Raw genomic sequence first — 115,343 nt, forward strand, 5'->3', positions numbered from 1 at the left:
GTGGTATTACCAACTTGCACGTTCCAAGTGATGTCATTGTCGATGCTTCAATGCCTGCTATGCTGCGCTCTTCTGGCAAAATGTGGAACAGCGAGGGGCAGCTACAAGATACTAAAGCAATGATCCCAGATCGTTCATATGCAGGTGTTTATCAGGCGGTTATTGATTTCTGTAAAAAGAATGGCGCCTTTGATCCAACGACCATGGGTAGTGTTCCAAACGTAGGTCTGATGGCTCAAAAAGCAGAAGAATACGGTTCACATGATAAAACGTTCGTAGCGAAAAAAGCTGGCGTAGTACGTGTAATTGACGAAAACGATACAGTTTTACTTGAGCAAGATGTTCAGGAAGGCGATTTATTCCGTATGTGTCAGGTTAAAGATGCACCAATTCAAGATTGGGTGAAACTGGCAGTCACTCGTGCGCGTGATGCAGGTGTACCAGCGGTATTTTGGCTTGATGAAAATCGCGCTCATGATGCAGAGTTGATTAAAAAGGTAAATGCCTACTTGCCACAACATGATACTACTGGTCTGGAAATTAAGATTTTAGATCCTGTAGCGGCAACCAACTACTCTCTTGAACGTATCAAAGATGGTCTAGATACTATTTCGGTAACTGGTAACGTATTACGCGACTACCTAACCGATTTATTCCCAATTCTTGAGTTAGGCACGTCAGCGAAAATGTTGTCAATCGTCCCACTGATGAGTGGCGGTGGTTTGTTTGAAACGGGTGCTGGTGGTTCTGCACCTAAGCACGTTCAACAAGTTGAAAAAGAAAACCACTTACGTTGGGATTCTTTAGGTGAATTTCTTGCTTTAGCCGCCTCATTAGAGCATCTAAGTACGGTAGCTAATAACCCTAAAGCGAAAGTATTAGCGGAAACTTTAGACAAAGCGACGGGCCAATTCCTTGATGAAAATAAATCACCATCACGTAAGGTTGGTGAGTTAGATAACCGTGGTAGCCATTTTTACTTAGCTTTATATTGGGCTAAAGCATTAGCGGAACAAACAAAAGATGCTGAACTAGCACAGCAGTTTGGGCCTATCGCCGCTGAGCTTGCCGAAAAAGAAGAGAAAATTGTCTCGGAATTAAATCAAGCACAAGGCATTGTGGGTGACTTAGGTGGTTACTATTTATTTGATGAAGATAAAGTTTCTTCATTAATGCGCCCAAGCGAAACATTGAATCAAGTGTTAAACGCATTACGCTAATTATAGCGTGATAGGTAAAACTAATAGGGCGCTCATTATGTGGGCGCTTTTTTTATACTTAGCGTTTTATCGGTAGATGGGGAAATGCATCAAATAACATTGGGCAAAAAAGAGTACAAGCCATACAAATCAATCGCTGTATTTGTATGGCCATATAGATAACAGAAAGGTTAGTGAGAAGGTGTGTTACCTATTTATTTTCACTATCAATTGGCATGACTAGACTAGCATGGGAGCCTTTTGGGCCTTTTTCAACTTCGTAGGATACTTGTTGTCCTGCTTTTAACGTTCTGTACCCATCCATCTGAATAGTAGAGTAGTGAGCGAAAATATCACCTTCTTCTCCTTCAGGACAAATGAAGCCAAATCCTTTGGCGTTGTTAAACCACTTAACTGTACCTGTAGCCATGCTTTACATCCCTCATGCTTTTTAAAGATATAACGGTTAATTTTTTAACCACTTCAGAACACAATTTAGACAATCACAGCCAACAGTCAATAGTTGTGGGTGATAATTCTTGGTGTAATAACAAAAATAGCGATATGAGTTTAACTTTTACTTAACAATGTGTTTTCTCGTTTACATTCAAAGGCGAAGTTTTCTTATATGAACTGCTGTCTTTTTAAGCGGTTGGCCAGCGAGTGTAACGGAATAGCAATCTTTTATTTGCAGGGATACAATTGGTGCATTAGTCTCTAAATAAGAAGACAGATTGATAGCTTTGTTTTCCATCAATATTGTCCATAAAGTAGAATTAGACATGAATAAGCAATACCAATGGACTTCACCAGATGTCGATCTTCTGGAAAATGAGAAGACCAAATTGAAGCCACCGGCAATGTATCATGTGATACTCAATAATGATGATTACACGCCGATGGATTTTGTGATTGAAATACTGAATCGTTTTTTCTCTATGGATTTGGAGAGTGCGACTCAGGTAATGTTAAAAGTGCATTTTGAAGGCAAAGCAATTTGTGGCACATATACCGCTGAAGTTGCTGAAACGAAAGTCATGCAAGTAACGATGTATGCTCGTGAAAATGAACATCCTTTATTATGTACAATGGAACAGGTGTAACCTGAGATGGCTTAGGCTTTAGCTGGATATGAACAGAGTAATTGTTCTTTGGGGAGGTAGCTATGCTAAATAAAGAACTAGAAATGAGCTTGAATAGCGCATTTATGCGTGCCAGAGAAAATCGTCATGAGTTCATGACGGTTGAGCACCTTTTATTAGCGCTGCTCGATAATGATTCTGCTCATGAAGCTTTATCAGCTTGCCAAGCAGACATCGAAACATTACGTCAAGAACTCGAAGCTTTTATTGAGCAAACGACGCCCTTAATTTCAACTGCCGATGAAGAACGAGAAACTCAACCAACGTTAAGTTTCCAACGAGTCCTTCAACGGGCAGTTTTTCATGTTCAATCTTCAGGCCGCAATGAAGTCGCGGGTGCTAATGTCTTGGTTGCTATTTTTAGTGAGCAAGAATCTCATGCTGCTTACCTTCTGAAAAAGAATGATGTAAGCCGTTTAGATATCGTTAACTTTATTTCTCATGGTATTCGTAAGTCAGGTGACGATGCGGATGGAAGTACCAATGATATTACCAGTGAGCAACCGCAAGAAAATAATTCAGAAGAACGTCTAGACAGTTTTGCCACTAATCTCAATGAAGTAGCGAAGAAAGGCCAGATAGATCCATTGATTGGTCGAGATGTTGAACTGGAACGTACTATCCAAGTGTTATGCCGTCGTCGTAAAAATAACCCTCTTTTAGTCGGGGAGGCCGGTGTGGGTAAGACGGCTATTGCAGAAGGTTTAGCTTGGCGAATTGTTGAAGGCCAAGTCCCTGACGTTATCAAAGATAGTGTGATCTATTCACTGGATATTGGTTCATTGCTAGCCGGGACTAAATATCGTGGAGACTTTGAAAAACGCTTTAAAACAATCCTTAAACAGCTAGAAAAAGAAAAAGATACGATTCTCTTTATCGATGAAATTCACACTATCATTGGTGCTGGAGCCGCTTCTGGCGGGCAGGTTGATGCCGCAAATCTCATTAAACCGCTATTAAGCAATGGTAAATTACGTTGTATTGGCTCGACTACTTATCAAGAATACAGCAGTATTTTTGAAAAAGAGCGTGCGTTGTCTCGCCGTTTCCAAAAAATTGATATTTTGGAACCTTCGATTGATGATACAACGAAAATTCTTATGGGGTTGAAAAGTAAATATGAAGAGCATCACCAAGTTCGTTTTAGTAATAAAGCGTTACGTGCTGCTGTTGAGCTTTCCGCTAAATATATCAATGAGCGTCACCTACCAGATAAAGCGATTGATGTTATCGATGAAGCAGGGGCCCATTGTCGCTTAGCGCCTGTAGGTAAGCGTAAAAAAACCGTTAATGTGGCAGATATTGAAGCGATTGTAGCGAAAATCGCTCGTATACCTGAAAAGTCAGTATCGTCTTCTGATAAAGAAGTGCTATCTCGTTTAGATAGTCGACTCAAATTACTGGTATTTGGACAAGACCCTGCCATTGAAGTGTTATGCGAAGCGATTAAGTTAACTCGTGCGGGTCTAGGGCATGATAATAAGCCCGTTGGTTCTTTCTTGTTTGCTGGCCCGACAGGGGTTGGTAAAACAGAAGTCACGGTACAACTGTCTAAATTACTAGGTGTTGAGTTATTGCGTTTTGATATGTCTGAGTATGGAGAGCGCCATTCCGTTAGCCGTTTGATCGGTGCGCCTCCTGGTTATGTTGGATATGATCAAGGGGGCTTGTTGACGGATGCGGTAATTAAACATCCTCATTCAGTTGTGTTGCTTGATGAAATAGAAAAAGCGCATGGTGATATTTTTAACTTGTTATTGCAAGTGATGGATAACGGTACCTTAACGGATAACAATGGGCGTAAAGCCGATTTCCGAAATGTCATTTTAGTGATGACCACCAATGCCGGCGTTCAAGAAACTGAAAAGCAATCAATAGGCTTAATTCAGCAAGATAATAGTCATGATGCGATGGCAGAAATTAAGAAGGTCTTTACTCCTGAGTTTAGAAACCGCCTAGATAATATCATTTGGTTTAATAGCTTGAGTGAAGAAATGATTCATCAAGTAGTTGATAAGTTCATTGTTGAACTTCAAGCTCAGCTTGATGGTCGAGGAGTGTCCATGGAGGTTTCTGAAGAAGCTCGTCATTGGTTAGCGCAAAAAGGCTACGATAAAACCATGGGGGCAAGGCCGATGGGACGTGTGATTCAAGATAAGTTGAAAAAGACACTTGCTAATGAATTGCTCTTTGGTTCGCTAGTCAATGGTGGAACAGTGAAGGTGACATTGAGCGGAAATAGTGATGAACTTGAATTTAGCTATTTAAATCAAGAAGAAGCCGTGCTCTAATCTGAGACTGTTTGATGTTGACTTTGAAATGAAGGCGGTATCAATTCAAAAGCTCTTACCTTTAAAGCGGTAGGGGCTTTTTTATTGCATATCGTTCGATGTGTTGAGCTAAGACGTTGCGCGATTTGTTAATGATGTTTTCAGTATCTAAGTATTGCAGCTATAAAAAACCGAAGCCTAAGCCTCGGTTTTTTTAATTAGGGGCTAAACGGTATCATTACCATTTATACATTAACGAATTAACGTGCGCGGAAGACGATACGGCCTTTAGATAAATCGTATGGAGTCATTTCTACAGTCACTTTATCACCCGTAAGGATACGGATGTAGTTTTTACGCATTTTGCCAGAAATGTGTGCCGTTACTACGTGACCATTTTCTAATTCTACGCGGAACATAGTGTTTGGTAATGTGTCAAGGACAGTGCCTTGCATCTCGATTACGTCTTCTTTTGCCATTTAATCCTCTTACCGAAATTTGGCTTATTCTTAACCGCTAGATTGAGCAGTCAATTTAGGGGTAATAATGCTCAAGCAATGAATAAATATATACTTGAGTTTAAAGTTGTTGCGTATTCTACCCTTGCCAACGCTGATTTACTAGCTTTTGATGACGTTGAAAGCGAACTTTGTAATTCATAGCAGGGCAGTCATCAATTTGATACCCCAAATAAAGCCATTGTTTCTGCATCGTTTTACATTGCTTTAGTTGCAATAGGACGCAAAGAGTCCCAAGGGATAGTGGGTGTTCGGGTTCATAAAAGGTATAAAACGCGCTTAAGGAATTGGATAGGCAATCGGTCACTGCAATTGCGATGAGTTTATTTTCATCATATAGGTGTAAGTATTGAGGTTTAATCCAATCGGAGAGAATAAAACTTTCAAATACTTCTTTATTAGCCGGATACATACTGCCAGTTTGATGTCTTGCTTCAATATAACGTTCATATAGATTGAACCAATCGTTATCGAGTTGAGGCTTGAGTTCCCAAGAAATGTGCTTGGCTTTATTCAATAATCGTTTTTGACTTTTTGACCATGTGATGTCTGGGATGGAAACTCGAATAGATTGGCAAGCTTGGCAAAACTGGCAGTGAGGTCGATAAATCATCGCCCCGCTTCTACGAAAGCCATTAGCAAGGAAAACTTCATAATGAGCAGGAGTATGTAAAGCCTCATCAAGAATAACCGCTACACGTTCTTCTTGGTTGTCTAAATAACTGCATTGACTGGATGGAGTTAAGCCTATTTTTATTTGAGTAGGTTCCATCATCATTGCCCTTCGTCTATTTTTAACATGCAAGTTGTAAAATCACGATTGGTTGGTTCGTGCTGTAATATGGTCATTTGTGATAAGAAGTCGGTACGTTGAATTTCCGCCACTCCTAGTTTTTCTAAGTGCGGATTCATTATTTGGCAATCTATTAACTGCCCACCGACACCAGCAAAGTGTTGACATAAATGCCAGAATGCAACTTTAGATGCATTACTTTCAATAGAAAACATCGACTCACCACAAAATAATTGACCGAGTTTGATGCCGTATAAGCCACCAACAAGCATGTCTTCTCTCCATACTTCAACAGAATGGCAGAAGCCGAGGTGGGCTAATTCAATATAGGCATCAATCATCTCTTGAGTGATCCACGTTTCTTCAGGAGGGCGAGTACTTGCGCATAATTGTATGACTTGTTCGGTTGCGTGATTTAACGTAACGGTTAATTTAGCACGTCGGACGTGCTTTTTTAGGCTTTTCGAGGGTGTGAATTTGTGAGGCGATATAACGGCTCGTTTGGCTGGACTCCACCATAGAATCGGGTCTTGTTCGGAAAACCAAGGGAATATGCCGTTTTTATAGGCGTTAATGATTCTATGAGGAGATAAGTCTCCACCAAAAGCTAATAACCCATCCGGCTCGGTTAGTGCCGATTCAACATCAGGAAAGGAATCTTCGTATTCATCTAAGCATGGTAAGTAAATAGTCATTTATATCGTTTAACCAATGAATCAAGTCATTTGATGATAGCAATATTTAGACTGGCACTAAATCTCGTTTTTCGTTAATCTCAAACTCATTAAGGGCTTTGTCCCACAATTAAATCGCTTAAAGCAAGGAATGTATTAACGAATGGAAAGTCTCACTCTTCAACCTATCCAAAAAATTTCAGGGGAAATCAATCTTCCTGGTTCAAAAAGTGTTTCTAATCGAGCATTATTACTGGCTGCTTTAGCTAAGGGAACAACGCGTTTAACGAATCTATTAGATAGTGACGATATTCGACACATGTTGAATGCTCTGACTAAGCTCGGTGTATCATTTGAATTATCTGAAGATAAAACGGTATGTGAAATACAAGGCAATGGTGGTGTATTTTCTATCGATGGTTCTTTAGAGTTGTTTTTAGGTAATGCAGGGACGGCAATGCGACCTTTAGCAGCAGCGTTGTGTCTTGGTAAAGGCGAGTTCGTGTTAACTGGTGAACCAAGAATGAAAGAGCGCCCAATTGGTCATCTTGTGGATGCATTAAAAGAAGCTGGGGCGTCGATTGAATATTTAGAAAATGAGAATTACCCACCAATCAAAATAACTGGCACAGGTTTGAAGTCTGGAACGGTGACCATTGATGGTTCGATTTCAAGTCAGTTTCTAACGGCTTTTTTAATGTCAGCGCCACTTGCTGACGGTGATATCACGATTAAAATCGAAGGCGAGTTAGTTTCCAAGCCATACATAGATATTACTTTAGACATTATGGCTAAGTTTGGCGTTAATGTTCTCAATGAAAACTATCAAACCTTTACTATTTTGTCTGGTCAATCTTATCAAAGTCCTGGTCAATACTTGGTCGAAGGTGATGCATCATCCGCTTCTTACTTTCTCGCTGCCGCTGCAATTAAAGGTGGAGAAATTAAAGTGACAGGTATTGGTAAAAACAGCATTCAAGGTGATATCCAATTTGCAGATGCACTCGAAAAAATGGGCGCAGAAATTGAATGGGGCGAGGATTATGTTCTTTGTCGCAAAGGGCAATTAAATGCCATTGATATGGACTTTAACCACATTCCAGATGCGGCGATGACCATCGCGACAGCAGCACTTTTTGCTAATGGCACTACGGTTATTCGTAATGTTTATAACTGGCGAGTGAAGGAAACGGATCGTTTAGCGGCAATGGCAACAGAGTTGAGAAAGGTTGGAGCAGAAGTCGAGGAAGGTCATGACTATATTATCATTACACCTCCCGCTCAGCTACAGCATGCGACGATCGATACTTATGATGATCATCGCATGGCAATGTGCTTTTCGTTGGTCGCGTTAAGTAATACTCCTGTAACGATTAATGATCCTAATTGCACTTCAAAAACTTTTCCAAATTACTTTGAAAAATTTAATGAATTAAGTCAGATGGTCTAAAATCATACATAGTTAGAACGTTTATTCAGCCTCACTTAGCGTGGGGCTTTTTTTGATAGGGATAAAATCTCATCGGTTTCATTATTATTCGATATATTGACTAATAATCCATGCATAGACAGCCTAATTTCGCTATAATTTTGCGCTTTAAATACGTCATATTTCTTGAGCATAGCTTGCTCACATAGACCCCGGAGAAAATGTATGTTATCTCAAAGCCCGGTAATCACTGTTGATGGGCCAAGTGGTGCAGGGAAAGGTACCTTGTGCATGATGCTTGCGGATAAGTTGAATTATCACTTGCTTGATTCAGGCGCTATCTATCGAGTATTGGCTTTAGCCGCGATTCATCATGGTGTTGATACTGAGTCAGAAGATGCACTTGTGCCGCTAGCTAACCACTTAGATGTACAATTTATTGCTGACGGTGACTTAGTTCGAGTTATTTTGGAAGGTGAAGACGTATCAAAAGAATTGCGCAAAGAAGAGACTGGAACGGCAGCATCCAAGGTAGCTTCTTTACCTCGCGTGCGTGAAGCATTATTACGTCGTCAGCGTGCATTTAGCGCCGAACCAGGCTTGGTGGCTGATGGTAGGGATATGGGCACAGTTGTCTTTCCTAACGCAGAAGCGAAAATATTCCTAGATGCGAGTGCTGAAGAAAGGGCACAACGCCGCTTGAACCAGTTGCAACTAAAGGGCTTAAGTGGTAAATTCGACCAACTTTTATGCGATATTCAAGAGCGTGATGATCGTGACCGCAACCGAGCTGTTGCCCCATTACGCCCAGCAGATGACGCATTAGTGATTGATTCCACATCACTTTCTATTGATGAAGTGGTAGAAATTGCGCTAAAATTTATAGAATCTAAACTCATTAAATAATAGTCTGTTTTTAGGAACAACCATATTTAGTGATAAGGACCGTCGGTCGCAAGGATGATGACTGGCTAATTTATCAACCCCATGCGGTAGGATACCCATGGACGTTTAATTAATTGAAGATCATATATAATGACTGAATCTTTTGCTCAACTCTTTGAAGAGTCGCTAAACGAACTAGAATTCCGCCCAGGTACTATTGTTAAAGGTACTGTTGTTGCAATCGAGAACGGTTTCGTTCTTGTTGACGCAGGCCTAAAATCTGAATCTGCTATTCCAGCTGAACAATTCAAGAACGCTGCTGGCGAACTTGAAGTTGAAGTTGGTGCTGAAGTAGATGTAGCACTTGACGCGGTAGAAGATGGCTTCGGTGAAACTCAACTTTCTCGTGAGAAAGCTAAGCGCCACGAAGCTTGGATTGTACTTGAGAAAGCATGTGAAGAAGCTGAAACTGTTGTTGGTATCATCAACGGTAAAGTTAAAGGCGGTTTCACTGTTGAATTAAACGGTATCCGTGCATTCCTACCTGGTTCTCTAGTAGACGTACGTCCAATTCGTGACACTGCTCACCTAGAAAACAAAGAGCTAGAGTTCAAAGTAATCAAGCTTGATCAGAAACGTAACAACGTTGTTGTTTCTCGTCGTGCTGTTATCGAATCTGAAAACAGTGTTGAGCGTGACGAACTTCTTGAAACTCTACAAGAAGGCACAGAAGTTAAAGGTATCGTTAAGAACCTTACTGACTACGGTGCATTCGTTGACCTTGGCGGTGTAGATGGCCTACTTCACATCACAGATATGGCTTGGAAGCGTGTTAAGCACCCATCTGAGATCGTAAACGTTGGTGATGAAATCCTAGTTAAAGTTCTTAAGTTTGACCGTGAGCGCACTCGTGTTTCTCTAGGTCTTAAGCAACTAGGCGAAGATCCATGGGTAGCAATCGCTAAGCGTTACCCTGAAGGTCACAAACTAACTGGTCGTGTGACTAACTTAACTGATTACGGCTGCTTCGTAGAAATCGAAGAAGGCGTTGAAGGTCTAGTTCACGTTTCAGAAATGGATTGGACTAACAAAAACATTCACCCTTCTAAAGTGGTTAATGTTGGCGATGAAGTTGAAGTTATGGTTCTTGATATCGACGAAGAACGTCGTCGTATCTCTCTAGGCCTAAAACAATGTAAAGCTAACCCTTGGCAGACTTTCGCTGAAGCGCAAGCTAAAGGCGACAAAGTAACTGGTAAGATCAAGTCTATCACTGACTTTGGTATCTTCATCGGTCTTGACGGTGGTATCGACGGTCTAGTTCACCTATCTGACATTTCTTGGAATGCTCAAGGTGAAGAAGCGGTTCGTGACTACAAAAAAGGCGACGAAATCTCTGCAGTAGTTTTAGCAGTAGATGCTGATCGTGAGCGTATTTCTCTTGGCGTTAAGCAAATGGAAAACGACCCGTTCAACAGCTACGTTGCTGACAACAAGAAAGGTACTCTTGTAAACGGTACTGTAACTGCAGTTGACACGAAAGGTGCTACAATTGAATTACAAGAAGGTGTTGAAGGTTACATCCGTGCTTCTGAAGCATCACGTGATCGTATCGAAGACGCATCTCTAGTATTCAGTGTTGGTGACAGTGTTGAAGCGAAATTTACTGGTGTAGACCGTAAAAACCGCGTAGTCAACCTATCTATCAAAGCTAAAGATGAAGCTGAAGAGCAAGAAGCAATGGCGACACTAAACAAAGCTGATGAAGCTGCGTTTGGTAATGCTATGGCTGACGCATTCAAGGCTGCTAAAGGCGAATAATTCATTTGCCTATAGAAGGGGGCCTGAAAGGGCTCCCTTTTTTCGATAAGAAAGAGAAAAGTGAGGGAATCACCTATGACTAAGTCAGAATTAATTGAAAGACTCTGTGCTCAGCAAACCCATTTATCAGCAAAAGAAGTTGAAGATGCCGTAAAGGATATTCTTGAACATATGGCTTCTAAGTTGGAAGAGCGGGATCGTATTGAAATTCGTGGTTTCGGCAGTTTTTCTCTACATTATCGTGAACCACGTGTTGGACGTAACCCTAAATCAGGTGAAAAAGTGGAATTGGACGGTAAATACGTTCCTCACTTTAAACCAGGAAAAGAACTACGCGAACGTGTTAATAACAGTATCGCGTAAGGTCAGTAGTGTTATGTGATCCACGGGATTAGAATTTCAGAAAAGCGGCACTCGTCAGATTGCCGTTTTTTTATGCGTAAAATTCAAACTATTGTCAGTTTAATGATGAATATTTCCATCTTTCAATTGATTGGCAATGGAGTGTCAGACAAATTTACTGCATAATCTAAGAATCATTTCGCTGTATGAAAGGTGGTAATTATGAAAATTATAAAAATTATTTTGGTTATCGCACTTTTTCTGATTGCCTTGGCGTTAGGTGCTGAAAATCAAGAAACAGTGACATTTAATTATCTTATTGCTCAAAATGAATTACCGCTCTCCTTGTTACTCGGTATTGTTTTTATTGTTGCCTTTGTAATGGCTTGGTTAATTTTTGGCAGTCTATATCTGAAATCTAAATTAACAGTGCTTCGTTTACGAAAACAGTTGAATAAAGCACAGGCGTCTTCTTCAAAGCCATCAGAGCAGTTACCTGAAATCAAAGGTTAGGTTTATTCGTTAATGCTAGAGCTACTTTTTCTGTTATTACCAATCGCCGCTGCTTATGGCTGGTACATGGGTAATCGCAGTGCTCGACAAGATAAACAAGAACAATCCCATCAGATTTCTCGCCAATACGTGAGAGGTCTAAACCTCCTATTGTCTGAACAATCAGATAAAGCGGTTGATCACTTTATTGAACTCCTTCAAGTTGATGATGAAACCATCGATACTCACTTAGCATTGGGGAATTTGTTTCGGTCACGCGGTGAGGTTGATCGTGCTATCCGTATCCATCAAAATTTAATTACCCGCGAAGGACTGACGGTCGATCAAAAAAATCTCGCGCTACAGCAGTTAGCAAAAGATTATATGGTTTCAGGTTTTTTTGACCGTGCCGAGAAAATTTTTGAGCAGCTGATTGAAGAACCTGAACATCGAGAACAAGCACTACAGCAACTTGTCACCATCTACCAACAAACTCGTGAATGGAATAAAGCCATTCAATATGGTGATGCCTTAGTGGCGATGGGGCGTAAGAAAATGCGTCGAGATATCGCACATTATTGGTGTGAAATTGCTATGCATGAATTAAGTTTGACCAATACATCGAAAGCAATTCTTTATTTCAAAAGAGCTTTAACAGAAGATCCAAATTGTGTGCGTGCAAATATTGCATTGGGTAATATCTATTTAGAGTCTGATGATTATAAGCAAACCATTCAATGCTTAGAGAAAGTACTTGAACAGGATATTGATTACATTTCTGAGATTTTACCAACGTTGGCTGATTGTTATTATCAAATTGGGCAAGAAGCAGGAATGTTAGAATTTTTGAAAAAATGTATTGCTAAGAAAGCAGGGGTATCCGCAGAGTTAATGTTAGCCCAGATGGTTGCTCAACATGAAGGCATTGCAGCAGCCCAAACATTACTGACTCAACAGCTTATCAAAAACCCAACAATGAAAGGGTTCTATCGATTAATTGATTACCATATTGCTGAGGCTGAAGAAGGTCGAGCAAAAGATAGTTTGACCACTTTACAAGAGATGGTTGGGGTGCAAATGAAAGCCAAGCCTCACTATCAATGTCGACAATGTGGTTTTGCTACTCATTCCATTTATTGGCACTGTCCATCCTGCAAAGGGTGGGGAACAATAAAGCCAATTCGTGGATTAGATGGTGAGTAGTGTTCACATCCTAGATTACCCCCCAAGTCCATTTACCATGAATAGAGGAAAGCGAATGTTAGACCCAAAAGTGATTGTTGCCTTAGATTATGAAAATCAAAATGATGCATTAGCTTTCGTGGATAATATTGATCCTACACAATGTCGACTTAAGGTTGGCAAAGAAATGTTTACTCTATTTGGCCCTGGTTTTGTTCGTGAATTACACAAGCGTGGTTTCTCTGTTTTTTTAGATCTTAAATTCCACGATATTCCTAATACTTGTTCAAAAGCCGTAAAAGCAGCGGCGGAACTCGGCGTTTGGATGGTTAATGTTCACGCTAGTGGTGGAGAGCGTATGATGTCGGCATCACGCGAAATCCTTGAACCTTATGGTCAGGATCGTCCATTACTGATTGGGGTAACGGTATTAACCAGTATGGAGCAATCGGATTTGGCTGGTATTGGACTTGATGTCACTCCTCAAGAGCAAGTTAAGCGTTTAGCTAAGCTAACACAACAAAGTGGCCTAGATGGGGTGGTATGTTCGGCACATGAGTCTTCAATATTGAAGGCTGAGCTAGGAAAAGATTTTAAGTTAGTGACACCTGGTATTCGCCCAGTAGGCAGTGCAGCAGGAGATCAGCGCCGTATTATGACGCCGGCAGAAGCAATGGTTGCAGGTTCTGATTACTTAGTTATTGGCCGCCCAATTACTCAAGCTGAGCAGCCAAACCAAGTTTTGTTGGATATCAATGCTTCATTGAATGTTTGAGAACTGAAGATAAATAAGATGTAAATTTTTAGCCAGTGTCTATTTTGACGCTGGCTTTTTATTAACTCATAAATCGTTATTTCGTTCGCTTGGAATATCTGTTGAATATTCAACAAACTCAACCTCAAACCCCGCAGGGTCAACAAAGTAGACGTTTTTCCTAAATGGATTCTCTGCTCCAGGTTTTGCTATTTCGTATCCGTTGTTGACTAACCTTTCTACTATGCTCTCTAGGTTATCTACAGAATAAGCAAAATGCGCTAAGCCTACTTGATAACCATCTAAATTTCGGTTTTGACCTTCACCATGATTACTGATCGCAAGGTACTGATAATCATCGCCTAAATGTAGCCAATGCCTTGGCTTTCCATGCCATTCATCATCACCTTCACTACGTATTTTCCAGTGAGGAAATGCCGTTTGATAGAAATGGAGCATGGCTGGCACATCACTTACGACTAAGTTTACATGTTCTAAATACATACGCTTTCCTTGATATTATTGGGTTGAATCACTTCTTGGTAAAGCATAAAACCTTAAGTTAACTTGAGGTAAAGGCTTTTTTGTAACTTTAGTTTATATAAACGAAGGTGAGTAAGGAGCTCCCCAGTTCAGTATGGTACAATTTGTGCTTTCCATGTTAACCAAAGCATCGTTAACCAGTGCTTCGAGTATCTTCGTTATGACAAAAGAGCTTTTGTTTCATAAAACTTATTTGCATCCAAGTAGCCAAGAATGGGTGGTATTCGTTCATGGCGCTGGTGGCAGCTCATCTCTATGGTTTAAACAAATTAAAGACTACCGTCAACATTACAATTTACTTTTGATTGATTTAAGAGGACATGGGCGTTCAAATCAGTTACTTAAAAACATCATTTCAAAGCACTACTCGTTCCAAGATGTGACCACGGATATTCTTAATGTGTTAGATCATCTTAATATAGAAAAAGCGCACTTCATCGGTATGTCTTTAGGGACTATTTTAGTTCGTAATTTAGCAGAAATGGCGCCAAAAAAAGTACAAAGTATGGTGCTAGGTGGCGCGGTTACTCGGCTGGATGTGCGTTCTCAACTATTGGTAAAGGTTGGCTATTGGAGCAAAAACATCATTCCTTATATGTGGCTATATAAGTTGTTTGCTTACATCATTATGCCTCAGCGTGGACAAAAAGAGTCTCGCCACTTATTTATCCGCGAAGCGAAAAAGTTATGCCAAAAAGAGTTCAAAAGATGGTTCAAGCTGTCGGTTGATGTTAATCCGATGATGCGATATTTCAGAGACCGCGAATTACCGATCCCGACGTTGTACCTTATGGGTGAGATGGATTATATGTTTATTCGACCAGTAAAAGAGATGGTCAAACAGCATAAGTTTAGTCGCTTACTTGAAATTCCGGGTTGCGGCCATGTTTGTAATGTCGAAAAGCCCGTTGAGTTTAATCAACATTCTTTGGCTTTTATTCAACAATACAGCCAAGCTTAGACATTAAGTCAGACATTAAAATTGTGGTTATGCTTCTTTATCTTGTGATGGGTTAGCTTGACCACAGTTCCAACACACCGCAAATTGAGCTTCAATACTTTCATGGCATTGAAGGCAGAACCAATTGGGTCGCCATTCTTCTTTTTCATAATCACTCACGATCTCTCTCGCTTTACTTTCATCATTTTCATCAAGTAACCACACATAAGGATCAGTATCATTGGTTAAGGGGATTTCTCCCTTCAAGCTGAAAATCTCACTAGAATGAACCTTTGCCATAATATGTTGGCTTTTAAGCAGCTCACAAACGATATGAGCTTCAACAGGGTTGCTTGCGCTGAAGATTTTCATAACCCTTCCTCTTTATTTTGCTTATTTTCAAAAGTTTGAATGGTACGGTAACCCGCCCAAATTCTATTCATCGTGGTCACCAAGCATAGAATGGAAAAAATAGCGGCGAGTTGTGGAAACAGAGATGGCCAGAGGCAAAATGCGATAAAGAAAGCGATAGTTTCAGTGCCTTCAGTGATACCTGACATGTAGTATAAAGATTTGTTTTGATAAACAGGGTTAGCAATGTCATGTTTCCCTGCAATTGAAGCGAAAGCTAAGAAGCTACTGCCGGTACCAACGAAGGACACGATTAATAACGCTCCCCACAGTGCATTTTGTGCGGGATTGGCCAATATAAAGCCAAATGGGATCAGAGCATAAAAAATAAAATCTAAGCTGATATCAAGAAAGCCACCAGAATCTGAAGGTTGAGTTTGTCTAGCTATAGCGCCATCTAATCCATCTCCGATTCGATTTAGCACGATGAATATTAAGGCTAATAGATAATATTGCCCCCATAACGCTGGGATCGCTAATAAACCAATAACAAAGCTTATTATCGTAATTTGATCTGCTTTGACATGATGCAGGACACAATAACGAGCCAATGATTCCAGAGGCTTCTTTATGATAGGGATGACATGTCTATCGAGCATAGCTTTGGGCCTCTATTGTGAGTTGGCTCCAATGAAGAATTTTACCTCCTGCAGGCGCATCGTCTTCATCGTGAGTAACCATTAAAGTCGGAATATTGGCTTTAAATAATTGTTCAAATACCCACGTTTTAAAGTTAATACGTAGTTCAGGATCCAATTTGCTAAAAGGTTCATCTAATAGAACGGCTTTAGGTTGTGCGCTTAACATCCTAAGTAGGCTGATACGGGCACGTTGACCTCCTGAAATTTGATGCGGCATTGCATTGGCAAGGTTTGCTAGCCCCACACGATCTAATATCGCTAAAGCTTCCGGTTTTCTTTCTTTTTTTTTGATTTTATTCGGCAGAGCGAAGGCAATGTTTTCCCAAATATTTAAATGAGGAAAAAGTAAGTCATCTTGAAATAGTATTCCGATCGAACGTTCATGAGGATCTTTTGTTTGGATTTCTTCATCATCTAATATCACCTTACCATCATAAGAAAGCTCTTGATTAAAATGACCCGCAATGACATTGAGTAATGTTGATTTTCCACAGCCGCTAGGCCCCATTAATGTCGTTATTTCGCCATTTAAAATTTGAAGATCAAGGTAACGGATTAATGGTTGTTTGTCTGAGCTTAATGAGTCCGCATTTGAATAAGAGATGGAAAGTTGTTGAATCAATAGGCTCATAATGAACGCGACTCCTGCTTATAAGTAGGTTGATTACGTGGTTGTAAAATGCGATTACCGATAAAAGCTAAGCTAAAAAAAACAAAAGGAAGTATGGCTTGCCACAGCGCATATAACGCAACGACTCTTCTATCATGCCCACTCGAGAGGGCAACGGCTTCGGTTGTTAATGTCACGACTCTACCTGAGCCAAGCATTAATGTTGGTAAATATTGGGCCAAGCTCACACTCATTCCCATGGCCCAAGCAAATAATAGTCCACTGGATAATGTACGTAATTTTATCAAAAAGAATGTTTTTAGAGGAGAAACTCCAAGGCTGACCGCCGTTTGAGATAAACGATTAGGGTAACTTTTCCATGGTCCGTCTAAAGCAAGATAAGTATAAGGAAAAACAAAAAAAGTATGCGCCCACACAACCCAAAACCAATAATGTTCCTGATTAATCCAAAGGCTAGTGATTTGTAGACCAAAAAGCAAAGAGAGCTGAGGAACAAGCATCGGTAAAGCAATAATATACATTGGAATGTGAAAGCGAAAATGCCCCCTGTACTCGTGAGCGATAAGAGCAAGAATAAAAGCGACCCCACTGCTTAGTAGGGCTAGAGTAACACTTGTAATCATCGTTGCTTGAATATAAGGCCATTCACTTATCCAAAATCGAGTGCTCCAGAATGTAGGCAGTAAGCTCGGAAAAGACCAACGTTGAGCGAAAGTCCAAAGAATAATGATTGGAATAACCAATAAGCTAACAGTCACGATAAGGTGAAAGAAGTAGGGCTTCAGTGCTAAGCGGTTATGTCTGCCAGAGCTTAACCAAGCACGAAATTCGATTAGAGCTAAACGCTCAATTATCCAGACAAATCCAATTAACAACGAGCATAATACAAATAATAAAAAAGCCCCAGCCGCAGCTCTTGGGAGTTGAGATAGATCGGGCTCGTTAAACCATTGCCACACTAATACTGCAAATGTTGGAGGGTGTGTTGGGCCTAAAATTAGACTGACATCAACCACAGAGCATGAATAAGCCATGATGGCGAACAAAGGAAAGCGCATGTGTTGTAGCCATTGGGGGAAAATAACCTTCCACCATGATTGGGGGGCAGAATACCCTAAGCCTTGTGTGACTTGCAGGGTTTGATGGATTTTTAGGTTATGAAGTACAGCGACACTCATAAGTAATAAAAAAGGTGTTTCTTTTATTGCTAAAGCCAACGTTAAGCTAACTCCAATATTATCTTGTAGTGAATACAGCGAGCTGAACCAAGAATGGGTGAAACTCAAGGTGTCATTAAAGATAAATTGTAGAAAGCGGGCTAACCAACCAGTATCAGAAAACAAGAATAGGAAACCAACCGCGAAAGCAACATGAGGTAAAGCCAAGATTGGTGATAAGAGCTTTTCTATTCGATACCATGAACGACGTCCCCAATACGCTTGTACAATGGCAAATGTCATGATCACAGCAATAAAAGTACTGACGATAGCGGTCATTATGGTTTGTAATATGGCGCGGTTAACCCCAGGCCAGCTTAAGGCTGAAATAAACCCCGCAGAGGTGAAAACATTCAGATCAAGAGGGGGGATAAAGCCAAACGCAGGCACGACCATACCTAAAATCCCAGGAATTAGAGGAAAAAAGCAGATCAAAATCACCAGTAAATAACCGATGCGTAGCATACGTCTTGGCTTGCTTTGCATGAGTACCCTTAATGCGTTGTTGAGTTATCGACTATAACGCTCAATCCATGCCTGTTCTAATGCCATTTGCCAACTTGGATGAGGCTCTTCAATCGAAGGGAATAATCTGGTTTTTTGTGCACTTCCGCTGAGGTATTTGGCCTGTAGTACTGATGGATCACCCCAAACATTAATATCACCTTTACGTGATTGTGCTTCAGGGTTGAGTAGGAAATTGATCACAACCAGTGCGCCTTCTTTGGCATTGGCATTCCATGGAATAGCGAGAAAGTGGATATTAGAGAGTGCACCATTTTTCCATGCGTAAGTTTTGGTTGTCGAAGCTAATTTGCCACTAACTTGAGCTGAGAAAACTTCATTAGGGTTAAAGGTGATTGCAATATCAATTTGGTCATCATCGAGAAGCTGCAACATTTCCGGTTGAGTCGTTGGGAATTGACGTCCTTGCTGCCATAAATAAGGCTGAATGGTGTCTAAATACTGCCACAAAGGCTCAGTAACCTTTGTAAAAGTTTTCTTATCGACAGGTTTTGATAAGGCCGCCTTGTCGTCGGATAATTCAATTAATAAGGCTTTTAAAAAGCTGGTGCCATGAAACTGGGGTGGTTTCGGATACGTAATGCGATTAGGGTGTGCTTTAGCGTAAGCCAATAACTGTGTTGCCGATTGAGGGGGGACCGATAACTTTTTCTGATCATGAATATAAACTAACTGGCCAACCCCCCAAGGTGCTTCTAAACCTTCCGTTGGTTCGGAAAAATCATTAGTCACCGGTAGGCTTGAATCCACTTTATCCCAATTAGGCAAGCTTGAAACAAAAGGGCCATAGAGTAATTGACTATTTTTCATTGATTTAAAGTTTTCACCATTTATCCAAACCATATCGACACTGCCATGCGAATTTCTACCAGCGGTTTTTTCGGCTAATAGGCGAGTGGTTGTTTCTGATATATCAGAGACTTTGACATGATGAAGTTCAACACCGTACTTTTGTTTTACTTGGCGAGTTACCCAGCGCAAATAATCATTGATTTCTTGGCTGCCTCCCCAAGCATTAAAATAGACACTTTGTCCTTTTGCTTGTTGTTCAACTTGTTCCCAATTGAGATTAGGTTGTGAGGCCTCATCTTTTGCATGAGAGATGAATGAAAAAGTGATTAATGCACAACTCAGTAACAGACGTTTCATGTATATCCTTATACGAGATTGATAGGCTATTCTTATGCTTGACTACCCATTTTATGAGATAGTTTTGAAGTCATTGGGTAGTTTCCGCTTTCCTTTGTGTGAATGATATAGATAGGTGTACGAGTCAAAAAATTTCACTAAAACTGTAAATGGTTTACGTATTGAAAGTAGCAAGTCAGTGAATAAATATCTAATCAGAGAAACGATGGATGTGATTCACCGTTTATTTCGCATAAAAAAACCAACGACATGCGTTGGTTTTTATAGGTTAGTGAGGCCTGTGTTATTTCAGCGTTTTGACTGAAGAGCGCTCAAGAATTTCTGGGAACATTTCAAAGGTTTGTTTTGCATGGTTTTTATCTTTGATACGTTCTAATAAAATTTCTACCGCATTTTTACCTAAACGACGCTTAGGTTGGTGTACTGTGGTTAGCGGTGGAGAGAAGTACGGTGAAATATCAATGTTATCGTAACCAATCACCGAGATATCTTCTGGTACTTTCATGCCTTGCTCTTGTAGGCGGCTCATTAAGCCTAGAGCCATGATATCGTTAAAGCAGAACACAGCCGTTGGTTTCTTATCCATAGCAAGAATTTTATCGGCGGCAATCACAGCAGTATCACACTCAAAGTTACCTTCTAATAACCATTCTTCAGGAAGCGTTAAGCCTTCTTCTGCCAAGGCACGTTTACAGCCAGCAATACGCTCTTTACAGGCGACTTTTTCAAAGTGACCACTTAAACAGGCAATATCTGTGTGTCCTTTATCAATCAAGAAACGAGTCGCTAGGTAACCACCTTCTTCTGAGTTATCGATGATCTTATCAGCTTGAGATGTTTCTGGGCCCCAATCCATCACCACTTTTGGAATATCAGGATGACCATCTAGCATTTCTTGTAGATCGGCGTCTAAATCCGAACACATAACCAAAAGACCATCCACACGTTTGCCCGCTAACATACGGATATAATCACGTTGTTTATCGGCACGACCACCAGTATTACAAAGAATAAGCGTATAGCCTTTACGGTAACAATAGCTCTCAACACCATCGACGACTTCAGCAAAAAATGGGTTAGTAGATTGTGTTACCAACATACCAATGGTGCTAGTGGTGTTGCATTTTAAGCTACGAGCAACAGCGCTTGGGGCATAGTTAAGTTCCTTCACTGCGGCCATGACTTTTTCTTGGGTTGCTTCTGCAACAAAACGAGTCTTATTGATGACATGTGACACCGTGGTGGTTGAAACACCAGCAATACGTGCGACATCTTTAATTGTAGCCATAGTGAATTTCCTTTATGCCGACGCCTTCGTCGGATTTATTCTAATTAGGTAGATAGCCAAAAACGATATACCCAAGTGACTTCAAGATGCAGAATTCAGAGCTATCATCCAAATCTTTAGGCAAGAAAGATTAGTGAAGGAATGTAGGCACCTTTCAAACCAATCTGACGCGGCATAAAGATTTGGATGAAGCTCCCGAAGGGTAAGTTAAAACAAGCTTTATGCTGCGTTAAATTGAACAGAGATAGAATGACTATGATCATATTCAATTTGTCTTGCCTAAAGCTTGTTTTATTCTTGCTGAAACTCGCATCTCGAAGTTACTTGGGTATAAGAAGTCGCCTTTAATCAGCGACTTAATTTTATTCTTTAGTTTATAAGTATCGATTTTAGTCTTAAATGCCATGTCTGACAATCAGATATGGCATTTTTATGACGAAACAAACCTAGCACGTTAGCTATTACGTTATCGATTGCTTGCGTATTATCGCATCACTCTAACGTCGTAGCGGTGCCGGTGTTTTGTTGGTTAGTCAGAGTATTGCGCAATGATGACCACCAGCGACCTAATTGTTCATGCCAATAACGTTCACTTTGCTCTAAGTATTTTGCTTGAGGTGTGAATTTGTCCCATGCTTGCTCAATGTTATCTGACGCTAGGTAATTGGTTGGAGCTGGGATCGGTTCTAAGCCTGCACTCTTAAACTCAGCCATCGCACGTTCCATATGGCTAGCCGAAGTGACGAGAACGAGGCGTTTTTCACCGACAAAACCAGTCGCTTGATGAGCTTCATCCCAAGTGTCCTGAGCATTTTCTAATAAGATAATATCGGACTTGGACACCCCTAATGAAACCGCAACATTTGCCATCATACGAGCGTTACTCACCGAGGTTCCGCCAGCATAACCGGATAAGATTAATTTCGCTCCTGGGTAAAGGCGTAATATACGAATGCCCTCCGCAAGACGCATTAAACCATTACGAGAAAGTTCGGAAGTAGGGGGAATATCGTTATCAACAATATGGCCATTTCCCAATACCATGACATAGTCAATGGTACCGTCGACAGGGATAAACGCTTTATATGCGCGTTCGGTAGGCTTCAGTAATGAGGTTGAAATTGGTTGGAAGGAAAAGAGAAAGATTCCCATTAAAGAAATAAATGTGAATATGCAGCCTAAGCCACGTTTACGGGTGAACATAACAAGAAATAAGCCTAGAAAGCCAATAATCAACAAGGCAGGTAAAGGCATGATCAATGCACCAATTAATTTTTTCAGTTCAAACATTTTTAAATAGTCCAAAAATTCATCATTCAGCAGATAAAACAGAGTAATTGCTTTATTCCTGTAATTGCTGTGACAGAATACACGCAAAATTCAGTTATCTTAAATGAAAAACAATGGTCAATGATCGAAATTTCGATGATATCGCGCATAAATTCGCCAAAAATATCTATGGATCCGATAAAGGTGACATTCGCCAAGTAATCCTTTGGCAAGATATTGAACAAGCTTTAACTCGCTTACGTCAAGATGAACGCTGTTTATCTGTGCTTGATGCGGGGGGCGGATTAGCTCAGATGTCGCAAAAAATTGCTAAGCTTGGACATCAAGTGACGCTTTGTGATATTTCCAGCGAAATGCTAGCACTGGCTCAACAAGAAATTGAAAAAAATCACTTATCATCACAATTTCGTTTGATTCATTCTGCGATCCAAAATCTTGACCAACATCTAGACGAACAATCAGATTTAGTTTTATTTCATGCGGTTATGGAATGGTTGGAAGACCCACAGGTTGTCTTAACTCACTTATTAGATAAGGTGAAACCGGGTGGGATCATGTCAGTGATGTTTTATAATCACCACGGTTTGGTTTTGAAAAACGTAACTTGTGGTAATATCCCCCACATTTTGCAAGGAATGCCACATCGTAAGCGTTTCAAATTGCAACCGCAGCGTGGATTACTACCTGAGGATGTCTATCAATGGATAGAGTCGGCGGGTTTTGATATTTGTGGTAAATCTGGTATTCGATGCTTTAACGACTATATCGGAAATCAACAATACATGGGCGAATATGGGCCAGAGGATGTGTTGGCATTAGAACAACAATTATGCCGCACAGAACCTTACCTCTCTCTTGGTCGTTATATCCACGTATGGGCACAAAAGCCTCATACTACTGAGTAGACCAAGCGTCATTAGAAAATACAGGAATGATAATGAGTGAAATAACTCAATCTTCAGTTGAACAACCTTTTGAGCAGCCAATCGATGAACTGGTCAGTTGGGTAAAACAACATGATTTCTCATTGAACCTTTCTTCTGAGCGATTAGCGTTTTTGATTGCGATTGCCGTGTTGAGCAATGAAAAGTTTGATGAAGAGCTCGGCGAAGGTGAATTGCATGATGCATTCAAAATCGTCACCAACATGTTTGATGAAACGGGTGAAGCCTCGGCATTTCGAGCCAACAACGCGATCAATGAACTCGTCTCTCAAAGACTGATGAGCCGCTTTGTTAGTGAACTCAATGAAGGTGCGAGCATTTACCGTATGTCGCCTTTAGGTGTTGCAATCACCGACTACTATGTTCGTCATCGTGAATTCTCTAAGCTTAAGTTATCTATTCAGTTGTCTATGGTGGCGGATGAAATGTCGAAAGCTGTTGAGGCAGCAAATGAAGCGTCCGATATCGCCCAATGGCAAAAACATGTTTACGGCGTACTGAAATATTCAGTCAGCGAAATTTTCGACCGTATCGATTTAAATCAGCGTGTGATGGATGATCAGCAGGTGGAAATTAAAAACCAAATTGCTGAATTATTAAACCAAGATTGGCGTGAAGCGATCAGCAGTTGTGAAAAATTACTGACAGAAACGTCGACCATACTGAATGAACTGCAAGATACACTGCAAGCGGCAGGCGATGAACTGCAAACCCAGCTACTTGATATTCAACAAATCATCTATGGCCAAGAAGGCTTAGATTTTATCGATGCCATCTTGTTCTCGCTACAAACCAAACTCGACCGCATTGTCAGTTGGGGTCAGCAAGCGATCGATTTATGGATCGGTTATGACCGCCATGTTCATAAGTTTATCCGTACCGCTATCGATATGGATCAAAACCGCGCCTTTAGCCAACGTTTACGCCAATCGGTGACCGATTACTTTGATATGCCATGGTATTTGACTTACGCCGATGCAGAGCGTTTACGTGACATGCGTGATGAAGCCATGATGCTACGTGATGATGAAGTCACCGGGGCGATTCCTGATGAAGTAGAATATGAAGAATTTGCCGCCGTTGATGATGAACTCAGCGAGCGTGTAGCTATGATGCTACAACAACATAAAGAAACCGGGAAACCTATTGATTTAGGCGCGGTATTACGAGATTACCTTGCGCAGCATACTCATGCGCAACATTTTGATTTAGCCAGAATGGTGATCGATCAAGCGGTACGAATGGGGTATTCCGAATCGGATTACCAAGCGATTCAACCGGATTGGCAAGCGATTAACGATTTTGGAGCAAAGGTACAAGCGAATGTCATCGATCAATACTAATTACGAGGCGCACAGCGCCGATCTGTCTCACAATACAGACTATTCACAAGAGAGCGACAACTCTCAAGATGCTTACATGCCAGAACAATTGGTAAAAGCGCTCTCTAACCCGTTATTCCCAGCATTGGATAGTCAATTGCGTGCCGGTCGTCATATCTCAAGTGATGATATGGATAACTACGCATTTTTAAGCGACTTTGATGGTGACTTAGCCGCTTTCTATCAGCGCTATAATGCGGAATTAGTTCGCGCGCCAGAAGGCTTTTTCTACCTACGTCCTCGCTCAACTTCATTCATTGGCCGCAGCGTTTTATCTGAGCTTGATATGTTGGTAGGGAAAATTCTATGTTTCTTATATCTAAGCCCTGAGCGTTTGGCGCATGAAGGTATCTTCACCAATCAAGAATTGTATGAAGAATTGCTAAGCCTAGCGGATGAGAAAAAACTGATGCGTTTGGTGACGAATCGCGCTACGGGTTCCGATTTAGATAAAGAAAAACTGTTTGAGAAAGTGCGTACTTCATTACGTCGTCTGCGTCGTATTGGCATGGTATTGCCAGTCGGGGACGATGAGAAGTTTCGGATCAGTGAAGCGGTATTCCGTTTTGGCGCCGATGTCCGCGTTGGTGATGATGTTCGTGAAGCGCAACTACGCTTGATCCGCGATGGTGAAGCCGTGCTTGATCCAGAAGCCGTTGACCCAAATAAAGCAAATGATACTCAAGATAAGCAAGATGCTTCGGATGAACAATCGGAAGAATCCGAAGAACAAGAACAGAAAGCAGGTGACCTATGATCACGCAAAATAACATGATCGAAAGAGGTAAATATCAATCGCTAACCATGATTAACTGGAACGGCTTCTTTGCTCGTACTTTTGATATCGATGGGTTAGTTACCACGCTTTCTGGCGGTAACGGTGCGGGTAAGTCGACTACTATGGCGGCTTTCATTACGGCGCTTATTCCAGACCAAAGCTTACTGCATTTCCGTAACACCACAGAAGCGGGCAGCTCACAAGCCTCTCGCGATAAAGGTCTATTCGGTAAACTGCAACCGGGTACGTGTTACTCTGTGCTTGATGTTGTGAATTCACGTCATCAACGTCTTCTATTCACGGTAAAACTGCAACAAGTGGCAGGTCGTGATAAGAAAGTCGACATCAAACCGATTTTAATTCAAGGCCTACCAAGTCATGTGAAGCCAACCGATGTGTTGATTGAAAGCCTGGCGAATGGCCAAGCGCGTGTTCGCACTTACAATGAGCTAAAAGAGAAAGTAGCTGAATATGAAGGCGTGCAAGTTAAAGCGTTTTCATCGGTTGCCGATTACCATAGCGTAATGTTTGAAATGGGCGTATTGCCGAAGAAACTGCGCAATACGAGCGACCGTTCTAAATTCTATCGTTTGATTGAAGCCTCGTTATACGGTGGTATTTCAAGTGCGATCACTCGTTCATTGCGTGATTACTTATTACCGCAAAACGGTGGCGTAAAGAAAGCGTTCCAAGATATGGAATCGGCGCTGCGTGAAAATCGCATGACGCTAGAAGCCATTAAAACCACTCAAGCGGATCGTGATTTATTCAAACACTTAATTACGGAATCGACCAATTACGTCGCCGCTGACTACATGCGTCATGCCAATGACCGCCGCATGAAGTTAGAACAAGCATTAGCGCTGCGCAGTGAATTGAATCAATCGAGCACCACACTAACGTCTCAAATGCAATTGATGACGCAGGTACAATCGGAACTTGAGCAATTAGTCGAGCAAGAATCCGGTCTCGAGCAAGACCACCAAGCGGCGGCCGATCACTTGCAATTAGTGCAAACGGCGATTCGCCAACAAGAGAAAATTGAACGTTACCAAGAAGATTTGGAAGAGCTAAGTGAACGCTTAGAAGAACAAATTATGGTGGTGGAAGAAGCCGCAGAGCAAGTGGCTATCGCGGAAGAGCAGGCAGAAGTATCTGAGCAAGAAGTCGATAGCTTAAAATCGCAATTAGCCGATTACCAACAAGCGCTCGATGTGCAACAAACTCGCGCGCTGCAATACCAACAAGCGGTTCAAGCGTTAGAAAAAGCACAGCAACTTACTGGCAATGACGGTTTAACCGCTGAAAATGTACAAGCACAATTGTCTGAGCTGAAACAACAAGAGTCAGACAATACCTCTGCGCTATTGTCATTAAAGCACAAGCTAGACATGTCTTCGGCAGCCGCTGAGCAATTTGAGCAAGCGCTGGCGTTAGTGAAAAGCATTGTGGGTGATGTGGCACGTACAGAAGCGCTTTCACATGCCAAACAAGCGGTACAAAAATCGCAACAAGCTCAGCAATGGCTACAAAACGAATCACAATGGCGTGCGCAGCAACGTGACCTTGAGCGCAGCTTAAATGAGCAGCGTCAAGCCTCTGAGCTTGTTGAGCAATATCAATCGCAACATCAAGTGCGTCTTGATGATGAAATGGTATTAGAGCAAGAACGTGAGCGTCACCTTGAGCAACTCGATGTTCTTGCCGGTGAACAAGAAGAACTGCGTGATTTACGTGGTGATTTACGCCGTTCTCAACAAGATGCGGAAGCGCAAATTCAAACACTGCAAAAACAAGCCCCAGCTTGGATTGCCGCTAGTGAAGCGCTTGATAAACTGCAATCGCAAACCGACGCTGAGCTAACCGATAGCCACGCGGTGATGGCGCAAATGCAACAAGTGCTTGAGCAAGATAAGCAACAATCAATGGCGAAAGAGCGTCTGTCGGCGCGTCGTGAGCAACTTGATAGTGATATCGAACGCTTAGCATCGCCATCAGGCTCAAATGACCCACGATTAAAAGGCTTAGCCGATAGTCTAGGCGGCGTACTGTTATCTGAAATTTACGACGACATCACCATTGAAGATGCGCCATATTTCAGTGCGATGTACGGTCCATCTCGTCATGCCATCGTCGTTTCCGATCTTGAAGGCATTAAAGAAAAGCTGGTGGATTTGGACGATTGCCCAGAAGATCTTTATATCATTGAAGGCGATGTGGATGCTTTTGATGACAGCACCTTCAATGCCGATGAATTAGACGGCGCGGTATGCGTTCAGTTAAACGATCGCCAATTGCGTTATTCTCGTCTTCCTTCTATCCCGTTATTTGGCCGTGCGGCTCGTGAGCAACGTTTAGAGTTATTGCGTGCCGAGCGTGACGAAGTGGCTGAAGAGTATGCCAAAGCGGCGTTTGATTCTCAGAAACTTCAACGTTTGTACCAAAGCTATAACGAGTTCGTGTCTAAACACATTCATATTGCGTTTAACGACGATCCAGAGCAACAACTTGCAGACGTGCGTGATGGTTTAAACCAAGTGGTTCGTCAATTGGCGGCATTGGATGAAAAAGACCAACAACAACGCAGCCAAATGCAAACGGCCAAACAAGCGTTAACCCAGTTAGACAAGCTAGCTAATGTGATGCATCTGATTGAAGATGAAAGCTTAGCGGAACGTTTGGACGAAATTAACGATAAAATTGAGCAACTGTCTCAATATAAATCTTTCGCCCAACAACATGGCAAAGCGGCAGAAAAACTGTCGAACATGGTGTCGGCACTTGAAGCTGATCCTGAGCAATTTGATGCATTGCAAGCGGAATACGAGCAAGCAGACCAAAATCTACAAGCATTGAAAACTCAAATGTTTGCCTTGGCTGATTTACATGAACGTCGTCATTATTTTGCCTATTCAGATTCGGTTTCTCTGCTTGATCAAAGTAGTGAACTAAGCGAGCAGCTAAAACGCAAACTTGAGCAAGCCGAGCAAGCAAAAGTACGTAGCCGTGAAGGTTTGAAGCAAGCACAAGGACAGATGAACCAATACAACCAACTGTTGGCTTCATTGAAATCTTCGCATCAAGCCAAATTGGAAACGGTACAAGAATTTAAACAAGAACTGCAAGAGTACGGAGTAACACCGGATATCGGCGCAGTAGAGCGCGCTGAAACGCGTAAAAATGAATTGCATGAACGCCTGCATTTATCTCGTCAACGTAAGAGTGAATTTGAACGCACACTGACCGCGACGGATATGGAAATGAAAGCGCTCACCAAACGCGTGAAGAAAATCGAAAAAGATTACAAAGACTTACGTAAATTTGTGGTTAACGCGAAAGCAGGTTGGTGTTCGGTACTGCGCTTAGCACGTTTAAATGATGTTGAGCGTCGTCTGCATCGCCGTGAGTTAGCGTACCTTTCTGATAACGAACTGCGTTCAATGTCGGATAAGTCATTAGGTGCCTTGCGTTTAGCGGTGGCCAATAATGAAACACTACGTGATGCGCTACGTGGCTCAGAAGACAATGCTCGCCCTGAAGGCAAAGTATTGTTCTACATTGCGGTTTACCAGCATCTACGTGAGCGTATTCGCCAAGATATTATTCATACTAGCGATCCGGTTGAAGCCATCGAAGAGATGGAAGTGGAGCTGGCTCGCTTAACCGAAGAGCTCACACAACGTGAAAATCGTCTGGCGATCAGCTCTGGCTCGGTGGCGAATATCATTAAGAAGACGATTCAACGTGAGCAAAACCGAATTCGTATGCTTAACCAAGGTTTATCAAACATTGCCTTTGGTCAGGTACGTGGCGTGCGCTTAAATGTGGGCATCCGTGAAAGCCATGAAATGCTATTGGCCGGTTTGGCTGAGCAGCAAGGTCAACATCAAGACCTATTTGATAACCCACGTTTAACCTTCTCAGAAGCGATGGCGAAGCTGTTCCAACGTGTGAACCCACATATCGATATGGGCCAACGTTCACCACAAATCTTAGGCGAAGAGTTACTGGATTACCGTAACTACTTAGAGCTAAGCATTGAAGTGAACCGTGGTTCAGAAGGTTGGCTACAAGCAGAATCTGGCGCGTTATCAACTGGTGAAGCGATTGGTACTGGTCAGTCAATTCTATTGATGGTTATCCAAAGCTGGGAAGAAGAATCACGCCGCTTGCGCAGTAAAGATATTGTGCCGTGTCGCTTACTCTTCTTAGATGAAGCCGCACGTTTGGATACCAAATCAATCAATACCTTATTTGAGCTATGCGACCGCCTAGACATGCAATTATTGATTGCGGCACCGGAAAATATCAGCCCAGAAAAAGGCACCACCTACAAACTGGTACGTAAAGTGTTTAAAGATCACGAACACGTACACGTAGTAGGCTTACGTGGTTTTGGTAATGGTCCGAAAGACAAAACCGATCAAGAGCAAGTGCTTGAAACGGTAGAGTAGGGTTTAGACTTACATTGAAATGAAAACGCCTCACTTCCTTTTGGAGTGGGGCGTTTTTTTTAACTCTTATGCCGACCTTATTCAGGCAACGGGTTCTCAACATGCTGTGGGAGATTTCGTATCTTCTTCGCTTAGGCTCATGTACGGAATGATGGCCTAAAGAAGTTAACTATTTTCGTCATTCAGAAAAGCGAGGGACGAGCGCAGTTCAGAATCTCTTACCACATGTTATTCACTAAAATATCACACAAAATGGTTTATAAAATCAGTCATTACCTATGAGTTAACAGACATAACTCGATGGATTATTTCCGTATTTCGTACTAACTAATTATGAGACAAGCTGGATTTTAACAATAAACTTAGAGGTTTAGCTTGTTGGATGAAAAAATGAATGGAAGGATGGATAGAAAGAGTATTCGGATTTTTCCGTCTATTAAGTTGTTGGTTGCATTAATCGGTAATATCGGAGAATTGGAGTGTATATCAAGGAAGCATCTGAATTGTCAGGTGCAACTCAAAGGGCTATTAGGTTATATGAGTCGTTAGGCTTGCTGATCGTTTCACGTTCAGGAAAGTATAGGGTGTACTCTGAGACTAATATCGACTTGATCAAGATTATCAAGGAAGCGCAAACCCTTGGAATTAAGCTTTCTGAAATCGTGAGCTTGAAAGATGGAAATGAAGACTTCGATTGGGCAGTTGTAGGCGATTTCTTAATTGAAAAGCAACAAGACGTAGAGTCTCAAATCCGTCAGCTCGAAATACAGCGAGAAAAAATTCAACAATATCGGCAATCGATTGATATGTGTTTGAAAAGGGTTGACTCTGACCTATAGGTTAGACCTTAAACTAAACTTTTCTTCAATATGGATGATTATCTTATGAAAAGAGTATTAGTTATAAATGCAAACCCAAAGAACCAAAGTTTTTGTAAATCACTAGCGGACAACTACGCTCTTGAAGCTGCTTTGACACATGAAGTCAAACAACTTCATCTTAGTGACATGAAGTTCGATATAAGTTTAGACCAAGGCTATGAGAGCGTAGCTACGTTAGAGCCGGATCTATTACACTTTCAAGAGTTAGTGTCGTGGTCTGAGCATATCGTAATAATAACACCGGTTTGGTGGGGCACCGTACCAGCTAAATTTAAAGGACTAATTGATAGAGTCTTTCTGCCAAACTTTGCTTTTAAATACGTTGAAGGCAAAGTATTTCCTGAGAAGTTACTTCTGGGCCGGAATTCAGAGCTCTATATTACGCTGGATACACCACCATTTTGGTACAAGTATTTCAAAGGAAATGTAATTTACAAACAGCTAAAAACTTCAATCCTGGATTTTTCTGGTATCAAGAATCGCTCTACTACTTATTTGGGGCCAGTAATTGGATCAAGTTTTGAGACGAGGCAGAAATGGCTTAGCAAAGTTGTCAAACAAGCGGGAAAAATCCCATAATCTGTATGATTATGAAAAAGGCTTCGAACAAGAAATTCAAGCCTAACTACCAACGCGTGGCTGAATGGGTACCAAGTGGTTTTGTGTTTACGGTGCATTACTTTCAATGACATTGTGCGTTGGTAGCAGCTTAACAGGGCATTAGTTTTTTAGATAAATCAATAAGTACGCAGTTGGTTGGTGAAATGGAAAATAGAAACGGTTATATAAGCGTCAATGGCTCGGAAATTTATTACGAAGTTTCGGGTAATCCCAATGGTGAGCCACTATTAATGTTACATGGTGGCCTTGGTTCATTGAATGAGCTAAGCAGCCTTTATCAATATGTAGCGACAGACTATCAATTGATCAGTATTGATTTTCGTGGGCATGGAAAATCCTTTTTAGGTAATCGCCCACTGAATTACATGCAATATCAAGAAGATATTCAGAGTGTTCTGAGTTATCTGGACATTGATAAATATTCAATTTTTGGTTTTAGTGATGGCGGCATAGTGGGTTATCGGTTAGCCGCACAAGACCCAGATAGGGTGTCCTGTTTGGTTACATTAGGCTCGCAATGGCGACTGAAGGAAAACGACCCATCAATAGAATTGCTGAGCGGCTTAACGGCTGATTTTTGGACTTCAAAATTTACCGATGATGTTGCTTTTTACGAGACCTCAAACCCAGAGCCGGATTTTCCTAGACTAGTGGATGCGGTAAAAGCAGTTTGGCTTGATTCCACAGAGTCCGGTTATCCGTATGATCTTGTCGAAAAAATCTGTTGTCCAACATTGGTGATGAGGGGGGATAACGATTTTCTATTTTCGTTAGATGAAGCTGTAGCCTTAAGGTCAAAAATTGCCAACTGTAGCTTTGCTAATATTCCCCAGACCGCTCATTCATCCCATCAGGAATCGCCAGAGTTAGTGGGTAAAATGCTTAAACACTTTATGTTGCAGTATAAAAACTGATAAATGAGTCTGGCGTCAATCATTGAGTTTTTGTGATGTTTTCATGCACATGACGCCATCTTGATAACAAGCAATTAAGAGTAATTCCCCGTGTCCGCTTTTTTCATTCCGTCGTTGAATTTTAAGTTTACGGTGGCAAGGTTAGGTTTGGTGGCAGCGTTGCTCAGGCCTTAATTGAGCGTATGTGTAATCGAAAGCCAGGAGGATTCCATGGTGAATAAATATCGAGGTTCGTGTCTTTGTGGTCGAGTGAAGTATGAGCTTTCAGGTGACTTCCAGTCGTTCTTTTTATGTCATTGTACTCGTTGTCAAAAGGGCACAGGTTCAGCTCATGCTGCAAATCTGTTTGCTAAAGCTAGCACTTTGATTTGGCTAAACGGTGAAAATGATGTTCGAACGTATGAGCATCCAAACTCGCTTCATGCAAAAAGTTTTTGTTCAAAATGTGGGTCTGCACTTCCAACGTTTGCTGAAAGTATTAACAGCGTAGTGGTTCCGGCTGGCAGCCTTGATAGTCCAGTTCCTATTACGCCCACGGCTAAAATTTTTACTGGTAGTAGCGCCAAATGGTGTTTGAATTTAGACGATGTGCCTAGCTATGAAAAGCTTCCAGAATAAGCTAAGAGTCAAACACATAATAAATGGTCATAGTGCCAATAATGAATGTCTGGTGATATTTTTATCCCACATGAGGCCATCTCTTCGCATCGAACTTAGCCAAATAAAAAGGCAGAACCCTGTGAAATAAAAGGAGTTCTGCCACATTAAGAAATGGTCTTTGAATAAATGGCTAAGCGTTACGCCTTAACCGACAAGACATTCAACACTTTCAATGCGTGTTCTGCCAATTCAATCCCTTCATCCGTTAAGTAGCCACCATCTGGTAGGGTACATAGATTTTTATCGAACAGGCTTTTTGCTGCTTGTTGTAGTTCTGGTGCCGCGTCGTTGTGTACTTTTATGCCAGTTTGTAGGCTAGTTGGATCGAATTGAAGTAATAGGTTGAGTTCAGCAATATGGTCTACAGTAAATTTCATCGTGATTCCTTACCTTTAAAATAATCTTAGAAACACAATAGGTTGCATTTGCCAAATTTGGCAAGCAATAAACGACCGTTTTGGTGCCTTGTTCACTTTTAGTCGAACTAACTGCTGATAATTACAGCAAAAAAAGGATTCGATTTTTCATGGGAGTTCGAGAGCCAAATATTTGCTCACTTAATTGTCACTTGAGCAATGACAAATTTTGAAAATCAGGTAAAGTAGCGGGCAAAATATTTCCGCTAAACATCACCGGAATATCCTGAGTATAAATAGTCGTAATAGGAAAACACATGATCCAAGTAGTCGGTCACAAAAACCCAGATAGTGATAGCATTTGTAGTGCATTGGTTGCCACTGAGCTTTTAAAAGCCCGTGGTCTTGAAGCGAAACCCGTTCGTCAAGGCGAATTAAACCGTGAAACTCAATACATTCTTGAGCAAGCGGGTGTTGAGCAACCTGAAATGTGTACTGGCGTTGCTGGCCAAAAAATCTGGTTAGTGGATTACACCGATGTTTCTCAAGCACCAGATGATATTGCTGATGCTGAGATCGTTGGTATTGTCGACCACCACCGCCTAGGCGATGTGATGACAGTGAACCCACTAGAAGCTTGGATCTGGCCTGTTGGCTGTACTTGTACGATTTTGTTTAACCTATTCAAAATGGAAGAAACAAAAATCGAGAAGCCTTATGCAATTCTTATGATGTCAGCAATCTTATCTGACACAGTAGGCTTTGCATCTCCAACCTGTACGCCAAAAGATGAAGCGGCAGTAAAAGAGTTAGCGGAAATCGCAGGGATTGAAAACCTAGACGAATTCATCAAAAACTTGCTGATTGCAAAAACAGACATCGAAGGTTTAAGCGCAGCTCAATTGGTTGAGAAAGACTTAAAAGCGTACCCATTCAATGGTCGTGACGTGGTAGTAGGCCAAGTAGAGCTTGCGACAATGGAACAAGTTGACGGCATGATTGATGACTTGAACGCAGACCTTGAGCGTCGTTGTCAAGAAGATGGTCTAGCCTTTGCCGCGCTTATGCTAACGGACATCACGACTAGCACTACTGAGCTACTATTCAAAGGTGAATGGTCTGCTAAGCTTGAGAAACACGTTAAAGATGGCTCTCTAACCATGGAAAACACCTTAAGCCGTAAGAAGCAGGGTTGGCCTTGGCTACAAACTGAACTCGCTAAATAACGTATTTATTAAGCTGTTCGACGAAAATTAATTAAGAGGCGGGTTTAAACTCGCCTTTTTTATATGAGGAGAAGTCTATGTCTCAAGTATTAGATGCTGCAACAATCGAAACGATTAATGCTTACGATAGCGAAAAACGTTTTCAATATTGCGTGAAAGAAGTGGTGGCCAATCGTCAAATCTGGATTTTGATTGATGAAGATGGTTGCGTGATGCTGAATACGGAAGAAGAAGATTGTGTTCCGGTATGGCCAAATGAAGAATTTGCACAAGCGTGGGCCAATGGTGACTGGGAACATTGTAAGCCTGAAGCGATTTCACTGAATAAGTGGCATAGCCGTTGGACACATGGTTTAGCGGATGATGATTTATCGGTGGTGGTTTTTCCAAATGCAGACCAAGAGGGCGTGATTGTATTCCCTGATGAGTTTGATTTTGAATTAAAGAAACAAGCTCAGAAGCGCTAAAACAAGGCGTTATTTACGAATCAAAGGCAGCCGATAAGCTGCCTTTTTTGCATCCAGTCACACATTCAGCATGGCAAAATTAATAACGTACAAATCATTGATCTAGCTCTATATTAATAACGCATCGGCGATCGATGATAGGGTGATATTTACCAATAGAGTAAAGACTATGCGTTTATACCTTCGCTTTTTATTGCCAATAATGATCCCTTTAATCGTGTTATTTTTGCCGCTTGCTGCTTTTCCCTTTGAAGGCATGACGATTATTCAACAACGTGTTGCGGCGATATTTTTATTTGCGGCATTAAGTTGGATATTAGAACCCATTCCTATCTACGCGACCTCAGTGGCGATTATTTGTTTTGAGTTATTACTGATTTCCGATAAAGCAATTGTGTGGTTTACCGGCCAGCAAGCGACGGACCACTATGGTGTGATTCTCAATCATACCGATATCATGGCGACCTTTGCTAATCCGATCATTATGCTGTTTTTGGGGGGATTCTTTCTGGCGATTGCAGCGACCAAATACCGTTTAGACATCAATTTAGCGAGGGTGCTACTAAAACCATTTGGTGACCAACCACGTTTTATGATCCTAGGCTTAATGTTGATCACCGCGTTGTTTTCAATGTTTATGTCTAATACCGCGACAACCGCCATGATGTTATCGATTCTAACGCCAGTAATGGTGTTGTTGAAACCGGAGGATCCGAGTCGAACGGCCTTTGCGTTGTGTATTCCACTTGCGGCAAATATCGGCGGAATAGGGACACCCATCGGCACGCCACCCAATGCGATTGCTTTGAAATACTTGCAATCAAGCGCCTCCATTTCTTTTGGGGAATGGATGGCGTTTGCGGTGCCGTTTGTCATTGTATTGATGGCCATCGCTTGGGTATTAATCTTGCTGTTATTTCCTGCGAAGCAAAGAAGTATTTCACTCGACATCAAAGGTAAATTTCTTAAAACGCCACAAGCTATTATTGTCTATGTCACCTTTATTTTGACCATAGTGTTATGGCTGATGGGCAGTAGCCACGGAATGAATTCATACACGGTTGCGATGATCCCAGTAACGGTCTTTTTGGTGACGGGTATTATTACCAAAGAAGATTTGAAAAAGATTTCTTGGGATGTGCTGTGGCTGGTGTCAGGGGGGATTGCGCTCGGTCTTGCCTTAGATAAAAGTGGCCTAGCCGCATTGGTGGTGTATAGCATCCCATTTGGAGAATTTTCACCTTATGTCGTGTTAATTGGCGCGGCACTGCTTAGCTTGTTGATGGCCAATTTTATGTCTAATACGGCAACAGCCAACTTGTTAATGCCAATTATGGCAGCGCTCGGGGCAACGATGGTGAGTTTAGATGTATTAGGGGGACAACCGATGTTGATTCTGGTTGTGACCTTTGCAGCGTCTCTAGGGATGGCATTGCCAATAAGCACTCCGCCTAATGCTCTTGCCCATGCCACTGGGCATATTAAAACTCAAGATATGGCCAAAGTTGGTGTGATTATTGGTGTGACGGGCGTGGTGCTGAGTTTTGCTCTCGTGGCAATTTTAAATATGGTTTATTAGTGAGGCTCACATGGAAAAATTTCATATTGTTTGTGTCGATGATCAGCCGGAAATATTATTTCAGTTGGCGCATGATCTCTCTGAGCTTGCCAGTTGGGTAAAGATTAAAATTTGTCCGGATGCGCAAAGTGCACAAGAGTATTTGGAAAGATTGGATCAAGAGGGCGGCTATATTTGCGTGATTTTATCGGATCAAAATATGCCGATCCAAAGTGGCGTCGATTGGTTACAAAATCTCGTGACTGATAGGCGTTTTCGTCACACCAAGAAAGTCATGTTGTCTCAAAACCCAAGCCAACAAGCCCTTATTGATGCAATTAATCTCGCGCAAGTGGATCGTTTCTTTATTAAACCTTGGGATAGCGATGAGTTGCTGCATGAAGTGCGAGTGCTGCTCACGGAATATATCTTTGATAAAGGAATTGATTATGAGCCCTTACAACAGCATCTTGATGCGGATACGGTGCTGAAGTTTTTACGTAGCGTGACTTCTTAGCGCGGTTGGATAAGGGTTTCCCTCTTGTCGAGATAATCCAAGGCAAGAGGGAAATTTTGTTACTTCAAATGACTCGGGGTTTTATGAAAGTGGTTTTCGATCAGCTTCTGGCTAATAGTGTGTTGCGGGTTGGCAATCACTTGTTGAGTATCACCAGATTCAACCACTTCACCTTCATGCATCACGATTAACTTGTCGGTGATGTGTTTAACCACACCGATATGTTGGGAAACATACACAAAAGACACCCCCATTTCTTCTTGCAGCTCTAAGAACAGGTTGATGATCTGTGAGCGCATGGCCATATCAAGCCCGTTAAGCGCCTCATCGGCGACAATCACCGAAGGTTGAAGTACCAAGGCTCTTGCCAAGCAAACACGCTGCTTCTGGCCTGTGGCGAGCATTTGAGGGTAGAAGTATGCATGTTCAGGAAGCAAACCAACGCGAATTAAGGTTTCTTTGACACGCTGAATACGTGCTTCCGGTGACATCTGAGTATTACGTTTTAATGGTTCTTCCAAAATACGCCCAATCTGAATACGCGGATTCAGCGAGGTATTGGGATCTTGGAATATCATTCGAATGAGCTTACAGCGGGTGGAGTAGTCTTTATCAAACAGTTGTTCACCATTAACAAAGATTTTGCCATGGCTAGGTTCGGTCACACCGGCAAGCATTTTCGCCAGTGTTGATTTTCCTGAGCCATTTTGCCCGATGATCCCTAGGGTTTGCCCAGGCTCTAGAGTAAACGAAATTGGTTTCACCGCTTGATGGACTCGCTTACGGAAAAAACCAGAACGAGTGACAAAGTTCTTCGATAAATCGATGACTTCTAATAACGCACTCATACGTGTTTCTCCGTTTTCGCTTTTTTCTCAAGTGTTGAGCGTTTTTCCATATTCAATGGGAAATGACAGCTGAATTGATGGGTTTTGATTTTTTTTCTAACGGGTACATGCACACATTTAGTTTGCGCATAAGGGCAGCGTGGACCAAGACGACACCCTATTGGTAGATGCTGTAATGGTGGTATTGAACCCGGTAGAGAAGGTAGGCGGCTTTTGTGTGGGATCCAATCATTAAAGTCTGGCATTGCATGCAACAACGCCACGGTATAAGGATGTTTAGGTTCCGTTAAAATATGCTTGGTATTGGCCGATTCAACCGATTGGCCACAGTACATCACCGTAATACGGGTTGCCCATTGAGTGATCGTGGTGAGGTCATGCCCAATCAACATAATGGTGGTGTTATTGACTTGATTTAAACGACTGAGTAATCGCAAGATTTGAGACTGGGTGATTGGATCGAGATCGTTGGTTGGCTCATCGGCAATCAACAATTTAGGTTTAGACGCAATCGCCATCGCGATCATAATTTTCTGGCATTGGCCATCGGTGAGCTCGTACGGGTAGCAACTCATCACTTGACGGTGATCTTTAATCCCTACTTTGTGCAATAAGGCTTTGGCTAATTTATGACGCCAGTGCCAGCGTTGCCACCATTTACCTTCAAATGAGGAAGAAGGAATGGACTCGCGTAGCTGATGGCCAATTTGCTCTGATGGATCGAGACAACTGCTCGGCTCTTGGAAAATTACCGCTATATCACGCGCGATAACACGGCGACGTTCCTTGGGAGTAAGTTGTAATAAGTCGATGCTGCCCAAGCGCATGCGGTCAGCGGATACTTTCCACGTATCTTTGGTTAGACCAACGATAGCTTTTGCGACTAGGCTTTTACCTGAGCCTGATTCACCCACTAGGCCACGAATTTCCCCTTCATTTAACGTCAGGCTCATGCGTTCAACCGCTTTTACCGTACCGTGTGGGGTTTCGATTTCAATGGTTAAATTGCGAATATCGAGTAATGGCATTATTCGGTCCCCGCACTCAGTGAATGACGTATGCCTTCACCGACTAAATTGATGATAATGACGGAAAACATAATAAATATCCCAGGGAGCGTAACCGTCCAAGGCGCTAAATAAATCAAATCAACCGAGTCACCTAGCATGGTTCCCCATTCAGGTGTTGGAGATTGGGCACCAAGCTCTAAAAAGCCTAATGCACTGATATCTAAAATTGCCATCGAGGCGGCTAGTGTCATTTCTGCTGCAATCACCGTGGATAGGTTTGGCAAGATAGAACTCCAAAGTAATTGAAAGTTGTTCGAGCCATCTAAGCGAGCAGCAATGTTGTAGTCTTTTTCCATTTCCGCATTCACGGCAATGTACACCGAGCGGATAAAGCGCGGAATAAGGGCTAAACAAATCGCCAGTAGGATATTAAATTCACCAGTGCCAAGAAAGGCGACAAAGATAATCGCCAGCAAAATCGAGGGAATTGACATCACGGTGTCGAGTAAGTGGTTCAAGGTACTTGACACTAAACCTTTGGTCATACCCGCAAAAATACCAATGGTGCAACCAATTACGGTGGCAATTAGCATAATGAGTAGACCTGAGCCAAAGGTTAATTGGGTACCGATAATTAAGCGTGAAAGAAGATCGCGTCCAATGTCATCGGTTCCTAAGAAGTACTCGACACTACCGTGAGGGCTCCAAGAGGGTGGCTGTAATCGGTGGCCTGTTTGCATTAAAGGATCATGCGGAGCTAACCACTGAGCGCCAAGCGTAACGAGTAATAAAATCACAAAACACCATAAGCCAAACATCGCGAGACTGTTGGCTCGATAACTGCGCCAGAAGCGTTCAAATTGACCCGGAATACGGTCTTCTTGATAGATATTATTTGACAGCATACCACTGCTTCCTTACCAAAGGGTTAACCATTGCGCCAATTAAGTCGGACAAAATATTGACGAATAACACGAAAGTCGCGACGGTAATCACGCCTGCTTGGATTGAAACATAATCTTTATCCGCAAGGGCATCGAGTAACCATCTTCCGATCCCCGGCCAGTTAAATATCGATTCAGTAATAATGGCGTAAGTCAGCATGGTTGAAAGTTGAACGCCAACTTTTGGAATAATCGGTGGGATAGCATTTCGTAGCACATGTTTAAAAATGATTTCATAGGTTGATAAACCACGAATACGAGCAGCACGAATGTAGTTTTGTTTACGAACATCGGCAACCGATGAGCGCATAAGACGAATCACTTCAGTGGTTGGCGCAAGGGCTAAAACCATGCAAGGTAAAAGTAAGTGCATCATGACGCTATGAATTAACTCTAGGCGATTAATGTCTCTTGATAAGAAGGCATCAATAGTCGCAAACCCTGTAATGTAAGGGACTTCGAGTAATAAATCATGTCGCCCTGAAACCGGGGTATAACCGAGGTTCAAAGAAAAAAACATGATTAACATTAACGCAATCCAAAAAATCGGAATCGAGTAACCGACCATCGAAGAAAATGAGATGAAGGTATCAACCCATTTCCCTTGGCGCATTCCTGCAATTGTCCCAATTGGTATACCAATGATCAAAGAGACGATCATTGCAAAAAAGCACAACTCTAAGGTTGCCGGGAATACCAGTTTAATTTCTTCAATAACGGGGTCACCATGCAAGTTGATGCCAAGGTTAAGTTGGCTCAATTGATTTAAGTAGGTTACCCAACCATGGAAGAAATCTTGAATGGCCCATGGCGAAAGAGGATCTAAGCGTAAAATGCTATAGCCAATGAGCGTCAAAATTAACAAGGTAATGATGAATAAGTTTATGCGGCGCAGGGTGTAAAGCAGCATTATTTTTCCCTTACAACGTGTTCAAAGCTACCCGAATTAAAAGGGTTTAATGCAAAGCCACTTAATGAGCTGTGATGTACTTGATATTGTACGCCATGAGCGATTGGAATGATTGGTAATTCTTGAGTGAGCATAGTTTGTGCTTGATGATATAAGTTTAACCGGTGACGAGTTTGCTCGCTTTCACGGGCTAACGTCAATAAAAAATCAAAATCTGAATCACACCACATTGAAACATTTAAACCCGCTCGCCTAGCCTCACACGATAACTGAGGTCTTAGTAGGCTATCCGGATCACCGGTATTGGCCGCCCAGCCCGTGAGGACTAGGTCAGCATTGGATTGCTGAGTGAGTCTATCTCGTCTACCAAACTTTTCAGTTAAGATCGAAACCGTCACACCAATATCAGCAAAATTTGCCTGAAGCAATTCAGCGGTTTTATGTGGGTTTGGATTATAAGATTGTGCCGCTAGTGGGACCCACATAGTGAGCTTCAATCCATCACCAAAGCCAGCTTGTTTCAATAAGGCTTTTGCGTATTGGCGATCATAACGAATTTGAAGGCTGTTGTCTTGATATGCCCATGAATCAGAGGGTAATAATGAGGTTGCGACGTAACCTTGGCCAAAATAGACCGCATCAATGATGCTTTTTCTGTTAATTGCAAAGTTTAATGCCTGACGAACCCGTACATCACTTAAGGCAAAATGTTGAGTATTCACTGAAATAAACGCCACATTCATTGCTTTGCTGATGTTTGAGCGAATATCGGTGTTTTTATTAATAAGAGTAAGTTGGCTTGAAATGGGGTCCGTCATCACATCACATTCTTGTGTGAGCAACTTTGCTAATGTGCCGGTGCCGCGATGGCTGAAATCAAATACAACTTGCTGCATTTCAGCTGGGTGATGCCAGTAATTAGCGTGTTTAGTTAAGCGAATCAATTCATTATGATGAGATTTTTCTAATTGAAAAGGGCCAGTGCCAATCGGAAACTCATCCAATTGTGACTTCTCATCTTTTGCAGCGAGTTGATGGGCATACTCTTGTGAATGAATAGCAGCAAAAATAGTTGAGATGTTATCGAGAAAAGTATTGTCAGGGTGAGAAAGGGTAAATTGAACGTGACGGTCGTCAATGGCTTTTACATCTTTCACTAAGCGAGAGAACCCGATGCTTTGAAACCACGGATAACGGCCACCATTGACATAATAATAGGGGTTTGAAGAATCGATAATACGTTTAAAGCTAAATACAACATCATGCGAATTCATTGGGCGAGAGGGTTGAAACCATGAGGTATGTTGGAATTCAACGTTGGCTCTTAAGGTGAAGGTATATTGAGTTTTATCTTCATTTACTTTCCAGTGTGTGGCGAGATTTGGCTTGGGTTTAAAGCTAATGGGATCAAGGGTGAGTAATGAGTCGAATAATTGAGGGCCAATAGATTTAATATTATCACCGCCATCAGAAAGCTGCGGATTTAAAAATTGCGGATGGGTGCTGCCGCAATATACAAAGCCATTTTGTTTTGTTAACTGAATGTCTTCGGGATCATTACAGCCGGCCAGTCCTAACGACGCCAATAAAGGTAATAGCAAATAGCGTAATGAATTCGGCATTGAATTTTTCCCTAAATTCCAAACGAATAATGTATAGCCAACGACAGCGGAGGTAGTGAGACCAAGTAGAAAGGCATCACTTAATCTTGTTGATCTTTTCCTATCATCTCGTATTTCCTGAGCATTCCTCTAAATTGATGGTAGCTCAAGCCTAAAAGTTTAGCTGCATTTCTTTGATGATACTTAGCCTGCTTTAAACTTTGTTTTAGTAGCTGAATATCTTGATCTTGTTGCCACTGTTTATAATCAATAGGCAAGGCCGGTGCATCCTGTTCATCATTGTTATCTATTATAGGCGTCTTTTTGGTGACGCCGTCACTTATTGGTTCAGTTGATGGAAAAACTGAAGATAACAAAGACGGCGAAGATACCGCTGGAGACTGAAAAGGATTGAACTCAATGTCATCAATTTCTCCTTGTTGAGTACCATGACGATAAACCGCGCGCTCGACCACATTTTTTAATTCACGCACATTGCCAGGCCAAGGATAATTATGTAACTCAGATTGCGCTCGAGTACTAAAGCCAGTAAACAATGGCAAACCGAGCTCTTGGCACATTTGAATAGCATAATGTTCTGCCAGCAATGGAATGTCTTCTTGACGCTGCCTTAGTGGAGGAAGGTGAATAACATCGAAAGCAAGACGGTCTAAGAGATCGGCTCGGAATACACCTTGCTGAGCCATTTGTGGTAAATCCGCATTAGTGGCACAGACAAGGCGAACATCGGCTTGTAAGGTTTTATGGCCACCAACCCGCTCATATTCACCGTATTCAATCACTCTTAACAGCTTTTCCTGTACTGAAAAAGGTGCAGTAGCCAATTCATCTAAAAATAATGTGCCATTTTCTGCGCGTTCAAATCGCCCTTTGTGTTGGCCTTTTGAGCCGGTAAATGCCCCTGATTCGTGACCAAATAATTCAGAATCGATTAACCCTTCGCTAAGTGCCGAGCAATTTAAGCTGATTAAAGGATGCTGCCAACGCTTAGACAAATAATGCAGTCGTTGAGCAATGAGCTCTTTGCCAGTCCCTCTTTCTCCAACAATAAGAATAGGACGCTCAATGGCGGCCAGTTGTGATGTCTTATCTAGGGCTGCAAGAAATGCGGCAGATTGCCCGATGATATTTTGTGCTTTCATGAACATCCATTTGTATTGATGGTTGAATTTACCAATAATTAGCTAAAATGCTCACTTTATGCAAGGTGTTTTCATTTGGTTTAATTATTTGCTAACTATATCAATGCCTTAAAAGTTGGCATGCTTCCTGTATTAGATACCACTAAGCATAAACAAAGACGGTTTATTAAATTGACATACTAAGAAGGAATCGAACATGGGTATTTTTTCTCGTTTTGCCGACATCGTGAATTCAAATATCAGCTCTTTATTAGATAAAGCGGAAGATCCAGAAAAAATGATCCGCCTTATTATTCAAGAGATGGAAGACACGTTAGTTGAAGTCAGAACACATTCAGCAAAAGCGTTGGCCGATAATAAAGAAATAACTCGCCGTATTGAGTTTCTTGACGACCAAGTCGAAGATTGGAAAAACAAAGCATCTTTAGCCATTCAAAAGCAGCGAGAAGATCTTGCTCGTGGTGCGCTAATCGAAAAGCAGAAAGCAGAAGAACAGCTTAAAAATTTGCGCATGGAAAAGGCGTTACTAGATGAGTCTATCGATAAGTTAGCCGGTGAGATTAGCAAGCTTGAGAGTAAAATCATTGAAACTCGCGCTAAGCAAAAATCTCTGGTGATGCGTCGCCAAGCCGCGGGCCATCGTCGTGATATTAAAAAGCAATTGCACACAGGTAAAACAGAAGAGGCAATGTCTAAGTTTGAGCAATACGAGCGCAAAATTAATGAACTGGAAGCGGAAGCAGATAGTTATGATTTAGGTGAGAAAGGCAAAGATCTGAATCAAGAGTTTGCTGAATTGCAGGCCGATGATGAGATTGAACAAGAGCTAGAAAAGCTAAAGAAAAGTCTGCAAGATAAATAATCTTGGCTGAACTACGTATTTTAATAAGAATAATTAGGAGCTGTTCATGAGTACCTTTTTCGTGGCACCGCTGATTGTATTTTTAATTTTTGTCGCCCCGCTGTGGTTGCTGCTTCATTATCGAAGCAAACGCAAAGTGGCGCATGGCTTATCGAGTGATGAGCTTGATCAATTAAAGTCATTAGCAGAGCGAGCAGAAAGCATTCAGCAACGCGTAAAAACATTAGAAAAAATCTTAGACGCTGAGGCGCCAAATTGGAGGCGTGATCATGGCTAAAGGAATGGATAGAGAAGCATTATATCGTGATCCTAAGAATGGCAAATTAGCTGGGGTATGTGCAGGGCTGGGTCGATATTTCGGTATGGAAGCCTGGTGGGTACGGATTATAGTCGTGTCGGCCTTTCTCCTTGGTGGCGGTATTCTAGTGTTATTTGCCTACTTTGGTTTATGGCTGATGTTAGAAAAGCGTCCTGATAATCTTGCGGCTGCTGATGAGTTTGACTTTGACCATACCATCAAAAGTAAGCCTTGGCAGACAGGGCAGTTACCCGCGGAGTTATTGGCCGATCTCGATAAAGAATATGCGTTATTAGAAGATAAAATACGAGATATGGAAGCTTATGTGACTTCTGATGCTTATAAGGTTAACAAGGAATTCAGCAAGTTATAATTTTTTAGTGATGGCATTTATTGCGATTTAAATTGATTAATATTGAAATTCTCACCTCTGATTCAGCTATGCTGTGTCAGAGGTTTTTTTTGATTTTCTATATGACCATAAGAGTTGAAGTTTCCACTTTGAGGGTGTTGAACTTTGCGATAACGAATAAGAGAGATTGGGAATACGATGACACACAATAACGATACGACCTGCGGTTGGGCAATGAAGCATGATAATGAACGCGAATATCACGATCAAGAGTGGGGCGTGCCGGTTTACGATGACACGATATTGTTCGAATTCATTTGTTTAGAGGGCGCACAAGCAGGATTGAGCTGGCGAACCATTTTAAATAAACGTGACGGCTATAAAGCAGCATTTGAAGGCTTTGATATCGAGACGTTAAGTCAATACGATGAAACCAAAGTGCCATACATTATTGATAACTTTGATGTGGTGAAACATAAAGGAAAAATTGCCTCTGTGTATTCAAATGCGCGTGCCGCTAAAGCCTTACAAAAAGAATATGGATCATTGAGTAAAGCGTTGTGGCAGTTTGTTGATGGCAAACCGATTCAAAATCATTGGACGGAGATGTCACAAATTCCGGCGGTGTCGGAGCGCTCAAAAGCAATGAGTAAATTTTTAAAGAAAAATGGCTTTAAATTTATGGGTGAGACAATCTGCTACGCTTTTATGCAAGCGGTTGGCATGGTGAATGATCATGTGGTGGATTGTCCTTGCTATGAAAAATGTTTAAACCATAAAAAACAAAACAAAAGTTAGGCGTATGTTTTTGTCATAACTATTTGTTTAATAAATGAAATAAATTAATTTTTTGTTTACTATTTAAACGAATTATAAGGTTTTTGTGCGGTTGAGCTAAAAGAAGATTATTCCATCATAAAATGTATGGATATTCACTTTGACTATTTGTATTCTTCAAGAATGTTAGAGCATTGTGTTGATTATGTTGTGGTGAACGTTGAGATGTTCATGATGGTTAGACGGGATGTAACAACTTAAAAGTTTTAATCAAAATAGGAGAAGCACATGGATGTTTCAACGACCAAACGGTCATCGACGGTTTTGATACCCGTCTTTATACCTGCCGTTATCGTTATTGCTTTATTAGTGATAGGAACGATATCAAACCCCGAACGGGCTGGCGCTTTTTTCTCTGAGCTACTTTCTGACGTTACGACCAACTTTGGCTGGTTTTATATGCTAGCGGTTGCCATCTTTTTAGTCTTTATTGTGACGGTAGCAATCAGTAAGTGGGGCGAAATTAAGTTAGGGCCAGATCATTCGGAACCGGAGTATAGCTTTACAGAGTGGTTTGCGATGCTGTTTTCAGCAGGCTACGGTATTGCATTACTTTTCTTTGGAGTAGCAGAGCCTGTCTTACACTATGCTGCGCCGCCAACCGCCGCACCAGAAAGTATTGAAGCCGCTCGTGAAGCGATGCAAATTGCTTTTTTCCACTGGGGTTTTCATATTTGGGCTATCTATGGTTTAGTGGGTTTATCTCTTGCATATTTTGCTTTTCGTCATGGTTTACCGCTTTCGATGCGCTCCACGCTTTACCCATTGATCGGTGATAAAATTCACGGGCCAATCGGTCATACCGTGGATGTCTTTGCGATTTTAGGTACCTTGTTTGGTATTGCGACTACGCTTGGTCTATCGGTAACTCAAATCAATACCGGCCTACATTACCTATGGCCTGAGATTCCAATCAATAGCACAGTACAAATCATTGCCATTACCTTAATTACCTTGTGTGCATTGGCTTCGGTACTTGCTGGTATGGATAAAGGGGTGAAAAACTTATCTCTATTGAATATCGGCCTTGCGGTTCTACTGATGCTATTTGTGTTTGTTGCAGGTCCAACGCTGTTTATCTTAAATACCTTTATGCAGAATACTGGTAATTACTTAAGTAATATTGTTGAGCGTACTTTCAATCTACAAGCTTATGTATCAAGTGACTGGATTGGTAACTGGACGTTGTTCATCTTTGGTTGGACGATTGCATGGGCACCATTTGTTGGTCTGTTCATTGCGAAAATCAGCCGTGGTCGTACGATTCGCCAATTTGTTGTGGGTGTGATGGTGGTTCCAACTATCTTTACCTTCTTATGGTTCTCCGTGTTTGGTGATACCGCACTACACATGATCATGACCGATGGCTATCATCACATCATTCAAGAAGTACAAAATAATAACGCGATTGCTTTGTTCAAATTGTTTGAACGTCTGCCAATGACATCGATCATCTCGTTTATCACGGTAATTTTGATCATTACGTTCTTTGTTACTTCATCAGATTCGGGGTCTTTGGTTATCGACTCATTGGCTTCTGGTGGCGTTCAAGAGACTCCTGCATGGCAACGTACTTTCTGGGTTGCAATGGAAGGGATTGTTGCTTCAGTTCTATTACTCGCTGGTGGCCTTGGTGCATTGCAAACGGCAAGTGTGGTAAGTGCCTTACCATTTGCCATTATCATGTTAATTGCGATGGTGGGTATGATTAAAGCGTTGCGTATTGAAGGGCATCATGAAGAAAGCCAACAGCAATATATGCAAACGCAACAATCGACTTCTAGCCCTGTAGGTAAAGGCTTATGGAAAAAACGTTTAGCGAACCTGGTTGATTTCCCTGTTCGTTCTGACGTTGAAAAATTCATTAGCGTGACTGCACTTAATAGCATGAAGCGTGTTGAGCAAGAGCTTGAAGCACAAGATTGGGAAGCCGAAGTGACCTTTGATGAAGAGCTATGTCGCGCCCACTTTGAAGTATTCAAAGAAGGCCAAGTTGAGTTCATCTATGAAATTCGTCTCCGTGGCTACGACTTACCAGAGTTTGCTTATGAGGAAGGTGAAGAGCCGGAAGATAAGTATTATTACCGCGCTGAAGTGTTCTTACGCCGTGGTGGTCAAGCTTATGATGTGTATAACTACGAACAACAAGACATTATCAACGACATCTTGAACCAGTTCGAACGTTACCTTCACTTCATTCATATTTCACCAGGTATTCTACCTTGGAATATGGAAGAGCATGATGATGATGTGCCACCTGAACAACCAGAGCCTTCTAAAGCATAATCATTAAATAACTAAAATATCAAAGCCTTATCAATTCGTTGGTAAGGCTTTTTTGATCCAGCCTATTTAATGTTGATAGGTTCATTTGGTGTTTTGTTTGACATATGAACCTCGCTGGCTCATTATATTTTAGGTCAACACCAAATGAGCTTTTTGGTGTTTTATTTATTTAACCTAAAGACGGAAAAGATATGACTCAAACACAAATAATTGGTTATCTACGTGTGTCGCCAAAAGTGGAAGACATTGATAACCGTATTGAGGTTATGACGAATGAAACACAAGCTGATTTATACATAGAGCGAGGTATTCGAGGTAATGTTCCTTTAAACGAAAGACCTCAATTTCAGAAAGCCTATGCTCAGTTAAATGCAGGGGACACGTTACTTATCTGGTGGATGACGGATTTTGGTCTTGGTTTCAAATTGGCCTATGAAGTTATTACCGATCTTCTTGATAAAGGCATAATGGTAAAAACCTACCATCAGAATCTGACTTTTAAGCCTAGCGATGAGCAAACTGAAGCAATGTTGCGGCTCATGAAAGGTTATGAAGAAATAGAAACCTACCAGCGTTTGATGGCCGCTGAACTCGGGCGAAGAAAACTGAAAGGCAATCAGGAAGAGTGGCAAGCCAAATTCAAAGGTCGACGCGCTAACCACCAATTGCATCAACGAATTGCTGATCTACTCACCAGCGATAAAACCTTACAAGCGATTGCTGATGAAACTGGAGCGAGCATCTCGACAGTGAAACGTGTTAAAGCCAAGTTCCTCAACAAAACCGCTCATTAATTGCTGATAGAAAAAAGGAATAGATATGAAACCAAACAGAAAACCGAAACTTGCCACTGTTGTTAACTCTTTTGAACTTTCAGCAAATATGCAACGTGTTATCTTACAGGGTGATGAGTTTAAATCATTACAAGCAACGGACCTAGGTGGCTACATCAAGCTCATGTTTCATCCTGAAGGTCATACTGACGTTTCGATTCTTGAAGAAGGTCAACGTCCAGTCCTGCGTACTTACACTATTAGTGAGTTAGATCTTGTTAATGGCCAGATTGCCGTCGATTTTGTAAAGCATGAAGTGGATGAAAAAAACAAAATCATCAGTCAAGAACAAGGTGGTTATGCGATTCATTGGGCGATGAATGCAAAAGTAGGTGATAAGATTTCGATTGGTGGCCCGGGTACGAGTCAAGTGATAGACCTGAATGCAGAACAAGTGTTCATGGTGGCAGATATGACGTCAATTCCAGCCATCACCGCTAAGCTGTCGAAGCTTAATGATAATGCGACCGGACATGTGATCGTGCAGTTGAGCTCACCGCAAGATAACCCCAACTGGGTGCTCCCCAAAGGCATGAAATTGCACACGGTTATTGACCATAATCCCATTCAGTTAAGTGATGCAGTTACTCAGCTATCCATAAATAGCCAGGATGTTGCCATTTGGTGTGCGTGCGAATTTACGGCGATGAAAGCGATTCGCACTCACTTTAACCATCAAGGTGCGATACAGCGAGAAAAGAGTTACTTCAGTAGCTATTGGAAGCAAGGCGTGACCGAAGATGGTCACAAAGTGATCAAGCGTGAAGACGCAGAGAGCTTGTGATAGTCGTTTAATGGGTTAATCGCCATAAGAGTCGTATTTATCTTTCAGCCCCTAGCGCTATCTCCTGCGTTTAAGGGGCTGGATGTCTTGCTTTTACAGTTATCAATTATGCATTAAGTGCCGCATTATAAGCTGTAAAACCACGTTCTAAATCTTCAATCAGATCGTCTACGTTTTCCAAACCAATATGCAAACGAACAAGCGTGCCTTCAAAGTGTGGGTTAGACACTGTGCGCATATTATCGAAACTGCTTGGTTCATTGGCGAGAATGAGACTTTCATAACCGCCCCAAGAATACCCCATGCTAAAGTGCTCCACGGTATCTAAAAGGGCTGTTGTCGCTTTCTTATCACTGGTTTTTAATACAAATGAAAAGAGGCCATTTGAACCGGTAAAATCACGCACAAAGAATTCATGGCCCGGGCATGATGGTAGGGCTGGGTGGCGAACATGGTCGACTTCAGGGCGGGTTTCTAACCATTTGGCAATCGCGATACTATTTTGTTCATGTTGTTTTAAACGTACGCTTAAAGTGCGCAGGCCACGTAAGCCTGTATAAGCATCATCTGGTGACACGCATTGACCAAGTAAGTAGCTTTGCTCACGCAGTTGTGGCCAGTATTTTTCATTGGCCACTGCAGTACCAAGCATCACATCTGAATGACCGACGATGTATTTGGTTGCTGCCTGAATTGAGATATCAATGCCATGCTCAAACGGTGAAAAATTCACACCAGCGCCCCAAGTATTATCGAGCATCACGATAATGTCGTGTTCATGGGCAATGCGAGAAAGCGTTGGGACATCTTGCACTTCCATGGTGTAAGAGCCTGGAGATTCGGTAAATAGAATCTTAGTATTTGGGCGGATTAGATCACGAATGCCTTCACCAATACTTGGTTCATAGTAAGTGGTTTCTATGCCCATTTTTTTGAGAATGATATTGCAGAAATCACGAGTGGGTTCATAGCAACTGTCGACCATTAAGATGTGATCGCCATGTTCAACGAAAGACAAGATTGAATTGGTAATCGCTGCCGCGCCGCAAGGGTAGAGTGCACAACCGGCACCACCTTCGATTTGGGTCATGGCTTCTTGAAAGGCGAAATGCGTTTCGGTACCGCGACGACCATAAAATAAAGTATGACCTTGACGTTTCATGGTCGCTTCGTTTTTCTCGGCAACGGTATTAAATACAACGGTAGAGGCGCGCTGAACTGGTGGGTTAACTACGCCGTGAGTCCATTTTTTATTGCGTCCTGCATTAACCAGTTTTGTTTCGTACTTCTCTGACATTTTATATCCTTATATTCGTTAGAACTTAATCGTTTTCTCTATATTTTATTGGCTGTTATCGCATTCGCTATAGCAAAGGGTTAAATAAGTAGAAAAGCCTTTCTAGCATGCGATGAGCAAAATTACGCTTTTCCCAACGCTCTTTTGAAATTGGTGTGGATTGATTTAAGTAATTTTCTTGAACCCAATATAATTCTTTAGTGAATTCATAATCATCGACGACGAGGGTTAATTCAAAGTTAAGCCACAAACTTCTCATATCTAGGTTAACACTACCCACCAGGCAATATTGTTGATCGATAACCACGGATTTGGTGTGCAATAAGCCTGCATCAAATTGATAAATGTGGACACCCGCTTCTAATAATTCACTAAAGAAGGATTTTGAAGCCCAGTTAACTAATAGAGAGTCATTTTTCTTGGGTAATAATAATTCAACGGTGACGCCTCGCTGAGCGGTCATTTTGATCACCTGCATTAAATTATCACTAGGAACAAAATAAGGAGTGGTGATACGCACAGATCTCTTAGCTTGATGAATCGCCAGCGTTAAGACTTGTTGAATCAAATTTTCAGGCATACCAGGCCCAGAGGGAACCACCTGAATTGGATGTAGGGCACCGTTAGTTTCAATGGTGCAAACTGGGAAAGTAGGGAAGTGGCGTTCTCCGGTTTCGACTTCCCAATCCCAAGCATGAATCGCGGCGAGAACATTAACGGTAGGGCCGGTCACTCGAACCATCACATCAATCCATTCTCCGACCCCCGCATCTTTTTTGAAGAATTCAGGATCAACCATATTCATTGAACCGGTATAAGCAACCTCATCATCAATGGTGATAATTTTGCGATGAAGGCGCAGGTCTAATCGGCGAAAGAACACACGAAACGCATTCACTTCGAGTGCCTGACGAATATCAATACCGGCTTCTCGCATTAGATTATACCAATGGCTTCTGAAGAATTTTGGGCTACCAGCCGAATCGATTAAAATCTGAATATTGACCCCGCGTTTGGCTGCTTGAATCAAGGCTGAGTTAACAGAATCGATCAACCCACCACTTTGCCAGATATAAAATTCCATGCGAATGTTGGTTTGTGCTTGTTCAATATCTTCAATAATAGAGCGAAGAATTTTATCTGGGGTATCTTGCAGCGATAACGTATTACCGCATAACGCAGGAATGGCAGTGCGATTGGTACATAAGTCATGGATTTGCGCGAGCTGCAAATTAAGAAGGTTCGGCTGATGCGCTTGGCATTCATGTAACTGAGTAAACCAGTCGCCATAAGGGCCAAACATACTTTGAGCTCGTTCGGCGCGTTTTCGGCCTAGGTTGAGCTCTCCAAATAGGAAGTAAAGTAGTACGCCAACAAAAGGAATGATGTAGATGATCATCAACCACGCAAGCGATACGCTGACCGCGCGGCGTTTAAATACAACACGTATGGTGACTGAAGCAACAAGAAGCCAGTAACCAATGACACCCGCTAGCGCGACTATTTGATAAAACTTTTCCATTTCTTCCTTTGAAATCACCACGTAATGTACACCGATACTACCATTCTTTGGCTTGAGATTTGAATCATAATCTTATTGAATCAACAGGATGTGAATTCGAGACAATCACTGAATCGATAAGAGATCAGACTCCGATTAAATGCCAACGTTGATAGACTCATTTGCTCAATAATAGGGAATAATGAGAGAAAGTCGTCGAGAATGGTGATTTTTTGTTAATCAATTGTTGGGTTTAGTTTCGCGTATAGACGGGATCTGATGGTTTTATGCTCAATTATTCGGTTGTTTTCATTTTTTATGCTGCTTTAACTTTAAATCCACCACATAAACTGCTTTACTTGCAACCCTCTTAGTAAAATTCATTTTGGTCGGCTGTATATAAAAATTTACGCGACTGTAAATTATAATAATCATCGGGCTTAGTCCGAACATACAACGGAAAGTATTATGGCGTCAGCTTCACGCGCTCAGTTTAGTTCTAAACTGGGTTTTATCATGGCAGCAGCAGGTTCTGCTGTAGGGTTGGGTAATGTTTGGGGATTCCCAACACAAGCGGCAAGTAACGGTGGTGCTGTTTTCTTGATGGTTTATTTGGTAATGGTGGCCGTGCTTGCGTTGCCTATGCTGATTGCTGAATTAACCATTGGCCGGTATGGCCAAGCAAGCCCGCTACGTTCCATCGCGAGTATTTGGCCAAAACGCAGTAAGCTACCGGTTGGTTTTGGTTTATTGGGGCTATTAACCGCTTTAATGATTTTAAGTTTCTATTCAATCATTGCGGGTTGGTTAGTCGGTTACTTAATTAGTCCTATTTTAGAATTCGCTGGTTTTCATTCAGTAGCCAGCTGGTTAGAAACGTTTGGTTTGGAGCGTAACCTCATTCTTGCACTCGTGTTTATTGGTTTAACAATGAAAGTGGTGATGAGTGGCGTAACCGAAGGGATTGAACGTTGGTCTTCACGTTTAATGCCAGTATTGGTTGGACTGTTCGTGATTATGATCCTATATATTCTGACTCAAGATGGTGCGATGGATGGGTTGAAAATGTACCTTATTCCAGATATATCGCACTTCAGTGCTGATCTGGTTGTTGGCGCAATGGGGCAGGCATTTTTCTCGTTATCTCTAGGTGTCACTGTGATGATGGTTTACGGCTCGTACCTACCTAAAGATGTCAATATTCCAAAAACGGCAGCGCAAGTTGCTGCTATTGATACTGGGATAGCTTTTGGCGCAGGTTTGTTGATCTTACCGGCTATGTTTGTTGCACAGAAACACGGCGTACACATTTACGATGAAGCGGGCCAATTATTGAATTCAGACACTTTAGTGTTCACGGTTCTACCTGCAATGTTCGATACGATGGGGAGTGCGGGAATACTTGTGGGGATTCTATTCTTTGCGTTGATGTTGATTGCGGCATTAACCTCATCGATATCGATGCTAGAAGTTCCTGTGTCATGTGCGATTGAAGAACTTGGCCATTCTCGTAAAAAAGCGGTGTGGTGGATTGGCGGTGTTGCTTTAGCGTTGGCAGCGGCCATTGTATTTAACTTTGGCACTTTGTTTGGGCTAGTTATTACTATTTCAACGGTTTACTTACAGCCTTTACTTGGTCTTGTGTGGGCAATCTGTGCTGGTTGGGTATGGAACCGTGCTGGGTTATTAGAAGAAATTCGTCAAGGGAATCCGGAGATTTCTGATAGCTTATTCTGGAAACTATGGCCAAATTACTTACGTTATGTGTGTCCAATTCTGATGGGATTGGTATTCTGGGTAACCATTTAACTTAACTTGTTTCATCCATTTAAATGCCTCGTTTAGACGGGGCATTTTTTTGCCTGTAGAATGCGGTAACTCAGTATTTATCGTGATTGGTATATACTGCCCCTCTATATAGTCGCGATAAGGTTTTTATGTTCGATATTCTGTATCAAAATGCGGATTTTTTAGTCATTAATAAGCATCCTAATGTCAGTGTGCATAAAGATGATGGCGATACTTCTCTGTTACTCGAAGTCGCGAAATCCCCAATGGTGGATTTAGCCGCAGGGCAAAAACTGTATTTGGTCCATCGTCTCGATAAAATGACCTCGGGGATTCTTTTACTTGGTAAGCACCAACAAGCTGCCCGTGAATTGTCACAACTATTTGCCCAGCGTGTCGTCAGTAAATTTTACCTTGCGATTGGCGTAAAAAAGCCAAAGAAAAAACAAGGCCTAGTATCTGGTGATATGGAGCGCTCTAGACGCGCGAGTTGGAAATTGCTAAAAAGTCAGGAGAACCCAGCGAAGACTCAGTTTTTTTCTTTGGCTGGAGACGGTGGACAACGTTTGTTTTTATGTAAGCCACATACTGGTAAGACTCACCAAATTCGCGTGGCCTTAAATTCTATTGGCTCATCTATTGTTGGTGATGATATTTATACGCCAAGTAGCTCTGCTGATCGCGGTTACTTGCATGCCTACTGTTTGTCATTTGAATATCAAGGGCAAATGCACGAGTTTATTTGCGATCCAAGTCAGTTCCCTAATTTAGGGCAAGGTTGGAGAACGGAAGCGGCTAAACAGGCGATTGAGCAATGGCATCAGCCATCTAGCCTTAATTGGCCAACAATTAAATAATTTATAAGTGAATCGATAAATGGAAACCACACAGTTAAACACTTTTTTTGACCATATTAAGCAGCAATTACCGCTTTGCGAAGGTGAAATGCGTCGCTTGTTTCACGGCCGAGGACAAACCTTTCAAGGCTTAGAGCAGATCACTGCAGATTGGATTGGTAAGCAATTGATCGTTACCTTATTTAAACCAGTTGAAGAGGATTTTAGCCAAGCATTGAAGCAAGGTTTAACTGAGCTTTTTTCAAGTTCGGTGTGGGAAGCCGCAGGTGGAACCGGAATAGGGTTACAGCATAGATATCAACATGGTGCACCGTTTGAAACCATCGCCGGTGAGATTCAAGAGAATACGGTTGGTATTGAAAACGGACTGAAATACCAATTGGTTTTAGGCAAAAACCAGAACATGGGTATTTTCCTTGATATGCGATTAGGCCGTAAATGGGTACAAGAGCATGCGCAAGGTAAGCGAGTATTAAACTTATTCTCTTATACTTGTGGTTTTTCGGTTGCTGCGAAAGCGGGTGGTGCAGAGCAAGTGGTGAATGTCGATATGGCCAAAGGCGCGTTATCTCGTGGCCGTGAAAATCACCGTTTAAATGAGCATGATGTTTCTGATGTCACTTTCATGGGGTATGACATTTTCCGTTCATGGGGCAAAATCACCAAATATGGCCCTTATGATCTTGTGGTTATCGACCCGCCATCGTTCCAGAAGGGCAGTTTTGCATTAACGAAAGATTACAAACGTATTTTGAGAAAGCTGCCAACATTACTGACGGAAGGTGGTGAGGTGTTTGCGTGTGTGAATTCACCTGTAGTCAGCGACGATTTTTTGATTGATTCGATGGCAGAAGAAGCACCAGAGCTAACGTTTGTTGAGCGATTAGCAAACCCTGAAGAATTTGCTGATGTCGATGAACAGGCGAGTTTAAAGGTTATGATCTTTACGTCAAAAACAGAGTAATAAGCCGCTGAATTTTATGTTAATTTTAGATCTAGTTACTGGTAATTTTTTTTAAATAGTACATGATTAAATGAATTAGCTGATTAAAAGGAAGGTAACGTATGCCACTCGCTCAATGCCCTGTATGTGATAAATCTATTTCAAAACGTGCGTATACTTGCCCCGGTTGTGGTGAGCCGGATCCATTTAACAGTAAAGTAAAATCAAAAGCCTTAGGGTTTGTTTTGTGGGTCGTGCTGATTGCCGTTGGTGCTTATGCGTTTTGGACTTATATTTTGCCGATGATGATCGAATTTGTGCATGATATTTAGTCGTGATTCACTAAATCTGGTATAAAAAAAGCCCCGAATGAATAAAAACATTCGGGGCTTTTGCTATCTAGAGCATCAATAAAAGATTAGCTCGTAGACTCATCGACATTTTGACAAGTCTGTTCGCTGATATTTTGATCGACTAACATTTTTCCACGTTCACTGCGGATAATAATATGATAGATCACTCCTTTCTTTAATACTGAGCGAACTTCATTACTTTTGCAGTAAGTTTGAATGCTGGCATCGACAAGAGCAGAGGGTGAAATACTCCCCGTGCTGTTATAAATCATCAGTAAATCGACGGTATTACCATTAGACTTAGCACTCATGACATTTAAAGGGCCGATCTTATATGGCAAACCGGATTCAATGACACTGGCTCGGTGATCGGCCATCATTTCTACTTCACTTGGCGTTGATGAACAACCAATCAGTAAAGTCGCACTTAATAGGGCGAGTAAGGGCGTTTTTAAAGACATCTTCATGCAGGTAATACTTTCTTGAATGGTTTAACAATGACATTGTCATAAACGCCAGCTTCAATATAAGGATCGGCATCTGCCCAAGCTTTTGCTTCATCAAGAGAGTTAAATTCTGCGATGACCGTTGAGCCGGTAAAGCCTGCTTCAGCTGGGTTATCGGAATCAATAGCAGGCATTGGACCAGCAACGAGTAAGCGGCCTTCGTCTTGTAACTTAACGAGACGTTCTAAATGACGTTCACGAACGCTCATTCGCTTTTCTAATGAGTTCTCAACATCTTGAGAAAAAATAACATACCACATGGGAAGAGTCCTTTATGTTGAATGGTGAAAAGTACAAGGTCAAAGACCCTAAAAACGCATAAAGATAATATACGCTGCTCTAAAAAAGAAGGCTACCATTTGGCAGGAAAACTGCGTTTGGTAGCCTCATTCTGCGTTACAGTCCACACCAGTGAATAGGGCGGTTATTCAGGTTTTACTGGTCGAGGCTGACCTTGACTGTCGATGGCGACATAGTTGAAGGTTGCTTCACATACTTTATTTTTTTCGCCAACACCGTTAAGACCAACGGATTTCACCCAGACTTCAAGTGCAATAGACATTGAAGTACGGCCAATTTTAATACATTCACCATAGCAGCAAACAACATCACCGACTTTTACCGGCTGTTTGAAGGTAATGCTCGAAACCGAAACGGTGACGACGCGGCTGTTGGATATTTCTTTTGCTAAAATCGCACCCGCCAAATCGAGCTGAGACATGATCCAGCCACCAAAAATATCGCCATTAGCATTGGTATCTGCTGGCATTGCGAGAGTACGAAGTACCATTAAGCCGCGAGGGGTTTGAGAGCTCATAACGTGTCCTAAATGAAAAATCCCATCAATGTCACAAATTATGACAGTAATGGGATGACAATCAACTATTCATCAGGCTATGTGCTGATAGTTTACTCAATTTTCTTCGTTATTTTCTTTCGGCATGTGCTTATAAACATAAATGCCAGTAAGAATAGTAAAAGCGAAGGTGGCGATTAATAAGCCAAAGACTTTAAAGTTGACCCACACATCGAGTGGTAACTCATAAGCGACATAGATATTTAAAGCGGCGCAAACAGCAAAAAAACCAACCCAAGCAAGATTCACTCGTTTCCATACCGAATCCGGAACAGTGATTTCTTTGCTTAACATCCCTTTGATAACAGGCTTTCCTAAGAAATCAGAAACTAATAGACCAATTGCAAATAGGGCGTAGATGATGGTGACTTTCCATTTGATGAAATTGTCGTCATGGAAAAACAGTGTCATGCCACCAAATACGGCAACAATTGCGAAGGTGATCAACTGCATTTTTTCTACTTTCTTATACAGGAAGTAGGTGACAGCGACTTGTATGGCAGTCGCAACAATTAATGCACCGGTTGCGACGTAAATATCGTAGCTTTTATAGAGAAAGAAAAAGATAACCAGAGGAATAAAATCAATAAGTTGCTTCATGCTTAACCATTTTGTTTATTTAATGACGATTAAAATCACTGCTGCGATTGGTTTAAAGTTTAAACGAGTGGCAGTGAATAGAATATGTGGCTCAGTCTACCCAATCACAGCAGAATGGGAACCGTTTAGAGACGTTTTGCTACAAAAAAAGAGCCATTAGGCTCTTTTTATATTGAGAGTGTTAATTTAAGGCTACTTTTGAGTGGCACTTTTCATCGCTTTAACAAACTCACTCAGTTTAGTGAGCATGATATCTGGTTGATCTAGATTGTTTTCGATGATTTTAACCACAGCCGATCCTGAAATCGCACCCGCCGCACCCGCTTTAATGGCTTCCGAAACTTGCGCAGGCTCGGATATTCCAAATCCAAGAATCGCAGGTGGAGCATCAAATTGATTTAAGCGATCTAGGAGTTCATGGACTGGCATTCCTGCTTTGGTTTCAGTACCCGTAACACCTGCGCGAGAGAGTAGATAGGTGTAACCGCCACCAAGACTTGCCACCTGCTCTAGAGTTTCAGGGCTGCCATTCGGCGGAGCAATAAAGATAGGGTGAACGCCATGCGCTTTGGCCGCTTTTACAAATGGTGCACTTTCGCCAGTTGGAACATCGGCGACCAGCACTGAATCAACACCGGCTTGTTGGCAACGAGCATAGAAGTCATCTAAACCACGAACGTAAACGAGGTTGGCATAAACCAGTAAACCAATCGGCGTGTCTGGATGTTGAGCACGAATTTTACTGATGAGTTCGAAGCAGATAGCCGGTGTAGTTTCCGCTTGCAGAGCACGTATGTTCGCTCCTTGAATAGTGGGGCCATCGGCGGATGGATCAGAAAAAGGAAAGCCTAATTCTAATGCATCGGCGCCTGCGTCTACTAAGGTTTGAATAATTGCCAGTGATTGGTCAGGGTTAGGATCACCGATAGTCACGAAAGGAACAAAGGCACCTTGGTTTTTCTCACTGAGCTGATTAAATCGCTGTTGATAACGGTCCATTATTGCGCTCCTTTTTCATCTAAAATCGCTTGTACAGTGAAGATGTCTTTATCACCACGACCAGAAAGGTTCACCACTAATAGTTGTTCTTTTTCTGGCTCGGCTTGTGCTATTTTTAGTGCATAAGCAAGAGCGTGAGCTGATTCTAACGCAGGAATGATACCTTCATTGCGTGCTAAGCTTTGGAAGCACTCGAGCGCTTCATCATCGGTGATCGATTCATATTGCGCTCGGCCAATCGAATTCAAATGAGCGTGTTGTGGGCCCACTGATGGGAAATCCAAGCCTGCAGATACGGAATATGACTCTTCAATTTGGCCATTTTCATCTTGCATTAATGGGGACTTCATACCGAAGAAAATACCGGTGGTACCATGCTTAAGTGGCGCACCGTGTTGGTCAGTATCAATGCCTTTACCTGCTGGTTCTACACCGATGAGACGGACGTCTTTTTCTTCAATAAAATCAGCAAACATACCAATGGCGTTGGAACCACCACCAACACAAGCGATCACAGCATCAGGTAGACGTCCTTCACGCGCAAGGATTTGCATTTTTGTTTCTTCACCAATCATACGTTGAAATTCACGAACAATAGTTGGGAAAGGGTGAGGACCTGCGGCGGTACCTAGTAGGTAGTGCGCTTTGTCATAGCTAGCAGACCAATCACGTAGCGCTTCATTACACGCATCTTTTAAGGTTGCTGAGCCTGAATGGACAGGGATCACTTCAGCGCCCATCATGCGCATGCGAAAGACGTTCGGGCTTTGACGTTCAACATCTTTTGCACCCATATATACTTTGCATTTCAAATCTAATAAAGCACATGCTAAGGCGGTTGCAACGCCGTGTTGACCAGCACCGGTTTCCGCGATGATTTCTTTCTTGCCCATGCGTTTAGCTAATAGTGCTTGGCCTAATACTTGGTTCGTTTTATGTGCGCCGCCGTGCAGTAGATCTTCACGTTTGAGATACAGCTTCGTTTTCGTTCCTTTGGTCATGTTACGACATAAGGTTAACGCGGTTGGGCGACCTGCGTATTCTTGCAATAGTCCCATAAACTCCGCCTGAAACTCAGGGTCTTCTTGAGCATCAATGAACGCTTGTTCAAGTTGGTCTAAAGCAGGAACTAAAATCTGTGGTACATATTGACCACCATACTCACCAAAATAGGCATCTAACTTAGCCATAAATATAATCCTTTTCTATATCAACAATCGCTTTACCAATGTTTGGTCATTAACGAGAGCACGTTGATTTAATAATTTCTTAATGCCTTAAAAGCGGCTTCGAGTTTCTGTGGATCTTTCTTACCGGGTTCACTTTCGACGCCCGAGTTAAGATCTAAACCTATACAGCCAAGTTGTGCGGCTTCTTCGATATTGTCAGGTGATAAGCCGCCAGCAATCATAATGCTTTGACGATGGCTAGTTGACGTATTGCCTTTGTTTAAAAGGTCCCAATCAAAACTCATTCCAGTTCCTCCTGATTGATTACCTACTTGAGAATCTAATAAATGTTTGTCTACGTGTTGTTCTAACAATGTTGGTAGTTGATCCGATACGCCATAAGCTTTCCATATTTTGACGCTTTTTGGCAGTAGACGGCGTAACTCAGCGATTTGTGCTTGTGTTTCTGTGCCGTGAAGTTGAACGGCAGCAAGGCCAAGCTGATTGGCCGTTTGGGCCACTTCATCCATTGGCTGATTTTGGAAAACGCCAACATAATGTAATGGCGCACCACTCATGATTAGGCGGGCGTCTTCTATACTGACACGACGTTTGGATTTAGGGGCAAAAATCAGTCCGCCATAAACACTACCAGAACGGTAAGCTAGGTTAGCATCGTCTGCATGAGTCAATCCACAGACTTTATTTTCGCCTAAAATGACACGACGAACTGCTACTTCTAAGTTGTCCTCGGACATCAAAGAGCTGCCGATTAAGAAACCATTAGCAAAATGTGATAATTCCTTCACTTGCTGATGGTTGTGGATGCCAGATTCAGAAATCACCACGGTATCTTTTGATAAGCGAGGTGCCAGCTCTTTAGTGCGTTCAAGAGTAATGGATAGATCACGTAAGTTGCGATTGTTAATGCCGACAACGGGGGCTTTTAATGCAATCGCGCGCTCTAATTCTTCCTCGTTGCTGACTTCTGTCAAAATACCTAAATTTAATGAACGAGCGACGTTGGCTAGGTGTTGATATTCTTGATCGTTAAGTACTGAAAGCATCAATAGAATCGCATCGGCTTGATAATGACGAGCAAGGTACACTTGATACTCATCGATCATAAAATCTTTGCACAATACCGGTTGAGTGACGTGCTTACGTACTTGAGGTAAGAAGTTGAAGTCACCTTGGAAGTATTTCTCATCGGTTAATACCGAAATGGCACTGGCATGGTTCGCGTAGACCGAAGCGATATAGTCTAAATCGAAGTCTTCACGGATCAGGCCTTTTGATGGTGATGCCTTTTTACACTCTAAAATGAATTCGGTTTTGCCAGTATGCAATGCTTGATAAAAATCGCGATCGCTTGGCTGTAGATCTGGTTTGAATGATTCTAAAGGTTGTTGGGCTTTACGTTCTTCAACCCAAACACGTTTATCCGCGACGATTTTTGCTAATACGGTTTCCAATTCCTTTCTCCTTTATTATCCGTGCGCGGCAAGTTGAGTAACAAGCTGATACGCTTTGCCTGAATTCATCACATCAATGGCTTTTTGCGTATTGGCTTTCAAGTCTTCTTGACCAAATAAACGCAACAATAAAGCAACATTGACAGCAACGGCCGAAACTTGGGCTTCCGTTCCTTCACCGTTTAAGATTTTAGTGATAATGGCACGATTTTCTTCTGGTTCGCCACCTTTAATTGCCTCGAGAGGGTGAGTATTCACGCCAAAATCTTCCGGAGTTAAGGTGTATTCAATAATTTCACCGTTTACGATTTCATTCACTAATGTTGGACCGTGAATCGCCACTTCATCCAGACCACTACCATGGACCACCGCGGCACGCTTCATACCCATATTTGCCATTGTTTTGGCAATAGGGCGAACGAGGCTTTCATCGTAAACCCCCATTAATTCTATATTTGGGCGAGCGGGGTTAATTAAAGGGCCTAATACATTAAAAATTGTGCGAGTCTTCATTGCCTGGCGTACCGGCATCGCGTGACGCACACCACCGTGGTATTGCGGCGCAAATAAGAAGGCCACCCCAATGTTTTCAATGGCAGATTTAGTATCTTCAGGGCTCATGGCTAAGTTAATGCCAAAAGAATCGAGTAGGTCAGAAGAACCTGACTTGCTGGAAACACCACGGTTACCATGTTTGGCGATTTTCACCCCACAAGCGGCAGCAACAAAAGCTGCGGTGGTTGAAATATTGATGGTATTAGAACCATCACCACCCGTTCCTACGATATCGGCAAAATCACCTTCAATAGTTGGAAATGGAGACGCATTAGCCAATAATGCTTGCGCAGCTCCTGCGATTTCTTCTGGTGTTTCGCCTTTAATTTTTAATGCGGTTAATACCGCGCCTAATAGAATCGGGTCCATCTCGCCTTTGATAATGGTATCAAATAGGGCATGGCTTTCTTGTTCAGTTAAATTGCTTTGGGCATATAGTTTGTTGATGATGTCTTGCATAATTAAATCCTTGTAATAATCTTTCTCGGCTCTCGGCTCTCGGCTCTCGGCTCTCGGCTCTCGGCTCTCGGCTCTCGGCTCTCGGCTCTCGGCTCTATTTCTCTAATGCCCAACGAATTGTGTTTTCTAATAAGGTCGCGCCATAGGTTGTCATAATGGATTCTGGGTGAAATTGAAAGCCACACACTTTGTGATTTTCTTCGACGACAGACATGACTAGCCCATCAACTTGCGCAGTCACGGTTAGCGCATCACTCACATGAGTCGCAACCAAAGAATGATAACGAGCAATCGCAAAAGGTGAGGGTAAGTTCTGATAGGTTGGATGATTGTCATGCACCATCATCGATACCTTGCCATGAATGATCTCACCTGCGCCTGCCACCGTGCCACCGTAGGCTTCTACAATCGCTTGATGCCCTAAACAAATACCAATCATCGGTACTTTACCTTTTAAGCGTTGAATCAGTTCTGGCATACAACCCGCTTCCGATGGAGCCCCAGGCCCTGGAGAAAGCACAATGACCGGATTTTCCAGTTGCTTGACGGCTTGTTCAATAGTTTCTGCTGATAAACTATTACGATAAATCGTCACGTCATGACCGAGTGTGCGAAATTGGTCAACGAGGTTGTAGGTAAATGAATCAAAGTTATCAATAAAAAGAATGTTCGCCATGATGATCACCTTAACCTTGTTGATTATCTGTTGAGTTGACCTGATGGGCCAGTTGAATCGCGCTAATGCACGCTTGTGCTTTTCCTCGGGTTTCGTCAGCTTCCGATTGTGGGTCTGAGTCAAATACCACACCGGCACCGGCTTGAATGTGAGCGATACCATTTTCAACATACGCTGAACGAATCACGATACAAGTATCAAGGTCGCCTTCGCCGGTTAAATAACCAACGGCACCGCCATAAGTACCGCGACGTTGTTGTTCGACATCACGAATTAATTGCATCGCACGAATTTTAGGAGCGCCAGTGAGCGTGCCCATGTTCATGCAAGCTTGATAAGCATGTAGGGCATCAAGGTCACAGCGTAACTCACCAACTACTCGTGACACCAAATGCATCACATGGCTATAACGGTCAACTTTTAGTAAGTCGGCGACATGGCGAGAACCTGCTGTAGCGATTCTTGCGACATCATTACGTGCCAAATCTACTAACATCATGTGTTCGGCATTTTCTTTTTTATCATTACGTAGTTCTAATTCAATACGGCTATCGAGGTCAAAGTTAATTGAGCCATCGGCATTTTTACCCCGACGACGAGTGCCTGCTATTGGGTAGATTTCGATTTGCTCGCTATCTGCATCGTATTTCAATGCGCTCTCTGGTGATGCACCAAATAAAGTAAACAACTCATCTTTCATGTAAAACATATATGGACTTGGGTTACTTTGTTTCAGTGCTTTATAAGCTGAAAGTGGTGATGGACAAGGGAGGGAAAAGCGGCGCGATGGAACCACTTGGAAAATATCACCTTTAACGACGAACTCTTTTAAGTTGCGTACAATTTGGCAAAAATCTTCATCAGAAATATTCGTATCCACTGACATGTCCGCGACTTCTGTTGCTTGCGGTAGTGGGGCAACATCGGTGCAATGTTCAGTAATATTGGCTAGGCGTTGTTTTAATTCTGCTTGGATGCTGTTGGTGCTATTAAAAGCGGTTGCTTGTACGCTGCAGTGCTGAGTTTGGTGATCAAAAATCATTAATGTTTCTGCAACGTAGAAAACGTAATCAGGGCAATTATCAATGGTTTTGGCTTCACCTAAGTCTTCAAAGTTTGCAACGAGATCGTAAGCAAAGGAGCCTCCAATGAAAATAGCGAGTTTTTTGTTTGTGCCTAAGGAATCGGGGAGTTGTGATAAATCAAAGCTGTGCTGAACGACACGTAAAGCATCAAAGCTAGAAGATTGACGCAGACGAGAATCTTCATCAATGGCGTCGTTAGGCGCATCGAAAGAAAGAGTTAAAGTTTTGTCCGTTGCTTGCGTGAGTACATCACTGGTTAAATTAGCTTTGACCGCTTGCAGTAAGTTTTGACCATTCAAGCTTTTCGCTGTCATGGTAACTTGGTGTCCATGGCATTCAATACGAACCGCAGCATCAATCAGGAGTAGACTTTTTAAATTTGCTTTTGAGCTGATTTCTGCACTTTCAAGTAACAGACTATTTTGTGTCTCAAGTGCATTGTCATTAACGCATAATGCATGGAAAACTTGTGTTGGATCCTCTAGATATGGTGTGTCCACTTGAAACACTTCAATTGGGTGTTTGTGGCCTATCTTACCCTGATGAATTTTCGCTGCCTTATTCATAAGACTTCCTTTAATCTTTAATTAAAATTCCGTTTGCTTTCACAAGTTTATCGCTACTTTATAGAGATAACCGCACAAGCTTTTGTTTACCACACTTTTTTACTCATCTACGTCTTTTATTTAAATTTTGTGGGGTGAGTAAAGTGAAAATGATGGTGTTGTTTATTAAGTGTTCAACTCAACGTCAGGTAATAAAAAACCCGCTGAATAGGGCGGGTTGATTAGTTTGAGGCTGACGTTAATCATGCTCACTTTTTCACCCATTGCCATAAAGAGATACGCCACATACGCCAATGGTTCAGCATAATCGCTGTCATGAAGGTTACTGTCTCCGCTAAATGAAGAGAATGAGGTACAGTACGATTTAGAATGATGTTATTATCTTGTAACAGATTGCTTGTCATATTCGCCTCCACGTCATTATGTTTAGGTTTATCTTTAAGTTCTTTTGGACTAGTAAACTAGTACGTGAGTTTTAAGTCAAGTATTTTTCAATATTAATGTCAGTTTAAGGCCATTTATTTTCATGAGAATCGATCTACATAGCCACACAACATGCTCAGATGGACGTTTAACACCTGTGCAATTATTGGATCGTGCTATTGAAATGAACTTAGAGGTTTTGGCCATTACTGACCATGATAGTGTGGATGCAATACCGCTAGCGCAAGATTACATTGCGAAGCAGTTTTTGCCATTGCATCTGATCACCGGTATTGAGTTTTCAACGGTATGGCAGAATAAAGATATTCATATTGTTGGTTTGGATATTGATATTCAAAACCCGCAATTGCAGCAATTAATTGAGTCGCAAAAGCAAAGGCGAATTGAGCGTTCAGAGTTAATGGCTGCTCGTTTAGCCAAACACACCAGAGAAGGGGTGTTGGAAGAAGTGAGGGCAATGGCAAATGGTGCTTCTATAACGCGTTCTCACTTTGCTAAATGGCTAGTAGAAAACGGCTACGCGAAAACCATGCAGCAAGTGTTTAAGAAATACTTAACGCGCAATAACCCGGGTTATGTTCCGCCGGTATGGTGCAGTATCGATGAAGCGGTTTCGGCGATACATGCCGCTGGTGGCGTTGCGGTTTTAGCGCACCCTGGACGTTATCAATTGACAGCGAAATGGTTGAAGCGTTTAATTGCTGCATTCGTTGAAGCAGGGGGGGATGCGATGGAAGTTGCTCAGCCTCAGCAAGCTCAACAAGAAAGAAGAACATTAGCCGACTATGCTATAGAAAACGGTTTACTTGCCTCGCAAGGGTCTGATTTTCATTATCCATCTCCGTGGACTGAGCTTGGTCGTAATTTATGGTTACCATCTGGTGTTGAACCAGTATGGAAAGATTGGCAGCAGATTGCACATTTAGAATTTGGGGCTAAACAAGCCTAAGCCTTTAAGCATGAGTGAATCTGGCTTCGCCAATGTGATTGAGCTTACAATTCAATTGTCGGCTTAATCTTTATCTCAATTAGGAGTATCAATGAGCCAATTTTTTTATCTACATCCAGAAAATCCTCAAGCTCGTTTGATTAATCAAGCGGTGGCGATTATTCGTAATGGTGGTGTGATTGTCTATCCAACGGACTCTGGTTATGCACTTGGCTGCCAACTTGAAAACAAAAATGCTTTAGAGCGTATTTGTCGAATTCGTAAGATCGATGATAAGCATAATTTCACTTTGTTGTGTCGTGACCTTTCTGAATTATCACTTTATGCCCGTATCGATAACACCGCTTTTCGTTTATTGAAAAATAATACTCCGGGCGCTTATACTTTCATTTTTAAAGGTACTAAAGAGGTACCACGCCGTTTGATGAATGCGAAACGTAAAACGATTGGTATTCGTATTCCTGATAATAAAATCGCGTTGGATTTACTCGAAGCATTAGGTGAGCCTTTGATGTCGACGACATTAATTCTCCCAGGGAATGATTATGCAGAATCGGATCCAGAAGATATTCGCGATAAGTTAGAGCATTCGGTTGATTTGATCATGAATGGTGGGTTCCTTGGGGAGCAACCAACCACCGTTGTTGATTTTAGCGATGACGAAATGGTGATTGTTCGTCGTGGTGCTGGTGATACCGCGCCATTTGAATAAAATGTAGTCGTACATATTACCTTATGTGTGAATAGAGAGCCCTGCATTCAATTGCGGGGCTTTGTTGTTTTAAACATTCAGCTATCTACCAAACTAGTGTATACTTTGTTGCCTTTTCTTCATCTGTATGACAGGTAAAGAAAAGAAACTAATTTTAATTTATTGTTTTATAAAGTTTATTTTTAAATGAAGCAATGAAGACGGCTGTGAAGTCGACGAATAATAGGTAAATAAATGAGCGAAAAGTTACAGAAGATTTTAGCCCGTGCAGGCAATGGCTCTCGTCGTGAACTAGAAACGATGATTCAAGCTGGCCGTGTGAGCATTAATGGGCAAGTGGCTAAACTAGGCGACCGATTGGAAGATGAAAATGCCATCGTTCGTATTGATGGCCACAAAGTTTCAGTAAAAGATTCTGAAGACGTGATTTGCCGAGTTTTAGCTTACAACAAACCTGAGGGTGAGCTTTGTACTCGTCATGATCCAGAAGGTCGCCGTACCGTATTTGATCGCTTACCTAAGATTAAGGGTTCGCGTTGGGTATCGGTTGGTCGTCTTGATGCCAATACTGGCGGTTTATTGTTGTTCACGACGGATGGTGAACTGGCTAACCGCCTAATGCACCCAAGTCGCCAAGTTGAGCGTGAGTATTTAGTTCGTGTCTTTGGTGAAATAAACGAAGAGATGGTTCGTAACGTAACTCGTGGTGTAGAACTTGAAGACGGCATGGCTCGTTTTGAAGATGTTGTCTACGCTGGTGGTGAAGGCATGAACCATACATTTTACGTCATGATCACAGAAGGCCGTAACCGTGAAGTTCGTCGTTTGTGGGAATCACAAGGCGTAACGGTTAGCCGCCTTAAACGTGTTCGTTATGGTGATATCTTCTTAGAAAAAGCACTACCACGCGGTGGCTGGGTAGAGCTTGAGCTTAAAGAAGTGAACTACTTACGTGAAATGGTTGAGCTAAAACCAGAAAAAGAAACCTTAATTGACCCAGATAAACATTCGCGTAAACGTGATCGTTCTCGTGGTCAGAAAATTCGTCGCGCAGTTAAGCGCCACGAAGAACGTTCAACGACACCTAAAGGTCGTGGGCGTAGTGCTTCTCGCGGTAATGTTGCGACAAAAGGCACAACAACAAACAAAGTGAATAATGGTGAAGCGGTAGGTGGACGTCAAGGTAAGCAGACGAATCGTCGCAAGCCATCTTCTACGGCAGGTAAGCCTAGAACTCGTCAATAATCATTATTGAGTTTTGAGATAAAAAACAAAAAGCCCCATCAAGTTGAACTTGGTGGGGCTTTTATTTGACCAGATTCACTACGTTGTTACGACGTTAATCTCGTTTCCATAAAATATGACAAAACTTGTTATCTGGATCTCGGCTAATCAGCATGCGAGCAAACACATCATCCAAAGCATCATCAGCTTCATTGACTAATCCAACTTTCACTTCAGCATAAGTCTCTTTATCGACATCAAAACCAACGTGCTGCCCCCAGTCATCACCAGTCTCAACGACTTCAGCCGCACCTCGGTCTTCAAATTGCATTGTGAATAAGATGACATCTGCTGCTTCTAGGTTGTCGGGTGCCATTTCCAAAAAAATGTCATAGCCCACTTCGATTACATCATCGTAAGAGATTAAATCCGTCATTGTTACCTTAATTTATTTGGTTGGTGTACTTGATAAAAATTAAAAAAGCGATCAATCAAGTAGGATTAACCGCTTTAATTATTTATGAAATGATTAGTCTGCGCGGCCCATGAACTTACGCTCGGCCGTGTTGATTTTGATTTTTTCGCCGTTTGAGATGTATTCCGGTACTTGCACCACAAGACCTGTTGTTAATGTTGCAGGTTTTGTACGAGCACTCGCTGATGCACCTTTAATCGAAGGTGACGTTTCTGCAATTTCAAGTTCAACACTTGAAGGAAGCTCAACAGCAACTGGTTTTTCATTAACGATAACAACGCTTAGACCTTGAGTCTCTTCGTTGAAGAATAATGCTTCGTCTTCAATGGCCGTTTTATTGAAGTGATACGGTGTGTAATCTTCATTGTCCATGAAGACATACTCATCACCATCGATATACGAGAACATGACGCTATGACGGCTAAAGTCAGCAAGCGTTAGAATCTCATCGGCTTTGAAGCTTTCATCCGATTTTGCACCAGTTGCTACATCGTACATACGCATGCGGTAAAGGCTTGCACCAGCACGACCACTTGGTGTTAACTTGCTGATTTCACGTACTGAGAATACTCGACCGTTAAGTTCAACAACGGCATTTTTTTTAATTTCACTAGCTTTAGGCATGATTTTTCCTGAGTTAAATCTAAGAAGCACAGAGGCTCTTTGTGTTTGAAAGTATATTTGAGCAAGAAAATATCACGATATGAACCTAACACCAAAAATAATTATTCGTTTAGGTTATACCCAAAGTAATTGGAGTTGCAACAAGGCGACAAGTGAATGAAGCCCCATGAGTTTAGCTTGTCTAAATGATTGGATGAATGAGCGTTGTCAACAAAGCAGCAGCTTCAAGTACGAAGGGTATATTAAAATAGACCAATTTGCGGTGCGATAATCGATTCAAAGTCTAGTCCGATAAAAGGCAAAATCGCATCCGCAACGGGCTTTATCTGTTTATCGATATAGTGTTGATAATCGATTGGGCTTTCTAGGTAATCTTTAGGTTCAGGGCCATTGAGTGTGAACAGGTATTCAATTCGGCCTTTATTTTGATATTGAAGAGGGCGACCTAAACGTGCATTTTTGTCATCGGCTAATCGTGCTGCACGTACTTGCGGTGGAATGTTTTTTTGATACTCACTTAACTTACGACGTAAACGCTTTTGATAAACAAGATCGTCGTCATAATGTCCATTTTGAGTATCTTCGACGTACTGGCGAATAAACGTTTGTGGATCTTCATCATGAAAGATCATCGAATACAGTTTGTGTTGAAAATGATGAGAAAGAGGGGTCCAGTCGGTACGCGCACTTTCAAGGCCTTTAAAGACCATTTTTTCTTTTCCATCGGTATTAATCAGGCCGCAATAGCGTTTTTTTGATCCGGTTTCTGAGCCTCGAATAGTCGGCATTAAAAAGCGTTGATAATGGGTTTCGTATTCAAGCTCTAAGGCAGATTTCAGGTTATATTCATCTTTAATATGCTGTTGCCACCATAGGTTAATTTCTTCAATCAGCTTTTGGCCAATTTGATCGGCTTGTTGTTGGCTGTGAGGTTCGATTAAAGAGACAAACAAAGAGTCAGTGTCACCATAAATCACTTGGTAACCTTTACCTTCGATTAATACTCGTGTTTGCTTCATAATTTCATGCCCACGCATGGTAATCGAGGACGCTAACCTTGTGTCAAAGAAGCGACAACCAGAAGAACCCAACACGCCGTAAAATGAATTCATGATGATCTTGATGGCTTGCGAAAAGGCAGCTTCATTATTTTTCTTTGCAATATCACGAGCAGCCCACAATTCTTCAATCATGTTGGGTAAGAAATGTTTGGTACGGTGAAATTGCCCGCCACGAAACCCTGCAACCGCTTGATGTTCATCTTTGCCAATATCAAGCTTCAAGCCTTCGACTAATCCCATGGGATCAATCAAAAAGGTGCGGATAATCGAAGGGTAGAGTGATTTGAAATCGAGTACTAACACCGAGTGGTAGAGCCCTGGGTCGGAATCCATGACATAACCACCTGGGCTGGCAAACCAGTTTTCTGAATGAAGATTAGGGGCGATATATCCAGCTCGATGCAATTGCGGTAAATACAAATTGGTAAAGGCCGCAACTGAACCACCAATACGATCGAGTTCGACGCCGGTTAATCGAGAGCGTTCAATCGCAAATTGCAGCAAATGTGTTTTTTCAAAAATGCGGGTGACTAAACGGCAATCTTGCAAATTGTAGGTTGCGAGCGACCGTTTATCTTCTCTAAATTGGCGATTAATTTCATCCATACGATTAAATGGGTCATGGATAATTTTACCTTCGCCGAGTAAGCTTTGAGCGACGGACTCTAACGCCCAGGAGTTAAAATGGTAGGTTGCTGTTTTGAGAGTGTCGATACCATCAAGTACCACTCGACCGGGAATGGAAACAAAGCCTTGCTGAGTGTTATTCGATTGTCGGAAATACAGTTTTTGTTGTGCTCTTCCTAGCTTCAGCGGCAATTTATGCCACTCGGCTCGTTTAGCTAACAGTCGAAAATCGAAGTCGATGACATTCCATCCAATAATAATATCGGGGTCAAATTGCTCAAACCAAGCGATTAATGCGATTAGCAGGGCGTATTCGTTCTCCACCCATTGAATATGAAGACCAGTTTCACCGTGTTGTGGATCGCCAATCATAATGACTCGACTGTCCATGTGAGAGTCGAGACCTACCGAGTACAAAATACCTTTCTCTGAACATTCAATATCTAAAGAAACAACGCTAAGATTTGGTTGATAATCAGCGGCTTTACAGCGAGCTTGAGTGACTTTCTGGTAATGTTTTTGTTGTGAAAATTGGCCGGTAAATTGAATGCCACCGCGAATAAACCGTTCCATTAAGTAACGATCAGTTAGGCGGATATCGTCTTCAAAATGATCTATATCTGCTTGAGTTAATAGGTTTCTTGCTTGGTTGGCGAGTTGAATGGTCGAGAAATAACAAGCGCACACTAGCTCTTGGTTAAAAGTCTTAAGGGGAAGGGATTGGATCTCAAATGTGATGTTGTGCTTTTTTAACGTGTTGCTGGTTTCTTGTTGCTGCTCTTGTCGAACAAAAAAGACACTGCGTTCAGCAGCAATCAATAACTGAGTCGGGCCGTTATCTGTAGCAACCCAAATTTCTATTTGTGTAAGAGATCCAGACTGATGCAAATCACGAGCTTGGCGTGTTAGCACAAAGCCTTGCTCTATCTGAGATATATTCGGTGCTGTAGAACAATTCAAGCGAGAGCCAATCCTAATCGATGAAGTGGTCGTATGATAACAAATGCTTATTAATGATGTTGAGTTTTCACTTTTATATTCTTTTCGCTATCTGAGTATAAAAATGTTGTTTTTATACTAAATTCGAACTTGCATTATTAACCAAACCATTAATAATGCTTAAGTAATTGTTTGATTTTGTAGAGCTTACTTCAAGTACCCTTATACAATTACCCTTCATGGCAGGTTACATCTATCATGGATTGGTCACAAAATAGTGCTAATTCTGAGATTAACAGTCATTTTGTGATGGTAAATAAGTTAGAATGTAGTGACCAGCGGCTAATAATCTCGTTGGTCTAGCGATAATCCAAGTGTGGAGATACAAGAGTGATAAATGTTTTCCTTGTAGATGATCACGAACTGGTTCGCACAGGGATTCGACGTATAATTGAAGACGTCCGTGGAATGAAAGTAGTAGGGGAAGCTGACAGTGGTGAGAATTCTGTAAAATGGTGCCGTGCTAATCACGCGGACGTTATTTTAATGGATATGAATATGCCAGGCATTGGTGGCCTTGAAGCGACCAAGAAAATTTTACGTTTCAATCCTGACATCAAAATCATTGTTCTAACAATACATACTGAAAACCCATTTCCAACCAAAGTCATGCAAGCGGGTGCTGCTGGTTACCTAACCAAAGGTGCTGCGCCAGATGAAATGGTTAATGCGATTAGAATGGTCAACAGCGGTCAGCGTTATATTTCCCCGGAAATAGCGCAACAGATGGCATTGAGCCAGTTTTCAGCACCTTCTGATAACCCATTTAAAGAACTATCTGAACGTGAACTGCAGATCATGATGATGATCACCAAAGGTCAAAAAGTGACGGATATTTCTGAGCAACTTAACCTTAGCCCTAAAACCGTCAATAGCTATCGCTACCGATTGTTTAGTAAGTTAAATATTAATGGTGATGTTGAGTTAACGCATCTCGCAATCCGTTACGGCATGATAAATACAGAGACGTTGTAGTGCCAGACCCGTTTGATTCTGCTTCTTTTCTATCGACAGTTTCTGATCAGCCCGGTGTTTATCGAATGTATAACGCCGAGGCTGACGTTATTTATGTTGGTAAAGCCAAGAATTTATTCAAACGTCTTTCCAGTTATTTTCGTAAAAATCTAGATAACGAAAAAACTAAGGCTCTTGTTAGCCATATTGCCAAAATTGATGTCACGGTAACGCATACTGAAACCGAGGCACTAATTTTAGAGCACAACTACATTAAGCAATACCTTCCTAAATATAATGTGCTGTTAAGAGATGATAAGTCTTATCCTTATATTCTCATCACAAAGCACAAACATCCTCGTCTTGCCTACCATCGTGGCGCGAAGAAAAGGAAAGGGGAGTACTTTGGTCCTTATCCGGATGCGGGCGCAGTGCGAGAAACGCTACACCTCTTGCAAAAAATTATTCCGGTTCGCCAATGTGAAGATAGTATTTACGCGAATCGAACGAGACCGTGCTTGATGTATCAAATTGAGCGTTGTTCAGGCCCATGTGTTAAAGGTCTAATTAGTGATGAAGAGTATGCAGAAAGTGTCAACTATGTTCGCTTATTCTTACAAGGTAAAGATGATCTGGTTCTCAATGCCTTAATTCAAAAAATGGATGAGGCGAGTCAAGCATTGGCGTTTGAAAAAGCCGCCAAATATCGCGATCAAATTCAGGCTATTCGTCGTGTGCAAGAGCAGCAGTCAGTATCAAATGATAGTGCTGAAGATATGGACGTGATTGGCTTTGCTAAAGAAAATGGCCTTGCTTGTGTACATATCTTAATGATTCGACAAGGTAAGGTGCTGGGAAGTCGTAGCCATTTTCCTAAAATCCCTAATAATACTGATGATCACGAAGTGTTTTCGAGCTTTTTGAATCAGTATTATCTTAGCCATAACGAAGCATCGACCATACCAACTCGTATTACCTATAACGCAGATCTGTTTGATGATGAAAGTCCATTACAAGCGGCATTGACAGAAATCGCCGGTCGTAAAGTAACGTTTCATGTTAGCCCTAGAGGGATCCGAGGCCGTTATCTTAATTTGGCCAACACCAATGCTCGCAGTGCGTTAACGTCGAAGATTAGTCATAAAATGACAGTGAATCAGCGGGTTAAAGAACTAGAAACCGAGTTTGGTATGGAACGCATTGAGCGCATGGAATGTTTCGATATCAGCCATACGATGGGAGAAAGTACGATTGCTTCTTGTGTGGTGTTTAATCGTGAAGGCCCGGTTAAACAAGAGTACCGTCGTTATAATATTGAAGGTATTACTGGGGGCGATGATTATGCTGCAATGGGACAGGTGTTGGAACGTCGCTATTCAAAGCAACAGTATACTGATGAAATCTATGCAGAAAAAATACCGGATGTTATTTTTATTGACGGAGGTAAAGGACAACTTAACCGCGCTTATGAGATAATCCAAAAACATTGGCAGGATTGGCCTAAAAAACCAGAATTAATTGGTATCGCCAAAGGGGTCACCAGAAAACCTGGTTTAGAAACCTTAATTAAAGTCACAGGTGAAGAGTTTAATTTACCAAGTGACGCACCTGCATTACATTTGATCCAACATATTCGCGATGAAAGCCATAATCATGCAATTAGTGGGCACAGAGCGAAAAGAGCAAAGACAAGAAGAACGAGTACTTTAGAAGGTATTGAAGGCGTTGGCCCAAAACGCCGTCAAGCATTATTGAAATATATGGGTGGTATACAAGAATTAAAACGAGCAACTGTAGAAGAAATAGCCAAAGTCCCTGGGATCAGTAAATCTTTGGCAGAAATCATTCATGAAGCATTGAAACCCTGACCGTTTTAACGCAACATTAAGCCGCACTCTCCAAGAGACGTAATTATGCGATTTACAATACCAAACATTTTAACTTTACTTCGGCTTGCGTTAATACCTGTTTTCGTTGCCGTTTTCTATCTGCCTTATTCATGGGCTCCGTTTGCTGCTGCAATGGTGTTTTGGGTCGCAGGGTTTACCGATTGGCTCGATGGGGTGTTGGCGAGGAAATTAGGCCAAACGTCTCGTTTTGGTGCTTTTTTAGATCCGGTCGCTGATAAAGTAATGGTCGCCGCGGCACTGATTTTAATCACTGAACATTATCACACCATTTGGATTACTATTCCGGCTGCGACCATGATTGCTCGCGAAATCATCATTTCAGCATTGCGTGAATGGATGGCTGAAATTGGTAAACGAGCAAGTGTCGCTGTTTCTTGGATTGGTAAGTGGAAAACATTGTCACAAATGTTTGCGCTTTGGGTATTAATTTGGCGTTATGACGATTGGATGGTATGGCTAGGTTACGTTGCTTTATATGTTGCAACCGCTCTAACGTATTGGTCTATGTATCAATATTTAAAAGCTGCGAAAGGTGACTTGCTTGCCGGTGAGAATAATTAATTTTATTTATTGAATAACGAAAGCCTCGCATACTCTGCGGGGCTTTCTTTATCTGGCGGGTTTAAACTTAAACTAGCTATAGAAACGAATGCCTTTTTGTAGGCAAGCCCAGATCTGCTTATTTTGCACTGGGAATTCATCTGTAGAGCTTAAGGCTAAACGTGCGGATTCGTTTGTACTGACTGCCATAATCGCTTTTCGATCAGCATTAAGCATTGCACCATTACCAAGTGCTTTGGCTAAAAAGTCAAAAACCATTTTAGGTTCTGCTCTCGGATCGAAAAGACTGCCGATAAAGTGGCTGCTTGAATGGTTAAACAAACGGCCCGCTAGTCCTTTATATTTATAAGCAATCTGCAAAGCTAAGGCTGGATTACTCGCTTGTTCGGTATGTAAATGTGGTTGTTTATCGGTAATTCCAGTTTCGATGACTTTTTTCTGCTTTGGGCATAAATAGATCGCCTGATTGTTAAAACTACAAATTGCAAACGTAGACTTCAATGCCTCATACTGAAACCAAACAATATTTCCCGGTTGAAATGACATTGTACACCTCATAAAACAATGTTAATAAATGACAGCATGTATCGAATAAGATGGCTCTTCAATAAAACATAGTGGCTAGCATTGTCTTTTGATGGGCTTCTCACGGAATTTGAAGTGGTTATGAAATTATTCAATCCATTTTCATGGATAAATTTTGCTAAAATTATCGGCAAAGTTAGCCTGTAAAATGTGCGATATATCGGTTTTTGACTGCAAAATAGACAAACGATTTAAAAATTGAAAAATAGTGTTGACGTGCTTGGCTGAATCCGTAAAATGCCATCCCGTACTCAAGAGGAACGCAACATAATTCGAAAGAGTTAAGTTCTTCTCAAGGTAAGGCGCCTTGGCAGAGTGGCTATGCAGCGGATTGCAAATCCGTGGACCTCGGTTCGACTCCGGGAGGCGCCTCCATTATCTTGATTGAGACAAAGCGACACTAGCTCAGCTGGTAGAGCGCAACCTTGCCAAGGTTGAGGTCACGAGTTCGAACCTCGTGTGTCGCTCCAAATTTTGCGATATGGACTCTTTTAAAGAATCGATATCAGATGGTGTTCTAACTTTTCAGTTAAGGCATCGCAATAAAGAATTGCGTGCCCTGGTGGTGGAATTGGTAGACACAAGGGATTTAAAATCCCTCGGCGTTCGCGCTGTGCCGGTTCAAGTCCGGCCCGGGGCACCATCTATAAAAGTCTACATTATGTAGCAATGCGACACTAGCTCAGCTGGTAGAGCGCAACCTTGCCAAGGTTGAGGTCACGAGTTCGAACCTCGTGTGTCGCTCCAAATAAGAAAGCCCTAGCAGAAATGCTAGGGCTTTTGCATTTTAAATTAAGTGATTTCGAGATTCGAGTTCTTCAGTGACACAGGCTCAGCTGGTAGAGCGCAACCTTGCCAAGGTTGAAGTCACGGCTAGTTCATAAAAGCAGGGAACCTCGTGTGTCGATCCAAATAAGAAAGCCCTAGCAGAAATGCTGGGGCTTTCTTATATTTCAAATTAAGTGATTTCGAGGTTCGAGTTCTTCAGCGACACTAGCTCAGCTGGTAGAGCGCAATCTTGCCAAGGTTGAGGTCACGCCTAGTTCGTAAAAGCAGGGGACCTCGTGTGTCGCTCCAAATAAGAAAGCCCTAGTAGAAATGCTGGGGCTTTTTTGCGTTTCAATCGATGCTCATAAAGTTAGTCGGATGTTCTTGAGTAGTTAATTGTTTTTTTACTGAGCTTACAAGTGTTTCGCTTTTTGGGTGCTTTGAGGTAAAATCGCGCCAAACAGAAACATCTGTACGCTCAACTGGAAGAAATTATGTCTCTTGATGCTTATCATCTTATCCGTTTGTTTAAACACCAAGCTCAACAACGTGCTGATCAAATTGCGTTGGAAGGCTTTGAAATTCAGGCTCCTTGGAATCTTGTAACTTGGCAGAAACTTGAAGAGCAAACTGATAAATTGGCAAAAGTGTTAATTAAGCTTGGTGTTTCTATCCAAGATAAATGCGCTATCCTTTCACAAAACTGCCCACAATGGACTTATGCCGATTTGGCGAGTTTAAAGGCGAGAGCTGTGGTTGTGCCTATCTACCCAACCAGTACGCTTGAACAAGCACAATTTATTTTAAATGATGCCGAAGTAAAGGTGTTGTTTGTAAATGATGCTCAGCAATACCAAATGGCATGTGAGTTACAAGAGCAACTACCGGGTATTGAATCTATCGTGGTGTTTGATCGTACGGTGACTTTAAAGGCTCGTCCTCAACATTGGCACCTAGATGAATTGCTGGGTGATAACTTCAAAATAGATACCATACAGTCTCAATCGCTAGCAGAGCGAATCGAGCAGGTGAATCTTGATGATCTTGTAACCTTGATTTATACATCGGGTACCACGGGTGATCCTAAAGGTGTAATGTTAGATTACCGCAATTTTGCTTCTACGATTGCTCAGCATGATGAAGTATTAGGCTTTACAGAGGGTGATACTTCGTTAGCATTTCTTCCATTGAGCCATGTGTTTGAACGTAGTTGGTCATTCTATGTATTAGCGCGCGGTGGTAAAAATGTTTATTTGCAAGATACCAATCGTGTTAAACAAGCGATCAGTGCGACTAAGCCCAATACTCTGTGCGTAGTACCAAGATTTTTAGAAAAAGTGTACAGCGCAATCCAAGAACAAGTAACCAAAGGCAGCAAAGTTAAACAACTGATCTTTGCTTGGGCGATGAAGGTAGGTAAGAAGCAATTTGAAGCTAACCAAGGTCGTCATTCATCAAATGTTTTTCTTAAGTGGCAAAATCAACTGGCGACGAAACTTGTCTTCAGTAAATTACAAAATGCACTCGGTGGTCGCTTGAAGTTTATGCCTTGTGGTGGTGCGGCGCTAGATGCCGATGTTGCCGGTTTTTTCCATGCGATCAATGTTCCAGTGTTATGTGGCTATGGTATGACAGAAACTACCGCAACAGTGACCTGCAATACTATAGATAACCGCGTGACAGGCTCAAATGGTCAACCATTAAGTCAAACTGAAGTGAAGTTGGGCAAAGATAACGAAATCTTGATCCGCGGTGATATTGTCATGAAAGGCTATTACAACCGCCCTGAAGATACATCAGAAACATTTGAAGATGGTTGGTTAAAAACGGGCGATGCCGGTCAGTTTGATGAAAATGGTAATTTATACATTACCGATCGTATTAAAGAATTAATGAAAACCTCCAATGGTAAATACATTGCTCCGCAACGTGTAGAAGGCAAAGTTGGCAGCTGTTCTTTCATCGAACAAGTTGCGATTGTTGCTGATGCGAAAAATTATGTGACTGCGTTAATCGTTCCTGCTTTTGAAGCGTTAGATACTTGGGCGAAAGAGAAAGGTATTCATTATGAGTCGCCATTGGAGTTATTGAAGCATAGCCATGTGGTTGAGCATTTTGAGCAAAGGCTGAAGCATTTACAAAAAGAATTAGCCGGCTTTGAAAAAATTAAAAAATTCACCTTATTACCAAAAGAATTTTCAATTGAAGAAGGCTTAATTACCCCTACATTGAAACTGCGTCGTAAAAAGATTTACGAAAAATACAAAAAAGAAATCCAGGCAATGTACGCGGCGAAGAAGTCGTAATGAGATTAAAATCAACAACTTCATGATGTGATGAAAGGGGAGGAATAATTAATTTTATTTCTCCCTTTAAAATTGTTTGCGTTGAAAATAATTTTTGTGTTATTTTCCGCCACAATCTCAAGGTTAAACCTAATAATTGATTAGGGGTAGCGTTACCTTAGGGGGATACGCGTAAGGACATTCAAGCTGATTGTGCCATTACGTATGAGTAGGTACTGTTAACATCGAGTTAATCAGTAGACGGGAACCGGTGCGAAAGACATCCGCATTGTTATAGGAAGCCCAACTTTGAAAACATTAATCCAGATTTTAAAAATCAGCTTTACTCATCTTAATCGTTCAATTGTGGCCTTTTTGCGCACGATGGAACGTTGTCATATTACGAGTTCAACTAGTTATAGTTGTACTCCGTTAAGTCGCCGTACTTCAAACATCACAGAACCGTGATTTATATTCGCTAATTTCTGATTTGCTTTTTGCATTTCTCGCCTATTGTTTGCAATTTTATTTGTGAACAAGGGAGGCGTTTAGTGTCTTCAATTTGAAGTAATGACTTATTTTCATTGAAGTCGGTTTGGCGGTTAATTCTGCCAGTATTTAATATCTATACCGTTTTTAAGGGTTTATAAATGACCACTGCTTTTGACTTTGAGCTTAATTCAGCTCAAACACCATTTACCACAAATATTCCATACGTAGATGGTGTGTATGATCTTGCCCTTGATCAAGTATTACTCGATCAAGAACAGCATGAATCAGCGGTTCGTTCTTATCCACGCCGTTTGCCTATCGCAATTAAGCGTGCCTATGGTGCTTTAGTTGAAGATACGCGTGGCCAGTTGTTTTTAGATTGTCTTGCCGGTGCGGGCACCTTGGTATTGGGTTACAACCATCCAGAAATAAACCAAGCATTAAAAGAACAACTTGATACGGGTCTACCTTATCAAACCTTAGATATTACGACGCCAGCAAAAGATCGTTTTATCAAGCAAGTTAAATCATTCCTGCCTGCGGATTTTGCTGAAAACTCAGTGATTCAATTCTGTGGTCCATCGGGCGCCGATGCGGTTGAAGCGGCAATTAAACTGGCTAAGCAAACAACTGGCCGTAATACCATGATTGCCTTCCGTGGTGCTTATCACGGTATGACCAATGGCACCATGGGCATGATGGGGAACTTAGGCACGAAAGCACGTCGTACTGGCTTGATGTCAGATGTTCACTTTATGCCTTTCCCATATAGCCTACGTTGCCCATTTGGTCTGGGTGGTGAAGAAGGCGCGAAACAAAATATTCGTTATATTGAGCGTATGCTACACGATGATGAGAGCGGGATTCAAAAGCCTGCGGCCATTATTGTTGAGCCAGTACAAGGTGAAGGCGGCGTTATTCCCGCTCCAGCATTTTGGTTACGTGAATTACGCCGAATCACCCAAGAACACGGCATCCTATTGATCTTTGATGAGATCCAATGTGGTGTCGGAAAAACCGGTTACAATTTTGCCTTTGAAGAATCGGGCATTTCACCGGATATTCTTTGTTTATCAAAGGCGATTGGTGGCGGCCTGCCTATGTCGATTTTAGTATTTAACAAAGAAATCGATACTTGGAATCCAGGTGAACACACAGGGACTTTCCGTGGTAACCAATTAGCGATGGTGTCTGGTGCGAAAGCGTTAGAAATCATCCAACGTGATAACTTAGTTGAACATGCCAAAGTGGCGGGTCAATACTTGCGTGCAGGGTTAGAAAAGCTTCAACAGGAAGTGGGTTGCATTGCTGAGGTACGTGGTAAAGGTCTGATGCTTGGTGCGGAAGTCGTACAGCCTAATGGTGAGTTGAATAAATTTGGCGAGCCAGCTTCTGCTTCGGCATTAACTTTAAAAATTCAACGCGCAGCATTAGAGCGTGGCTTGATGATTGAAAAAGGTGGCCGCGACGGTTCGGTATTGCGTTTCTTACCGCCTGTGATTATCAGCTTTGAGCAGATTGATTTTGCTTTGAAAACCCTAAAAGAGGCGATCATTGCCGTGGGCGGGGGGATTGACCCAACCAAAGAAGCCATCTCACATCAAGATTGGCAGCAGCACTTCATTCAAACTGGCGCACACGGCGCAGACAGTTTTGAAAAAGCGATGAACCAAACAACCCAAGCGATGAAAGCGGTATTTGAAGCGGTAGATAAACCTTATTCAGGTATCGATCCACAGTTGCTAAAAGCGCAGATTGAAGCGGTCAATTTGGATTCAAGTAATAGTGATTTACAACAAGTGATCAATAGCACCACCAATTTAGTGGCGAAGAATTCGATCTTTGTGCAGCACCCAAATTGCATTGCACATTTACACACGCCACCATTAGTGCCAGCGATTGCCGCTGAAGCCATGATTGCCTCTTTGAATCAGTCGATGGATTCATGGGATCAAGCATCTGCTGCGACTTATGTTGAGCAACGTGTGGTGGATTGGTTATGTGAGCGTTACAACATGGGTGAGCAAGCCGATGGTGTGTTTACCAGTGGTGGTACGCAAAGCAACCAAATGGGCCTATTGTTAGCTCGTGATTGGATTGCCGATAAATTAAGCCAGCACTCGATCCAAAAGCTCGGTCTACCCGATTACGCCGATAAATTACGTATTGTATGTTCGAAGAAATCTCACTTCACGGTGCAAAAAACAGCGTCATTAATGGGCCTAGGTGAAGCCGCAGTCGTGTGTGTGGATACCCACAACGATGGCACGATCAATACCGATGCAATGACTGAAACATTAAATCAACTGAAAGCCGATGGGTTAATTCCATTTGCGATGGTGGGCACTGCGGGTACAACCGATCACGGTGCGATTGATGATCTCAATACTTTGGCCGATTTAGCTGAGCAGCACGATATTTGGTTCCATGTGGATGGGGCATACGGTGGTGCATTAATTCTAAGTAGCCATAAACATCGCTTAACCGGTATTGAGCGTGCGTCTTCAATTAGTGTGGACTTCCATAAGTTATTTTATCAACCAATCAGTTGTGGTGCGGTGCTGGTGAAAGACAAAGCGAACTTTAAATACTTATTGCACCATGCCGATTACTTAAACCGTGAAACCGATGAACTGCCAAATCTAGTCGATAAATCAATGGCCACTACACGTCGTTTTGACGCGTTAAAAGTCTTTATGACGATGCAGAGCGTAGGTACTCAAGCACTCGGTGAAATGTACGACCACTTGATCGAACAAACCCATGAAGTGGCACAAATGGTAGCCAATAATGCCGCGTTTGAACTATTAGCCCCGCCAGCACTATCAACGGTATTGATGCGTTATAGCAACGCTAATTTGAGTGAACAGGAGTTAAATGACTTAAACCGTCAAATTCGTATTGAAGCTTTAGTTCGTGGTGTAGCGGTACTAGGTGAAACGACTGTCGATGGTAAAGCGGCGCTGAAATTTACTATTTTGAACCCATGCCTAACCTTGAATGATTTTGAAGCATTATTGAATGATGTGACTGAGTTGGCTCAAGTGTTAACGGCGGAAAATGCTTTAACGCATTAATCTCTATGTTAGGCGGCTTTATAGCTAAAGCTGCCTACGTTTATTTCTATTGCTCTATTAAAAGAGAAGTAATCTATTAACCCTCAAGAAGGAAGGTGACTTAAAGATGTCTATTTTACAAATTGGCGCAGGTGGTGTTGGTTGGGTTGTGGCTCACAAAGCAGCTCAAAACAATGATGTACTCGGTGATATTACGCTTGCCTCTCGCACGATTGCGAAATGTGAAAAAATCATCGAGTCGATTAAAGGTAAAAATAACCTTAAAGACCCATCTAAAAAATTAGAAGCACGATTTGTAGACGCTGATGATGTGGCATCTTTAGTAGCGCTTATCAATGAAGTAAAACCTGATCTCGTGATCAATGCTGGGCCTCCATGGGTGAATGTTACAATCATGGAAGCCTGCTACCAAGCTAAAGTATCTTACCTTGATACATCGGTAGCCGTAGATTTATGCAGTGAAGGTCAACAAGTGCCTGAAGCTTACGATCCACAGTGGGCATTTCGTGAAAAATTCGCGGAAGCAGGCATCACTGGTATTTTAGGTGCTGGCTTTGATCCGGGCGTAGTAAGTGTGTTTGCAGCTTATGCTGTGAAGCATCTATTTGATGAAATTGACACCATTGATGTGATGGATGTGAACGCGGGTGATCACGGTAAGAAATTTGCCACTAACTTTGACCCAGAAACAAACATGCTTGAAATCCAAGGTGATTCTTTCTACTGGGAAGAGGGCAGCTGGAAACAAGTTCCTTGTCACACTCGTATGCTTGAGTTTGATTTCCCAAATTGCGGTGAGTTTAAAGTCTACTCAATGGCGCATGATGAAGTTCGTTCAATGCAAGAATTCATTCCAGCAAAACGTATCGAATTCTGGATGGGCTTTGGTGACCGTTACTTAAACTACTTCAATTGCATGAAGGACATTGGTCTATTAAGCCCTGATCCCATTACTTTACAAGACGGTACAGTGGTTGAACCGCTAAAAGTATTAAAAGCATTATTGCCCGATCCGACGTCTCTTGCACCGGGCTACACAGGCAAAACCTGTATTGGTACTTGGGTTCAAGGTACAAAAGATGGCAAAGCACGTAGCGTGTTTATCTACAACAATGCTGACCATGAAGTGGCCTATGAAGATGTTGAGCATCAAGCGATTGCTTACACAACCGGTGTGCCAGCGATTACCGCTGCGCTGCAATACTTCAATGGCTCATGGAATCAAGCCGGTGTGTTTAACATGGAGCAATTAGATCCTGATATGTTCCTAGAAACCATGCCAAAAATTGGTTTAGATTGGCACGTTCAAGAGCTAGAGCCAGGCCAACCGAAGATTAATATTCTAAAGTAAAGTCGTATCGCGTTGCTCGTGTTTCGTTACCCGAGTACCGCTGGCAGACTCAATTAGTAAGAACAGCCATAGCATTCGTTATGGCTGTCTTATATCTTTTTCGAGAAGCATCGCATTCTAGATACGAGAAACGCAGTGCTCGAGAATCGTTTTATGGAATTATCTATGTCTAACAACCTTCCAACTCCTTATTTCATGATTGATGAATCAAAGTTGATTCGTAACCTTGAAATCGCAAAGCAGCTTAAAGAGTTAAGTGGCGTCAAATTGGTCTTAGCACTGAAGTGTTTTTCGACGTGGGGCGTATTTGACATCATTAAGCCTTATCTGGATGGCACAACCAGTAGTGGTCCCTATGAAGTGAAATTAGGCCACGAAACCTTTGGCGGAGAGACTCATGCTTACAGTGTGGGTTACAGCGAACAAGATGTGAAAGAGGTTGCCGATATCTGCGATAAGATGATTTTTAACTCATTAAGTCAGTTAACAGCCTATCGTCATCTTGTGGAAGGTAAAGCGTCTATTGGTGTTCGTTTAAATCCGGGTGTGAGCCGTGCAGGGCAAGACCTAGCGGACCCTGCGCGTCAATTCTCTCGTTTAGGGGTTCAAGCAGCGCAGCTTTCTAGTGAGGTTTTTGATGATCTTGATGGCGTGATGTTCCACATGAACTGTGAGAATAAATCGGCGGATGATTTCATTGCTTTGCTTGATAGCATTTCAGAACGTTTTGGTCACTATTTAGATAAGCTAGATTGGGTTAGCCTTGGTGGTGGGGTTTTCTTCACTTGGCCGGGTTATGAGGTTGAGAAATTAGCTCAAGCGCTCAAGCAATTTAGTGAAAAACACGCGGTTCAGTTATATCTTGAGCCGGGTGAAGCCATCATTACTAAGACAGCCGATTTAGTCGTAACGGTGGTTGATATTGTGGAAAATGGTATGAAGACCGCAATTGTGGATTCAGCCACCGAAGCGCACCGTTTAGATACGCTCATCTACAATGAACCAGCTTCTATTGGTGAGTCTAGTGACGAAGGGCTGCATGAATATGTTATTGGTTCTTGCTCTTGCTTGGCCGGCGATCAATTCTGTGTGGCTAAGTTTGAGCAGCCATTAAAGATAGGTCAGCGCCTGCATATTCTCGATAGTGCAGGGTACACTATGGTGAAATTAAATTGGTTTAATGGCCTGAAAATGCCAAGCGTGTATTGTCAGCGCAGCGATGGTGAGATTCAAAAGTTGAATGAATTTGATTATCAGGATTTCAAACGTTCTCTGTCTCAATGGTCGGTTAAATAACCATGTGATTAACGCGTAAAAAACGGTAATGTTAAGCCGCGCTGCTTGTTTACTTAAGTGAAATACTGAAAGTAAACAGACATCGCGGCTTTTTTGTTTTCTTAACGGTAGGGTGTCGAGGATATCTGTTTTTAAAAGGGAAGTGTTTAATGAAAATGATGTATTCCGGTGCGATTGATTCTCATGGGGAAGCGTTTGCCATTATCTTGAAAAATTTTTTGTTAAAGAACCAAGATAAAATTGAGCATCAATTAATTCCGAATCTTGACTACATAGATCCAAGGGCGCTCAATGATAATGGCATCCAAATCATATCAGTGAGTTACTTAGGTGATACTCGTTATTCGCTCACGTATCAATATGATTGGTTTGTGTTTAGCGGTTGTACGGATACGGATTTAAAAGGCAGTGATAAAAATAAAGTGACGTTTACTGTACTGGGTTCAGGTGAGCTAGAGTTTGACCTTTCAGCCTTAGGACATTAAGAGGAAGGACTTCGCATGGTGTTTACGAAGTCCTTGGTCGTATTGGCTAATAAGATCGCTTCATGGTCAAAAGCTTAGATGTTTTCGATGTGTGTCTGGGCTTTTACTGATGAGTTATCTTTCACCGTTTTTCTCGACCAATAACCGGCTAAGATAGAGCCTGAAATATTATGCCAAAGTGAAAATAACGTTCCCGGCATGGCGGCCGCAGGGGTAAAGAATTTCATTGCAAGTGCGGTTGCAAGTCCAGAGTTTTGTAAACCGACTTCAAATGCAATCGTACGAGAGATCGTTTCGTTAAACCCTAATAATCGACACCCCCAATATCCAGCCAATAAGCCAAATCCATTATGTAAAACCACAGCCAGTGCGATGATTGGGCCAATAGAGGCAAATTGAGATGCATTAAGCGCAATAACGATACCAATAATCATCACAATCGCAGCCATTGAAATTAAAGGCAGTATTGAATCGAGCTTCTGTGTGACATTGTGGAAGAACTGATTAATAAAGATGCCCACGGCGACCGGTAGTAATACAATTTTCACAAGGCTCATGAGCATTGCCGCTGCTGGTACATCTACAGCTTGTCCGGCTAAAAGCTCAGACAGAAATGGCGTAAGTATTACACCCAGTAATGTTGAAATAGCGGTCATAGAAATAGAAAGTGCCACATCACCTTTAGCTAAGTAACACATGACATTGGATGAGGTACCACCGGCGACACTTCCAACAAGCACCATACCTATCGTAAGTTCTGGGCTGAATCCTAGAACATAGCTGATCAACAATGCGACAAACGGCATAACCGTAAATTGTAAAATGATCCCAATAGTAACCGCCAACTTTTGCTTAACAACATTCGCAAAATCACTGGCTTTTAGTGTCAGGCCCATTGACATCATAATTACAACTAATAAAGGCACAATATATGACTTTAATGGCTGAAAAATGGTTGGCTGCAGATAAGCCAAGATAGATATTAAAATTGCCCATACAGGGAATAATTGAGTAATCGTCCGTAACATTTTGTTCTCCTTTTTTAGAAGCCCAGAATGCCATATTTAACATTTTTGTCACGTTTGAATTTTACTCTTTTTTAGACAATATTGATGTTACATCAATTACTCGAGTGCCTTGGGTTATAGCTTCTAGTTCTGCAATCACATCTTTAATGCTGGTGTCTTCCGGAATGGTAATGCTAAATTGCGATGTAAAGAGATTTGCGTTGATGCCATTTTCACCTGCGAGAAATAGACGCTGAGTATCAATACTTAAAATATTCGCGCGTTCTCGCTCTAAGATGTGAGTGAGTTCTTTAATGATTCCTGCTTGTTCTTGGCTATCAAAACGTAATTCATAAACATCATCTTCGGCGTGTTTCATTTCTTGAGATTGCACAAAATGAGCTTGTAAGCCTGGGGCTTCGTCAAACGCTGTTTGAATCATCTCTAGACTTGATTCTGGGCACTCAATTTTAATTAATCCTGCAACTTGGTCATCGAGATAATTAATTTTACTAATAATCCAACTACCACCATGTTTATGAGTAACGTGTGCAAGGTGTTGTAGTGTTTGAGGAGTAGCATGGCCAGAAATATTGGCAATGAAGAGAACCTTGTTTGTCATGGAAACCTCATTATCAGTGAAGTACTTAAGATCATTTTAGTATAGATAAGAATGATTGATTAAGAATAAAGCACTAAAAGTTCACTATACCCAAGCGATTTCAAAGATTCATAATTCAGAGTCATCATCTAAGCCTTTAGGCGATGTTAAATAGAACAGAGATAGAATGACTATGATCATTCAATTGGCTTTGTCTAAAGCCTGTTTTATTGTTGCTGATACTCGCATCTTGAGGTGACTTGGGTATAGTTATGTTTCAATCATTTCATAAAAAGAATAGACAGATAAGGACGAGAAATGGTCAAAGTATCAATGCTCAGCACGGGCGAAGAAGTGTTGCATGGTGATATTGTCGATACCAATGCTTCATGGTTATCGGAATTATTTTTTGAACAAGGGTTTGCGATTCACTACCGAAGTACGGTTGGCGATCAGTTAGATGAATTAGAAAGCGAAATTACAGCATTAAGCTTAAAAAGTGATGTGGTGATTGTGAATGGTGGGTTGGGCCCAACAACCGATGACCTTAGCGCATTAGCCGCGGCTAACGCTCTTGGTGTGGAGTTAGAGCTTCATCAAGAATGGTTAGAGATTATGACTCACTACTTTGCTCGTTTAGGTCGTCCAATGGCGGCAAGTAACGATAAGCAAGCGATGCTGCCAGCTGGCGCGGAAATGATTAATAACCCAGTAGGGACTGCGTGTGGATTTAGCATTGAACTCAATGGCGCGGTAATATTTTTCACTCCCGGCGTTCCTTTTGAATTTAAGCGTATGACAATGGATGAAATTTTGCCGCGTCTAAAACAACGCTTTCCCAACGTAGAAAGGTTGGAATGTAATAAGCTTTATACCTTTGGTCTTGGTGAATCTGGTATTGCTGATCGTTTAAAATCGGTAGTGTTACCAAAGGGGTTCAGCCTTGGTTATCGCTCTTACATGCCGTTTATTGAGGTGAAAATATTCAGCCCTTATCAAGACGTCAATATTGAACAAGTGATTGAGATTATTAGTGGTGAATTAGCGGAGTTTACGCTTTCGATTAATCAGCCTTTAATCGGGGCAGTTGGGCATTTACTTGAACAAAATCAAATTCATATTTCAGCACTTGAGCAAGTGACTGGTGGGGAAGTTGCTCGAGGGTTGTCATTGGATGTCAATGCGCAAAAACAGTTTGTACAATGTGTGGTCGATAATCAGGCTCAACCATTATCAGAACTACAAGATGCATTACTGATTTCAGATGAATACCGCCAAGATACCCAATCGGCCATTGTTGTTGGTAGTTTTAAAATGGAAGATCAAAGTATCGCTTTGGTTTTGATTTCTGCTGAATATCATTTTGCTCAACAGGTTTCATTTGCACGGGAGTATCCACTAAAATCCCAACAAATTTTACTGTCTACCGTGATCCTGGATATGGTGAGAAGGTACTTGCAACAAACGAATATGTTGGCGACATTCAGTCACTTCGACCGCTTAGCTTTTATTGAAGGTTGATCTTCGGTGATAAAATCGCCAAATGAGAGTAATTTTTAATTACATAACAATTACATGACAAATGTGACATCGAACTTAAATACTGTTTACGCATATTTAACAAAAGGTGCTTCGCATGAAATCAACTCTTTATCTCTCTTCTTTTGTGCTGCTATTTTCTGCTATGCCTGCTCTTGCTTCTGATGATGCAACCTCTCTAGAACAAGGGCAGTTTAGTGGTGGGGCCAAGCTTGGTTTTTTGTATTCTAATGCTTCAACAACGTCGACCTCTCTCAATACTGGTGGTTGGTTGAAGTATGAAAAAGAGAAATGGACCCACGATTTCTCGGGTAGTAGTTATTATACGAAAACGTCTGATTCAGAGGATGATGGTACCAATAAATACGAGCTAGGTTATAAAGTGTCTTATCAAATCGCAGAAAAGTATAAAGCGTTTGTTGATAATGGATATGAACATGATCAGTACGAAACTTATCGTGATGTTTATTCCGTTACCGCAGGTATTGAAAGGGCATTAGTAGACACTGAAATCACAAAAGTGAATATTGGTGGAGGGCCGGGTTATCGCCGGAGTGAACGTCAACCCGATGATGTCGATCATCCAGGTCAAGTATCCGAAGATATTACGGCGAATGGCTTCTTAAATGCTAAAACCAAGGTGACGGATACGTTATCGATTGGAGGCGATGCAGAGGTGGATTATGGTGAATCGAATACTAAATATACTCTTGGCGCTAATTTGAAGAATATTTTAGTCGAGGATGTTGCTTTAGTGTTTGATGCTCAATATGTGTATAACACAGACGTTGCTTCAGATAAGAGTAATGATGAAATCTACACCACGGTGAGTATTAGCTACGACTTTTAATTATACTAATGGATGAGATAAAAAACGGGCTTGTGAATAACTCACAAGCCCGTTTTTTTATTGATATGGATAAAGTGAAGAGTATGGTTATGCTCTTTTCTTTACTGATTGATATCGAACATTCTTGAGTACCACATCCGATTTTGCTTTGCAGATACAAGGCAAAATTTCTTTAGGATGAGTGAAAGCTAACGCAAATCCAATGTATTCCACCTCACCTGATTCCAACTCACATTTACAAGCTCCACAATGGCCATCTCGACATTGAAATTCAGGTTCAAGACCTGCCTTTTCCATCGCATTTAGCAGAGTTTGTTGTGGGTCGATATTTAGTTGAGTAATACCATTGATTTGCATTGATTTCATTACAGTTCGAAATCTCCAAAGTCATCAGAGCCAACTTCGTTATCGATTTGGCCAACTAGGTATGAACTGATTTCAGCCTCTTGTGGGGCAACCTGTACGTTATCTGATGATAACCAAGCATTGATCCAAGGGATTGGGTTGCTGGTGGCAGCAGGATAAGCAGCATCAAGGCCAACCGCTTGCATACGGATGTTCGTGATGTATTCAACGTACTGACATAAAATATCTTTATTCAGGCCAATCATAGAGCCATCTTTGAATAGGTATTCTGCCCATTTTTTTTCTTGTTCAGCCGCTTGTTTAAACAGCTCAAAACATTCTTGCTTACACTCTTCTGCAATTTGCATAAAGCTAAAGTCATCTTGACCATTGCGTAAGATGTTTAGCATATGCTGAGTACCGGTTAAATGTAGGGCTTCATCACGAGCAATCAGTTTGATAATTTTCGCGTTACCTTCCATTAATTCACGTTCTGCAAAAGCAAATGAACAGGCAAAGCTCACGTAAAAACGAATCGCTTCTAGTGCGTTAACCGACATCAAGCAAAGGTAAAGCTGCTTTTTCAAATCATGAAGTCTTATTTCAACGGTTTCGCCATTTAAAACATGAGTACCTTCACCATAACGATGGTAGTCATTGGTTAAACGAATCAGTTCATCGTAGTAATGAGCAATATCACGTGCGCGTTTTACAATGAATTCATTTTCAACGATATCATCAAACACCGCGCCAGGATCATTCACGATATTACGAATAATGTGTGTGTATGAACGAGAGTGGATGGTTTCGGAGAATGACCATGTTTCAATCCACGTTTCTAATTCTGGTAGAGAAACTAATGGTAATAGGGCAACGTTTGGGCTACGACCTTGAATGGAATCAAGCAATGTTTGATATTTTAAGTTACTGATGAAAATATGTTTTTCATGATCAGGTAGCTTATTGTAATCAATACGGTCACTAGAAACGTCAACTTCTTCAGGACGCCAAAAGAACGATAATTGTTTTTCGATTAGTTTTTCGAAAATCTCAAATTTTTGTTGGTCGTAACGTGCAACGTTAACCGACTGGCCAAAGAACATCGGCTCTTTGAGCTGGTCATTTTTCTTCTGATTAAAAATTGTATAAGCCATGCTAACCTCTTAAATGAACGGTTGAACAACCATTCATGTGGCAGTGATATGTTGGATAAAGATCACTGCATTATGTACTTGGGTAGTGATTGAATGAAAGCAGCCTGCGACAGGGCAGGCTACGTTATTTCAAATGTTTAATTAGATCTTACAACCGCCGCCGGCGCAATCATCCTCTTCAACAACCGCTGCTGCATCATTTTGATCGTCGCTCGCACCATCACGAGTATTATGATAGTAAAGGGTTTTTAGGCCATATTTATAGGCAGTTAATAAATCTTTCAGCAGTAACTTCATCGGTACTTTGCCGTTAGCTTGTACACTAGGATCGTAGTTTGTGTTGGCTGAAATCGATTGGTCTACGAATTTTTGCATAATCCCAACTAGGTGTAGATAACCATCATTTGATGGGATACGCCATAGTAGTTCATATTGATCTTTCAGTGCTTGGTATTCTGGCACGACTTGCTTCAAGATCCCATCTTTTGATGCTTTCACCGAAACGAATCCGCGAGGTGGTTCAATACCATTGGTTGCATTTGAAATCTGTGAAGAAGTTTCAGATGGCATGAGTGCAGTTAGAGTCGAGTTACGTAGACCGTGAGTGGTAATCTCGTTACGTAAAGTTTCCCAATCAAGATGCAAAGGCTCATCACAAATGGCATCTAAATCTTTCTTATAAGAGTCGATTGGTAAAATGCCTTGTGCATAAGTTGTTTCGTTAAATGCTGGACATGCACCTTTCTCTTTCGCTAATTCAACCGATGCTTTTAGCAAGTGATATTGAATCGCTTCAAAAGTACGGTGAGTCAAACCATTGGCACTACCATCTGAATATTTCACGCCGTTTTTCGCTAGGTAGTAAGCATAGTTGATGACACCAACGCCTAAAGTACGACGGTTCATGGTCGCTTTGCGAGCCGCAGGAAGTGGGTAGTCTTGGTAATCTAATAGGGCATCTAACGCTCGCACAACAAGATCTGATAATTCAGCAAAGTCATCCAGTGATTTGATTTCACCTAAGTTAAATGCAGATAGAGTACATAATGCAATCTCGCCTTCTTCATCATCTACGTTACGCAGAGGTTTGGTCGGCAAAGCAATCTCTAGACATAAGTTAGACTGACGAACTGGAGCAACACTTGGGTCAAAAGGACTGTGAGTATTACAGTGATCGACGTTTTGGATGTAGATACGGCCTGTTGAAGCGCGCTCTTGCATTAACAATGAGAATAGCTCAACCGCTTTGATAGTTTCGCGTTTGATTGATTCATCGGCTTCATATTTAACGTAAAGCTCTTCAAACTTCGCTTGGTCTTCAAAAAAGGCATCGTATAGCCCAGGTACATCCGATGGAGAGAACAAACTGATGTTTGCGCCTTTAATTAATCGAGCGTACATAAGTTTGTTTAGCTGCACGCCATAATCCATATGACGAACGCGGTTTTCTTCAACACCACGGTTGTTTTTCAGTACTAATAGAGACTGAACTTCACGGTGCCAAATAGGGTAGAACACGGTTGCTGCACCACCACGAACGCCGCCTTGAGAGCAACATTTAACCGCAGTTTGGAAGTATTTATAAAATGGGATGCAACCTGTGTGGAAAGCTTCACCGTTGCGAATCTCCGAACCAAGCGCACGAATACGACCCGCATTAATACCAATACCTGCACGTTGTGAAACGTAGCGAACGATAGAGCTTGCTGTCGCATTGATTGAATCTAGGCTATCACCACATTCGATTAATACACATGAGCTAAATTGACGAGTAGGAGTACGAACACCTGCCATAATTGGTGTTGGTAGTGAAATTTTGAACATCGATACCGCATCATAAAAACGCTTAATGTAGTCTAAACGTGTTTCTTGAGGATATTTAGCAAATAAGCAAGCGGCAACGAGAATGTATAAAAACTGAGCGCTTTCGTAAATTTCCTTTGTTACACGGTTTTGAACAAAGTATTTGCCTTCAAGTTGTTTTACCGCAGCATATGAAAAGTTCATGTCACGATTGTGATCAATGAAGCTATTTAATACTGCAAACTCTTCAGCAGTATAATCTTCTAGTAAATGCTTATCGTATTTACCCATATCAACCAATTTTGAAACATGGTCGAACAGTTTTGGCGGCTCAAATTCACCATAAGCTTTTTTACGTAGGTGGAAAACGGCTAAACGAGCAGCTAGATATTGGTAGTCAGGGCTTTGCTCTGAAATGAGGTCGGCTGCAGATTTTATGATGGTTTCGTGAATATCAGAGGTAGTAATGCCATCGTAAAACTGGATGTGGGCTTTAAGCTCTACTTGAGAAACAGAAACATTATGAAGTCCTTCCGCTGCCCATGTGATCACTCTATGGATCTTTTCAAGATCGATCGACTCTTTCTTTCCACTACGTTTTGTGACTGTCAATTGTTCGTTCATTCGAAATGAGTTCCCTAAACTAGATAAATTCTAAGCTGACGCATTGTATTATTATGTTTTTGGCAAGCTTTTATGCTGATCTCGCTCTACCTTACGATGAAGGTGAAACACTATATGTTGGGTTGGCCCAACAGATGAGTTACAAGATAGTGCGAAAAGACGTGAGTTTCAAGATTTGGATTTTATCCAACTTGTGGATAACGTTTGGATAGAAATTTTTCTGTAAGTAGACACTAACCTATGCACTTACGTATTCCTTGATTAGTGAAATTTAGAGGATCCAATATGATGGATTTATGCCCAAGGGAAAAAATATTTCTCTTGATCTTTAACAGAAAATGATCCGGAAATTTATTGCTGAATTTATGAGTGATCAAGCACATTTTTATAAAAAAACATGTAAGAAAACACCGGTTTTTTTCAGTGTTTTCTTATGCTTCGAATATGAAGGTTAAAATAGGATTAACCGATATTTTTTGTATGAATGATATAGTTTACATCCACACTTTTGCCTAATGAATAGTGGTCGGTAAGTGGGTTGTAATGTAACCCTGTGATGGATTGTTCTTGCAGTGGAGTCGAGTCTACCATTTTGAGTAATTCCGATGGGCGAATGAACTTACTATGGTCATGAGTGCCTTTCGGTACGATCTTCATCACTTGCTCTGCACCTACAATCGCAAATAAATAAGATTTTAAATTACGGTTTAAGGTAGAAAAGAAAACGTGTCCACCGGGTTTTACTAAACGAGCACAAGCTTGAATAACAGATAGGGGATCCGGAACGTGTTCTAACATTTCCATGCAAGTGACCACATCGTAACTTTGTGGACATTGGTCGGCATGATCTTCGATAGTGCTTTGTATATAGTGCAGCGTGACTCCAGATTCTAACGCGTGAAGTCTTGCCACTTCTAAAGGCTCTTTACCCATATCAAGTCCGGTCACATCAGCGCCTTCTTTGGCCATGCTCTCTGCGAGAATTCCACCGCCACAGCCGACATCAAGGACTTTCTTACCGAATAGCCCTTGTGCGCTATCAAGTACAAAGTTCAAGCGAAGAGGGTTGATTTGATGTAATGGTTTGAATTCACCATTTAAATCCCACCAACGAGAAGCCATATCTTCGAATTTTTTAATTTCTGCAGGATCAACGTTTTGCTTAGTTGTCATAGTGATCATTCTTCAAGTCATCAAGATGCAATTAATATAGCAGGAAAAGAAAGGTCATAAAATCCTGACTTTTAAATTGAGCCAGTTAAAGTGATTGATAAAAAGCATAAATTTGAATCTAGCTCAATTTTTCTGCAGTTAAAGCGTGAAGTGGCCATCAACTGATTAAAACTGCCATGAAATAGATGCCTGATTGAGGATTTCTGTGTTATATTTTTAGACCTTGTGCGTATCGCTATTTGTAATGAAGTACGCGATCAAAAAGAATAGAGGGATAATGGCTCTATGAGCGATTTAGCTAAACAAATTACGCCAGTAAATATTGAAGATGAACTGAAAGGTTCATATCTTGATTATGCGATGTCTGTCATCGTTGGTCGTGCACTTCCAGATGTTCGTGATGGTTTGAAGCCGGTTCACCGCCGTGTTTTATTTGCAATGAACGTTCTGGGTAACGATTGGAATAAGCCTTATAAAAAATCAGCTCGTGTGGTTGGTGACGTAATCGGTAAATATCACCCACATGGTGATAGCGCGGTTTACGATACCATCGTACGTATGGCTCAACCATTCTCACTTCGTTACATGCTTGTGGATGGCCAAGGTAACTTTGGTTCTATCGATGGTGACTCTGCGGCGGCGATGCGTTATACCGAAGTTCGCATGTCCAAAATGGCCCATGAGCTATTAGCCGATCTTGATAAAGAAACGGTCGATTACGTCGATAACTACGACGGCACAGAAAAAATTCCTGCCGTTTTACCCACTAAAATTCCTAACTTACTTGTCAACGGTTCTTCTGGTATCGCTGTCGGTATGGCAACCAATATCCCGCCGCATAATCTAGGTGAAGTATTAGATGGTTGCTTGGCTTACATTGATAATGAAGATGTGACCATTGATGAATTGATGGAACATATTCCTGGGCCTGATTTCCCTACCGCTGCTCTGATTAGTGGCCGTAAAGGCATTATCGATGCATATAAGACAGGACGCGGTAAAGTTTACATGCGTTCTAAAGCTCACATCGATGTTGAAACCAATGGTCGTGAAACGATTGTTGTGACAGAAATTCCATATCAAGTTAACAAAGCTCGTGTTATTGAAAAAATTGCCGAACTAGTAAAAGACAAGAAAGTGGAAGGCATCAGTGCATTACGCGATGAGTCTGATAAAGACGGTATGCGTATTGTTATTGAATGTAAGCGTGATGCTGTTGGCGAAGTGGTGCTAAATAACCTTTATGCACAAACTCAGCTACAAACAACGTTCGGCATCAACATGGTTGCGCTGGATAATGGCCAGCCTAAGCTATTCAACCTAAAAGAAATGTTGAAATGCTTTGTTGATCACCGTCGTGAAGTGGTGACGCGTCGTACTATTTTTGAATTACGTAAAGCTCGTGACCGTGCACACATCTTAGAAGCGCTTGCTTTAGCATTAGCTAATATTGATGAGATCATCGAACTCATTCGTAATGCCGCAACGCCTGCGGAAGCGAAAACAGGCTTGGTTGCTCGTGGTTGGGATTTAGGTCATGTTGCTGGAATGCTTGAGCGTGCAGGTACCGATGCTGCTCGTCCTGATTGGTTAGAAGCAAATTATGGCATTCGCGATGGTCAATACTTCTTAACTGAGCAACAAGCACAAGCCATTCTTGAGTTACGTCTACACCGTTTAACCGGTTTAGAGCACGAAAAAATTCTAGATGAATATAAAGCACTTCTTGATGAAATCGCTGAGTTAATTCATATCTTATCGAACACTGAGCGCTTGATGGAAGTGATTCGTGAAGAACTTGAAGCTGTACGTGAAGGCTTTGGTGATGCACGTCGCACTGAAATTACCGCAGCAAGTCATGATATTGATATGGAAGAGCTTATTGCTCAAGAAGATGTGGTGGTCACGCTTTCTCATGAAGGCTACGTTAAGTATCAAATCTTAAGCGATTACGAAGCACAGCGTCGTGGTGGTAAAGGCAAGAGTGCAACGAAGATGAAAGATGAAGATTTCATCGAACGTCTACTTGTTGCCAATACTCACGATAATATTCTTTGCTTCTCAACTCGTGGTAAAACTTACCGCTTGAAGACTTACCAATTACCATTTGCCAGCCGTAATGCCCGTGGTAAACCAATTGTGAATATCCTACCACTAGAAGAAGACGAGCGTATTACCGCTATCTTACGTGTAGATGAGTTCGCTGAAGATAAATTTATCTTTATGGCAACTGGTGATGGCACGGTTAAGAAAACGTCTCTAGCAAGTTTTGCTAATGTTCGTTCAAATGGTTTGATCGCTGTTAACCTACGTGATGATGATGCACTGATTGGTGTCGATATTACTTCTGGTGGTGATGAAATCATGCTGTTCTCGAAAGAGGGTAAAGTGGTTCGCTTCAGTGAAGAGCATGTTCGTGCAATGGGCCGTACTGCGGCTGGTGTTCGTGGTATTCGTCTTGCAGATAACGACCAAGTAGTATCATTGATTGTACCGTCAAATGATGGTGGTGATGTTCTGACAGTCACTGAAAATGGTTACGGTAAACGTACTGTTATCACGGAATACCCAACGAAAGGTCGTGGCACCAAAGGTGTTGTATCGATCAAAGTCTCTGAGCGTAACGGGCAAGTGGTTGGTGCAATCCAAGCCCTTGAAGCAGATGAGTTCATGATGATCACTAATGCCGGTACTTTGGTTCGTACACGTGTTTCAGAAGTGAGCCAAGTGGGTCGTAATACGCAGGGTGTTACTCTGATTCGTACTTCAGAAGATGAGAAGGTTGTAGGTCTACAGCGTATCGAAGAAGTCGAAGAAGACATTGAATTAGAAGAGGGTGTAGATGCTGTGGAAACAGAAGCTTCTCAACCCGAATCTGATTCTGATGACGCGACTCAAGCTGATTCTAACGACGAAGAGTAATATTTAAACGATATTATGTTATAAAGCCGGAGGTGAATGCTTCCGGCTTTTTTATATGTAAAATGAATGAAATTATCATTTGCTTGATTGGTGAGATTTAAGTTACATTTTTACTTGATTAGTTAATTTGTTGTTATAGTATAACAATATCAATTAGACGGTGTGATTAATCTCTCATTTTTGTCCGTGTGCATGGTGTTTTTACGGCAAAAGTTAGCGGATAAATATAAGAATAAGTGAGAAAGAATATGGCGGAAGTTCGAGCCAGAGTGGATTTAAAAGTAGGTAAAAAAAGCGATATTGACGCTGAAATCCTTTCCTTTACAGGGCTAAAAACGGATAAAGAGCACGTCGCAATTATTTTTAAATCAGCAGATAAAAATCCGCAATCACCTTTAGTTCGCATGCACTCTGAGTGCTTAACTGGCGATGTTTTCCATTCCTCTCGTTGTGATTGTGGTGAACAGCTTGATGAGACCATTGAAAAAATGGGTCAGCAGGGCGGTATTTTGTTGTATCTGCGTCAAGAAGGCCGTGGTATCGGTTTATATAATAAAATTGATGCTTACCGACTACAAAGCGAAGGAATGAACACATATGAAGCGAATAACCATTTAGGTTTTGGTGACGATCTTCGTGATTTTTCTGAAGCAGCACAAATGCTGAAAGCGCTTGGGGTTTTGAAAATTAAACTGATTACTAACAACCCTAAAAAGATGAAAGAATTACAAGAGTTTGGTATTGAACTTGAAGAAGTGATACCAACTCATGTTCATATGAAGCATGGCAATGAAAGTTACTTAAAAGCTAAAGCTTCTCATGGTAAGCATCGATTAAAGTTTGATGAATAACGAAAATCATTCTATATAGGCCTCTCATTGTAGAGGCCTTTTTTATTTGTGCACTTCGACATATTTCTCAAAATAAAGCACCAAAGAGGAGTTGTAAAAACTTTGTAAATAAGTATGATTCTCAAATTCACATGCAAGTGATAATTGTTTGCATTTAATGTTTGTTTTATTCAAGGATGAATTATGTTTAATTTACGCGTTTCTACAATCATCGTGTCTAGTTTTGTATTCGGTAGTCATGCTGCTTATGCAGCCGCAGCACCAAAGGATGTGGTTATTAATTATGCAGATATTGCTTATGCGGTATTTGATGATGCTTATATCACAGCTCAACAATTACAAACTTCCATCGATTCGTTAATTAAAACCCCATCGACTGAAACATTAGAACAAGCCCGTAAAGCCTGGCTTGCATCACGCATACCTTATCAGCAATCTGAAACATTTCGTTTTGGTAACGCAGTGGTTGATGATTGGGAAGGGCAGTTAAATGCCTGGCCACTGGATGAAGGGCTAATTGACTATGTGGCAAATGGCTATCATCACGAATTAGGTAATGAAGGATCTCAAGCCAATATTATTGCGAATGAAAGCATTCAAGTTGGGGCTAACAAAATTGACGTTTCAAAAATTACGCCTGAATTATTAGCTAACTTGAATGAGTTAGCAGGATCGGAAGCTAATGTAGCAACTGGCTATCATGCGATTGAGTTTTTACTCTGGGGCCAAGATTTACATGGTACACAAGCTGGGGCTGGAGAACGTCCTTATACTGATTATATTCAAGGTGATGGTTGTTCTAATGGCCATTGCGAGCGTCGTGCCCAATATCTTGCCGCCGCGGCTGAACTATTAGTACGAGATCTCAATTGGATGAAGGGCCAATGGGCAGCACAAGGAAAAGATAATTATCGCAGTGAATTGTTGCAACAATCGGCTGAAGACGGTTTGCGCAAAATGCTATTTGGCATGGGGTCTTTATCATTGGGTGAACTGGCTGGTGAGCGCATGAAAGTCGCGCTAGAAGCGAATTCCACAGAGGATGAGCATGATTGCTTCTCTGATAATACCCATAATTCTCATTTTTATAATGAACAAGGGATTTATAACGTTTTTAACGGTACGTATACCCGAGTTGATGGTTCGGTAGTTAAAGGAGCCAGTATCAAAGATTTGGTTGCAGAAAAAGATAAAACAGCGGCCCAACTCATTGCTGCCCAGTTTGATACAACTCGAAATCAAGTCCACACCTTAGTGGAATCGGCAGAGAAAGATAATCAACATTTTGATCAATTAATTGCTACCAATAACCCATCAGGCCATGCGTTAGTGAATGCATCGATTAACTCATTGATTAAACAGACGGAAGCGATTGAAAAAGCAGCCAGTTTAATTGGGATCACAAGCTTAAGCCCTGATAACGCTGATCACGAGTTTTAAATCTTTGATAATGGACAGGGGATCTCAACCCGATCCCTGTACAGGACGTACCATGAAATTTGCTTCTTTATTCCTCTTTACCTGCTTCACTCTTTCTACTCAAGCGGTGGCTTATGGTGTTAAATCCGGTGGAGAGACCAGTACTAATAAACAAGGTAATAATAGTTTTTCTATGCCGGCGAATAACTTATCGATTTCTAAACGATTAGATTTTAGCGTCGGCAATAGTTTTTTCCGTAACCCTTGGGTGCAAGCCCCCGCAACGACAGATGCCCGTGATGGGTTAGGACCGTTATTGAATACAAATGGTTGCCAGAATTGCCATATTAAAGATGGGCGAGGACACCCACCTGAAAAGGGAGAAGATCAAACCGTTTCGATGCTAGTACGCATGAGTATTCCTGCGATGACCTCGGCGCAAAAACAACAGCTTGTGTTTTCGGGAGTGATTCCAGAGCCAACTTATGGGGATCAATTGGAAGATTTTGCTATTCCTAATGCCGCTCCTGAAGGCAAGATTCGAATTGATTACAACACCTTAAAAGTAAGGTTTGCTGATGGTGAAACCATCGAACTAAGAAAGCCTAAAGTCATTCTACATGAGTTGGCTTATGGTGAATTACACCCAGATACCATGTTATCTGCGCGTGTTGCACCACCGATGATTGGGCTTGGGCTATTAGAATCGGTGTCAGAGCAAACCTTGGTGGAAATCGCTAAACAGCAACAAGAAAATGCTGAAGGAATATCTGGAAAAATAAACCGAGTGTGGGATAAACAAAAGCAATCAACTCAGATTGGCAGGTTTGGTTGGAAAGCGGGACAGCCCACATTAATCCAACAAGATGCTGCAGCCTTTAATGGAGATATGGGGCTAACCAGTACCTTATTCCCCGATGAAAATTGCACCGATCGTCAAACGATTTGTGGCGAGTTACCCAATGGCAACAGTCAAGATGAGGGCGTCGAAGTCAGTAATAAGATTTTAAAGTTTGTTGAATTTTATTCTCAACATTTAGCGGTTCCAATCCGCCGTAATCTCGATGACCCTCAAGTTCAAAAGGGGCAAGCGTTATTCGATAAGGTTGGTTGTGCATCTTGCCATCTTCCAATGATGAAAACGGAGAAACGAGATGATTTGCCATCACTTTCCGAACAAACCATCCACCCATACACCGATTTATTGGTACACGATATGGGGCCAGGGCTTGCCGATAATCGCCCTGAGTTTTTAGCGAATGGTCAAGAGTGGCGCACACCACCGTTATGGGGAATTGGTTATACCCAAGAAGTGAGTGGGCATACTTATTTCTTACATGATGGGCGAGCACGAAATTTGATGGAAGCGATTTTGTGGCATGGTGGTGAAGCAGAACAAACTAAGCAAAGAGTGATGCAATTAAATCGACAAGATCGTGATGCGTTGGTTGCTTTTTTGAACTCTCTTTAATGAGGCTTATATGAATAAAATCAAGATCATTTTAGTGGCAGTGATAGCACTTTCAGGCTTGAGCTATTATGGCGTTGCTTCTCATGTTAATGCAACTTCCGATGCGCCCCAGAGCTCTTCATTAATGTCTGTTGTGCAATATGAACGTCAAGCCACCAAAAATTTCACCTCTAAAGTGGTTATCTTACATCAGGATATTACGCGTTATTGTCATACTGGCAATGAAACAAACTCATCAAGTATTAAGATGAGTTGGATTAATGCGATGCATGCTTGGATGCCATTACAAGGTCAAGGTAAAGGACCAAAACAAGCGCTCGACCTCAGTTGGTCGATTCAATTTTGGCCAGATAAAAAGAATATAACTGGCCGTAAAATGGAGCAATTACTGCAAGAACCTAATCTATGGCAAATCAATAGTATTAAGCAGCAAAGTGTGACAGTTCAAGGACTAGGCGCACTAGAGTGGTTATTGTTTGATCCTTTATCAGAGTTTTTCCAACAAGAGAAACCTTATTGTCAGCTTGCACTCTCGATCAGTGACAACTTGAGTAATAACGCATTAGAGATTGAAAAGGCTTGGCAAGTGAATCCATGGAAATCCCTTCCTGCCACTCAATGGCCTGCGGAATATTTGGGATTAATGATGAATCAATTGGATTTCTTAATACAAAAAATCCAACGGCCACTTGCCAAAATAGGTCAACCAAGGCCTTATTTTTCTGAAAGTTGGCGTGCAAAGCAATCATTCGCGTTGATGCTTTCCAATATTAAAGCCTTACATCAACTTTATTTGGTCGATGGTCATGGTTTTGATCAACTGTTGAGGCAACGTGGCTTAGATGATCTGGCCAATCGCATTAATCAACAATTTATACAAACCATTGAGACGTGGCCTCATCAACCAAGTTTATTCGATGAGTTACAGACAAAAGAAGGTTATCGGGTAGCATTAAGTCAAAAAAATAAATTGGAGCGGCTTAAATATTTATTTCATGATGAAGCAGCGGTTGAATTGGGCATTGCCGTTGGTTTTAACTCAACAGATGGGGATTAAATCATGACGCTGAGGTTTAATGACTCTGGAAAAAGCCAACGTATTGATATCAAGCGTCGTAATTTATTGATGTTAGCGGCGTTAGGTGGTGCTGCTGGGGCGACAGGGTTAACTTGGTCATTTTATCAAAATAACCGAACGTCTCAACCGGCATTGATTGGTAATGCTCTTGGTAAAAACAAAGCGTATTACAGTATCGTGGCTGACTGGCAAGGTAATGTGCTTCATCGAATTCCATTACCAGAACGTGCTCACGGCGTTGCTATTAGTCAGAAAAGTATCATGGGGTTGACGCATGCGGTTGCTTTTGCTCGTCGTCCTGGTCACTATTTTCAAGTTTTTGACTATCAAACTGGGGAAGAAAAAGCATTGATTGCAGCTTCTTCCGATCGGCATTTTTATGGTCATGGTGTATATAGTCAAGATGGACGTTTATTACTTGCCACTGAAGGTGTCCGTAAGACAAGCCAAGGGCTTATTGGGGTCTATGATGTTGCGAAAGGCTATAAAAAAATAGCGGAGTGGCATGGGGTTGGTATTGGCCCTCATGAAATGATTCGATTAGACGATGGCAGTTATGCTGTCGGGGTCGGTGGGGTTCACACGGATGGTCGGAAAGCCCTCAACCTAGACGCAATGCAACCGAATTTAACGAGATTAAACACCCGTGGAGAGATTGTTAGCCAACATACACTTAATGATAAAAAGCTGAGTATTCGTCATTTAGGCTATAACCATGACGGACTCATTTTATGCGGCCAACAATATCGTGGAGAACCGGATGATTATCCAGCATTGATAGCGATGCAAAAAGGAAATGAGCCACTGACTCTTTTGCATGCTGAGCCTGAAGAGTGGGCGAGATTTAACCACTACATCGCCAGTATTGCGGTGATTGATGACTTCGTTTTGGCGACATCACCGCCGGGAAATTGTTATGGAATATGGTCAATATCGCAAAATAAGCTGCTTGAATTAAATACGTTACCGGATGCTTCTGGGGTGGTTGCTCATGCTGGGCAGTTTTATTTGAGTTCAGGTTCCGGTGAAATCATTCGTCGTCAACCCGTCGATAATATTCAATTACATCAATCTCATATCCGTTGGGATAACCATTGGAATGCGATTCCTTTATAACGGACGTGCTTGTCAATATCGGCCTTAACTGGCATAGTTTCGATAATTTGAATCGTTAGAGAAATATCGCAATGAGCCTTCAATATCAATCTGTCCCTGTAACGCCTTTTCAGCAAAACTGTTCAATAGTATGGTGCGATCAAACCATGAAAGGAGTGATTGTGGATCCGGGAGGTGAGGTAAACCATCTAATTACAATCATCAATACCCTTGGTGTGACATTAGAAAAAATCGTCTTAACTCACGGCCACTTAGATCATGTTGGAGGTACACCAGAGCTACAATCCGAAATGAATGTACCGGTGATCGGCCCTCATATTGATGATGCATTTTGGCTGCAAGGTCTTATGAATCAAAGCCAAATGTTTGGTTTTCCACCTATCGATCCATTTGAGCCGACACAATGGTTACAAGAAGGCGATGTAATTGAGTTTGGAGAAGAGACATTAGACGTGATTCATACTCCGGGACATACTCCTGGGCATGTTGTTTTGTTTAGCCAGTCTGCGAATATTGCCTTTGTTGGTGATGTTTTATTTAACGGTGCTATTGGTCGTACCGATTTTCCGAAAGGTGATTATGCGACGCTGATTAACAGTATTAAGACCAAGTTGTGGCCTCTAGGTAATGACGTGCGCTTTATTCCCGGCCATGGCCCAGAGTCAACATTCGGCCAAGAACGTAAAAGCAATCCATTTGTTGCAGACGAGATGCCGCTTTACTAAATTTAGAATATACATAAAGTAATTGGAGTTGCAGTGAGGCGACAAGCGAATAAGGTCCTATGAGCTTAGTTTGTCTAAGTGATTGGGGCGAATGAACAGCGTCAACAAAGCTGCGGCTTTAAGTACGAAGAGTATTAAATACTTGCACCACTATGGCTCGCAGCAAGATAGCGGCGAGCCATGCCAACAAATTCTTCTTTTGATGTGAGTACATCACTTTCTGCGATAAATAAATCATAGCCCCATAATTCTTTTTGAATCATCATGCGATTGGCAAGCATGGCTTTTAAACCTTTTACACAACTTCCATCGGAATAGAAAAAAGGCTTGTCATTAATAATGTGATCTTCTAATTCATGCTGCCGCCCATGCTGTTTAAGTCCTAAATAGAGCAAACTACGTTGATGGAGCAGTATTTGTGTAATGACTTTTGGACTGATGGTGGAGATAAAAGCTTGGTAATCTTTTATCTCCAAGCCGATCCAAGGGATTGACGTTGTCCAGCCTTGAATCGTGTAATCAAGCGTGTCTATTTTTCTTATATTGTGCCAACGCAATACCCAACCGCCTTTATAAAGGTGTTGTTGAAAGTGAGTTTCCGTCAGTGTAAATCCAAGCTTTTGCCCATAGACGTAGTGTTTAATGGCTAAACCGGTAATTAAGCAGGTAATAAAAAATAACCCCGCGACTTTACTATTTAAGTGGCTATCAATGGCAAAGGAAGCCATGAGTATACAAGCCCATAATAGATACTGACTCCAAATAGGTAATCGGGGTTGAGGGTGAAATATGTGCTTAGTTGGCATATTACGCTCATTAAGTCGGGAGTGAAAAGGTAAGAGGCCTATTGTTTTTTTTGATGAATGGGATTTGATTTAATATTTATAATTACTATACATTGAGTATAGAACTTAGTGAAAGAGCAAAAAAGTAAGTAAGGAATTCACTTATTAATGGTGATAAATATTGTGATGAAAATAGCTGTAAATAGAAGGATTTCACGTCATATTCATTAATTTCAATTAAATTAGAGTGTTTTTTGAGCAATGGCTGTAAATTTGATTTATATTTTGTTATAACACCGTCCAACATTTTTACCACACTAAAATTAGTGACTTGTGGAGAACTTCAATGAGACTTGCACATAAGCGCAACGTACAACTTAAACTTAAAAAGAAAATCAAAGCAACAAAGGCTGCTGCTGAAAAAACAGTTAAAGCAGTTAAGCCAAAAGCAGAGAAAGCAGTTGCTAAAGCAAAGTCAACTGCAACTAAAGTTGAAAAAGTTGCCAGTGCTGCGGTTGAAGCAGCAGTAGAAGCATCTCAAGATGTAAAATTGACACCTAAACAACAGCAAGTATTAGATATCGTTGCAGCAAATGCTGACGGTATTAGCCCTAAAGCTATTGGCTTAGAGGCGGGTCAAGAAGATGCAAAAGCCGCGGCTTGGGCAACTGGCGGTTTGAAGAAGCTAGTAGAAGAAAACTTAGTGGTTAAAGAGCAAGCCGCAGGTAATAAAGTCATTTATAAGCTAGCGTAAGTTTTCTTTAACAAGCCAATACAAATAGCCTTTCTACTTTTTGGGTAGGAAGGCTTTTTTATTCATTCTATTCAGCTCTAATCGTCTAACGTCATTCTGCGCGTTATCTCAATTCTAGAGATTAATGTTAAATAGGCGGTTAAATACTACCTAGTCAAAACTACTTACTTAATATTGTCTACTTTTATGGGCTGAGCCTTGATGATTAAAGCCTATATAACTAATGCTAAGTATTTTTTCGTATAAAGAGATTTCAGCACCACTCTTATCACAAGCGTTCAATTGTTATTTTCAGTAAATCCTCGCATTGGCATATCTTGGCATTCTCCTAATCTGATTGTTGAACAATAACAAAAGGATGAGCTATGAATATCATGACAAGGATGGCACATAATGCGGTTAAGAAGACGTTAGTTGCTGTAATTGCAACCAGTGCGCTTCTAGCTTCTAGTGCATTTGCAGCCGATAAAGTTTATCGATTAAAACTTGCGGAAACATGGGGGCCTAATTTCCCTGTGTTTGGTGATGCAACGAAAAATATGGCAAAAATGGCAGAAGAAATGTCTAACGGCCGCTTACAAATTAGAATTGATTCCGCGAATAAACATAAAGCCCCATTAGGCGTGTTTGATATGGTGAAATCAGGGCAGTATGACATGGGTCATTCAGGTTCGTATTATTGGAAAGGCAAAGTACCCAACACTTTATATTTCACTTCGATGCCTTTTGGTATGTTGCCGGCAGAACAATACGCATGGTTTTATTATGGCGGCGGTATGGAGTTAATGAATAAGGTATACAACCCTCATAATTTAATGTCATTTCCGGGCGGTAATACTGAATTTCAAATGGGCGGTTGGTTTCAAAAAGAAATTAACTCAGTTGATGATCTTAAAGGCTTAAAAATGCGCATTCCAGGCTTCGCTGGAGAGATTATGGCCGAACTTGGTGCTAAGCCAACGAATATCGCCCCTGGTGAGCTATATACCGCATTAGAGCGTCGTACGATTGATGCATTAGAATGGGTAGGTCCATCTTTAGACTTACGTATGGGATTCCATAAAATCGCGCCGTATTATTACACTGGTTGGCATGAGCCTGGATCGGAATTACAGTTTTTAGTCAATAAAGGGGTATGGGATAAACTCCCCGCTGATCTGCAAGAGATCCTCCGAATTTCGATGAAAACGGCGGCTTACGATATGTATATCCAAGCTGTGCATGAAAGCGGTCAGAATTGGTCATTAATTAAAACCGATTACCCAAATGTAAAAGTGAAAAACTTCCCACCTGAAGTCATGGATGCATTACGAGCAGCGAATGATAAATTGCTGGCAGAGCATGCTGAGCAAGATCCACTGGCGAAAGAAATCCAAAAATCTCAGGCTGATTATAAGAAAAAAGTTCGTGCTTGGACGGATATATCTACAAAAGCCTACTTAGATAACGAAGCGGAGTAACCCGATAATGTTCGGCTTATCGTCGAGATGATGATAAGCCGAATGATTTTCTGACAAGGATAAGTCGTATGAAGTTATTAATTTCTGCAGAAAGGGTCATTAACCGAATAGGAGATGCTTTAGGTTGGTTTACTAGTGTGCTGTTTATATTGCTGATGATGAACGTGATATATGACGTAGCAATGCGCTATGCCTTTAATGATGTGTCAATTGGCATGCAAGAAATGGAATGGCACCTATTTTCTATTATTTTCTTGCTGGGCGTGCCTTATGCTATCCGTACGAACGGCCACGTTCGCGTCGATATTATTTATGAAAAACTCACCGTAAGAACTCAAGCCGTTATTGATGTGCTCGGTGGGATCTTTTTCTTATTGCCTTTCTGTTTACTCGTGGCATGGTTTGGGATTGATTATGCCAAAGAATCTTACGCATTAGGCGAAACTTCGGGTGATCCCGGTGGGTTACCTTATCGTTGGATTATCAAATCTACAATTTCTCTTTCATTCTTCTTCATGGCGATTAATGGCCTCGGTATGATTTTAAATGCCATCAATCGCATAATTAATCCAATGCATCCTCAGTTAGGAAAAGAAACGGAAAATCTGAGTGGCCAAGGAGGCTTATCATGATTGGTATCGTAATGTTCATAGTGGCGTTGTTTGCGTTACTGATTGGTTTTCCGGTGGCATTTACCTTTGGTGGCATTGCTCTGATCTTTGGATTATGGGCGGAAGGACCCGAGATGTTTGCCTTTATGCCATATCGCATTCAATCGATCATGCAAAATACGGTATTAATGGCCGTTCCTTTGTTTGTTTTTATGGGGTTAGTGTTACAGAAAACTAAATTGGCAGAGCAGCTTTTAGAATCAATGGCTAAATTATTTGGCGGTGTTCGTGGTGGTATTGCCATATCGACGGTATTGGTTGGGGTTTTGCTTGCTGCATCAACTGGCGTTGTCGGTGCTTCAGTTGTTGCGATGGGGTTGATTTCATTACCTGTAATGATGAAATACAACTATAACAAAGGGTTAGCTTGCGGCACGATTTGTGCGTCAGGCACACTCGGTCAAATCATTCCACCTTCAATTGTGTTAATTCTATTGGGCGACGTACTCGGGGTTCCGGTAGGAGATTTGTTTCATGCTGCGATCTGGCCGGGATTAGCATTGGTTGTTGCCTATGTGGTTTATATCCTAATTTATGCCAAGTTAAATCCTGAGCAAGCGCAATGTATGGCTCGTGACGAAAAGATATCTCGTAAGCAAGAGGTTAAAAAAGCGTTGATAGCGGTTATCCCACCATTGGCGTTAATCGTTGTCGTTCTTGGGTCTATTTTTGCTGGCATTGCGACACCAACAGAGTCAGCTGCTTTAGGGGGCGCGGGATCATTAGTATTAGCGTTACTGTATCGTCAGTTCAGTTGGAACATGTTGTACGAAAGCGCAAAAGAAACCGTTAAAGTGACCGCAATGGTGTTTGCGATCTTATTAGGGGCAACCGCATTTTCTATGGCGTTTGTGTATACCGGTGGCGATTATCTGGTCGAAGAGTGGATGACCTCTTTGCCTGGCGAGAAGTGGGGCTTCTTAATTGTCACAATGTTGGTGATATTAGTGCTTGGTTTCTTTATCGATTTTATTGAAATCTGTTTCATCATTGTGCCTATTTTAGTCCCCGTTGCGGAACTACTCGGCATTAACATGATGTGGTTTGGGATCTTGATTGCGATGAACTTACAAACCTCATTTTTAACGCCACCTTTTGGTTTCAGTCTGTTTTACTTAAAAGGCGTTGCGCCTAATGGTATTACAACGGGTGATATCTACCGGGGGGTGATGCCGTTTATATTGATTCAAATTGCGGTATTAATTTCATTACTTTTGCTTCCTGAATTTTATGGCATGAGTGCTTTTTATGAATAGTAAACTTGGCTAGTTTTTATCATTAAATACAGTCAATAAATTAGACCCCGCGGATTGTTTTGTGAGCAATCGCGGGGTTTCTTTTCATCAATATTTTAGTTAGTAAGTTTATTGCTAGTATCAAAAGAAGCATCAAATATTAAATAGGCAAAGGAATGCCATTAAAAGCGAAATTATTTTTACTCACCCTCATTCCGCTGTTATGTGTGACGGCGAGTGTCAGCTGGATTTTTGTTCATCAAACAAAAGTATTAGGCCAAAAAGAAATTGATACTTTCCGTGCGGAATTATTGGAATCTCGAGAAAATGCACTAGAAGATAATTTGCAACTCGCCATGGCCGCCATTAGCCATGTTTATAACAAGGCAAGCGCTGACGATCAGCAAGCAAAAGAGCAAGTAAAACAAATATTGACCAATTTGCGTTACGGCGAAGATGGCTACTTTTTCGTATACGATCAACATGGTGTCAATTTAGTTCATCCTACCCAGCCGGAATTAATCGGTAAAAACTTAATTGAATTGCAAGATAATAATGGAAATTATCTGATCCAAGCTCTGCTATTTGAAGCGCAAACGGGAGGTGGCTTTCATCAATATTTATGGCAGCAACCCAGTTCCGGGAAGATGGAAGAAAAGCTAAGTTATGCGGCTTGGCTAGAGAAATGGCAATGGATGGTCGGAACCGGACTCTATATTGATGATATTGAAAAACAAATGGCTCAGCTAACCGAAAGTATTAATCAGAACATAGAAACGACTTTTTTTTCGGTTGTCGCGCTATTATCCGTCACGATTTTAGTCATTATTGTTTTGACGTTAGCCATTAATCTTCATGAGCATAAATTAGCGGATAAAAGCTTACGTGATTTAGTAAACAAAACCGTTCTATTTCAAGAAGATGAAAAGAAGCATCTAGCCAGAGAATTACATGATGGTATCAATCAATTGCTAGTTTCGAGTAAATGCCATTTAGAAATCTTATCCCATAAAGTGCTACAAAACCCCGGGGTTAGCAGTGATGTTCTTAATCTTATTTCTAAATCGGATGCCTCGTTACAAACCGCCATTTTAGAAGTACGTAGAATCTCGCATAATCTAAGACCGAGTGCATTGGATGACATAGGATTGGAAGCGGCGTTGAATACTTTGCTCGATGACTTTTCAGATCATGCCCAATTACCTGTTCGCCGCGATATTCAGTTAAGTAATGGCCAGATAAATAGTGAAATCAGCACGACGATTTACCGTATTGTTCAAGAGTCCTTAACGAATGTTGAAAAGCATGCTTTTGCAAGCGAGGTCGAAGTACGAATACAACAATTTAAAAACTTCATTCAATGTATTGTTCGTGATAATGGTGTGGGGTGCCAGTTATCAGAGGTGATAAGGAAAAAAGGCATAGGTTTAAGAAATATGCGAGAACGTGTTGAGTTTCTAGGTGGCGATTTTGAGTTTAATAGTGAAAGAGGGGGAGGAACCGAAATTACGGCCTTGATTGAGATAAAAAAATGAAGAATGTTGAAAGGATTAGCATCATTTGGGCAGGGAATGTATATGAGTATTATTAAAGTCATGATTGTGGATGATCATCAAGTTGTCTTGGATGGGTTCGTGGCTCGATTAGAGTTGGAGCATGATATTGACGTTGTAGCGACGGCTAGTAATGGTATGGAAGCCATTCAAACACTTAAACAGTTCCAACCTGAAGTGGTTTTGATGGATGTCAGTATGCCAATCATGAATGGATTAGAAGCGGCAGAACAAATTAAGCAATTATATCCAAATATAAAAGTCTTGATGCTTACCATGCATGATAACCGAGAATATATTATGAAAGTGATGCAATCGGGCGCGATGGGATACATGCTAAAAGACATTTCTTCCGATAAATTAATTCAAGCGATCAAAACGGTCTATCAAGGTTCTACTTATTTTTGCGAGTCCGTTACTCATACTTTATTTATGCCCGCAGTGGTTACTGCCGAGAAAACCGTAAATCCACTAAGTCGCCGGGAAGAAACTATTCTTACATTTGTGGCGAAAGGAGAAAGCAGTAAGAAAATTGCTAAGATATTGAATATCAGTGATCGAACGGTGGAAACACATAGACAAAACATTAAGCACAAACTAGATTTATATTCGATAGCTGAGCTAACAAAATATGCGGTAGATCACGGTTTGTTATAAAGAGAGTTAATGCCAATGTTTAGTGTGCTAATGAAAAAAGAATTGTCATTATCACGCTAAAATAATGATATAACTTGTTAGATTTTTGCTGTATATGCGCAATAAATGAGCGGTTGAACAGTGAATTATTGAGTTTTAGTGGATATTTTTTCTACTAAGGTTAGGATCTAACCTTATCAATTTTGTGTGCTTAGGGTTTTATTGTTTAGAGGGCAAACTATTTTGCCGTGCGCTAAGCACAATATTGTCACAGATGGACGAGGTTTTATGACGAAGGGTATAGATAAATACAGTATAGATAGTACCGACTATACGATTGGACAAGATAATGTTCAAAAGTGGGGATTCGATGTCCATAACGCCGTATTCACCACCAGTGCTGGATTAACCATTCTTTTTATTATTGCTATTTTAGTAACGGATCCGGTCACGGCAAAATCGGCATTAGACGGTATTAAAAACTCAATCATTAACAATTTTGACTCGTTATTTATTATGGCGGGTAACTTTTTTGTTCTTTTCTGCTTAGGCATGATTGTTTCACCTTTTGGTAAGATTCGCTTAGGTGGTGATGATGCAAAAGCAGAACACTCATATCTTTCATGGCTAGCAATGCTGTTTGCTGCCGGTATGGGTATTGGTTTGATGTTCTGGAGTGTTGCAGAGCCGGCGGCTTACTTTACAGATTGGTATGGTACTCCGTTAAATGTTGCAGCGAATACACCTGAAGCACAACGTATGGCATTGGGCGCGACCATGTACCACTGGGGTTTGCACCCATGGGCAATTTACGCTGTTGTGGCATTGTCATTAGCATTTTTTACTTACAATAAAGGTTTACCGCTTTCTATCCGTTCGGTTTTTTATCCTATCTTAGGCGATCGAGCATGGGGCTGGGCGGGTCATATTATCGATATCTTAGCAGTACTTGCCACCTTGTTCGGCTTAGCCACTTCCTTGGGCTTTGGTGCTCAGCAGGCGGCGAGTGGTATTAGTCATATTTTTGGTATTGAATCTGGTGTAGGTTTACAGCTGATCGTTATTGCCGTGGTAACGGTGTTAGCGGGGATTTCGGTTTATCGTGGTATTGATGGCGGTGTAAAGCTTGTCAGTAACATCAATATGATTGCAGCCTTTATTCTGCTTGTGTTTGTTGGTGGTGTGAGCTTTTCTATTGTTTCTCATACTATCCCTGAAACATTGATGAGTTATGTTGAAAATATCATCCCACTATCAAACCCATTCAATCGTCCTGATGAAGAATGGATGCATGGTTGGACGGTATTTTACTGGGCTTGGTGGATGTCTTGGTCACCATTCGTTGGAATGTTCATTGCCCGCGTTTCTCGTGGTCGTACTGTGCGTGAATTTTTGATCGCCGTACTATTGATTCCAACCATCATTACGGTTGTTTGGATGGGAACTTTCGGTGGTATTGGTATCGATCAATTGATCAACAAAGTCGGTATGCTAGGTCAACAAGGCTTTAATGATGCCACTATGGCGATGTTTGAAATGTTTGATGCTCTACCATTTAGTCAGATCATTTCAATGATTGCTGTATGTCTAGTGTTGGTTTTCTTTATCAGTTCATCGGATTCAGGTTCGTTGGTAATTGATAGCATTACCGCTGGCGGTAAAGTTGATGCGCCGGTGCCACAACGTATGTTCTGGGCATTTATCGAAGGTGCAGTTGCCATGGCGTTATTGTGGGTCGGTGGCTCAAATGCGATTGGCGCACTTCAGGCTGCGGCAATCTCAACGGCATTACCATTTGTATTTGTTCTCATCGTAATGTGTATTAGCCTAGTGCTAGGCATGCGAACAGAGCCGAAACCAGTGAAGAAATAAAGATCTGGTCAAATGAGATATTAAAAAGGTTGGCAATATGCCAACCTTTTTTATTGGTTCTTTTGTTCTAACAACAAGTAGTCATTATACCCACAAGGCTTTAATTGGTGTCTCAGGGCTGTAGTGATGGTAAATCTGTGCCTGAAGCAGTTCAGCAGTCGCAATCGCGTCAACGAGCGCATGGTGAGGTTGATAGGCTGGCAAGTTATATCGGCTACGACTTGCTCCTAATCGTACTGATGCTGGTTTCTTACCCCGTAATTTATTCCACCAACCACTCACCGCTTTCTTTTGTACTTCTGATTCAATCGCTAAAGTATCCACCATGGGGAAGAGAATCCCTTCATTGATCCTTTCCATTAGGGCACGATGAAAGAATTGGCGTTCAATATACTGATAATGAACCACCACGATCTTTCCTGCTAAAGCTTCCAACACCTCATCTAAAATTCGTCTTAAATCTGGTGCATCAGAGAGATCACTGTGAGTAATACCATGAATGATGACCGAATCTTCATTTAGTGGCTTACGTGGTTTTACTAACCAATGTTTACTTTTATTACAGTAGATCCTTTGCAGTGTGAACGGGATTAGCCCAATACTGATGATGCCATCTTTATCGATATCTAAACCTGTAGTTTCAAAATCTAAGGCGACAAATTCCACTTTAGATAGTGGTGTTTCAGGGTCAATCACACCATTTTGGTAAAAATTTCGTAATCGTGAATCTTTGACTGAATTCACTTGACGTTCAAAATATTGCTGCCAGCTTAATTTGGGATCCAAATAGGCCAGTTTATTGTCGGTTTTCTTTTTCATATCCGCTCCTAATTAGCGTTTTCGGCGGATAGGTTCCGTTTTTTTCGCCGGTGGCGGGGCATTCTTAAATGAATTTCCATGATAGCGATATTTTAAGAAATTCTGAGCATTACTTAATATTTGGAATGCATCTTTCAGATTACGTCTTTCAAAATCAGACATATTGTCCGGTTCAATATTGTTATCAGGCTCAATTTCATTTTCAACATCCAATGCTTGGTGACGGATACGTACCATAGAGATATATTCCATTGCATCTTGGATATCTTCTGCGCGGCCTTTAGGCAGAATACCAGCTTCGATGATGTCATCTAAGCGTTCAAATGAATTCTGAGCCCGTGAACCAACGGCAAGGGCATGGACACGAATAAGATCCGCAAGTGGAGCGGTGCCACGACGCTTTAAGTTAATGGAATTGTTATGACGACCATCTTTCTCCATAACAAAGCCTTTGAAGAAGCCAAGTGGTGGGGTTCGGTTAATCGCATTACGTGCAAGACAGGCTAAGAATTTATTATTCCGACGTGCTCGACGAACAATAAAACCATTCAAGCTTTCGGCCCACTTAACGCGTCCATAAACGCCATCTAAATCAAAGAAAATAGAGCTATTTAATAATGCCTTAGGGTTTGGATTATCAATCCAGTCGGCAAAACATTCTTCCCATTCTGTACGCGTCATACGCCACATTGGG

At 41.6% G+C, this 115,343-nt stretch carries 106 protein-coding genes and 5 tRNA genes (2 of these 111 cut by a window edge); 66 read left to right on the forward strand and 45 right to left on the reverse strand.

What is annotated here, in order from left to right:
• A protein-coding gene (locus tag VRUMOI_RS05580; protein WP_089138761.1) for an NADP-dependent isocitrate dehydrogenase crosses the window boundary here: on the forward strand, positions 1-1,220 show its 3' portion. It extends 1,012 nt beyond the left edge of the window; only the last 1,220 of its 2,232 coding nucleotides appear in the window; its start codon lies beyond the left edge, outside the window; the stop codon is at positions 1,218-1,220.
• 190 nt (positions 1,221-1,410) lie between these two features.
• Here VRUMOI_RS05580 and cspD read toward each other — a convergent pair whose 3' ends face one another.
• Positions 1,411-1,629: a cold shock domain-containing protein CspD gene (gene cspD / locus VRUMOI_RS05585; RefSeq protein WP_089138652.1), complete on the reverse strand. Its 219-nt coding sequence runs from the start codon at positions 1,627-1,629 to the stop codon at positions 1,411-1,413.
• A 352-nt stretch (positions 1,630-1,981) separates the two neighbouring features.
• On the opposite strand from cspD, the gene clpS reads away from it, so the two are divergent.
• Positions 1,982-2,302 (forward strand): ATP-dependent Clp protease adapter ClpS, encoded by a 321-nt coding sequence (gene clpS / locus VRUMOI_RS05590; RefSeq protein ID WP_089138653.1) that lies wholly within the window; start codon positions 1,982-1,984, stop codon positions 2,300-2,302.
• Positions 2,303-2,364: 62 nt separating this feature from the next.
• Entirely contained in the window at positions 2,365-4,632 is a 2,268-nt protein-coding gene (gene clpA / locus VRUMOI_RS05595) for an ATP-dependent Clp protease ATP-binding subunit ClpA (protein ID WP_089138654.1), read from the forward strand.
• Between the two features lie 239 nt (positions 4,633-4,871).
• On the opposite strand, the gene infA is transcribed toward clpA, so the two are convergent.
• The 3 genes from infA to aat form a co-directional block, all read right to left on the reverse strand.
• The gene (gene infA, locus VRUMOI_RS05600) at positions 4,872-5,090 is read right to left on the reverse strand and encodes a translation initiation factor IF-1 (RefSeq protein ID WP_001040192.1); all 219 of its coding nucleotides are present in this window, start codon (positions 5,088-5,090) and stop codon (positions 4,872-4,874) included.
• 118 nt (positions 5,091-5,208) lie between these two features.
• Positions 5,209-5,907 carry an arginyltransferase gene (locus tag VRUMOI_RS05605; RefSeq protein WP_089138655.1) on the reverse strand — a complete coding sequence of 233 codons (699 nt, stop codon included), beginning with the start codon at positions 5,905-5,907 and terminating at the stop codon, positions 5,209-5,211.
• Complete coding sequence (gene aat, locus VRUMOI_RS05610) at positions 5,904-6,617, reverse strand: leucyl/phenylalanyl-tRNA--protein transferase (RefSeq protein ID WP_089138656.1); 714 nt, start codon at positions 6,615-6,617, stop codon at positions 5,904-5,906. Before aat ends, VRUMOI_RS05605 begins: the two co-directional genes overlap by 4 nt.
• A gap of 142 nt (positions 6,618-6,759) precedes the next feature.
• Here aat and aroA point away from each other — a divergent pair, with 142 nt between their 5' ends.
• From aroA to pyrF, 7 genes are all read left to right on the forward strand, one after another.
• The gene (gene aroA / locus VRUMOI_RS05615) at positions 6,760-8,046 is read left to right on the forward strand and encodes a 3-phosphoshikimate 1-carboxyvinyltransferase (protein WP_089138657.1); all 1,287 of its coding nucleotides are present in this window, start codon (positions 6,760-6,762) and stop codon (positions 8,044-8,046) included.
• Positions 8,047-8,250: 204 nt separating this feature from the next.
• Positions 8,251-8,931, forward strand: coding sequence for a (d)CMP kinase (gene cmk, locus VRUMOI_RS05620; protein ID WP_089138658.1), 681 nt, complete (start codon positions 8,251-8,253; stop codon positions 8,929-8,931).
• 129 nt (positions 8,932-9,060) lie between these two features.
• Positions 9,061-10,731 (forward strand): 30S ribosomal protein S1, encoded by a 1,671-nt coding sequence (gene rpsA / locus VRUMOI_RS05625; protein WP_089138659.1) that lies wholly within the window; start codon positions 9,061-9,063, stop codon positions 10,729-10,731.
• Between the two features lie 75 nt (positions 10,732-10,806).
• Positions 10,807-11,094 (forward strand): integration host factor subunit beta, encoded by a 288-nt coding sequence (gene ihfB / locus VRUMOI_RS05630; RefSeq protein WP_089138660.1) that lies wholly within the window; start codon positions 10,807-10,809, stop codon positions 11,092-11,094.
• A 201-nt stretch (positions 11,095-11,295) separates the two neighbouring features.
• Positions 11,296-11,586 (forward strand): LapA family protein, encoded by a 291-nt coding sequence (locus tag VRUMOI_RS05635; RefSeq protein ID WP_089138661.1) that lies wholly within the window; start codon positions 11,296-11,298, stop codon positions 11,584-11,586.
• A 12-nt stretch (positions 11,587-11,598) separates the two neighbouring features.
• Positions 11,599-12,768, forward strand: coding sequence for a lipopolysaccharide assembly protein LapB (gene lapB, locus VRUMOI_RS05640; protein ID WP_089138662.1), 1,170 nt, complete (start codon positions 11,599-11,601; stop codon positions 12,766-12,768).
• A 55-nt stretch (positions 12,769-12,823) separates the two neighbouring features.
• Entirely contained in the window at positions 12,824-13,522 is a 699-nt protein-coding gene (gene pyrF, locus VRUMOI_RS05645) for an orotidine-5'-phosphate decarboxylase (RefSeq protein WP_089138663.1), read from the forward strand.
• Between the two features lie 66 nt (positions 13,523-13,588).
• On the opposite strand, the gene VRUMOI_RS05650 is transcribed toward pyrF, so the two are convergent.
• Positions 13,589-14,005, reverse strand: coding sequence for a VOC family protein (locus VRUMOI_RS05650; protein ID WP_089138664.1), 417 nt, complete (start codon positions 14,003-14,005; stop codon positions 13,589-13,591).
• A gap of 199 nt (positions 14,006-14,204) precedes the next feature.
• Here VRUMOI_RS05650 and VRUMOI_RS05655 point away from each other — a divergent pair, with 199 nt between their 5' ends.
• Entirely contained in the window at positions 14,205-15,005 is an 801-nt protein-coding gene (locus VRUMOI_RS05655) for an alpha/beta fold hydrolase (protein ID WP_089138762.1), read from the forward strand.
• Between the two features lie 27 nt (positions 15,006-15,032).
• On the opposite strand, the gene VRUMOI_RS05660 is transcribed toward VRUMOI_RS05655, so the two are convergent.
• The 7 genes from VRUMOI_RS05660 to elyC form a co-directional block, all read right to left on the reverse strand.
• On the reverse strand, positions 15,033-15,356 hold the full coding sequence (locus VRUMOI_RS05660) for a putative signal transducing protein (protein ID WP_089138665.1): 324 nt from the start codon (positions 15,354-15,356) through the stop codon (positions 15,033-15,035).
• On the reverse strand, positions 15,353-15,994 hold the full coding sequence (locus tag VRUMOI_RS05665; RefSeq protein ID WP_089138666.1) for a CDP-alcohol phosphatidyltransferase family protein: 642 nt from the start codon (positions 15,992-15,994) through the stop codon (positions 15,353-15,355). The genes VRUMOI_RS05660 and VRUMOI_RS05665 overlap by 4 nt, the downstream gene beginning before the upstream one ends.
• Positions 15,984-16,667: an ATP-binding cassette domain-containing protein gene (locus VRUMOI_RS05670; RefSeq protein ID WP_089138667.1), complete on the reverse strand. Its 684-nt coding sequence runs from the start codon at positions 16,665-16,667 to the stop codon at positions 15,984-15,986. Before VRUMOI_RS05670 ends, VRUMOI_RS05665 begins: the two co-directional genes overlap by 11 nt.
• Positions 16,664-18,370, reverse strand: coding sequence for an ABC transporter permease (locus VRUMOI_RS05675; RefSeq protein ID WP_231897492.1), 1,707 nt, complete (start codon positions 18,368-18,370; stop codon positions 16,664-16,666). Before VRUMOI_RS05675 ends, VRUMOI_RS05670 begins: the two co-directional genes overlap by 4 nt.
• Positions 18,371-18,394: 24 nt before the next feature.
• Complete coding sequence (locus VRUMOI_RS05680; protein ID WP_089138668.1) at positions 18,395-19,558, reverse strand: ABC transporter substrate-binding protein; 1,164 nt, start codon at positions 19,556-19,558, stop codon at positions 18,395-18,397.
• A 283-nt stretch (positions 19,559-19,841) separates the two neighbouring features.
• Positions 19,842-20,846 carry a substrate-binding domain-containing protein gene (locus tag VRUMOI_RS05685; protein WP_089138669.1) on the reverse strand — a complete coding sequence of 335 codons (1,005 nt, stop codon included), beginning with the start codon at positions 20,844-20,846 and terminating at the stop codon, positions 19,842-19,844.
• A 492-nt stretch (positions 20,847-21,338) separates the two neighbouring features.
• A complete protein-coding gene (gene elyC / locus VRUMOI_RS05690) occupies positions 21,339-22,136 on the reverse strand; it encodes an envelope biogenesis factor ElyC (RefSeq protein WP_089138670.1) in 798 nt (265 codons plus the stop codon).
• Between the two features lie 113 nt (positions 22,137-22,249).
• Here elyC and cmoM point away from each other — a divergent pair, with 113 nt between their 5' ends.
• The 8 genes from cmoM (at position 22,250) to VRUMOI_RS05730 (ending at position 32,728) form a co-directional block, all read left to right on the forward strand.
• The gene (gene cmoM / locus VRUMOI_RS05695) at positions 22,250-23,041 is read left to right on the forward strand and encodes a tRNA uridine 5-oxyacetic acid(34) methyltransferase CmoM (protein WP_089138671.1); all 792 of its coding nucleotides are present in this window, start codon (positions 22,250-22,252) and stop codon (positions 23,039-23,041) included.
• A 32-nt stretch (positions 23,042-23,073) separates the two neighbouring features.
• Positions 23,074-24,423 (forward strand): chromosome partition protein MukF, encoded by a 1,350-nt coding sequence (gene mukF, locus VRUMOI_RS05700; protein WP_089138672.1) that lies wholly within the window; start codon positions 23,074-23,076, stop codon positions 24,421-24,423.
• Positions 24,424-24,499: 76 nt separating this feature from the next.
• On the forward strand, positions 24,500-25,219 hold the full coding sequence (mukE, locus tag VRUMOI_RS05705) for a chromosome partition protein MukE (RefSeq protein ID WP_231897511.1): 720 nt from the start codon (positions 24,500-24,502) through the stop codon (positions 25,217-25,219).
• A 14-nt stretch (positions 25,220-25,233) separates the two neighbouring features.
• Positions 25,234-29,694 (forward strand): chromosome partition protein MukB, encoded by a 4,461-nt coding sequence (mukB, locus tag VRUMOI_RS05710; protein WP_089138764.1) that lies wholly within the window; start codon positions 25,234-25,236, stop codon positions 29,692-29,694.
• A 479-nt stretch (positions 29,695-30,173) separates the two neighbouring features.
• The gene (locus tag VRUMOI_RS05715) at positions 30,174-30,533 is read left to right on the forward strand and encodes a MerR family transcriptional regulator (protein ID WP_089138674.1); all 360 of its coding nucleotides are present in this window, start codon (positions 30,174-30,176) and stop codon (positions 30,531-30,533) included.
• 45 nt (positions 30,534-30,578) lie between these two features.
• Positions 30,579-31,154, forward strand: coding sequence for an NAD(P)H-dependent oxidoreductase (locus VRUMOI_RS05720; protein ID WP_089138675.1), 576 nt, complete (start codon positions 30,579-30,581; stop codon positions 31,152-31,154).
• Between the two features lie 185 nt (positions 31,155-31,339).
• Complete coding sequence (locus VRUMOI_RS05725) at positions 31,340-32,110, forward strand: alpha/beta fold hydrolase (protein ID WP_089138676.1); 771 nt, start codon at positions 31,340-31,342, stop codon at positions 32,108-32,110.
• 210 nt (positions 32,111-32,320) lie between these two features.
• Positions 32,321-32,728, forward strand: a complete 408-nt coding sequence (locus tag VRUMOI_RS05730) for a GFA family protein (protein ID WP_089138677.1) — start codon at positions 32,321-32,323, stop codon at positions 32,726-32,728.
• A 179-nt stretch (positions 32,729-32,907) separates the two neighbouring features.
• Here the strand turns inward: VRUMOI_RS05730 and VRUMOI_RS05735 are convergent, their stop codons facing one another.
• Positions 32,908-33,147, reverse strand: coding sequence for a TIGR02647 family protein (locus VRUMOI_RS05735; RefSeq protein ID WP_089138678.1), 240 nt, complete (start codon positions 33,145-33,147; stop codon positions 32,908-32,910).
• Positions 33,148-33,443: 296 nt separating this feature from the next.
• Here VRUMOI_RS05735 and VRUMOI_RS05740 point away from each other — a divergent pair, with 296 nt between their 5' ends.
• From VRUMOI_RS05740 to VRUMOI_RS05755, 4 genes are all read left to right on the forward strand, one after another.
• Complete coding sequence (locus tag VRUMOI_RS05740; RefSeq protein ID WP_089138679.1) at positions 33,444-34,352, forward strand: manganese-dependent inorganic pyrophosphatase; 909 nt, start codon at positions 33,444-33,446, stop codon at positions 34,350-34,352.
• Between the two features lie 77 nt (positions 34,353-34,429).
• Positions 34,430-34,819, forward strand: a complete 390-nt coding sequence (locus tag VRUMOI_RS05745; RefSeq protein WP_089138680.1) for a DUF2750 domain-containing protein — start codon at positions 34,430-34,432, stop codon at positions 34,817-34,819.
• Between the two features lie 169 nt (positions 34,820-34,988).
• Positions 34,989-36,398, forward strand: a complete 1,410-nt coding sequence (locus VRUMOI_RS05750; protein ID WP_089138681.1) for an SLC13 family permease — start codon at positions 34,989-34,991, stop codon at positions 36,396-36,398.
• Between the two features lie 10 nt (positions 36,399-36,408).
• A complete protein-coding gene (locus VRUMOI_RS05755) occupies positions 36,409-36,894 on the forward strand; it encodes a response regulator (protein WP_089138682.1) in 486 nt (161 codons plus the stop codon).
• 59 nt (positions 36,895-36,953) lie between these two features.
• On the opposite strand, the gene VRUMOI_RS05760 is transcribed toward VRUMOI_RS05755, so the two are convergent.
• From VRUMOI_RS05760 to pspF, 6 genes are all read right to left on the reverse strand, one after another.
• Positions 36,954-37,742, reverse strand: a complete 789-nt coding sequence (locus VRUMOI_RS05760; RefSeq protein WP_089138683.1) for a peptide ABC transporter ATP-binding protein — start codon at positions 37,740-37,742, stop codon at positions 36,954-36,956.
• The gene (locus VRUMOI_RS05765; RefSeq protein ID WP_089138684.1) at positions 37,739-38,770 is read right to left on the reverse strand and encodes a peptide ABC transporter ATP-binding protein; all 1,032 of its coding nucleotides are present in this window, start codon (positions 38,768-38,770) and stop codon (positions 37,739-37,741) included. The genes VRUMOI_RS05760 and VRUMOI_RS05765 overlap by 4 nt, the downstream gene beginning before the upstream one ends.
• Positions 38,770-39,657, reverse strand: coding sequence for an ABC transporter permease subunit (locus tag VRUMOI_RS05770; protein WP_089138685.1), 888 nt, complete (start codon positions 39,655-39,657; stop codon positions 38,770-38,772). The genes VRUMOI_RS05765 and VRUMOI_RS05770 overlap by 1 nt, the downstream gene beginning before the upstream one ends.
• Entirely contained in the window at positions 39,644-40,606 is a 963-nt protein-coding gene (locus VRUMOI_RS05775) for an ABC transporter permease (RefSeq protein WP_089138686.1), read from the reverse strand. Before VRUMOI_RS05775 ends, VRUMOI_RS05770 begins: the two co-directional genes overlap by 14 nt.
• Complete coding sequence (locus tag VRUMOI_RS05780; protein WP_089138687.1) at positions 40,606-42,228, reverse strand: ABC transporter substrate-binding protein; 1,623 nt, start codon at positions 42,226-42,228, stop codon at positions 40,606-40,608. Before VRUMOI_RS05780 ends, VRUMOI_RS05775 begins: the two co-directional genes overlap by 1 nt.
• Before the next feature lie 80 nt (positions 42,229-42,308).
• Positions 42,309-43,370, reverse strand: coding sequence for a phage shock protein operon transcriptional activator (gene pspF, locus VRUMOI_RS05785; RefSeq protein WP_089138688.1), 1,062 nt, complete (start codon positions 43,368-43,370; stop codon positions 42,309-42,311).
• A gap of 196 nt (positions 43,371-43,566) precedes the next feature.
• Here pspF and pspA point away from each other — a divergent pair, with 196 nt between their 5' ends.
• The 7 genes from pspA (at position 43,567) to VRUMOI_RS05820 (ending at position 49,622) form a co-directional block, all read left to right on the forward strand.
• Entirely contained in the window at positions 43,567-44,232 is a 666-nt protein-coding gene (pspA, locus tag VRUMOI_RS05790; protein ID WP_089138689.1) for a phage shock protein PspA, read from the forward strand.
• 46 nt (positions 44,233-44,278) lie between these two features.
• Positions 44,279-44,509 carry an envelope stress response membrane protein PspB gene (pspB, locus tag VRUMOI_RS05795; protein WP_089138690.1) on the forward strand — a complete coding sequence of 77 codons (231 nt, stop codon included), beginning with the start codon at positions 44,279-44,281 and terminating at the stop codon, positions 44,507-44,509.
• A gap of 4 nt (positions 44,510-44,513) precedes the next feature.
• Complete coding sequence (pspC, locus tag VRUMOI_RS05800) at positions 44,514-44,903, forward strand: envelope stress response membrane protein PspC (RefSeq protein WP_089138765.1); 390 nt, start codon at positions 44,514-44,516, stop codon at positions 44,901-44,903.
• Between the two features lie 177 nt (positions 44,904-45,080).
• Positions 45,081-45,680, forward strand: a complete 600-nt coding sequence (locus VRUMOI_RS05805) for a DNA-3-methyladenine glycosylase I (protein ID WP_089138691.1) — start codon at positions 45,081-45,083, stop codon at positions 45,678-45,680.
• A gap of 267 nt (positions 45,681-45,947) precedes the next feature.
• Positions 45,948-48,005: a BCCT family transporter gene (locus VRUMOI_RS05810; RefSeq protein ID WP_089138692.1), complete on the forward strand. Its 2,058-nt coding sequence runs from the start codon at positions 45,948-45,950 to the stop codon at positions 48,003-48,005.
• 191 nt (positions 48,006-48,196) lie between these two features.
• Positions 48,197-48,799: a recombinase family protein gene (locus tag VRUMOI_RS05815; RefSeq protein ID WP_089138693.1), complete on the forward strand. Its 603-nt coding sequence runs from the start codon at positions 48,197-48,199 to the stop codon at positions 48,797-48,799.
• Between the two features lie 25 nt (positions 48,800-48,824).
• Positions 48,825-49,622: a siderophore-interacting protein gene (locus tag VRUMOI_RS05820; RefSeq protein WP_089138694.1), complete on the forward strand. Its 798-nt coding sequence runs from the start codon at positions 48,825-48,827 to the stop codon at positions 49,620-49,622.
• Between the two features lie 106 nt (positions 49,623-49,728).
• Here VRUMOI_RS05820 and VRUMOI_RS05825 read toward each other — a convergent pair whose 3' ends face one another.
• Positions 49,729-50,919 (reverse strand): cystathionine beta-lyase, encoded by a 1,191-nt coding sequence (locus tag VRUMOI_RS05825; RefSeq protein WP_089138695.1) that lies wholly within the window; start codon positions 50,917-50,919, stop codon positions 49,729-49,731.
• A gap of 67 nt (positions 50,920-50,986) precedes the next feature.
• Entirely contained in the window at positions 50,987-52,441 is a 1,455-nt protein-coding gene (gene cls / locus VRUMOI_RS05830; protein WP_089138696.1) for a cardiolipin synthase, read from the reverse strand.
• 447 nt (positions 52,442-52,888) lie between these two features.
• Between cls and VRUMOI_RS05835 the strand changes: the two genes are divergently transcribed.
• The 4 genes from VRUMOI_RS05835 (at position 52,889) to VRUMOI_RS05850 (ending at position 56,340) form a co-directional block, all read left to right on the forward strand.
• The gene (locus VRUMOI_RS05835) at positions 52,889-54,229 is read left to right on the forward strand and encodes a sodium-dependent transporter (RefSeq protein ID WP_089138697.1); all 1,341 of its coding nucleotides are present in this window, start codon (positions 52,889-52,891) and stop codon (positions 54,227-54,229) included.
• Between the two features lie 128 nt (positions 54,230-54,357).
• Entirely contained in the window at positions 54,358-55,065 is a 708-nt protein-coding gene (locus VRUMOI_RS05840; protein ID WP_089138698.1) for a TIGR01621 family pseudouridine synthase, read from the forward strand.
• A 19-nt stretch (positions 55,066-55,084) separates the two neighbouring features.
• Positions 55,085-56,029 (forward strand): class I SAM-dependent methyltransferase, encoded by a 945-nt coding sequence (locus VRUMOI_RS05845; RefSeq protein WP_089138699.1) that lies wholly within the window; start codon positions 55,085-55,087, stop codon positions 56,027-56,029.
• Between the two features lie 101 nt (positions 56,030-56,130).
• Entirely contained in the window at positions 56,131-56,340 is a 210-nt protein-coding gene (locus tag VRUMOI_RS05850) for a hypothetical protein (RefSeq protein ID WP_089138700.1), read from the forward strand.
• 86 nt (positions 56,341-56,426) lie between these two features.
• On the opposite strand, the gene gspS2 is transcribed toward VRUMOI_RS05850, so the two are convergent.
• The 11 genes from gspS2 to VRUMOI_RS19210 all read right to left on the reverse strand — a co-directional run bounded on the left by gspS2 (position 56,427) and on the right by VRUMOI_RS19210 (position 65,711).
• A complete protein-coding gene (gene gspS2 / locus VRUMOI_RS05855) occupies positions 56,427-56,828 on the reverse strand; it encodes a type II secretion system pilot lipoprotein GspS-beta (protein WP_089138701.1) in 402 nt (133 codons plus the stop codon).
• Positions 56,825-57,127, reverse strand: coding sequence for a YciI family protein (locus tag VRUMOI_RS05860; protein ID WP_089138702.1), 303 nt, complete (start codon positions 57,125-57,127; stop codon positions 56,825-56,827). Before VRUMOI_RS05860 ends, gspS2 begins: the two co-directional genes overlap by 4 nt.
• A 164-nt stretch (positions 57,128-57,291) precedes the next feature.
• Positions 57,292-57,684, reverse strand: coding sequence for an acyl-CoA thioester hydrolase YciA (yciA, locus tag VRUMOI_RS05865; RefSeq protein WP_089138703.1), 393 nt, complete (start codon positions 57,682-57,684; stop codon positions 57,292-57,294).
• A gap of 96 nt (positions 57,685-57,780) precedes the next feature.
• The gene (locus VRUMOI_RS05870; RefSeq protein WP_089138704.1) at positions 57,781-58,323 is read right to left on the reverse strand and encodes a septation protein A; all 543 of its coding nucleotides are present in this window, start codon (positions 58,321-58,323) and stop codon (positions 57,781-57,783) included.
• A gap of 192 nt (positions 58,324-58,515) precedes the next feature.
• The gene (gene trpA, locus VRUMOI_RS05875) at positions 58,516-59,322 is read right to left on the reverse strand and encodes a tryptophan synthase subunit alpha (RefSeq protein ID WP_089138705.1); all 807 of its coding nucleotides are present in this window, start codon (positions 59,320-59,322) and stop codon (positions 58,516-58,518) included.
• On the reverse strand, positions 59,322-60,512 hold the full coding sequence (trpB, locus tag VRUMOI_RS05880; protein WP_089138706.1) for a tryptophan synthase subunit beta: 1,191 nt from the start codon (positions 60,510-60,512) through the stop codon (positions 59,322-59,324). Before trpB ends, trpA begins: the two co-directional genes overlap by 1 nt.
• A 68-nt stretch (positions 60,513-60,580) precedes the next feature.
• The gene (gene trpCF / locus VRUMOI_RS05885; protein ID WP_089138707.1) at positions 60,581-61,966 is read right to left on the reverse strand and encodes a bifunctional indole-3-glycerol-phosphate synthase TrpC/phosphoribosylanthranilate isomerase TrpF; all 1,386 of its coding nucleotides are present in this window, start codon (positions 61,964-61,966) and stop codon (positions 60,581-60,583) included.
• Positions 61,967-61,981: 15 nt separating this feature from the next.
• Positions 61,982-62,980 (reverse strand): anthranilate phosphoribosyltransferase, encoded by a 999-nt coding sequence (trpD, locus tag VRUMOI_RS05890; protein WP_089138708.1) that lies wholly within the window; start codon positions 62,978-62,980, stop codon positions 61,982-61,984.
• Between the two features lie 94 nt (positions 62,981-63,074).
• Positions 63,075-63,656, reverse strand: coding sequence for an aminodeoxychorismate/anthranilate synthase component II (locus tag VRUMOI_RS05895; RefSeq protein WP_089138709.1), 582 nt, complete (start codon positions 63,654-63,656; stop codon positions 63,075-63,077).
• Positions 63,657-63,666: 10 nt separating this feature from the next.
• Complete coding sequence (locus VRUMOI_RS05900; protein WP_089138710.1) at positions 63,667-65,307, reverse strand: anthranilate synthase component 1; 1,641 nt, start codon at positions 65,305-65,307, stop codon at positions 63,667-63,669.
• A gap of 248 nt (positions 65,308-65,555) precedes the next feature.
• Positions 65,556-65,711 carry a hypothetical protein gene (locus tag VRUMOI_RS19210; protein ID WP_162598346.1) on the reverse strand — a complete coding sequence of 52 codons (156 nt, stop codon included), beginning with the start codon at positions 65,709-65,711 and terminating at the stop codon, positions 65,556-65,558.
• Positions 65,712-65,833: 122 nt separating this feature from the next.
• On the opposite strand from VRUMOI_RS19210, the gene rnm reads away from it, so the two are divergent.
• The 3 genes from rnm (at position 65,834) to rluB (ending at position 68,657) form a co-directional block, all read left to right on the forward strand.
• On the forward strand, positions 65,834-66,700 hold the full coding sequence (gene rnm / locus VRUMOI_RS05905; protein ID WP_089138711.1) for an RNase RNM: 867 nt from the start codon (positions 65,834-65,836) through the stop codon (positions 66,698-66,700).
• Positions 66,701-66,791: 91 nt separating this feature from the next.
• Positions 66,792-67,412, forward strand: a complete 621-nt coding sequence (locus VRUMOI_RS05910) for an L-threonylcarbamoyladenylate synthase (protein ID WP_089138712.1) — start codon at positions 66,792-66,794, stop codon at positions 67,410-67,412.
• Between the two features lie 234 nt (positions 67,413-67,646).
• Complete coding sequence (gene rluB, locus VRUMOI_RS05915; protein WP_089138713.1) at positions 67,647-68,657, forward strand: 23S rRNA pseudouridine(2605) synthase RluB; 1,011 nt, start codon at positions 67,647-67,649, stop codon at positions 68,655-68,657.
• Positions 68,658-68,751: 94 nt separating this feature from the next.
• Here rluB and VRUMOI_RS05920 read toward each other — a convergent pair whose 3' ends face one another.
• The 3 genes from VRUMOI_RS05920 to VRUMOI_RS05930 form a co-directional block, all read right to left on the reverse strand.
• On the reverse strand, positions 68,752-69,072 hold the full coding sequence (locus VRUMOI_RS05920) for an HI1450 family dsDNA-mimic protein (RefSeq protein WP_089138714.1): 321 nt from the start codon (positions 69,070-69,072) through the stop codon (positions 68,752-68,754).
• Positions 69,073-69,165: 93 nt separating this feature from the next.
• Complete coding sequence (gene efpL / locus VRUMOI_RS05925) at positions 69,166-69,735, reverse strand: elongation factor P-like protein EfpL (RefSeq protein WP_089138715.1); 570 nt, start codon at positions 69,733-69,735, stop codon at positions 69,166-69,168.
• A 242-nt stretch (positions 69,736-69,977) separates the two neighbouring features.
• Positions 69,978-72,383: a DNA polymerase II gene (locus VRUMOI_RS05930; protein WP_231897493.1), complete on the reverse strand. Its 2,406-nt coding sequence runs from the start codon at positions 72,381-72,383 to the stop codon at positions 69,978-69,980.
• 369 nt (positions 72,384-72,752) lie between these two features.
• Here VRUMOI_RS05930 and uvrY point away from each other — a divergent pair, with 369 nt between their 5' ends.
• The 3 genes from uvrY to pgsA are packed head-to-tail and all read left to right on the forward strand — an operon-like array spanning position 72,753 to position 75,847.
• Positions 72,753-73,397: a UvrY/SirA/GacA family response regulator transcription factor gene (uvrY, locus tag VRUMOI_RS05935; RefSeq protein ID WP_089138716.1), complete on the forward strand. Its 645-nt coding sequence runs from the start codon at positions 72,753-72,755 to the stop codon at positions 73,395-73,397.
• The gene (gene uvrC / locus VRUMOI_RS05940; RefSeq protein WP_089138717.1) at positions 73,397-75,244 is read left to right on the forward strand and encodes an excinuclease ABC subunit UvrC; all 1,848 of its coding nucleotides are present in this window, start codon (positions 73,397-73,399) and stop codon (positions 75,242-75,244) included. The genes uvrY and uvrC overlap by 1 nt, the downstream gene beginning before the upstream one ends.
• A gap of 45 nt (positions 75,245-75,289) precedes the next feature.
• Entirely contained in the window at positions 75,290-75,847 is a 558-nt protein-coding gene (gene pgsA / locus VRUMOI_RS05945) for a CDP-diacylglycerol--glycerol-3-phosphate 3-phosphatidyltransferase (RefSeq protein ID WP_089138718.1), read from the forward strand.
• A 72-nt stretch (positions 75,848-75,919) separates the two neighbouring features.
• On the opposite strand, the gene VRUMOI_RS05950 is transcribed toward pgsA, so the two are convergent.
• On the reverse strand, positions 75,920-76,393 hold the full coding sequence (locus VRUMOI_RS05950; RefSeq protein WP_089138719.1) for a hypothetical protein: 474 nt from the start codon (positions 76,391-76,393) through the stop codon (positions 75,920-75,922).
• 340 nt (positions 76,394-76,733) lie between these two features.
• Here VRUMOI_RS05950 and VRUMOI_RS05955 point away from each other — a divergent pair.
• The 10 genes from VRUMOI_RS05955 to VRUMOI_RS05995 all read left to right on the forward strand — a co-directional run bounded on the left by VRUMOI_RS05955 (position 76,734) and on the right by VRUMOI_RS05995 (position 86,186).
• Positions 76,734-76,807: transfer RNA gene (locus VRUMOI_RS05955), tRNA-Cys, on the forward strand.
• Between the two features lie 19 nt (positions 76,808-76,826).
• Positions 76,827-76,902 (forward strand) — tRNA-Gly (locus VRUMOI_RS05960).
• A gap of 86 nt (positions 76,903-76,988) precedes the next feature.
• Positions 76,989-77,075: transfer RNA gene (locus VRUMOI_RS05965), tRNA-Leu, on the forward strand.
• A gap of 28 nt (positions 77,076-77,103) precedes the next feature.
• A tRNA-Gly gene (locus VRUMOI_RS05970) sits at positions 77,104-77,179 on the forward strand.
• Positions 77,180-77,419: 240 nt separating this feature from the next.
• Positions 77,420-77,509 (forward strand) — tRNA-Gly (locus tag VRUMOI_RS19215).
• Between the two features lie 185 nt (positions 77,510-77,694).
• On the forward strand, positions 77,695-79,506 hold the full coding sequence (locus tag VRUMOI_RS05975; protein ID WP_089138720.1) for an AMP-dependent synthetase/ligase: 1,812 nt from the start codon (positions 77,695-77,697) through the stop codon (positions 79,504-79,506).
• 629 nt (positions 79,507-80,135) lie between these two features.
• Positions 80,136-83,054, forward strand: a complete 2,919-nt coding sequence (locus VRUMOI_RS05980; protein WP_089138721.1) for a pyridoxal phosphate-dependent class III aminotransferase — start codon at positions 80,136-80,138, stop codon at positions 83,052-83,054.
• Between the two features lie 106 nt (positions 83,055-83,160).
• Complete coding sequence (locus tag VRUMOI_RS05985; protein ID WP_089138722.1) at positions 83,161-84,405, forward strand: carboxynorspermidine synthase; 1,245 nt, start codon at positions 83,161-83,163, stop codon at positions 84,403-84,405.
• A gap of 165 nt (positions 84,406-84,570) precedes the next feature.
• Positions 84,571-85,701, forward strand: a complete 1,131-nt coding sequence (gene nspC, locus VRUMOI_RS05990; RefSeq protein ID WP_089138723.1) for a carboxynorspermidine decarboxylase — start codon at positions 84,571-84,573, stop codon at positions 85,699-85,701.
• Between the two features lie 149 nt (positions 85,702-85,850).
• On the forward strand, positions 85,851-86,186 hold the full coding sequence (locus VRUMOI_RS05995; protein WP_089138724.1) for a hypothetical protein: 336 nt from the start codon (positions 85,851-85,853) through the stop codon (positions 86,184-86,186).
• Between the two features lie 74 nt (positions 86,187-86,260).
• On the opposite strand, the gene VRUMOI_RS06000 is transcribed toward VRUMOI_RS05995, so the two are convergent.
• Positions 86,261-87,214 (reverse strand): bile acid:sodium symporter family protein, encoded by a 954-nt coding sequence (locus VRUMOI_RS06000; protein WP_089138725.1) that lies wholly within the window; start codon positions 87,212-87,214, stop codon positions 86,261-86,263.
• Positions 87,215-87,275: 61 nt separating this feature from the next.
• Positions 87,276-87,815: a glycine cleavage system protein R gene (locus tag VRUMOI_RS06005; protein WP_089138726.1), complete on the reverse strand. Its 540-nt coding sequence runs from the start codon at positions 87,813-87,815 to the stop codon at positions 87,276-87,278.
• 297 nt (positions 87,816-88,112) lie between these two features.
• Here VRUMOI_RS06005 and VRUMOI_RS06010 point away from each other — a divergent pair, with 297 nt between their 5' ends.
• A complete protein-coding gene (locus VRUMOI_RS06010) occupies positions 88,113-89,315 on the forward strand; it encodes a CinA family nicotinamide mononucleotide deamidase-related protein (protein ID WP_089138727.1) in 1,203 nt (400 codons plus the stop codon).
• A gap of 115 nt (positions 89,316-89,430) precedes the next feature.
• Positions 89,431-90,183: a DUF481 domain-containing protein gene (locus VRUMOI_RS06015; protein WP_089138728.1), complete on the forward strand. Its 753-nt coding sequence runs from the start codon at positions 89,431-89,433 to the stop codon at positions 90,181-90,183.
• An 87-nt stretch (positions 90,184-90,270) separates the two neighbouring features.
• Here the strand turns inward: VRUMOI_RS06015 and yfaE are convergent, their stop codons facing one another.
• The 4 genes from yfaE to ubiG all read right to left on the reverse strand — a co-directional run bounded on the left by yfaE (position 90,271) and on the right by ubiG (position 95,282).
• The gene (yfaE, locus tag VRUMOI_RS06020) at positions 90,271-90,549 is read right to left on the reverse strand and encodes a class I ribonucleotide reductase maintenance protein YfaE (RefSeq protein ID WP_089138729.1); all 279 of its coding nucleotides are present in this window, start codon (positions 90,547-90,549) and stop codon (positions 90,271-90,273) included.
• Positions 90,549-91,682 carry a class Ia ribonucleoside-diphosphate reductase subunit beta gene (gene nrdB / locus VRUMOI_RS06025; protein WP_089138730.1) on the reverse strand — a complete coding sequence of 378 codons (1,134 nt, stop codon included), beginning with the start codon at positions 91,680-91,682 and terminating at the stop codon, positions 90,549-90,551. Before nrdB ends, yfaE begins: the two co-directional genes overlap by 1 nt.
• A 141-nt stretch (positions 91,683-91,823) precedes the next feature.
• Positions 91,824-94,109, reverse strand: coding sequence for a class 1a ribonucleoside-diphosphate reductase subunit alpha (gene nrdA, locus VRUMOI_RS06030; RefSeq protein ID WP_089138731.1), 2,286 nt, complete (start codon positions 94,107-94,109; stop codon positions 91,824-91,826).
• A 462-nt stretch (positions 94,110-94,571) separates the two neighbouring features.
• Complete coding sequence (gene ubiG / locus VRUMOI_RS06035; RefSeq protein ID WP_089138732.1) at positions 94,572-95,282, reverse strand: bifunctional 2-polyprenyl-6-hydroxyphenol methylase/3-demethylubiquinol 3-O-methyltransferase UbiG; 711 nt, start codon at positions 95,280-95,282, stop codon at positions 94,572-94,574.
• Between the two features lie 285 nt (positions 95,283-95,567).
• Between ubiG and gyrA the strand changes: the two genes are divergently transcribed.
• The 7 genes from gyrA to VRUMOI_RS06070 all read left to right on the forward strand — a co-directional run bounded on the left by gyrA (position 95,568) and on the right by VRUMOI_RS06070 (position 104,864).
• A complete protein-coding gene (gene gyrA, locus VRUMOI_RS06040; protein WP_089138733.1) occupies positions 95,568-98,204 on the forward strand; it encodes a DNA topoisomerase (ATP-hydrolyzing) subunit A in 2,637 nt (878 codons plus the stop codon).
• A 248-nt stretch (positions 98,205-98,452) separates the two neighbouring features.
• Positions 98,453-99,055, forward strand: a complete 603-nt coding sequence (locus VRUMOI_RS06045) for a GTP cyclohydrolase II (protein WP_089138734.1) — start codon at positions 98,453-98,455, stop codon at positions 99,053-99,055.
• Positions 99,056-99,238: 183 nt separating this feature from the next.
• The gene (locus tag VRUMOI_RS06050; protein WP_089138735.1) at positions 99,239-100,495 is read left to right on the forward strand and encodes an imelysin family protein; all 1,257 of its coding nucleotides are present in this window, start codon (positions 99,239-99,241) and stop codon (positions 100,493-100,495) included.
• Positions 100,496-100,547: 52 nt separating this feature from the next.
• Positions 100,548-101,945, forward strand: coding sequence for a di-heme oxidoreductase family protein (locus VRUMOI_RS06055; protein WP_089138736.1), 1,398 nt, complete (start codon positions 100,548-100,550; stop codon positions 101,943-101,945).
• Positions 101,946-101,955: 10 nt separating this feature from the next.
• The gene (locus VRUMOI_RS06060) at positions 101,956-103,002 is read left to right on the forward strand and encodes an imelysin family protein (RefSeq protein WP_089138737.1); all 1,047 of its coding nucleotides are present in this window, start codon (positions 101,956-101,958) and stop codon (positions 103,000-103,002) included.
• A 3-nt stretch (positions 103,003-103,005) separates the two neighbouring features.
• Entirely contained in the window at positions 103,006-104,139 is a 1,134-nt protein-coding gene (locus VRUMOI_RS06065; RefSeq protein ID WP_089138738.1) for a DUF1513 domain-containing protein, read from the forward strand.
• A 71-nt stretch (positions 104,140-104,210) separates the two neighbouring features.
• Positions 104,211-104,864, forward strand: coding sequence for an MBL fold metallo-hydrolase (locus VRUMOI_RS06070; protein ID WP_089138739.1), 654 nt, complete (start codon positions 104,211-104,213; stop codon positions 104,862-104,864).
• Positions 104,865-104,998: 134 nt separating this feature from the next.
• Here VRUMOI_RS06070 and VRUMOI_RS06075 read toward each other — a convergent pair whose 3' ends face one another.
• Positions 104,999-105,670: a DUF2982 domain-containing protein gene (locus tag VRUMOI_RS06075; protein ID WP_089138740.1), complete on the reverse strand. Its 672-nt coding sequence runs from the start codon at positions 105,668-105,670 to the stop codon at positions 104,999-105,001.
• A 325-nt stretch (positions 105,671-105,995) separates the two neighbouring features.
• On the opposite strand from VRUMOI_RS06075, the gene VRUMOI_RS06080 reads away from it, so the two are divergent.
• From VRUMOI_RS06080 to VRUMOI_RS06110, 7 genes are all read left to right on the forward strand, one after another.
• Positions 105,996-106,403, forward strand: coding sequence for a MarR family transcriptional regulator (locus VRUMOI_RS06080; RefSeq protein WP_089138741.1), 408 nt, complete (start codon positions 105,996-105,998; stop codon positions 106,401-106,403).
• A 383-nt stretch (positions 106,404-106,786) separates the two neighbouring features.
• Positions 106,787-107,863, forward strand: a complete 1,077-nt coding sequence (locus VRUMOI_RS06085) for a TRAP transporter substrate-binding protein (protein ID WP_408646267.1) — start codon at positions 106,787-106,789, stop codon at positions 107,861-107,863.
• 68 nt (positions 107,864-107,931) lie between these two features.
• Positions 107,932-108,495 (forward strand): TRAP transporter small permease subunit, encoded by a 564-nt coding sequence (locus VRUMOI_RS06090; protein ID WP_089138743.1) that lies wholly within the window; start codon positions 107,932-107,934, stop codon positions 108,493-108,495.
• Positions 108,492-109,790: a TRAP transporter large permease gene (locus VRUMOI_RS06095; RefSeq protein ID WP_089138744.1), complete on the forward strand. Its 1,299-nt coding sequence runs from the start codon at positions 108,492-108,494 to the stop codon at positions 109,788-109,790. The genes VRUMOI_RS06090 and VRUMOI_RS06095 overlap by 4 nt, the downstream gene beginning before the upstream one ends.
• A 155-nt stretch (positions 109,791-109,945) precedes the next feature.
• Positions 109,946-111,304, forward strand: coding sequence for a cache domain-containing protein (locus VRUMOI_RS06100; protein ID WP_089138745.1), 1,359 nt, complete (start codon positions 109,946-109,948; stop codon positions 111,302-111,304).
• A 42-nt stretch (positions 111,305-111,346) separates the two neighbouring features.
• Complete coding sequence (locus VRUMOI_RS06105; protein ID WP_089138746.1) at positions 111,347-111,979, forward strand: response regulator transcription factor; 633 nt, start codon at positions 111,347-111,349, stop codon at positions 111,977-111,979.
• Positions 111,980-112,246: 267 nt separating this feature from the next.
• A complete protein-coding gene (locus VRUMOI_RS06110; protein ID WP_089138747.1) occupies positions 112,247-113,830 on the forward strand; it encodes a BCCT family transporter in 1,584 nt (527 codons plus the stop codon).
• An 84-nt stretch (positions 113,831-113,914) separates the two neighbouring features.
• Here VRUMOI_RS06110 and VRUMOI_RS06115 read toward each other — a convergent pair whose 3' ends face one another.
• Together VRUMOI_RS06115 and VRUMOI_RS06120 are read right to left on the reverse strand one after the other, a co-directional pair.
• Positions 113,915-114,649: a 3'-5' exonuclease gene (locus VRUMOI_RS06115; RefSeq protein ID WP_089138748.1), complete on the reverse strand. Its 735-nt coding sequence runs from the start codon at positions 114,647-114,649 to the stop codon at positions 113,915-113,917.
• Between the two features lie 12 nt (positions 114,650-114,661).
• Positions 114,662-115,343, reverse strand: partial view of a DUF294 nucleotidyltransferase-like domain-containing protein gene (locus tag VRUMOI_RS06120; protein ID WP_089138749.1) — the final stretch only. The gene runs 1,250 nt beyond the window's last position; only the last 682 of its 1,932 coding nucleotides appear in the window; the start codon falls outside the window, past its right edge; the stop codon is at positions 114,662-114,664.

This window comes from Vibrio rumoiensis, from assembly GCF_002218045.2.
GTDB lineage: Bacteria > Pseudomonadota > Gammaproteobacteria > Enterobacterales > Vibrionaceae > Vibrio > Vibrio rumoiensis.

What these genes read in the sequence shown, in the direction of transcription:
- VRUMOI_RS05860 (WP_089138702.1), bottom strand. Translation starts at nt 57,127, where the DNA reads ATGTGGTATGTTATTTTTTCTCAAGATGTTGAGAACTCATTAGAAAAG.
- pspA (WP_089138689.1), top strand. Translation starts at nt 43,567, where the DNA reads ATGGGTATTTTTTCTCGTTTTGCCGACATCGTGAATTCAAATATCAGC.
- VRUMOI_RS05675 (WP_231897492.1), bottom strand. Translation starts at nt 18,370, where the DNA reads ATGCAAAGCAAGCCAAGACGTATGCTACGCATCGGTTATTTACTGGTG.
- VRUMOI_RS06065 (WP_089138738.1), top strand. Translation starts at nt 103,006, where the DNA reads ATGACGCTGAGGTTTAATGACTCTGGAAAAAGCCAACGTATTGATATC.
- rnm (WP_089138711.1), top strand. Translation starts at nt 65,834, where the DNA reads ATGAGAATCGATCTACATAGCCACACAACATGCTCAGATGGACGTTTA.
- VRUMOI_RS06105 (WP_089138746.1), top strand. Translation starts at nt 111,347, where the DNA reads ATGAGTATTATTAAAGTCATGATTGTGGATGATCATCAAGTTGTCTTG.
- VRUMOI_RS05735 (WP_089138678.1), bottom strand. Translation starts at nt 33,147, where the DNA reads ATGAAATTTACTGTAGACCATATTGCTGAACTCAACCTATTACTTCAA.
- VRUMOI_RS05985 (WP_089138722.1), top strand. Translation starts at nt 83,161, where the DNA reads ATGTCTATTTTACAAATTGGCGCAGGTGGTGTTGGTTGGGTTGTGGCT.
- VRUMOI_RS05670 (WP_089138667.1), bottom strand. Translation starts at nt 16,667, where the DNA reads ATGAGCCTATTGATTCAACAACTTTCCATCTCTTATTCAAATGCGGAC.
- VRUMOI_RS05950 (WP_089138719.1), bottom strand. Translation starts at nt 76,393, where the DNA reads ATGTCATTTCAACCGGGAAATATTGTTTGGTTTCAGTATGAGGCATTG.
- VRUMOI_RS05805 (WP_089138691.1), top strand. Translation starts at nt 45,081, where the DNA reads ATGACACACAATAACGATACGACCTGCGGTTGGGCAATGAAGCATGAT.
- yciA (WP_089138703.1), bottom strand. Translation starts at nt 57,684, where the DNA reads ATGAGCTCTCAAACCCCTCGCGGCTTAATGGTACTTCGTACTCTCGCA.
- VRUMOI_RS05655 (WP_089138762.1), top strand. Translation starts at nt 14,205, where the DNA reads ATGACAAAAGAGCTTTTGTTTCATAAAACTTATTTGCATCCAAGTAGC.
- cmoM (WP_089138671.1), top strand. Translation starts at nt 22,250, where the DNA reads ATGGTCAATGATCGAAATTTCGATGATATCGCGCATAAATTCGCCAAA.
- yfaE (WP_089138729.1), bottom strand. Translation starts at nt 90,549, where the DNA reads ATGAAATCAATGCAAATCAATGGTATTACTCAACTAAATATCGACCCA.
- VRUMOI_RS05835 (WP_089138697.1), top strand. Translation starts at nt 52,889, where the DNA reads ATGGCGTCAGCTTCACGCGCTCAGTTTAGTTCTAAACTGGGTTTTATC.
- VRUMOI_RS05740 (WP_089138679.1), top strand. Translation starts at nt 33,444, where the DNA reads ATGATCCAAGTAGTCGGTCACAAAAACCCAGATAGTGATAGCATTTGT.
- VRUMOI_RS06115 (WP_089138748.1), bottom strand. Translation starts at nt 114,649, where the DNA reads ATGAAAAAGAAAACCGACAATAAACTGGCCTATTTGGATCCCAAATTA.
- lapB (WP_089138662.1), top strand. Translation starts at nt 11,599, where the DNA reads ATGCTAGAGCTACTTTTTCTGTTATTACCAATCGCCGCTGCTTATGGC.
- VRUMOI_RS05730 (WP_089138677.1), top strand. Translation starts at nt 32,321, where the DNA reads ATGGTGAATAAATATCGAGGTTCGTGTCTTTGTGGTCGAGTGAAGTAT.
- VRUMOI_RS05980 (WP_089138721.1), top strand. Translation starts at nt 80,136, where the DNA reads ATGACCACTGCTTTTGACTTTGAGCTTAATTCAGCTCAAACACCATTT.
- VRUMOI_RS05780 (WP_089138687.1), bottom strand. Translation starts at nt 42,228, where the DNA reads ATGCCGAATTCATTACGCTATTTGCTATTACCTTTATTGGCGTCGTTA.
- VRUMOI_RS05725 (WP_089138676.1), top strand. Translation starts at nt 31,340, where the DNA reads ATGGAAAATAGAAACGGTTATATAAGCGTCAATGGCTCGGAAATTTAT.
- efpL (WP_089138715.1), bottom strand. Translation starts at nt 69,735, where the DNA reads ATGCCTAAAGCTAGTGAAATTAAAAAAAATGCCGTTGTTGAACTTAAC.
- nrdA (WP_089138731.1), bottom strand. Translation starts at nt 94,109, where the DNA reads ATGAACGAACAATTGACAGTCACAAAACGTAGTGGAAAGAAAGAGTCG.
- VRUMOI_RS06045 (WP_089138734.1), top strand. Translation starts at nt 98,453, where the DNA reads ATGGCGGAAGTTCGAGCCAGAGTGGATTTAAAAGTAGGTAAAAAAAGC.
- clpS (WP_089138653.1), top strand. Translation starts at nt 1,982, where the DNA reads ATGAATAAGCAATACCAATGGACTTCACCAGATGTCGATCTTCTGGAA.
- VRUMOI_RS05895 (WP_089138709.1), bottom strand. Translation starts at nt 63,656, where the DNA reads ATGGCGAACATTCTTTTTATTGATAACTTTGATTCATTTACCTACAAC.
- VRUMOI_RS06080 (WP_089138741.1), top strand. Translation starts at nt 105,996, where the DNA reads ATGAGACTTGCACATAAGCGCAACGTACAACTTAAACTTAAAAAGAAA.
- pspC (WP_089138765.1), top strand. Translation starts at nt 44,514, where the DNA reads ATGGATAGAGAAGCATTATATCGTGATCCTAAGAATGGCAAATTAGCT.
- VRUMOI_RS06110 (WP_089138747.1), top strand. Translation starts at nt 112,247, where the DNA reads ATGACGAAGGGTATAGATAAATACAGTATAGATAGTACCGACTATACG.
- VRUMOI_RS05975 (WP_089138720.1), top strand. Translation starts at nt 77,695, where the DNA reads ATGTCTCTTGATGCTTATCATCTTATCCGTTTGTTTAAACACCAAGCT.
- VRUMOI_RS05775 (WP_089138686.1), bottom strand. Translation starts at nt 40,606, where the DNA reads ATGCTGCTTTACACCCTGCGCCGCATAAACTTATTCATCATTACCTTG.
- nrdB (WP_089138730.1), bottom strand. Translation starts at nt 91,682, where the DNA reads ATGGCTTATACAATTTTTAATCAGAAGAAAAATGACCAGCTCAAAGAG.
- VRUMOI_RS05820 (WP_089138694.1), top strand. Translation starts at nt 48,825, where the DNA reads ATGAAACCAAACAGAAAACCGAAACTTGCCACTGTTGTTAACTCTTTT.
- VRUMOI_RS06015 (WP_089138728.1), top strand. Translation starts at nt 89,431, where the DNA reads ATGAAATCAACTCTTTATCTCTCTTCTTTTGTGCTGCTATTTTCTGCT.
- VRUMOI_RS06075 (WP_089138740.1), bottom strand. Translation starts at nt 105,670, where the DNA reads ATGCCAACTAAGCACATATTTCACCCTCAACCCCGATTACCTATTTGG.
- mukF (WP_089138672.1), top strand. Translation starts at nt 23,074, where the DNA reads ATGAGTGAAATAACTCAATCTTCAGTTGAACAACCTTTTGAGCAGCCA.
- VRUMOI_RS05900 (WP_089138710.1), bottom strand. Translation starts at nt 65,307, where the DNA reads ATGAATAAGGCAGCGAAAATTCATCAGGGTAAGATAGGCCACAAACAC.
- VRUMOI_RS05765 (WP_089138684.1), bottom strand. Translation starts at nt 38,770, where the DNA reads ATGCCATTACTCGATATTCGCAATTTAACCATTGAAATCGAAACCCCA.
- pspB (WP_089138690.1), top strand. Translation starts at nt 44,279, where the DNA reads ATGAGTACCTTTTTCGTGGCACCGCTGATTGTATTTTTAATTTTTGTC.
- pspF (WP_089138688.1), bottom strand. Translation starts at nt 43,370, where the DNA reads ATGAAAGCACAAAATATCATCGGGCAATCTGCCGCATTTCTTGCAGCC.
- infA (WP_001040192.1), bottom strand. Translation starts at nt 5,090, where the DNA reads ATGGCAAAAGAAGACGTAATCGAGATGCAAGGCACTGTCCTTGACACA.
- VRUMOI_RS05745 (WP_089138680.1), top strand. Translation starts at nt 34,430, where the DNA reads ATGTCTCAAGTATTAGATGCTGCAACAATCGAAACGATTAATGCTTAC.
- VRUMOI_RS05720 (WP_089138675.1), top strand. Translation starts at nt 30,579, where the DNA reads ATGAAAAGAGTATTAGTTATAAATGCAAACCCAAAGAACCAAAGTTTT.
- ubiG (WP_089138732.1), bottom strand. Translation starts at nt 95,282, where the DNA reads ATGACAACTAAGCAAAACGTTGATCCTGCAGAAATTAAAAAATTCGAA.
- VRUMOI_RS05810 (WP_089138692.1), top strand. Translation starts at nt 45,948, where the DNA reads ATGGATGTTTCAACGACCAAACGGTCATCGACGGTTTTGATACCCGTC.
- elyC (WP_089138670.1), bottom strand. Translation starts at nt 22,136, where the DNA reads ATGTTTGAACTGAAAAAATTAATTGGTGCATTGATCATGCCTTTACCT.
- VRUMOI_RS06100 (WP_089138745.1), top strand. Translation starts at nt 109,946, where the DNA reads ATGCCATTAAAAGCGAAATTATTTTTACTCACCCTCATTCCGCTGTTA.
- VRUMOI_RS05910 (WP_089138712.1), top strand. Translation starts at nt 66,792, where the DNA reads ATGAGCCAATTTTTTTATCTACATCCAGAAAATCCTCAAGCTCGTTTG.
- VRUMOI_RS05650 (WP_089138664.1), bottom strand. Translation starts at nt 14,005, where the DNA reads ATGTATTTAGAACATGTAAACTTAGTCGTAAGTGATGTGCCAGCCATG.
- VRUMOI_RS06005 (WP_089138726.1), bottom strand. Translation starts at nt 87,815, where the DNA reads ATGACAAACAAGGTTCTCTTCATTGCCAATATTTCTGGCCATGCTACT.
- mukB (WP_089138764.1), top strand. Translation starts at nt 25,234, where the DNA reads ATGATCGAAAGAGGTAAATATCAATCGCTAACCATGATTAACTGGAAC.
- VRUMOI_RS06000 (WP_089138725.1), bottom strand. Translation starts at nt 87,214, where the DNA reads ATGTTACGGACGATTACTCAATTATTCCCTGTATGGGCAATTTTAATA.
- ihfB (WP_089138660.1), top strand. Translation starts at nt 10,807, where the DNA reads ATGACTAAGTCAGAATTAATTGAAAGACTCTGTGCTCAGCAAACCCAT.
- VRUMOI_RS05840 (WP_089138698.1), top strand. Translation starts at nt 54,358, where the DNA reads ATGTTCGATATTCTGTATCAAAATGCGGATTTTTTAGTCATTAATAAG.
- pgsA (WP_089138718.1), top strand. Translation starts at nt 75,290, where the DNA reads ATGCGATTTACAATACCAAACATTTTAACTTTACTTCGGCTTGCGTTA.
- gyrA (WP_089138733.1), top strand. Translation starts at nt 95,568, where the DNA reads ATGAGCGATTTAGCTAAACAAATTACGCCAGTAAATATTGAAGATGAA.
- VRUMOI_RS06060 (WP_089138737.1), top strand. Translation starts at nt 101,956, where the DNA reads ATGAATAAAATCAAGATCATTTTAGTGGCAGTGATAGCACTTTCAGGC.
- VRUMOI_RS05660 (WP_089138665.1), bottom strand. Translation starts at nt 15,356, where the DNA reads ATGAAAATCTTCAGCGCAAGCAACCCTGTTGAAGCTCATATCGTTTGT.
- VRUMOI_RS06050 (WP_089138735.1), top strand. Translation starts at nt 99,239, where the DNA reads ATGTTTAATTTACGCGTTTCTACAATCATCGTGTCTAGTTTTGTATTC.
- VRUMOI_RS06085 (WP_408646267.1), top strand. Translation starts at nt 106,787, where the DNA reads ATGGCACATAATGCGGTTAAGAAGACGTTAGTTGCTGTAATTGCAACC.
- cmk (WP_089138658.1), top strand. Translation starts at nt 8,251, where the DNA reads ATGTTATCTCAAAGCCCGGTAATCACTGTTGATGGGCCAAGTGGTGCA.
- rpsA (WP_089138659.1), top strand. Translation starts at nt 9,061, where the DNA reads ATGACTGAATCTTTTGCTCAACTCTTTGAAGAGTCGCTAAACGAACTA.
- VRUMOI_RS05755 (WP_089138682.1), top strand. Translation starts at nt 36,409, where the DNA reads ATGGAAAAATTTCATATTGTTTGTGTCGATGATCAGCCGGAAATATTA.
- mukE (WP_231897511.1), top strand. Translation starts at nt 24,500, where the DNA reads ATGCCAGAACAATTGGTAAAAGCGCTCTCTAACCCGTTATTCCCAGCA.
- VRUMOI_RS05635 (WP_089138661.1), top strand. Translation starts at nt 11,296, where the DNA reads ATGAAAATTATAAAAATTATTTTGGTTATCGCACTTTTTCTGATTGCC.
- clpA (WP_089138654.1), top strand. Translation starts at nt 2,365, where the DNA reads ATGCTAAATAAAGAACTAGAAATGAGCTTGAATAGCGCATTTATGCGT.
- VRUMOI_RS06070 (WP_089138739.1), top strand. Translation starts at nt 104,211, where the DNA reads ATGAGCCTTCAATATCAATCTGTCCCTGTAACGCCTTTTCAGCAAAAC.
- VRUMOI_RS05685 (WP_089138669.1), bottom strand. Translation starts at nt 20,846, where the DNA reads ATGGCTACAATTAAAGATGTCGCACGTATTGCTGGTGTTTCAACCACC.
- VRUMOI_RS06095 (WP_089138744.1), top strand. Translation starts at nt 108,492, where the DNA reads ATGATTGGTATCGTAATGTTCATAGTGGCGTTGTTTGCGTTACTGATT.
- VRUMOI_RS05605 (WP_089138655.1), bottom strand. Translation starts at nt 5,907, where the DNA reads ATGATGATGGAACCTACTCAAATAAAAATAGGCTTAACTCCATCCAGT.
- VRUMOI_RS06010 (WP_089138727.1), top strand. Translation starts at nt 88,113, where the DNA reads ATGGTCAAAGTATCAATGCTCAGCACGGGCGAAGAAGTGTTGCATGGT.
- VRUMOI_RS05760 (WP_089138683.1), bottom strand. Translation starts at nt 37,742, where the DNA reads ATGAGTGCGTTATTAGAAGTCATCGATTTATCGAAGAACTTTGTCACT.
- trpB (WP_089138706.1), bottom strand. Translation starts at nt 60,512, where the DNA reads ATGGCTAAGTTAGATGCCTATTTTGGTGAGTATGGTGGTCAATATGTA.
- VRUMOI_RS05920 (WP_089138714.1), bottom strand. Translation starts at nt 69,072, where the DNA reads ATGACGGATTTAATCTCTTACGATGATGTAATCGAAGTGGGCTATGAC.
- nspC (WP_089138723.1), top strand. Translation starts at nt 84,571, where the DNA reads ATGTCTAACAACCTTCCAACTCCTTATTTCATGATTGATGAATCAAAG.
- aat (WP_089138656.1), bottom strand. Translation starts at nt 6,617, where the DNA reads ATGACTATTTACTTACCATGCTTAGATGAATACGAAGATTCCTTTCCT.
- VRUMOI_RS05770 (WP_089138685.1), bottom strand. Translation starts at nt 39,657, where the DNA reads ATGCTGTCAAATAATATCTATCAAGAAGACCGTATTCCGGGTCAATTT.
- trpD (WP_089138708.1), bottom strand. Translation starts at nt 62,980, where the DNA reads ATGCAAGACATCATCAACAAACTATATGCCCAAAGCAATTTAACTGAA.
- VRUMOI_RS05870 (WP_089138704.1), bottom strand. Translation starts at nt 58,323, where the DNA reads ATGAAGCAACTTATTGATTTTATTCCTCTGGTTATCTTTTTCTTTCTC.
- pyrF (WP_089138663.1), top strand. Translation starts at nt 12,824, where the DNA reads ATGTTAGACCCAAAAGTGATTGTTGCCTTAGATTATGAAAATCAAAAT.
- VRUMOI_RS05825 (WP_089138695.1), bottom strand. Translation starts at nt 50,919, where the DNA reads ATGTCAGAGAAGTACGAAACAAAACTGGTTAATGCAGGACGCAATAAA.
- aroA (WP_089138657.1), top strand. Translation starts at nt 6,760, where the DNA reads ATGGAAAGTCTCACTCTTCAACCTATCCAAAAAATTTCAGGGGAAATC.
- VRUMOI_RS05995 (WP_089138724.1), top strand. Translation starts at nt 85,851, where the DNA reads ATGAAAATGATGTATTCCGGTGCGATTGATTCTCATGGGGAAGCGTTT.
- VRUMOI_RS05665 (WP_089138666.1), bottom strand. Translation starts at nt 15,994, where the DNA reads ATGCTCGATAGACATGTCATCCCTATCATAAAGAAGCCTCTGGAATCA.
- trpA (WP_089138705.1), bottom strand. Translation starts at nt 59,322, where the DNA reads ATGGACCGTTATCAACAGCGATTTAATCAGCTCAGTGAGAAAAACCAA.
- cls (WP_089138696.1), bottom strand. Translation starts at nt 52,441, where the DNA reads ATGGAAAAGTTTTATCAAATAGTCGCGCTAGCGGGTGTCATTGGTTAC.
- rluB (WP_089138713.1), top strand. Translation starts at nt 67,647, where the DNA reads ATGAGCGAAAAGTTACAGAAGATTTTAGCCCGTGCAGGCAATGGCTCT.
- VRUMOI_RS06090 (WP_089138743.1), top strand. Translation starts at nt 107,932, where the DNA reads ATGAAGTTATTAATTTCTGCAGAAAGGGTCATTAACCGAATAGGAGAT.
- cspD (WP_089138652.1), bottom strand. Translation starts at nt 1,629, where the DNA reads ATGGCTACAGGTACAGTTAAGTGGTTTAACAACGCCAAAGGATTTGGC.
- VRUMOI_RS05845 (WP_089138699.1), top strand. Translation starts at nt 55,085, where the DNA reads ATGGAAACCACACAGTTAAACACTTTTTTTGACCATATTAAGCAGCAA.
- VRUMOI_RS05850 (WP_089138700.1), top strand. Translation starts at nt 56,131, where the DNA reads ATGCCACTCGCTCAATGCCCTGTATGTGATAAATCTATTTCAAAACGT.
- VRUMOI_RS05680 (WP_089138668.1), bottom strand. Translation starts at nt 19,558, where the DNA reads ATGAAACGTCTGTTACTGAGTTGTGCATTAATCACTTTTTCATTCATC.
- gspS2 (WP_089138701.1), bottom strand. Translation starts at nt 56,828, where the DNA reads ATGAAGATGTCTTTAAAAACGCCCTTACTCGCCCTATTAAGTGCGACT.
- VRUMOI_RS05815 (WP_089138693.1), top strand. Translation starts at nt 48,197, where the DNA reads ATGACTCAAACACAAATAATTGGTTATCTACGTGTGTCGCCAAAAGTG.
- VRUMOI_RS19210 (WP_162598346.1), bottom strand. Translation starts at nt 65,711, where the DNA reads ATGACAAGCAATCTGTTACAAGATAATAACATCATTCTAAATCGTACT.
- VRUMOI_RS05750 (WP_089138681.1), top strand. Translation starts at nt 34,989, where the DNA reads ATGCGTTTATACCTTCGCTTTTTATTGCCAATAATGATCCCTTTAATC.
- VRUMOI_RS06055 (WP_089138736.1), top strand. Translation starts at nt 100,548, where the DNA reads ATGAAATTTGCTTCTTTATTCCTCTTTACCTGCTTCACTCTTTCTACT.